Source organism: Rahnella sp. 1L-D-7-B-C2, assembly GCF_057290995.1.
This window is the reverse complement of record NZ_JBXAVQ010000002.1, coordinates 1-115,343: the sequence shown is the minus strand read 5'-3', so window position 1 is coordinate 115,343 and position 115,343 is coordinate 1. Positions and strand designations below refer to the sequence as shown.

Below are 115,343 nucleotides of genomic sequence, written 5' to 3'. Positions count from 1 at the left end.
CTGGCCGTTAGCACTGGCGTTGGGGGCGATCATTGCACCTACGGATCCGGTACTGGCCAGCATGATTGCGGTGAATGACGCGAATGATGACGACGGGTTGCGTGTGGCGTTGTCCAGCGAAGCAGGGATGAACGACGGCTCGGCGCTGCCGATTTTGATGCTGGCGCTGATGTTATTTACCGCGCACGACGGTCTGTCCTCGGCGGCCATTTGGGACTGGGCCTGGCGGGATGTTGTCTGGGCCTTGCTGGGCGGTCTGGCGATCGGCTATGCCATGGGGCGGCTGGTCGGGCTGAGTGCCACGCGTTTTCACAGCCGTCAGCGTTCAGTTGCCCCCAGTGACTTTCTGGCGCTGGCGCTCATCGCGTTGAGTTACGCTGCTGCGCAAAGTCTGGATGCCTCCGGCTTCCTGGCGGCGTTTGCTGCCGGCGTCGGGTTGCGCAGTGCCGAGGTGCGGGTGGTGACACTGAATCCGCCGGACGATCTCACTGAAGGCACCCGACCGCCGCCGGCGGAAGGGATGGTGAATCCGCATACGCGTCATTCGATGTCGGCGGAAAGACCGACCAACTCTATCGGGCTGATGGTCGGGGATGCGCTCTCCTTTGGTGACACCATTGAACGGCTGTTCGCCGCCGGGATTGTGATGGTGCTGGGTATCACACTGGCCGAGCACTGGGAACCGATGGGATTAGTCTTCGCCGCGTTACTGTTTATCGTGATCCGTCCACTCTCTGTGTACATCACCACCTTTGGAATGCGCGTACCACGCGGACGAAGGCTGATGATTGGTTGGTTTGGGATCCGCGGGATCGGCAGCATGAACTACATCGCCTACGCATACACCCACGGATTGCAGGGCGCCGAAGCCGGTTACATGACTAATATTGCGTTTACGGTGATTGTCGCCAGCGTGGTTGTTCACGGGCTGACGGTGTCGCCGGTAATGCACTGGCGGCAGGCGAGGCGTGAGGCTATGCAGGAACAGGATCAGGAAACGTAGAACCCTGGCAGTACCCACAAAAACGGACGCTCAGTGGCGTCCGTTTTTGTTTCTGATGTTTGCGTCAGGCGATCTGTTTTTTGCCGAGGCTCAACATAAAAAGCACCGCCGCCGAGAGCACCACAGAAGGGCCTGCTGGCGTATCGTAAAACGCTGAAAACGTCAGTCCCGCCGTGACGGCCACAACCCCAATAGCCACGGCGACCGACGCCATCTGTTCGGGCGTTTTGGCAAAGCGTCTGGCGGTGGCCGCAGGAATAATCAGCAGGGAGGTGATGATCAGCGCCCCGACAAATTTCATTGCCAGCCCGATGGTCAGCGCCGTGACCATCATCAGAATCACCCGCGAACGTTGCAGATTCACACCGTCAACGTGCGCCAGCTCAGGGCTGATGGTCATGGAGAGCAACGAACGCCATTGCCAGCACAGGACCGCAATCACGACGGCTACGCCAATGCCGATCATCCAGATATCGCTGTAAGTAACCGACAGCAGATCGCCAAACAGATACGCCATCAGGTCAACTCGCACGCCGGACATCAGGCTGACCACAACCAGACCGAGCGAAAGTGCGCTGTGCGCCATAATGCCAAGCAAGGTATCGACTGCCAGATGCGGTTTACGTTCCAGCGCCACCAGTACCACCGCCAGCAGCAGGGTCACGGCGATCACGGTATAAAACGGATTCACATTCAGCAACAGGCCAAATGCCACGCCGAGCAATGATGCATGCGCCAGCGTATCACCGAAGTAGGACATTCTGCGCCAGACCACAAAAGAGCCCAGCGGACCGGCGGCGATCGCCAGCAGAACACCGGCCAGCCAGCCTGGTAATAATAGAGCGATCATGCGTCACGACCTCCGCTGTTGCGCAAAATGACTTTTCCCTTTAAATCGTGACGATGGTTGTGATTGTGGCGGTAAATCGCCAGCTGTTCCGCGCCGCGGTTGCCAAACATAGCGATAAATTCGGGATGGGTGGAGACCACTTCCGGTGAGCCGGAACAGCAGATGTGCTGATTCAGGCACAGCACTTCGTCAGTTTTCGCCATCACCAGATGCAGGTCATGCGACACCATCAGCACGGCGCAACCCAGTTCGCAGCGCAGGCTGTCGATCAGGTTATACAGCGCCAACTGGCCGTTGACATCGACGCCCTGCGTCGGTTCATCAAGTACCAGCAACTGGGGGCTGTTCATTAATGCCCGTGCCAAAAGGACGCGCTGATTTTCACCACCGGACAATTTTTGCATTGGCTGATCCAGCAGATGCGCAGCCTGAACGCGTTTCAGCGCAGGCAAAATGTCAGATTTTTTGACACCGGGTTTCAGGCGCATAAAGCGGCTGACGGTCAGCGGCATGGTGGGATCAAGGTGAATTTTTTGCGGAACGTAGCCGATGCGTAAGCCGGGTTCGCAGGTCATCGTGCCTTCGGTTGGCGCAATCAGGCCAAGCACGACGCGCACTAATGTCGATTTCCCCGCGCCGTTCGGGCCCAGGAGGGTGAGTATTTTACCCGGTTGCAGGGCCAGCGAGATGTTGGACAACACGCGGCGGGAACCGAAAGTTACCGAAATATTTTTAAGCGTCGCTAAAGTGGGCATGTCATTGGGTCTTGCAGAACAAATCGGATGTTATAATATTGCGTTTCGCGAAAAATAACCAGTTTTCCCCCAACATGAAGATGAGTTCACCCCGCATGATACAGAAAAAAAGCGTTAAACGGTTGTTCCTGGCAGCCGGCATCCTGAGTGCCGGTGCGGCTTTCAGCGCGCAGGCCGCTGTGCTGGCGTCTGTCCGTCCACTCGGTTTTATCGCTTCAGCCATCGCGGAAGGTGTGACGCCAACGGAAGTGTTGCTGCCGGATGGCGCTTCGCCACACGATTTTGCGCTGCGTCCTTCTGACATCCAGCGCATGCGCAGTGCGGATCTGGTGGTGTGGGTCGGGCCGGAAATGGAAGCCTTCATGACCAAGTCTGCGGCGCAGCTGCCACCAAATCGTCAGGTGGAAATTGCCACGCTGGCGGCGGTGAAACCGCTGCTGCTGAAAGGCTCTGACGATGACGAGCATGACCACGATCACGGCAAAGGGCATGACGAAGATGAACACAGTCACGGCCAGTACAATATGCATGTCTGGCTGTCGCCGGAGATCGCTCGTGAGACCGCGATTGTGATCCATAACAAACTTCTCGAACTCATGCCGCAGAAAAAGCAACAATTAGATGCAAACTTGTCACGTTTTGAGGAAAGCCTGACAAAAACTGACAAAAATATTGGTAATATGCTGCAGCCTGTGCAGGGTAAGGGATATTTTGTTTTTCACGATGGTTATGCCTACTTTGAAAAACACTTCGGCCTTTCGCCACTTGGTCATTTTACGATCAATCCCGAAATACAGCCCGGCGCGCAGCGTTTACATCTCATTCGAACTCAGTTGGTTGAGCAAAAAGCGACATGCGTTTTTGCTGAGCCACAATTCAGGCCAGCCGTAATCACGGCTGTTGCCCAGGGAACAACAGTGCGTATGGGCACATTGGATCCGCTGGGGAGCGGCATTGCATTGGGCGCGGACAGCTACGTGAACTTCCTGTCACAGCTGACGAACCAATACCTGAGCTGCCTGAAGTAAGCTAAAAGGACAGAATTAAGTGCAGCTGATAGCCCGCTCTATCGCTCTGGCGTATAGCAACCTTCCACGGCCCCACCGCATCATGCTGGGGTCGCTTACCGTCGTCACACTGGCTGTGGCCGTCTGGAAACCGTTAGCCTATCACCCGGACAATGACCTCTCAGATACCCGACCGATTGTAAAAAGTATCGCCCTCGATCACGAACAGTTACGTTCGCTGCTTCCTGAAGCCAGTGAGCCTATCGATCAAACCGCGCCTGCCGACGATGATATCCCTCAAGATGATCTGGACGATAAAATCGTTAACGAAGCCGGTGTGCATGAATACGTGGTCTCCACCGGCGATACTCTCAGCAGCATCCTGAATCAGTACGGCATTGATATGTCCGAAATCGCGGCATTGTCTGACGCCAACCGTGATTTGCGTAACCTGAAAATCGGGCAGCAGATTTCATGGACGCTCAATGATGCGGGTGATTTACAACGTCTGACATGGGAGAAATCCCGTCGCGAAACCTATACCTTTGACCGTACCGGCAACACCTTTAAATCCTCATTGCAGACACTGCAAGGTGAGTGGAAAGATTCGGTGGTGAAGGGCACGCTGAATGGCAGTTTTGTCACCAGCGCCAGAGCGGCCGGGCTGAACAGTGCTGAAGTCAGCGCCGTCATTAAAGCCCTGCAGTGGCAGCTCGATTTCCGTAAATTACAGAAAGGTGATGATTTCGCTGTACTGATGTCTCATGAAGTGCTGGACGGCAAGAATGAGCAAAGCGAGCTGCAGGCGGTGCGTATGCGTACCGGCGGCAAAGATTATTATGCCGTGCGTGCCGAAGACGGTAAGTTTTATGACCGCACCGGCAGCGGGCTGGCGAAAGGCTTCCTGCGTTTCCCTACCGGAAAACAGTACCGTGTCTCCTCTAACTTCAATCCACGTCGTCTGAACCCGGTAACCGGTCGCATCGCGCCGCACCGTGGCGTCGATTTCGCCGTGCCGGTCGGTACGCCAGTGCTGGCGGTCGGTGATGGTGAAGTGGTGATCGCCAAGAATGGCGGAGCAGCGGGTAACTACGTGGCTATCCGTCATGGTCGTCAATACATGACCCGTTACATGCACCTGCGTAAGTTGCTGGTGAAACCGGGACAGAAAGTGAAACGCGGCGATCGCATTGCGCTTTCGGGCAACACCGGACGTTCTACCGGTCCGCATTTGCATTTTGAAATGTGGATCAACCAGCTGGCCGTCAACCCTCTGACCGCCAAATTGCCTCGCACCGAAGGGCTGACCGGTAAAGATCGCAGTACGTATCTGGCCACCGTTCGCCAGGTCGTTCCGCAACTGAAGCTGGACTGATTGTTCAGGAACATACATCCCGGCTAAATGCTGATGTGCAGTGATTTATTGCAAAATAAATCACTGCACTTATCATTAAGCCAGAATTTGTCATAAGAGCCTGAGCATGCAGCCAGAAAAAGAAAAACGGTCGACCGCAGAATTTATTCCGCAATTTCAGAAAGCCTTTTACCATCCGCGTTACTGGGGCGTCTGGCTGGGCGTCGGTGCGATGGCGGGGATGGCTTACGTGCCTGCCAAAGTGCGCGATCCTATTTTAGGCAGTCTTGGCCGTCTGGCCGGGAAATTTGCCAAAGGCGCGCGTCGTCGTGCGCAAATCAATCTGTTGTACTGCCTGCCCGAAACGCCGGAAGCCGAGCGCGAACACATCATTGATGAAATGTTTGCCTGTGCGCCGCAGTCGATGGTGATGATGGCCGAACTGGCGCTGCGTAATCCAAAGAAAATCATGGAACGCGTGCACTGGCACGGAAAAGAAATCATCGATCAGATGCAGGCCGACGGCAAAAATGTGATTTTTCTGGTACCACACGGCTGGGCCGTAGACATCCCGGCGATGCTGATGGCGGCCAGTGGTCAGCCGATGGCGGCGATGTTCCACAATCAGAAGAATCCGCTGACCGATTATTTATGGAATACCGTGCGCCGTCGTTTTGGCGGCCGGATGCATGCGCGCAACGACGGCATCAAGCCTTTCATCAGTTCTGTGCGTCAGGGTTACTGGGGCTACTATCTGCCGGATCAGGATCATGGCGCGGAACACAGCGAGTTTGTGGATTTCTTCGCCACCTACAAAGCTACGCTTCCGGCAGTCGGGCGTCTGATGAAAGTCTGCCGCGCGGCGATCGTGCCGTTGTTCCCTGTGTATAACGGTCATGAGCAGCGCCTTGATATCTTTGTGCGTCCGCCGATGGACGATCTGGCGACAGCCGATGATGTCACCATTGCACGCCGCATGAATGAAGAGGTGGAATTACTGGTCGGGCCAAACCCTGAGCAATACACCTGGATCCTCAAGCTGCTGAAAACCCGTAAGCCGGGTGAGACGGAACCCTACGCGCGCAAAGAGTTGTTCCCGAAGAAATAGTCGCATCGGGATTAAAGAAAAAGGCTGAGTGTAAAAACTCAGCCTTTATGTTTTTAGAAAAGCATTCGGAAAACGCGGTCAGACTTTTTGGGTTCTTTTCATAAACGTCGTAATCATCAGCGTGCCGCTCAGCCCCGAAACTAATCCCGCCAGCATAAAGATGCCGTTACCCCACGTAAAGTACAGCTGCTTCGCCGCTTCGATCCCCACGGCAAACACCACAATGGTGATAAGCCCGAGCGCCGCTGCGACGGTGCCTTTGCCTGTCGGGCTTGAGAACAGCGTCAGGCGGTAAAGTCCGGCGTTCACCAGCCCGGTGCCGAACGCATACAGGCTCAGCCCGCCGATTATCCATTCCCATGCATGAACCATAAACAGCGCCGAACCGGCGGCGATTGCCAGCCCCAACGTAATCGGAGCGATACCCAGCCAGATTGGCGTGCGGATATTCACGTTTCCGCTGAGTTTACTGAGCGCGATATTGCCGATAATCAGCCCGGTAAACACCGGCACTTGTAGCCAGCCATAACGAAGCGGTGACATGCCAGCGTCCTGAATCAACAACACCGGCGACTGCGCTACCCACGCCAGCAGCGGCAGGGTCACAAGCCCGATGGACAGTGAGCCGGTGACTACGCCCTGATTGGTCAGCACTTCGCGGTAATCCGTCGCCAATCTGCGCATCGAAAAGCGGTCATCGCGGCCTGTCGCGGTTTCCGGCATGCTGCGCCACAACCCCCAGAACGCCAGCGCAGAAATCAGTGAGAACAGCGCAAACATCGCTTTCCACGGCGCATAATGGATGAAGGCCGCACCGGCCAGCGGCCCGAGCAGCGGGGCGATCAGCGTGATGTTCGCCATCAGCGCCATCAGTTTGACGCTCAGCGTTTCATTGAACGCTTCCTGAATGGCGGCATACCCGACCGCGCCGATAAAGCACAGGCTCATCCCTTGCAGGAAGCGCATTAAAATGAATTGCTCGATACTGCGGGTGAAGACGGTCAGAAAACAGGTGAGGGTGAAAAAGGCCACGCCGGTAAGCAACACCGGACGTCGCCCGAGTCGGTCAGACAGCGGGCCGAGCAGCCATTGCAGCAGGATGCCGCCGCACAGGTAAGCGGTCAGCGAGGTGGATACCCAGTCGGCGCTGGCGCTGAAATCGCTGATCACCTGCAACATGCCCGGCTGGATCATATCGTGGGCGATGTAGGTGGCGAATTCGAATAATACCAGCGACAGCGGGAACAGCCACTGGCGATAACTTAGCCGCGGGGCCGGTTCAGAAACGGACGACATAACGAGAATTCTCCATCACTCAAAATCAGAAAAGCGCGACCCTTTCAGGCCGCGCTAAAAAAACGCACAGGAGTAAAAATCTGCTTAGTATCGGTTAGCGTAAGCAGCGATCGGGTTCTCCAGCGTCCCGGCGAATTTCAGGTTCTGCGCTGGATCCGACAGGTTGATCATCTGCTGGTTATTTGCCAGTTGCAGACGATTGAGGCAAGAGTGCGTGAACTCCGCGCCGAACATGTCATAGCGCGCAAACTTCTCCGCCAGCTCCGGGTATTGCAACTGGTAGTCGCGCACGACTTCCGCTGCCACGCCCCAGAACTGTCCGGCCGGATAGTCGCCGTGCTCTTCCAGAATACGGGCGATGAAGCGGAATACACCGGCGAAGACATCGGTGAAAATTGACAGGATCATCAGTTCTTCAGGCACATCCACTGCCAGACGTTTGGCTTTTTCCGGCAGATTAGCCTCCGGGTTCATCACCGCAATTTCCTCGGCAATATCCTTCATGAAAGCGTTCACCGGAATATTATTTTCAAAGCGCAGGATCAGGTTTTCGCCGTGCGGCATAAACACCAGATCGTACTGGTAGAAGCAGTGCAGCAGCGGGCTGAGGTAGGCGTGCATGTAACGCTTGAGCCAGTCGCCGGTCGCCAGACCGGAGGATTTGATCATCTCGACAATCAGCGCATCGCCGTGTTTATCGGTATGCAGGAGGGCGGCCATGGTCATCAGACGCTGATTGGGCTGCAACTGCGCTACCGGATTTTCACGCCACAGCGCGGCAAACATTTTCTTATAGGCGCTGTCGCCTTTGATTGCCTCTTCAAAGTAATGGTTGTGATAACCAAGTGACGCGACTTCCTGCAAAATCTTAAATCCGGTGGATTGCAGATAGGAATCGTTTTCCACCAGATCTGCCAGCCATTCGTTGATACCCGGCGTGGTGGCCATGTAATACGGTGACAGCCCGCGCATAAAGCCCATATTCAGAATCGACAGCGCGGTTTTCACGTAACGGTGCGTGGGCTGGCTGGCGTTGAAGAAAGTGCGGATTGACTGCTGCGCCAGATACTGGTCTTCGCCTTCGCCAAGGAAAATCAGGAACTGACGGGCGATGTCCGGAGCAAACACGGTCAGCAATTTATTCTGCCACTGCCATGGATGCACCGGCATGAAGTAATAGTTTTTAGGATCGACGCCGATATCCACCAGTTTCTGCGTGAAGGCACAAATCTGCGCATCACCCAGTTCTTCGGCGATCAGTTTCTCGTATGGCAAACCTTCGGTGGTGGCGAAATGCGCTTTGTCATGATGTACCGCTACCCACACTAATTTCAGCGGATTCGCCGCTTCCGGCGCGTAACGCACGTAATCTCCGGCGTCAAAACCAATGCGACCGTTGTTGGCGATAAAGCTTGGGTGGCCTTCGGTCATGCTGGTTTCCACCGTCTGGAAATCGGCCTCCGTCAGCTGTTTCGCGGTGGTGTGATTGTTCGCCAGCTTATACGCGCTGCTGTAGAGCGTGCTGCTGATTTCTTCCATATAAGTCGGCAGCATGGCCTGTGAAATGCCAATTTGTTCCGCGAATTCAATAATGAATTTCAGCGCATCGAGCGGCTGCCCGGTAAAATTGTCCAGACGCTGAATGCTGTCCAGATCGATCATCCAGTCGTTAAGCGGAAGCTGGCGCGCACGGAAACGGTATTCGACTTCTGATGCCGGAACTGCCAGCTGATAGTCAGTCCAGGTGCCGCTGGACTGTAACGCTTTGGGTTCGAGCAGGCGTTCATGAGTCAGTTCGGACAGGCATTTACGCAGTAACAGGGCGTTGGCTTTCGCCCAGATTTCAGGCTGTAAGTGCTGGCCGGATTGCAATGTTGAGGTCGTCATGGTGGCGTGTTCCTTCTGGCTGGCCTGCAAAAAATCTTCATGCTGGCAGAACGCCAGCCATGCAGTTTTGTGTGTCAGTTGCACCTGTTTCTGATAGCGGAAACCGGCGCGTTTATTGAGTTTGTGGATCTTCTCGTTGCGGACATCCGGTTCGACGACCACACGTTTCACGTCGGGCAGACTGAACAGGTATTCCATCACGGCGGAAAACACTTGCCAGCTGAAACCGGCGACCGGCGGGTTTGCCGGTGCGAGCAGAATGTGCATGCCGATATCGCCCGGCTGCACGTCGTAATGTTCATGCAGCGGATCGTCTTGCACCGGATAGCATTCGATGAGGAAACGCGGCTGACCGTCGATTTCTCCCATCAGCGCCGCCTGCGGTTTACCGGCGGTAAGGTCGCGATAAAACGCATCCACTTCGCCGACGCTGCTGTTCTGCATGCCCCAGAAACTGGCGTAGGGCTGAGTCATCCAGCCGTGCAGCACGGCGGCATCTTTCGCCAGATTGAGCGGGCGCAGCGTCAGTAATCCGGCCTCGCGCGGGCATGAAAAAACGGATAAGGAAGTCATATCAGACATGGGTGATTTCTCCGTTATTGGTCGGCCAGGCTGCGGGCGCAGAACGTCTGAAATGCGATAGATTTCTCCACCGTGTAAACTTCTTTGCCGAGCATTTCGCGGATGATCGAGCTGTTGCGATAGCACGCCATCCCCAGATCCGGCGTGACGAAGCCGTGGGTATGCAGCTCTGCGTTTTGTACGAAGATCTGATTGTGGGCATCAATGCTGTAGTTGCGGTTAACGGCGTAGCGGCCTGCGTCGTCCCATTGGATACGGTTGTAAATCCCTTCGATAAACTGCGGGGGCTGGTAGCTGTAGCCGGTAGCAAGGATCACCGATTCGGTTTTGTGGCGATATTCCTGCTGTTGTTCGTGATGCAACAGGTTCATCTCAAGCTGACCGCTGCGGTTGCGTGTCAGGGCGGTCAGTTCCGAATGGGTATACATATCGACCTTGAGCGGCCCGTCGAGGCGCTTGGTGTACATCAGATCGTAGATATCGTTGATCAGGCTGGCGTTAATACCTTTGTATAAACCTTTCTGCTCGCGGTTCAGCTGGTCGCGCTTGCTCATCGGCAGGTCGTGGAAGTAGTCGATGTATTCCGGTGAGGTCATTTCCAGCGTCAGTTTGCTGTATTCCAGCGGGTAGAAGCGCGGCGCGCGCGTCACCCACGTCAGCTGATAACCGTACTTGTCGATATCAGAAAGCAGGTCGTAGTAAATCTCCGCCGCGCTCTGGCCGCTACCGACCACGGTGATTGATGTGGAATTTTGCATCTGTTCTTTGTTTGGCAGATAAGCCGAGGAGTGATGCACGTTGTTTCCGGCGTCACGCGCGCAGGCGGGCATCCACGGCGAAGGGCCGGTGCCGAGCACCAGACGTTTAGCGCGAAAGATTTGTTTATCGCCGCTTTTGGTCGAACACGCCTGCACCAGATAGCATTCCTGTTCCGCATCCCAGGTCACCAGCTCCACGCGGGTGGAAAATTGCAGACAGGTCAGCTGTTCGCACGCCCACTGGCAGTACTGGTTGAACTCTTTGCGCATCATGAAGAAGTTTTCACGAATGTAGAAAGAGTAGAGTTTGCCTTGCTGCTTGAGGTAATTCAGGAAGCTATAAGGGCTGGTTGGATCGGCCAGCGTCACTAAATCGGCCATGAACGGCGTCTGCAAATGGGCGCTTTCCAGCATCATGCCGGTATGCCAGTCGAAGCCGTCATTCTGATCTAAAAACAGGCCGTTCAGCTCTTTAACCGGCTCGGTCAGACAGGCCAGACCGAGGTTAAACGGGCCGATGCCGATGGCGATAAAATCGTAAGTCTGTTGGGTCGGGTTGATGTTCATGGTGCAACTCCTGTTACCGGTTTTTAGCGGCGCTCAGCGCGGCGGCAGTCAGTTCTTTGCCGTAATGCGTAATGAGACCGAGCACGTCGGCGATGTCTTCCGTGGTGGTCATCGGGTTCAGTAAGGTAAATTTCAGGTACTGGCGCTGATGGACTTTAGTACCGGCAATCACGGCGCTGCCGTCGCGGAAAATCGCTTTGCGGATATCGGCATTGATGGCGTCAATCTGCTCATGGCTCATCGACATGCGCGGCACAAAGCGGAACACCAGCGTGCTCAGTTCAGGCTTATGCAGGACTTCAATGTTCGGGTTGTTTTCCATCATCTGATGGGTTTCGGTGGCGCGTTCCAGCAGTACGTCAAACGACTCACCCAGCGCCTGCTGGCCCATTACGCGCAGCGTCAGCCACATCTTCAGGGCATCAAAACGTTTGGTGGTCTGAATGCTTTTATTGACCAGATTAGGCGTACCTTCGAGCTTGGCACTGAGCGGATTAAGGTATTCCGCGTGATGCGTTACGTGCTCCAGATGGCTGTGGTCGTTAACCAGAAACGCGCTGCAACTCACCGGCTGGAAGAAGGATTTGTGATAATCGACGGTGACAGAATCCGCCAGATGAATGCCTTCGATGCGCTGGCGGTGCTGAGGGGAGACCAGCAAACCACAGCCGTAAGCAGCATCGGCGTGCATCCAGATTTTCTCCTTGCGGCAGATTTCAGCGATCTCATTGAGTGGATCGATACTGCCGAAATCGGTGGTGCCGGCGGTGGCGACAACCGCAATCGGGATCAGGCCTTCTGCGTGGCAAAGGTCGATTTCAGCTTTAAGCGCGCTGATGTCCATGCGAAATGCGCTGTCGCAGGCAACCGGTACCACGGCGTCATAGCCCAGGCCGAGCAGGGCGGCGGATTTCTGAATGCTGAAATGGCTGACCTGTGAACTGAAAATACGCCAGCGATTGGCTTCCGGCGGCAGGCCATGATATTTGATGCTGTGCTGCGGGCGGGTACGTTTGCAGTGGCTGTCGCGTGCCAGCAGCATTGCCATCAGGTTAGACTGGGTGCCACCGCTGGTGAAAATGCCGTCTGATTGCGCGCCAAATCCGATGCGCGCCAGTGTCCAGTCAATCACCTTTTGCTCAATCAGCGTGCCGCCTGCGCTCTGATCCCAGGTATCTACCGAGGAGTTAATCGCGCTGATAAACAGCTCTGCCAGCTGTGAGGGCACCACGGTCGGGCAGTTGAGGTGAGCGAGGTATTTCGGGTGATGGAAATAGACCGCATGCTGAAGATATAAATCATCCAGTTCTTCCAACGCCAGCCGTGTTCCGGCTAAAGGTTTGGTCAAATCTATATGGCGAAATTGCTCGGCTAATTCAGCCGGGGAAACGCCAGAAAAAGGTTTTTCCGTGTGGTTAATGTGAGATTTAATTAACTCAATGCCTTGCTCAATCTGCGCCTGCCATTCCGGCGTGCTGTTTTGATTGAAAATATAACCCTGATTTTTACTTATTTCCTTCGCAGAAGCGGCCGGAATTTGCATCAATTCCCAATTATTTATCTGGCTCATTTTGGCACCTTATTATGTGGCAGTTATTCCGCTGCGGGCGTGGGGCGTCCGCCCGGATTTTCCAGGGATCATGTTTTGGACGTATGCGTTATCGGGCAGGGCTTATGGCCATGCCTGTCAGTTTTTAATTTTTAAAATCTTCATAAACTGGAATTTATAGTGGTTTCTCTTGTGTGATTTCCTTAATGCGGATTTATACAAGGATTTAACGAATGCGAATCATTATAAATGCAAATCATTATCATTCAATGTTGGCATTGAACATTTATCATCTCCACGCGGATTTCATGATTTTATGTGATGCATATCACATAAACAGGCGGGGAAACCTTAAATGATTCATAATCACACCAGAGTAATCTGTATTTTTTATTCATTTTATTGCGTTTAAACATCTCTCTGAGAAGGTAAAAAGTTATATTTAGGCGCAGAAAGGGAAGGGGTATTTTAGGAAATTAAAGTGAGCGGGTAACAAAACGTCAAAAATATGACAGCAGAGTGGCAAAATAATGATCAACATGACGTTGTCTATGACCTTACAAATAACAGGGCGAGAGAATGATTTTCAGTATAAATAAAAAAGCCCACATCGCTGTGGGCTTAAAATAAATATCTTATTACACTTTCATTTATTCAATGCGTACTCTTGTTGAATACGTACTCTTACTCAACGCGTAAGACGCGGCTGGTATTTGTCGTACCGATGGTGCTCATGACATCACCCTGAGTGATAATCACCAGATCGCCGGAAAGCAGATAACCTTTATCACGCAGCAGATTCACCGCGTCCTGCGCTGCCGCCACGCCGTCGTTATGGCTGTCGAAGAACACCGGCGTTACGCCACGGTAAATAGCGGTCAGGTTCAGTGTATGTTCATGACGGGACATGGCGAAGATAGGCAGACCGGAGCTGATGCGGGAAAGCATCAGTGCGGTGCGTCCGGATTCGGTCATGGAAATGATCGCTGTCACGCCTTTCAGGTGGTTGGCCGCATACATGGCGGACATGGCAATGGCTTCTTCGGTGTTATCGAATTCAACGTCCAGACGGTGTTTGGAAACATTGATGCTTGGGATTTTTTCCGCACCCAGACAGACGCGCGCCATCGCGGCAACAGTTTCTGAAGGATACTGGCCAGCGGCGGTTTCGGCAGAGAGCATCACCGCATCCGTGCCGTCGAGCACGGCGTTCGCCACGTCCATAACTTCGGCACGGGTTGGCATCGGGTTGGTTATCATCGATTCCATCATCTGCGTGGCGGTTATCACCGCACGGTTCAGCTGACGGGCACGGCGGATCAGTTTTTTCTGAATACCCACCAGTTCCGGGTCACCGATTTCTACCCCTAAATCTCCGCGGGCGACCATCACAACGTCAGAGGCCAGAATGATGTCATCCATCGCCGCATCGCTGGCCACGGCTTCCGCACGTTCTACTTTCGAGACAATCTGCGCGTTACAGCCTGCCGCACGCGCCAGACGGCGTGCATAGTTAAGATCTTCGCCGGTGCGTGGGAAAGAAACTGCCAGGAAATCTACGTCCATTTTGGCCGCAGTAATAATGTCTGCTTTGTCTTTCTCAGTCAGGGCTTCAGCGGAAAGACCGCCGCCCAGCTTGTTGATGCCTTTGTTGTTGGACAGCGGGCCGCCAACGGTGACTTCTGTGAAAACTTTCATGCCCTGAACTTCAAGCACTTTCAGCTGTACGCGACCATCGTCGAGCAGCAGGATGTCGCCCGGCACAACGTCAGCAGGCAGACCTTTATAGTCGATACCGACTTTCTCTTTGTCGCCTTCGCCTTTGCTCATATTGGCATCGAGCAGGAATTTGTCACCGATATTAAGGAAGACTTTGCCTTCCTTGAAGGTGGATACGCGGATTTTCGGGCCCTGCAAATCGCCAAGAATTGCCACGTGGCGGCCAAGGCGGGCGGCGATTTCACGCACTTTGTTAGCGCGCAAAATGTGGTCTTCAGCGGTACCGTGTGAGAAGTTCATGCGTACGACGTTAGCGCCGGCAGCAATGATCTTTTCAAGGTTATTATCGCGGTCTGTAGCGGGACCGAGTGTGGTAACGATCTTCGTTCTTCTGAGTCTTCTGGACATGCTTACTCCGTTCGTTAACTGGTGCCTTTACTGCAAAAAACAGCGAGTCCACATTGGGTTGAGGTGTAATTGTAATACAAAAGGGTTTCACCTGTGTGACCCGCTGACCTCGTGTCTGACGTTTAACCTGCGCACATTGCGCGAAGATTTCCGGCCAGACTCCCTATTAAATCTGCAACTTGTTAGTGTGAAAATGGCTTATTCAGGCTGCACAAGGACGACTGTCCCTTTATCAAAGCGCGATTCTTTCAACGCTTCTTTGACGCGCTTCAGGTTATCTCTGAATTTTGTGCCCCGGCGCAGCGTAAAACCGGTGGCCAGTACGTCGATGAGCGTGAGCTGGGCGATACGCGAGACCATTGGCATATAAACGTCGGTATCTTCCGGAACATCCAGTAACAGCGCCAGCGTTGCTTCGTGCGCCAGCGGTGTATTAAAAGAGGTGATGGCGATGACTGTGGCGTCGTTTTCACGAGCCAGCTGCGCCAGTTCGACCAGATTCTTGGTGCGCCCGGTGTGTGAAATCAGCACCACGACGTCGCCCTCACTGGAGTTCATGCAGCTCATGCGTTGCATGACGATATCGTCGAAATACACCACCGGAATGTTGAAGCGGAAGAATTTGTTCATGGCATCATGCGCCACTGCGGCGGATGCGCCCAGTCCAAAGAAAGAAATCTTTTTGGCCTGAGTGAGTAAATCAACGGCGCGGTTGATGGCCGCAATATCGAGGGTGTTTTTCACCTGATCGAGGCTGGCCATGGCCGATTCGAAGATTTTACTGGTATAGGCGCTGACACTGTCACCCTCGTCGACGTTACGGTTCACGTAAGGCGTGCCGTTTGCCAGACTTTGTGCCAGATGCAATTTAAAATCTGGAAACCCTTTTGTGTCGAGGCGACGGCAAAAACGGTTTACAGTAGGTTCGCTGACATCGGCCATGCGGGCGAGAGTGGCGATACTGGAGTGGATAGCTATGTTTGGTGATGCCAGGATAACTTCGGCCACTTTTCGTTCTGATTTACTCAGAATGTCGAGATGGGTCTGGATTTTTTCCAACGTATTCATAAGCATGCCACTCATAGGTTTCGACGATTTCTTTGAAAAGAGGAAATCATGTCTGTTTGATGAAAATATACTACGCGCATTATCCCGTTGGCAGCGTCAGTCAGGCGAAATAACGGCTTTTTTTGTCAGAGTTTGACCGAGATCTAACTTTCAGTATGGTAAATTCCGTTCGGTTTTGTCATAAAATTACAGGATGCAGGGGGTTTTGACGGTATCCCAGAGACTTATGATAAAAAGAAGGTTTTCCGAAGAGTTATCACGCACTCAGATCAAGGTTTACGGCTTACAGGCAATCAGAGTACATTGTTGCTGAAATAAAATTACAATATGTACCCGCGATATTCGGCTTGCAGCTTAAGCATTGGCAGCCCGAACTATGAAAGGTATTCCTGCATTAAGGAGAAGAACATGGCGGTAACCCAGACAGCCCAGGCGTGTGACCTGGTTATTTTCGGTGCAAAAGGCGATCTTGCGCGCCGTAAACTGTTGCCTTCCCTGTATCAGTTAGAGAAAGCAGGTCACATTCACCCTGACACCAAAATCATCGGCGTCGGACGTGCGGAATGGGACAAAGCGGCCTATACCGAAGTGGTCAAAGAAGCGCTGACCACCTTCATGAAAGAAAAAATTGATCCGGAACTGTGGGGAAAACTCAGTGCCCGTCTTGATTTCTGTAACCTTGATGTCAACGATCTGAAGCATTTCAAAGTGTTGGGCAAGATGCTCGACCAGAAGAACCGCGCCACCATTAACTACTTTGCGATTGCGCCAAGCCACTTCGGGGCTATCTGCCGGGGTCTGGGTGAAGCAGGGCTGAATAAAGAACCTGCGCGCGTCGTGATGGAAAAACCGCTGGGCCATTCCCTCGAGTCTTCTCAGGTCATCAACGATCAGGTTGCGGAATACTTTGCCGAGTCTCAGGTTTACCGTATCGACCACTATCTGGGTAAAGAAACGGTTCTGAACCTGCTGGCGCTGCGTTTCGCCAACAACCTGTTCGCCAGTAACTGGGACAACCGTACCATCGATCATGTGCAAATCACCGTGGCGGAAGAAGTGGGTATCGAAGGCCGTTGGGGTTACTTCGATGAAGCGGGTCAGATGCGCGATATGATCCAGAACCACTTACTGCAAATCCTGACCATGATTGCCATGTCTCCACCGGCCGATCTGAGCACGGACCGCATCCGTGACGAAAAGGTCAAAGTGTTACGCTCGCTGCGCCGCATCGATCAGTCCAACGTGCGTGAAAATACTGTGCGTGGCCAGTACACTGCCGGTTTTGTGCAGGGCAAAAAAGTCCCCGGCTATCTGGAAGAAGAGGGTGCGAAAAAATCCAGCACCACGGAAACCTTCGTTTCTATCCGTGTGGATATCGACAACTGGCAGTGGGCGGGCGTGCCGTTCTATCTGCGTACCGGTAAACGTCTGCCGAGCAAATGTTCAGAAGTCGTGGTGTATTTCAAAAACCCTGCGCTGAACCTGTTCCGTGATTCTTACCAGCAGTTGCCGCAGAACAAGCTGACCATTCGTCTGCAACCGGATGAAGGTATCGAGATCGAAGTGCTGAACAAAGTACCGGGTCTGGAGCACAAACACCGTCTGCAAACCACTAAGCTGGATTTGAGCTTCACCGAAACTTTCAACGAGCAGCACATCGCCGATGCTTACGAGCGTCTGCTGCTGGAAACCATGCGTGGGATCCAGGCGCTGTTCGTGCGTCGTGACGAAGTAGAAGAAGCCTGGAAGTGGGTCGACTCCATCATGAACGCGTGGGCGGCGGAAAGCGAAGCACCAAAACCTTACCAGTCCGGGACATGGGGTCCGGTGGCGTCTGTGGCGATGATCACCCGCGACGGCCGTTCATGGAACGAGTTCGAGTAACGAGGCTTCATTAGAAAAACGCTGCTTATGCAGCGTTTTTTTATGTCACATCAAGGCTTTTAGCAGTTAGGAATAGTAGTATTGTCCAATCGGGTGTGGTCGGTATCCGGCAAAGTTTCATTTGCAGGACCCTGTGGCAGGGGCGCGCCATCAATCACAACGATGCCTGCGGGCATGAATGGAGAACAAGATGAAAAACTGGAAAACAAGCGCGGAACAAATTCTGACCTCAGGGCCGGTTGTTCCTGTGATTGTGATCAATAAACTGGAACACGCGGTTCCGTTGGCGAAGGCACTGGTTGCCGGCGGCGTGCGTGTACTGGAAGTCACCTTGCGTACTGCGTGTGCGATGGACGCTATCCGTGCCATTGCGAAAGAAGTGCCGGAAGCGATCATTGGCGCGGGTACCGTGCTTAATCCGCAGCAGCTGGCAGAAGTCACCGAAGCCGGTGCGCAGTTCGCCATCAGCCCCGGTCTGACTGACGCGCTGTTGAAAGCGGCTAATGCCGGTTCAATTCCATTGATCCCGGGGATCTGCACCGTGTCTGAACTGATGATGGGTCTGGATGCCGGTCTGCGTGAATTCAAATTCTTCCCGGCGGAAGCCAACGGTGGCGTTAAAGCGTTGCAGGCGATCGCAGGGCCGTTCCCGCAAGTGCGTTTCTGCCCGACAGGCGGGATCACCCCGAAAAACTACCGTGACTATCTGGCACTGAAAAGCGTGCTCTGTATCGGCGGTTCATGGCTGGTGCCTGCGGACGCGCTGGAAAGCGGCGATTACGCACGCATCACTGAGCTGGCCAAAGAAGCCGTATCCGGTGCGGCGAACTGATTTGCTATCGTGAAACAAAAACCTCCCGCGGGAGGTTTTTTTATGTCTGTTGTCAGCCCTTAACGTGCGGCGATGATTTTGATTTCAATCTTATATTTCGGGTTCATCAGATTGGCCTGCACCGTGCAGCGCACCGGCGCATTGCCTGGCGAAACCCACGCGTCCCACGCCTCATTCATCGCCGGAAAATCTTCTTTGTGTACCAGGAACAGCGTGGCATCGAGGATTTTACTTTTGTCTGAACCGGCTTCGGTCAGCACTGCATCGATGATGGCCAGCGTTTCAGCCGTCTGATCTTTCGCGTTCGCGTCCAGATTTTCCGGCACGGCGGTGTAATAAATCGTGTCGTTGTGGATGACCACATCGGACATGCGTGGCTCAGGTCGGATCCGTTCGATAGTCATAAATTGTGTGCTCCTGTTAGTCACTTTTTATTGATGGCCGTAAGGGTATCACAAAGGCTGAATGCGTTGGATTGGCAGATGGCGGTGGTAGTGAAGGCAAGGGATTGGCATAATCACTGCTGATCCGTACAGGTAGAGAGACAGCGTGACAGACGATTTTGCAACAGACGGCGCTTTAGCGCAGAAAATTGAAGGTTTTAAACCCCGTGAACCTCAGCGTCTGATGGCGCAGGCTGTCAGCAAAGCCATCAGCGAAAAGCAGGGGCTGGTGGTGGAAGCCGGTACCGGCACCGGCAAAACCTACGCTTATCTCGCCCCGGCATTGCGCTCGGGCAAAAAAGTCATTATCTCCACTGGCTCTAAAAACTTACAGGATCAGCTCTATTCCCGCGATCTGCCGAAAGTCGCCGCCGCGCTGAAATTCAAAGGGCGTCTGGCGCTGCTTAAAGGGCGCTCAAACTATCTGTGTCTGGAACGTCTCGAACAGCAATCGTTGTCCGGTGGCGATCTTGCCAGTCAGGCGCTGAGCGAACTGGCGCATCTTCGTCACTGGTCGAGCAACACGGAAGAAGGCGATATCAGTACCTGTAACGTGGTGCCGGAAGACAGTTTTGTCTGGCCGCTGGTCACCAGCACGAATGACAATTGCCTCGGCAGCGACTGCCCACTGTACAAAGAGTGCTTCGTGGTTAAAGCCCGTCGTAAGGCGATGGACGCTGACGTCGTGGTGGTCAATCATCACCTGTTTATGGCCGATATGGTGGTCAAGGAGAGCGGCTTCGGTGAACTGATCCCGCAGGCCGACGTGATGATTTTCGATGAAGCCCATCAGATCCCCGATATCGCCAGCCAGTACTTTGGCCAGCAGCTGACCAGCCGCCAGCTGCTGGACATGGCAAAAGATATAAACATCGCTTATCGCACTGAAGTGCGCGATTCCGTGCAGTTGCAGAAAAGTGCCGACCGCCTCAGCCAGAGCACGATGGATTTTCGTCTGGCGCTCGGCGAGCCCGGTTTTCGCGGTAACCTGCGCGACGTGCTCAGCCAGACCGCTATCCAGCGCGCGCTGTTACTGCTCGATGACGCACTGGAGCTTTGCTACGACGTGGTCAAACTGTCGCTCGGCCGTTCAGCTTTGCTGGATGCCGCCTTCGAGCGCGCCACGCTGTACCGTAACCGTCTTAAACGCCTGAAAGACGTCTCCATTCCCGGCTACAGCTACTGGTATGAATGCAACTCGCGTAACTTCGTGCTGGCCCTGACGCCGTTGTCCGTGACTGATAAATTTAGTGACATGATGAAAGAAAAACCGGGCGCATGGATTTTTACCTCAGCGACGCTTTCGGTGAACGATCAGCTGCATCATTTTACCGACCGTCTGGGGCTGGATGACGCCGAAACACTGCTGCTCCCCAGCCCGTTTGATTACGCCACACAGGCGATGCTCTGCGTGCCGCGCTTTCTGCCGGAGACCAACGTTCGCGGTATCTCGAAACAGCTGGCCCGGATGTTGCGCCCGCTGATCGAAGCCAATAAAGGCCGCTGTTTCTTCCTGTGTACGTCGAACCAGATGATGCGTGAGCTGGCAGAAGAGTTCCGCGCGACGCTCACCTTGCCGGTGCTGTTGCAGGGTGAAACCAGTAAAGGCCAGCTCCTGGCGCAATTTGTTGAAGCCGGCAATGCGTTGCTGGTTGCCACCAGCAGCTTCTGGGAAGGTGTCGATGTTCGCGGTGATGCGCTGTCGTGCGTCATCATTGATAAACTGCCGTTCACCTCACCGGACGACCCGCTATTGAAAGCGCGTATTGAAGATTGTCGACTGCGCGGCGGCGATCCGTTCAATGAAGTACAATTACCCGATGCGGTGATCACGCTTAAGCAGGGCGTCGGGCGGTTGATCCGTGATACCGACGATCGCGGCGTGATGGTGATTTGCGATAACCGTCTGGTAATGCGTCCGTATGGCGAAGTTTTCCTCAACAGCCTGCCACCCGCACCGCGCACGCGTGATTTAGCGCAAGCGATCCGCTTTTTACAACACGCTGAAGAGCAGAAATAGCCCGTTGTTTATGCTAGGATCCGCCCCGCAAAAAAGGGTTTAACTCATTCAATCCCCCGCCTGAGGTTTGGCATGTCCACACGAATTTTAGCAATTGATACGGCGACAGAAGCCTGTTCGGTTGCGATTTATAATCAGGGCGAAACGCTCGCTCATTTTGAACTTTGCGCCCGCGAGCATACGCAGCGCATTTTGCCGCTGGTGCAGCAGATCCTCGCCGAAGCCGGGCTGACGCTCAGTCAGCTGGACGCGCTGGCCTTTGGCCGTGGGCCGGGCAGTTTTACCGGCGTGCGTATCGGCATTGGCGTGGCTCAGGGGCTGGCGTTTGGCGCAGAGTTGCCGTTGCTCCCCGTCTCGACCTTACAAACCATGGCGCAGGGCGCGTATCGCCAGACTGGCGCACAACAGGTGCTGGCCGCTATTGATGCCCGTATGGGCGAAGTGTATTGGGGCGAATTTACCCGCGATGCGCTGGGAGTCTGGCATGGCGAAGATACCGAAAAAGTGATCAAGCCGGAACAGCTTCAGGCGCATGCAGCAGAGTTATCGGGGCGTTTTGCCACCGTCGGTACCGGCTGGGAAACCTATCCGCATTTGTTGGGCGAATCTTCTGTTGCAGAATTATTTGATGGCAAAATGTTACTGCCGCAGGCGGAAGACATGCTGCCGCTGGCGCTTCAGCTCTGGGAAAACGGTGTTCGCGTGGATCCGCAAGACGCTGAACCGACCTATCTGCGTAATGAAGTGACGTGGAAAAAGCTGCCAGGCCGGTAATGATGGCAACTTGTCCCTAAAAAAGTGGTCAGAGTTGAGAGTATGCACAGGAGTCATTGCAATGCGTAAGTGGTCCACAGTTCAGCAGTTCTCAGCTACACAAGGTAAAAAACTGGCGTTGAGTGCAGTCGCGCTGAGCGTACTGGTTGTATCAGGTTGTGTCACCGTACCCGATGAAATTCGTGGTACGACGGCCACGCCGCAGATGAATTTACAGGCGGTGCAGGGCGCGCCGAATCTGTACGTCGGGCAGGAGTCACGTTTTGGCGGCAAAGTGGTTTCCATCACCAATTTGCAAAACAAAACCCGTCTCGAAATTGCTACCGTTCCGTTGGATGACGGTGCGCGACCGATTTTAGGCGCAGCATCACGTGGGCGCATTCTGGCCTACATCAACGGGTTTGTGGATCCGGTGGATTACCGCAACCAGCTGGTCACCGTTGTCGGGCCGATTACCGGTGTCGAGAAGGGTAAGATTGGCGAGACGTCGTATGAATTCGTGACGGTCAATGTCAACAGCTATAAACGCTGGCGGATCCAGCAGCAGGTGGTCATGCCGCCGCAACCGATGGGGCCTTGGGGCTGGGGTTACGGAGGCCCCTACGATTCCTGGGGGCGAGGGTTTGGGCCGGGGTTCGGGCCCGGCTGGTATGACATGGGGCCCGCACGGGTGGAGAGCGTCGTCACCGAATAAACCTCCTCACGGAGCGCCACCGCCGCACGTCGGGCAAGCCCCACATGGCGGACAGCCGCCTCATGGAGCGCCACCACCTGCTCGCGGTGCACCACCGGTTGTGCCGCCACCGAAGAAGTAACAGACAGATGAGATCGTTGTTAAGGCGGCTTAATTGCCGCCTTTTTCTTTTTTTGCCACGGATGGCAGGTAAATAGTGACCCGCCTCTCAACCTCGACATTGTTTAAAACGCAACTGGTAAGCTGAGTTAAAATATTGTTAAAGACGTGATAAAACTCGTCGCATATCGAATTGAGACGGTAACAAATTCAGGAGTAATACCTTGGAAAAGGTTTGGCTAAAACGTTATCCGGCAGATGTTCCTGAGAACATCGATCCCGACCGCTACAGCTCGCTGGTCGAAATGTTTGAGAACGCCACATTGCGTTATGCCGACAGCCCGGCATTCATCAACATGGGCGAGGTGATGACTTTTCGGAAACTCGAAGAGCGCAGCCGTGCCTTTGCCGCCTATCTGCAAAACGAACTGGGTTTACAGAAAGGTGACCGCGTAGCTCTGATGATGCCTAACCTGCTGCAATATCCGATTGCGCTGTTTGGTGTTCTGCGCGCCGGCATGGTTGTGGTTAACGTGAATCCGTTGTATACGCCGCGCGAGCTGGAACATCAGCTTAACGACAGCGGTGCAAGCGCCATTGTGATTGTCTCCAACTTTGCCCATACGCTGGAAAAAGTGGCGTACAAAACGCAGATAAAGCATGTGATCCTGACCCGTATGGGCGACCAGCTCTCTGCGGCCAAAGGCACGCTGGTGAATTTTGTCGTCAAATATGTCAAACGGCTGGTGCCGAAATACCATCTGCCTAACGCAATTTCTTTCCGCACCGCCCTGCAGCGTGGACGACGTCTGCAATACATCAAGCCTGATGTGATTAATGACGATCTGGCGTTCCTGCAATACACCGGCGGCACGACCGGCGTGGCGAAAGGCGCGATGCTGACTCACCGTAATATGCAGGCGAATCTGGAGCAGGCGAAAGCTGCCTACGCGCCGCTGCTGCGACCGGGGCATGAACTGGTGGTGACGGCGTTACCGCTGTATCACATTTTCGCGCTGACCGTGAATTGTCTGCTGTTCCTCGAAATGGGGGGACGCAGTTTGCTTATCACCAATCCACGCGATGTGCCGGGGATGGTGAAAGAGCTGGCGAAGTATCCGTTTACTGCCATCAGCGGCGTGAATACCTTATTCAACGCACTGCTTAATAATGAAGATTTCCGCGAACTGGATTTCTCCACTCTGCGTCTCTCGGTCGGTGGTGGAATGTCGGTGCAGAAATCGGTGGCGGATAAATGGGAAAAACTCACCGGCAAACACTTGCTGGAAGGTTACGGTCTGACCGAGTGTTCACCGCTGGTGGCCGGTAACCCTTACGATCTCAAGCATTACAGCGGCAGCATTGGATTACCGGTGCCATCTACGGAAATACGGCTGGTGGACGATAACGGTCAGGATGTCGCCGCGGGCGAGCCGGGCGAGCTGCTGGTACGTGGCCCGCAGGTGATGCTGGGCTACTGGCAACGGCCGTCGGCCACCGATGAGGTGCTAAAAGATGGCTGGTTATCGACGGGCGATATCGTTACAGTGGACGAGCAGGGTTTCATACGGATTGTTGACCGTAAAAAAGACATGATTCTGGTTTCCGGTTTCAACGTCTACCCTAACGAAATTGAAGAGGTGGTTTCACAGCATGACAAGGTTCTTGAGGTCGCTGCTATTGGCGTTCCGAATGACGCGTCGGGTGAAATCGTCAAAATTTGCGTGGTGAAGAAAGACCCGTCACTGACCAGCGAAGAACTCCTGGCACATTGCCGCCGGTTATTAACCGGCTACAAAGTTCCGAAGATAGTCGAGTTCCGCGACGAGTTACCGAAGTCTAACGTCGGTAAAATCCTCCGGCGCGAACTTCGCGATGAGCAGGCAAAACCGAAAGCCGATCCCAAACAGGACGCTGCATAACGGTGAGCGCGCTGTTCAGTCGTGGTCAGACTCCCAACGCCGGCATTGTCCGGAATTGTCACGTTATAACGCAGTTATGATTAAGAGAATTAAGATTTGAATTATCAGTTGATTACTACCAATGATGCACTGGAGCAGGTTTGCCTTCAGGCCAAAGCGCACAGCAAAATTGCGCTGGATACCGAGTTTGTCCGCACTCGCACTTATTACCCGCAGCTGGGCCTGATCCAGTTATTTGACGGCGAAAAACTGACGCTGATTGACCCTTTGCCGATCACCGCCTGGCAACCCTTTATTGATCTGCTGACCAATCCTGATGTGGTGAAATTCCTGCACGCAGGCAGCGAAGATCTGGAAGTTTTTCTCAACGCGTTTGGTGTGATGCCCACGCCGCTGATTGATACGCAGATTCTGGCCGCGTTCAGCGGTCGTCCGCTGTCTTGTGGTTTTGCGCGTCTGGTCGCGGAAACGACCGGCGTGGAACTGGATAAAAGTGAATCGCGTACCGACTGGATTGCCCGTCCTCTGAGTGAAAAGCAGTGCGTGTACGCTGCCGCCGACGTCTGGTATCTGTTGCCGCTCGCCGATCAGCTGATGAAAGAAACCGAAGAAGCAGGGTGGATGGACGCTGCGCTGGATGAGTGTCTGGCTTTGTGCCGCCGCCGCAAAGAAGTGCTGCAACCGGAACTGGCTTATCTCGAAATTCCCAATGCTTTCCAGCTGCGTCCGCGTCAGCTAGGTTGCCTGAAGCTGCTGGCTGCGTGGCGCCTCAATCAGGCGCGTCAGCGTGACCTGGCGGTGAATTTTGTCGTGCGTGAAGAAAACCTCTGGCAGGTTGCACGTTATCAGCCAGGATCGCTTGGCGAGCTCGAATCCCTTGGCCTGAGCGGCCCGGAAATTCGTTATCACGGACGCACGCTGCTGGCGTTGGTAGAAGAATCCAATGCGCTGGATGAGTCTGAACTGCCGGCGCCTATCCTCAATCTGATCGACCAGGCGGGTTATCGCAAAGTATTTAAAGACATTAAAGCGCTGATTCAGACGGTGAGCGAAGAGAGTGGACTAAGCGTCGAACTGCTGGCTTCACGACGCCAGATTAATCAATTGCTCAGTAGCCACTGGAAGTTAAAAAACAAGGAATCTCAGCCAGAATTAATCAGCGGCTGGCGCGGCAAACTGTTAGCGGAAAGGCTGGCAGAAATACTGAAAGATTACTGATTCGACATCCCCAAAGGGATATTAAATTCAGTCAATGAATACTAAGGGCGGAATTATTTCCGCTCTTTTTTTATGGCTGGATTTTATTCCAGCCGTCGTCTTAATAATCTGCAACAACGTGCCGATCGAAAAAAAGGCGAGGCTACACATTAAAGCGAGTAAAGATGAGGCTAAATGGGAGGAGTCTTAATCAGAGTTTTGCGAAAAAAGAAAAAGAGGAATAGATATCAGGGCTGGTTATTTAAACAGTGTGCAGTTATACAGTATAAAATTAAACGAGTTGTTTTTAAGTAGCCCCCCTGAAAAACAGGGGGACACTATTTTGGCAGAAAAACCATCAAAACAGGCAAATCAACTGCTGTCATTTAGGCGTTTCTTCCGATTCCGGCAGGGTGACGTTAAGCTCCAGTACGGAGATATCGTCACCTTTTTGCTCGAACTGAACCTGCAACATTTCAGGGTCAATCTTAATATACTTACAGATCACCGCTAAAATGTCGCGCTTCAGGTCAGGCAAGTAGGAGGGCTCGCTGTCCCCCCGACGTCGCTCTGCTACGATGATCTGTAGCCGTTCCTTGGCTATATTGGCTGTCGGCTTTTTACGGGACAGAAAGAAATCTAACAAGGCCATGGTTTATCCCCCAAAAAGGCGTTTCAGGAAACTCTTCTTCTCTTCCTCAATAAAACGGAACGCACGTTCTTCACCAAGCAAACGGCTGACGGTGTCATCGTACGCTTTACCCGCATCGGATTCCTGATCCAGGATCACCGGCTCGCCCTGGTTGGACGCACGCAGGACTGACTGGTCTTCAGGGATCACGCCCAGCAGTGGAATACGCAGGATTTCCAGCACGTCTTCCATGCTCAGCATATCGCCACGGCTTACGCGGCCCGGGTTATAGCGAGTGAGAAGCAGATGTTCTTTGATAGGCTCTAAGCCTTTTTCCGCACGACGAGATTTTGAAGACAAAATGCCCAAAATGCGGTCGGAGTCACGAACTGAAGAGACTTCCGGGTTAGTGGTGATAATCGCCTCATCGGCAAAATACAGGGCCATCAGCGCGCCGGTTTCGATGCCCGCAGGAGAATCGCACACCACGAAGTCGAACTGCATTTCGTTTAAATCATTAAGAATTTTTTCTACGCCTTCGTGGGTCAGCGCGTCTTTGTCACGCGTTTGCGAAGCCGGCAGAATGAACAGGTTATCGGTGCGCTTATCTTTGATAAGTGCCTGATTCAGCGTGGCGTCACCCTGGATCACGTTAACGAAATCGTAGACCACGCGGCGTTCACAGCCCATGATCAGGTCGAGGTTACGTAAACCAATATCGAAATCGATAACAACAGTTTTCTTGCCTTTTTGAGCTAAACCGGTAGCGATGGCCGCGCTTGAAGTGGTCTTGCCAACGCCCCCTTTACCCGATGTAACAACTATGATGCGTGCCATGAATGGATTCCTTGTCAAAAGGGCTTAGTTTAAAGGTTGTATGGTTAACACGTTATTTATCAGGCTGAGGCGCGCGGCCTGACCGAGATAATCGGCCGGGATTTGGTCACTCAACCAGTATTGCCCTGCGATAGAGACTAACTCTGCGCCGAGGTGTGTGCAAAAAATCTGACAGTTTGCATCACCGGCGGCACCGGCCAGCGCTCTTCCTCGCATCATGCCGTAGATGTGGATGTTGCCATCGGCAATCAGTTCCGCACCTGCGCTGACGCTGCTCGTCACAATGAGGTCGCTGTTACGGGCATAAATTTGTTGTCCGGATCTGACCGGAGTACTGACAATGCGGGTTTTGGCCGGGGCATTGTCGGGCACGACAGGAACAGGCGGCTCGGCGGCGATACGCTGTGCACGGCCTTCACTCAGCAACGGGAGACCGGTGCGGGAAAGTGCGCGTTTTTGCTTTTCGTCTTTGCAACCACTGATGCCAACAACGCGAAAGCCTGCAGAAGCGACAGCCTGTTGAATGTCTTTCCAGTTTGCTTCACCACTCAGTGAGGCAACGTTGATAACAACAGGGGCATTTTTCAAAAAGGCGGGCGCTTGCTCCACTTTTTCCTGTAATGCCTGATAAATAACCTCAGGTTGTGAACTGTGTAAATGAACAACCGATAAGGTAAAACTGCTGCCTTTTAGTTCTATTGGCGATTGTGACATCTATCCTGACTCAGTCTTTGCAACTCTAAATCCCCGGAATACCACTCGGGGGGCGATATTCCGATGTACGTTAAGCATGGTATAGTTACAGTTATATCTAGGCAAGCCACCGTTTCAATTTAATAGAGTTAAAAAAATGTATTGTGTGATCTATCGAAGTACTAAACGTGACCAGACATATCTTTATGTAGAAAAAAAAGACGATTTCTCTCGCGTGCCTGAAGAATTACTCAAAGGTTTTGGCGTGCCACAGTTTTCAATGATGCTAAATCTGGCGACCCGCGAAAAATTAGCTACTGCCGATATTGCCAAAGTACGACAGGCACTCGAAGAACAAGGTTATTATCTGCAAGTGCCACCGCCGGTTGAAAGTTTATTGAACACTCACCTGAGTGACAGCAATAAATAACGCGTTCCTGACATTTGTTACGCCATTTCCCGAACTTTCCGACGTCTTAACTTGCATTCATCGTTGTAGTATCTAAGGTTACAGCGATGAATCATTTTTTGAATGTCAAAAGGAAGAGTTTGATGAAATTGTCGGCACTGGCAGTCTTAACGCCCCTGATTATCCTCAGCGGTTGCGCAGCACAGAAAGCAACCTCCGGGCAACCCGCAACACCGCCAGCCGCTGCTGCCCAGGCACCTGCTACTGCACCCACTGCTGCGCCCGCTAAAACCTCTCTGGCTGAACAGGGTAGGGATCCGGCAGAGTTTCCGGCATACGTAGAACAGCTTAAGGCTCAGGCGCGTGCGCAGGGCATCAGCCAGCAAACCATTGACAGTACCTTCGCTACTATTCATTTCGTCGATCGCGTCATCAGTTCCGACCGCAATCAGCTCGAAAAGAAAATCACCCTTGATGATTACCTGACCCGCGTTCTGCCTGAGTGGAAAATTAAAGCCGGTCAGGAACAGTACCGCAACAATCTGCCTGCGTTGCAACAGGCGAGCGATCGCTATGGTGTGCAGCCGCAGTACATCGTCGCCCTGTGGGGGATGGAAAGCAGCTTCGGTAAAATTCAGGGTAAAGAGGATGTGTTCTCAGCGCTGGCGACGCTGGCCTTCGAAGGCCGCCGCGAAGCTTTCTTCACCAAAGAATTTATGTCCGCGCTTAAAATCGTCGATTCCGGCCATGCCTCCGGCGATATGATGAAAGGCTCGTGGGCGGGTGCGATGGGACAATCGCAGTTCATGCCGAGCTCGTATCTTAACTACGGCGCTGACGGCAACGGCGACGGCAAAATCGATATCTGGAAAAACACTGACGACGTGTTTGCCTCCACGGCAAATTACTTATCTAAAGAAGGCTGGAAGGGCAATCAGGGCTGGGGTCAGGAAGTTAAACTTCCCGCTAACTTTGATGCCGCCCAGGCAGGCCTGAAAAATAACCAGATGCACCCCGCCAGTTACTGGCAGCAACAGGGTGTTACTCAGGCAGATGGCAGCCCGCTGGCCTCGACGGCAACCCGTGCGTGGATCATCACGCCAGATGATGTGCAGGGGCGCGCGTTCCTGGTTTACGACAATTTCCGCACGATCATGCACTGGAATCGTTCAACGTATTTCGCACTGAGCATCGGTATGATGGCTGACGGCATTATGGCCGCGCAGGGACAGGCTCCGGCGCCGACTGGCGAACTTACACCAGCAACACCATCACCATCGCCTGCAACGCCGTCCGCACCGCTGGCACCTGCGCCGCATAATCCGTTCAGCGGCTAACGACTTTTCACTAAGGAGTGACGTTATGTACCAACACCGGGACTGGCAGGGCGCGTTACTGGATTTTCCAGTGAATAAAGTGGTGTGTGTCGGCAATAACTACGCCGATCACATTAAAGAGATGGGCAGCCAGGTATCTGCCGAACCGGTGATATTTATCAAACCGGAAACGGCGCTGTGCGATATCCGCCAGCCTATCGCATTGCCCACGGGTCTCGGCACGGTACATCACGAAGTGGAACTGGCGGTGCTTATCGGCACGCCATTGAAACAGGCGACGGAAGACCGCGTCGCCAATGCCATTGCCGGATACGGTCTGGCGCTGGATTTGACGCTGCGCGATTTGCAGACGCAGTTCAAAGCTGCCGGTCAGCCGTGGGAAAAGGCCAAGGGTTTCGATGGATCCTGTCCTGTCAGCGGTTTTATCCCGGTGAGTGAATTTGGTGATGCGCAGCAGACCGGGCTGTGCTTACTGATCAACGGCGAAACCCGTCAGGAAGGTAATACCCGCGACATGCTGACGCCCATTCTGCCGCTCATTGCTTACATGAGCCGCTTTTTTACACTGCGCGCCGGTGACATCATTCTTACCGGCACACCGCACGGCGTTGGCCCGCTAAAGGCGGGAGATGAAATCTTAGCTACACTTAATGGTAAGCAAGTTACTACGCGAGTGATCTGAGACGCGCCACTGAGTGATTTAAAACAAAGTACCTCTTCGCCGGAGCTGGTTTCCGGCGGCTTTGCTTGCATCTGCCGGCCAAAGCGTCTATATAAGCACCCTCATTTTACTTCTACCGGATGCACACTATGACTGAACCCGCTTTTTGGCAGGAAAAGACGCTGCCTGAAATGACCAACGAAGAATGGGAAGCATTGTGCGACGGTTGCGGACAATGTTGCCTGCACAAACTGATTGATGAAGATACCGAAGAAATCTACTTCACCAACGTTGCCTGCAATCAGCTCAATATCAAATCCTGTCAGTGCCGCAACTACGAGCGCCGTTTTACGCTCGAAGAGGACTGCATCAAACTGACCCGTGAAAATCTGACCACCTTCGACTGGCTGCCGCCGACCTGCGCCTATCGTCTGATTGGTGAAGGCAAACCGCTGTTCCCGTGGCATCCGCTGCTGAACAAAGCCTCGAAATCTGCGATGCATACCGCGCAAATTTCCGTACGTTACATCGCTGTGCGCGAAGATGACGTGGAAGACTGGCAGGATCACATCCTCAACAAGCCGAGCTGGGCGAAGTAATTCCCTCTCAGTCAGTCAAAAAATCCCAAAAAAAATCCGGAACCATAAGTTCCGGATTTTTTGTTTCTAAGAACCGGTCACCCAATCCTCAAAAGGTGTGTTACTTACGGCCGAGCAACAAGCCCAGCACAACACCAATGGCACCTGCGGCAATCAGGCCTGACAGCGGGTTATCTTTCACCTTGTCAGCCACGCCCGAGAGGGCTTCGCTTGCCTGTCCGGAGAGCTTACGTGCTGCGCCTTCAATCTGGTGCTTCGGAGAATCAACGAAGTTACCAAACTGCTTCTGGGCTTCACCGGCGAACTCATTGGCTTTGTTTTCAACTTTATCAGCCAGGCGGTTTGCGTCTTTGTTCAGGTCTTTATCATAATCTTGTGATGACATCGTATTCTCCTTTGTTTGCAGACTTAAAGCGTAGTCGGGAATTTCCGTCATTGCACTTTTCAGACAGCATTACAGGACTTTTCCGAAGGCAGAGCCCAAACGCGTCCGGCATTTGTTATCCCGCTGTTATGATTCTGCTACAGCGTCCGGGCCTTTACCGTTGATTGCGTTCAGGGTATCGGCATTCAACTCCGGGTCAGCCTGATCGATTAAGCGCGTGGTTGAAATAATGGCCTGAAATTGCTCGAATAAAAGTGTCGCATCCGATTTCATGGAATCATCGTCCGAATCGAGCACTGAGTTGATGGCTTTATTGACGCTCTCGATAATTTCCTGCGGACCGCCGTTTTTCCCAACGGTTAAAAACAGTGCACTAAGAAGAAGGGACTGAGCCTCCACCTGCGCGGTGAGTTGCTTGGCGTCTGCTTCCATCCGGGAGATCTTCGCGATCATGCTTAAAATAATGTTTTTCATTTGTGTGGCTCCTACAGATAGAGAAGTATTACCCGCTCGTTAATTCTTCGCCCGGTTCAACGACTGTCTGTGATATTCAGATAATCTGATAGTTAATCAATTGGTTAAATAAAACTTTGAAGAGTCTGCGTGCCAGCCTGCTGAATGTCTTCGCCCGCGACGGCAGATTTCCCCCAGCAGGCTAGCACAGACTAAAACAGAATATCCACGAGATGGATGAGGGCAAGGCCTCACAACGCGCGAAATGTGAGTTTTTCAGCATTTTCTTTGTTATTTTATCGTTATTCGCTAACCTTGCAAAACTGCCTGCGGCAGGCACAAAGATTTATCTTTTTTAACAGTTTCCCGGCTGAATTAAATAAAATTAACGGCTTTTATACCTGTAATAGCGCATTGATACTGAAGAACCTGAAAATGCGATGAAAAGGTATAAGAATTTTATTAAGAAAATTTTCTGATTTTAAGAGTGTAACCATGCTGACCAATCTAAGTAACAATGAAGCAAAAAGGCATGCGGCGATCGATGCTCTTAAAGCAGATGACAGAGGCCGCGATGATACGCTGAGAAAATACACTTTTCTCGCCTGCCGCTTACTCAACGTGCCGATGTGTTTTGTCTCCGTCCTTGATGACGAAAAACAGTTTGTTAAATCCGCCCAAAACGTGCCCTTTACTGAAACCAGCCTCACCGATGCCTTTTGTGCGCATACCGTGCGCAGCGAACAGACCCTAATCTGCAACGATACCTTGCAGGATGATATGTTCAGTCACTACCGGCTGGTGCATGAAGCGCCGTTTATCCGTTTCTACGGAGGTTGCCCGCTCAGAACCCGTGAAGGGGTGATCGTCGGAACGCTGTGCCTTCTGGACAATCAGGCGCGCGAATTCTCTGCGGAAGATATCGAAACGTTCGAGAAAATCGCCGATCTGGTCTCGGTGTTTTTGGAAACGTGGCACGCCGTCGGGTATGTCGATATCGTGACGCTGCTGCCCAACCGTCAGAGACTACTGCGCGATATGTCCTACCTGAACGGTGCTGACAACACGCTGGTGATTATCGACTGCATTGATATCGCTTTTGCCTACGAGGTTGCCCGGTCTCTTGGCATGGGTGCGGTGGAAAGCCTGTTGCAGGATATGGCGCTCAAGCTGAAAGCCAAACTTAATCTGGATGGATTGTTATATGCGGTGGCGGTCGGACGTTTCGCCTTCCTGCTTAAAGACAGCGAGTCCAGGACGCTTGAGGCCATCGCCGACGCGCTTAAAGGCACGCAGGCCAGTCTCAACAGCCAGATCCCCCTTAATCTGGATATTCACATTGGCGATTCCGGAGAGTATTCGCATGAGCTGATCCCTGCTGAAATTCTGCGCCGCGCGGTGAGTGCCTTGCACGAGGCGATCAGCCAGAAAAAACGCTTTATGACGTACGACGCCGAAATCGACAACAAAAAGAGAAATGACTTTCAGCTGCTGTCCGAGTTGCGCAAGGCGCTTCACGAGGGCAACGGCCTGTATCTGGTCTATCAGCCGAAAATCTCCCTGACGACCGGCAGCGTGACCGGTGCAGAGGCGCTGATCCGCTGGAAGCATCCGTTGCTGGGCGAAATCATGCCCGGCCAGTTTATTCCGCTGGTTCAAAAAACCAGCCTGATGAGCGAACTGACCGACTGGGTTATCGACCATGCCATCCGACAGATAAGCCTGTGGTGCGATAAAAACTTTCAGGTTCCGGTCTCGATAAATCTGGCGGCCAGTGATTTTTCCCGTCCCGGTTTTGCCGACGCGCTGGAAGAGAAAATGCTCAGCCATACGCTGTCGCCTTCTTTACTCAGCGTGGAGTGTCTCGAAACCGAGAAAATGCTCGAAAGCCCCGACGCGCTGGAAGGGCTTGAACTGCTCAAGCTGCGCGGATTCCGTATTTCTCTGGATGATTTCGGCTCGGGTTACAGCAACATAAACGTACTGCGTAAAATTCCCATGGATACCATTAAACTCGACCGTTCGATTGTCGGTACGATTTCGACCGATCACGGCAGTCTGGTGATCGTCAGAAACGTCATCCGTTTACTCAAACAGCTGGATTATGAAGTGCTGGCGGAGGGGGTCGAAAACGAAGAAACGGTGGATATTTTGCGCGGCCTGGGATGCGATGAAGTGCAGGGGTATTTCTACTCCCGACCGCTGAACCCGGAACTCTTCGAACTGTGGTGTGAGGAGCGCGCGGCAGTCTAGGCTTGCTACAGGCAAAAAAAATGAGCGGGGATTAAGCCGCTCATTGTGAAATCACCACCGGGGGCTATCAGGCGCCCGGATGATTTTTCCCTTCTTCGATAAAGTCTTCGTCAATTTCATCAATATTATCGCGGTGATCGCGCCCGGAAAGAATATTCCAGCAGGCGATAAACAGCGCCGCAATCAGCGGACCGATGACAAATCCGTTAATGCCGTAGACTTCCATCCCGCCCAGTGTACTGATAAGAATCAGATAATCTGGCATTTTGGTATCTTTTCCGACCAGCAGCGGTCGCAGAATGTTGTCCACCAGGCCGATAATCACCACGAAGAACACCACGATGAAGATGCCTTTCCACAGCATGCCGGAGGCGAAGAAGTAGATCGCCGCCGGTACCCAGATAATGGCTGAACCCACTGCCGGAATGATCGACAGAAACGCCATCAGCGCGCCCCAAAGTAAACTGCCTTCGAGACCGGCGATATAAAACGCAAGACCGCCGAGCGCACCCTGAACGATCGCTACCACCACCGTACCTTTGACCGTCGCACGCGCTACGGCGGCAAACTTCATAAACAGGTGATGCTTCACGTAGCTCGACAGCGGCAGAGCGGCCAGGATCAGGTTCACCAGATACGCGCCGTCTTTGATCAGGAAGAACAAAATGTACAACATGATGACGAAACCGAGAGCAAAACCGAAGGTGCTCTTACCGATGACGAACACGCTGCCCGCCAGATACTGGCTACCCTGAAGTGCCACGTCTGACAGTTTTTTCTGGATTTCAGTGGTGCTGTCCAGATCATGGTCGGAAAGGAAGTGACGCGCCCAGCGAGGAAGATGATGAATCACATCCGCCAGAATCATCGGCAGCTGCGTTTCATTTCCCTGCAACTTGGTGTAGACCGCGTTGAACTCAATCGCCAGCGAGGAAACAATGATCGCCAGAGGTGTGAAGACAATCAGACAGATGATCAGCACCGTCAGCAACGACACCAGGCCGTTACGATCGCCCACATACTGTTTCAGCCGGTTTTTCATTGGATTGAAAATCACGGCCAGAATAATTGCCCACAAAACGGATGAATAGTAAGGCTGTAAAACATCAAAAAAAGCCAATGTTACGATCAGTAAAATCGTAAGAAAAAACCCCTTGGAAAGACCTTTAACTACCATATTAATTCCTTTGAATGTACCTGTTGCTCACGAAGCATAGAGTGCATCTTCGTTTTTGCAAAAATTCCTTCCTGCCTGACCGCATTCTTCCGGTTCACCCCCGGTCATGGACATGAGAAACGCCCGCCAAAATGCTATTCTCCCTGCCAGCACCTTTTCCACTAAGAGAACCTGATGGGCCTGAAAGCATTCGATTCCCTGCAAAAGGGTGACTGGGTAAACCTGTTGATCGCTATTCCCGCCGGGATTGTCGCTGCACTGGTGACGATCGCCTTTCGCGGCGCGATTTCCGGTATTAACGGCCTGATGTTCACCGACGGCAGCGACATCACCAAAGCCTTTAATGAATATCCGAGAGTGGTCTGGCCGCTCATCACCACGGCGGGCGGCATTATTGCCGGTTTCATTTTGCTGTGGGCGCTGCGCCACGAAGATAAGCACGGTAAAATGCCTGATTACCTTGATGTGATCGATCAGCGGCTGCCGGGCATTCCGGTAGTCAGCACAGTGCTGCGCGGTTTGTCGTCGCTCGCCAGCATCGCCAGCGGCGGGTCGATCGGGCGTGAAGGCGCGATGGTGCAGCTCTCGGCGCTGAGCGGAAGCCTGCTCGGGCGCTTTTCGCGTTTTAAGGACGTCCATCAGTCCGATATTATCGCTATGGCCGCGGCGGGTGGTCTGGCGGCGGTCTATCACGCGCCGTTTGCCGGTGCGCTATTTGTGGCGGAAATCGCTTTTGGCGTGACCGCCGTCCAGCGGCTGATCCCGCTGTTTATCTCGGCGTCAGTTGCCGTGCTCACCGTCCGCTCGCTGACGGGTTATGCACCGTTGTACCTCTATTCTTGGGCAATCTTTAGTCCGTCATTTGGCGCGATCATCACCGTACTGATCATCGGCGCAGCGACCGGGATCCTCGGGCCGCTGTTTATCTCCTCGATTGATAAAGTCCGCCAGTGGATGAAACCCATTTCGCATCCGGCTCTGCGGTTAGGATTGGGCGGGCTGGGTGTCGGGCTGGTGGCGATGATTTCGCCTCTGGTGCTGGGCAACGGTTTTGAAGTCATCGATCTCATTTTGAATAACGGCGATTTGCAGACGTCACTGCTGGTCTTGCTGATTTTAAAAATTGTCGCCACGGCGATAACCATCGGCTCGGGCGCAGTTGGCGGGCTGTTTACGCCGTCGCTGCTGATTGGCGCAGCGGGCGGGGCGCTGGTGTGTACCTGCCTGCAATGGCTGGGATTCGATCCCGGACCGGTCGGATTGTACGCAGCCATCGGCATGAGCGCACTGCTGGCGGCGACCAGCCACGCACCGCTGATGTCGATCATGATGGCGTTCGAAATGACGCTCAACAGCTCCCTGTTGTTCCCGCTGATGCTGGCGACCGCGATTTCTTACGTTGTCGCCTCGCGCCTGAAAGAGGGCGGCACTTATCCGGTGCTGACGCGCCATAACGCCCGTTTCCTCGCGAAGAATGAATTCGAATACAGTACCGTCGCTTCGCTGGTGACGCCTTGCTCGAAAATGTACGTCGACGCCTCGCTCTCCGAGGTGGTCAGCGAAGGGCTGAAACAGCGTACGCGCTATGTTTATGTGGTGGACCGGGAAGAACGATTCCTCGGCGTGGTGCCGACCAACGTGCTGGCCAGCGGTATTATTGACGGCAGCCTGAAGTCTGATGACCCGATTGATGCATTTATCGAACAGGAGTTTACCACGCTGTTCCAGCAGGCCAGCTACGAGCAGGCGTGGGCGATGTTCAGCAACTCACCGCTTGAGCGCCTGCCGGTGCTGGAAAATGCACAATCCCGCCGTCTGCTGGGCGTGATCACCAAAGCCGCATTGCTCAATAAAGCCAAAGACTTCCTCTGATCTCCTCATAATCCCAGCCGGTTTCTGTGACGCAGACCGGCTGGCGATTGTAATACCCCTCATTTTCCACTCTGTGCCTCTCTGGCGATAAAAACCCCGGATAACGCAATTTATTCAAACTAAATCAGTACGTTATGTGTATTTTCTTAAATACCTCTTTGGAGGTAACTGCCGTTATGTGAATTTTTATACGACGGCGCTGACTTGATCGCAATCAAAGGGACTCATCACGCGCGTGAATACCCTGAGGCTAACGTGAGCAATGTAATTGAATTCCCCGACATTCACATAACGACAAAGCGCCACAGGCCTTTGCACAGGAGATTCCCGGATGAGCAAGTTTCTTGACCGGTTTCGCTATTTCAAACAGCTAGCTGAACCCTTCGCTGATGGCCACGGCCAGACGCTGAATACCAACCGTGACTGGGAAGACGGCTACCGTAGCCGCTGGCAGCACGATAAAGTGGTCCGTTCCACGCACGGTGTGAACTGCACCGGTTCATGCAGCTGGAAGATTTACGTCAAAAACGGTCTGGTCACCTGGGAAACCCAGCAGACTGACTATCCGCGCACCCGTCCGGATCTGCCAAACCATGAACCACGCGGCTGCCCGCGTGGTGCCAGCTACTCCTGGTATCTCTACAGCGCCAACCGTCTGAAATATCCGCTGATGCGCAAAAAGCTCATCCAGCTGTGGCGCGAAGCCAAACTGACCTACAGCGATCCGGTCGATGCCTGGGGTTCAATCGTCAGTCAGCCAGAAAAAGCCAAAGAATATAAAGCCGCACGCGGACGTGGCGGTTTTGTACGTTCCAGCTGGCAGGAAGTGAACGAGCTTATCGCGGCCTCCAACGTTTATACCGCCAAAACCTTCGGCCCGGATCGCATTATCGGCTTCTCGCCAATACCTGCGATGTCGATGGTGTCTTATGCCTCCGGCGCGCGCTATCTGTCGCTGATCGGTGGCGTGTGTCTGAGCTTCTATGACTGGTATTGCGATCTGCCACCGGCCTCTCCGCAGACCTGGGGCGAGCAGACTGACGTACCTGAATCCGCTGACTGGTACAACTCTTCTTATATTATCGCCTGGGGTTCCAACGTTCCGCAGACCCGTACCCCGGACGCCCACTTCTTCACTGAAGTACGTTACAAAGGCACCAAAACAGTAGCGATCACCCCGGACTATGCAGAAATCGCCAAGATTTGCGATCAGTGGCTGGCACCGAAACAGGGTACTGACAGCGCGCTGGCGCTGGCCATGGGCCATGTGATCCTTAAAAACTTCCATATCGACAATCCAAGCCAGTACTTCACTGACTACGTGCGTCGTTATACCGACATGCCGATGCTGGTCATGCTCGAACCGCGCGAAGATGGCTCCTACGCCGCAGGCCGTATGCTGCGCGCGTCCGATCTGGTGGATAAACTGGGTCAGGAAAATAATCCGCAGTGGAAAACCATCGCCTTTGATGAAAACACCGGTGAACTGGTGTCGCCGTTAGGTTCGATCGGTTACCGCTGGGGCGAGAAAGGTCAGTGGAATCTCGAATCCCGCGAAGGCAAAGAGCACAAAGAGGTCAGCCTGCAGCTGAGCCTGCTGGGTAATCACGATGATGTAGTGAACGTCGGGTATCCATACTTCGGCGGCGCGGTCAGCGAGCATTTTAACAGCGTGGCACTGGAAGAAATTCTGATGCACAAACTGCCGGTGAAACGCCTGCAGCTGGCTGACGGCAGCACCGGTCTGGTGGCGAGCGTTTACGATCTGACGCTGGCGAACTACGGGATTGAACGCGGCCTGAACGATGAAAACTGCGCGCAACGCTTTGACGAAATCAAAGCCTACACGCCAGCCTGGGCTGAGAAAATCACCGGCGTATCGCAGCAAAATATCGAGCGCATTGCTCACGAGTTTGCCGATAACGCCAACAAAACCCACGGTCGTTCGATGATCATCGTGGGTGCCGGGATGAACCACTGGTATCACCTCGACATGAACTACCGTGGCCTGATCAACATGCTGGTGTTCTGCGGCTGCGTCGGTCAGAGCGGCGGCGGCTGGGCTCATTACGTTGGTCAGGAAAAACTGCGTCCGCAAACCGGCTGGCAACCTCTGGCTTTCGGTCTCGACTGGCAGCGTCCGCCGCGTCAGATGAACAGCACCTCGTTCTTCTATAACCATTCCAGTCAGTGGCGTTACGAAACCGTCGCGCCGCAGGAACTGCTGTCGCCGCTGGCGGATAAATCCCAATTCACTGGCAGCATGATCGACTACAACGTCCGCGCCGAGCGCATGGGCTGGTTGCCGTCTGCGCCGCAGCTTAACGTTAACCCGCTACATATCGCAGAGCAGGCGAAAGCCGCCGGGCAGTCTCCGGCTGATTTCACCGTCGCGGCACTCAAAGATGGCAGCGTGCGCTTCGCCGCCGAACAACCGGATAATCCGCAGAACTTCCCGCGCAACCTGTTCGTCTGGCGCTCTAATCTGCTGGGCTCGTCCGGTAAAGGCCACGAATACATGCTCAAGTATCTGCTGGGTACCGAACACGGTATTCAGGGAGAAGATTTGGGCGTGCAGGGCGGCGTGATGCCGGAGGAAGTCGAATGGCAGGCGCAGGGCGGCGAAGGCAAACTGGATCTGGTGGTAACACTTGATTTCCGTATGTCCAGCACCTGTCTCTATTCCGACATCGTTCTGCCGACTGCAACCTGGTACGAAAAAGACGATATGAATACCTCGGATATGCATCCGTTTATTCATCCGCTGTCCGCCGCCGTTGACCCGGCGTGGGATTCCAAAAGCGACTGGGAAATCTACAAGGGTATCGCCAAAGAGTTCTCCCGCGTCTGCGTCGGTCATCTCGGCGTGGAAACTGACCTTGTCACGCTGCCAATCCAGCACGATTCCGCTGCCGAACTGGCGCAACCATTTGGTGTGGAAGACTGGAAAAAAGGCGAGTGTGATCTGATCCCTGGCCGTACCGCACCGCATCTGATGGTTGTCGAACGCGATTATCCGAACACCTACGAGCGCTTCACCTCCGTAGGACCGTTGCTCGAAAAACTGGGTAACGGTGGTAAAGGGATCAACTGGAACACTGACAGCGAAGTCGATCTGCTCAAAAAGCTGAACTACACCAAGCTGGAAGGCGCGGCCATCGGGCGACCTTGTATTGAAACGGCGATTGATGCTGCCGAAGTTATTCTGACGCTGGCACCGGAAACCAACGGTCAGGTCGCTGTTAAAGCCTGGGCAGCGCTGAGCGCTAACACGGGCCGCGACCACACACATCTGGCACTGAATAAAGAAGACGAGAAAATTCGCTTCCGCGATATTCAGGCTCAGCCGCGTAAAATTATCTCCAGCCCGACCTGGTCAGGTCTGGAAGATGAGCATGTTTCCTACAACGCCTGTTACACCAACGTTCATGAGCTAATCCCATGGCGCACACTGTCTGGCCGTCAGCAGCTGTATCAGGACCATGCGTGGATGCGTGCCTTCGGCGAAAGCCTGCTGGTTTACCGTCCGCCAATCGACACCCGAGCCGCGCAGCCACTGCTGAACGCCAAACCAAACGGTAACCCGGAAATGGCGCTGAACTTCCTGACGCCACACCAGAAATGGGGCATTCACTCCACTTACAGCGACAACCTGCTGATGCTGACCTTAGGTCGCGGCGGTCCGATTGTCTGGCTGAGTGAAGACGATGCGACAAAACTGGGCATCGAAGACAATGACTGGATCGAAGCCTTCAACGCCAACGGTTCGCTGAGTGCCCGTGCGGTCGTCAGCCAGCGCGTACCGGCGGGGATGACCATGATGTACCACGCGCAGGAACGCATTGTGAACATTCCGGGTTCTGAAATCACCCAACAGCGCGGCGGTATTCATAACTCCGTGACCCGCGTGTGCCCGAAACCGACCCATATGATCGGCGGCTACGCGCAGCTGTCTTACGGCTTCAACTACTACGGCACCGTCGGCTCAAACCGCGACGAGTTCGTGATTGTGCGCAAAATGAACCGTATCGACTGGTTAGATGATGAAGGCAACGACTTCGTGCAGGCCGCAGTCCTCCCTGACGAAGCACAGGAGAAAGCCAAATGAAAATTCGCTCACAAGTCGGCATGGTGCTGAATCTCGACAAATGCATTGGCTGCCACACCTGTTCTGTGACCTGTAAAAACGTCTGGACCAGCCGCGAAGGGATGGAGTACGCGTGGTTCAACAACGTCGAAACTAAACCGGGTCTGGGTTATCCGCACGACTGGGAAAACCAGGAGAAATGGAAGGGCGGCTGGATCCGTAAAATCAACGGCAAGCTGCAGCCGCGTATGGGTAATAAAGCCAATCTGCTGCACAAAATCTTCGCCAACCCGCATATGCCGGAAATCGATGATTATTATGAGCCGTTTGATTTTGACTATCAGCATCTGCATACCGCCAAAGACGGTAAGCATCAGCCTGTGGCACGTCCGCGCTCGCTGCTGACCGGCAAACGCATGAAGAAAATTGTCGGCGGCCCGAACTGGGAAGACGATCTGGGTACTGAGTTCAGCAAGCGCTCTGCCGATCAGAACTTCGCCAACATGCAAAAAGAGATGTACGGCGAGTTCGAAAACACCTTCATGGCGTATCTGCCGCGTCTGTGTGAACACTGCCTGAATCCGGCATGCGTGGCGACCTGTCCAAGCGGCGCTATCTATAAACGCGGCGAAGACGGCATCGTGCTGATCGATCAGGATAAATGCCGCGGCTGGCGCATGTGCCTGACCGGGTGTCCGTACAAAAAAATCTATTTCAACTGGAAAAGCGGCAAATCAGAAAAATGTATTTTCTGCTATCCGCGCATCGAAGCCGGTCAGCCAACGGTCTGTTCCGAAACCTGTGTCGGCCGTATCCGCTACCTCGGCGTGGTGCTGTATGACGCCGACCGTATCGCTGAAGCCGCTTCTGTCGAAAACGACAAAGATCTGTATGAAAGCCAGATGAGCATCTTCCTCGATCCGAACGATCCGGACGTTATCGCGCAGGCTGAAATTGACGGCATTCCGCTGTCAGTGATGGACGCCGCCCGTCAGTCACCGGTTTATAAAATGGCGATTGAATGGAAACTGGCGCTGCCGCTGCATCCGGAATACCGCACGTTGCCGATGGTCTGGTACGTACCGCCGCTGTCTCCAATTCAGTCCGCGGCCGACGCGGGCGCATTGCCGCACAGCGGCGTGCTGCCGGACGTCGAAAGCCTGCGTATTCCGGTGGAATATCTGGCGAACCTGCTGACCGCAGGCGACACCGCACCGGTGCTGCGCGCGCTGAAACGGATGCTGGCCATGCGTCACTTCAAACGTGCCGAAACGGTCGATGGCGTTGTGGATACCAGCGCGCTGGAGCAGGTCGGATTGTCACAGGCACAGGCGCAGGAAATGTACCGTTATCTGGCGATTGCTAACTACGAAGACCGTTTCGTGGTGCCTTCCAGCCACCGCGAACAGGCTCGCGAAGCCTTCCCGGAAGCCAAAGGCTGTGGTTTCAGCTTCGGCGACGGTTGCCACGGCAGCGACACTAAATTCAACCTGTTTAACAGCAAACGCATTGATGCCATCGACATCGGCGCGAAAACCGAAAGGAAAGGCTAATGAACAGCTTACGACTCATCGGATTACTGCTGGATTACCCGTCTGAAGACCTTTGGGAGCACCAGATCGAGTTGCTCGAAGCGGTAACCCAAGCTTCGGAACTGAACGCCGGACAGCGCCTTGATCTGGCGCTGTACATTACGGCGTTCTGCCAGAAAGATCTGCTGGATGCCCAGTCAGCGTACACCGCGATGTTCGATCGCGGCCGTGCCACCTCGCTGCTGCTGTTTGAACATGTTCACGGCGAATCCCGCGACCGCGGACAGGCGATGGTGGATTTGATGGAACAGTACCGCGAAGCCGGTTTGGAAATCGACAGCCGCGAGCTGCCGGATTACCTGCCGCTTTATCTGGAGTATCTGACCACCCGTGACGAGCAGCAGGCGCGTGAAGGCCTGCGTGATATCGCGCCGATCCTTGCGCTGCTCAGTGCCCGTTTACAGGAGCGCGACAGCCATTACGCCGAATTGTTTGATTTGCTGCTCGCGTTGTCTGGAAGTGACATTGTCACTGAATCAGTGCGTGAAGGCATCAAACAGGAAGCACGCGATGACACGCCCGCCGCGCTGGATGCGGTGTGGGAAGAGGAACAAATCAAGTTCCTCGGCGAACAAAGTTGTGCGAGTGGTGAAGAAGCTGCGCGCCAGAAACACTTCGCCGGTGCGGTTGCGCCACAGTATCTGAACCTTGACGACACACCTGCGGGGGAACCACGCAAATGACTGACTTCCTCAACAACTTTTTCTTCAATATTTATCCGTACCTGTGCGGCACGGTCTTTCTGGTCGGCAGCTGGCTGCGTTATGACTACGGCCAGTACAGCTGGCGCGCCGGTTCCAGCCAGATCCTCGAGAAAAAGATCCTGCGCATCGCTTCACCGCTGTTCCACGTCGGTATACTCGGCATTATTGCCGGTCACGCTTTCGGGATGCTGACCCCGCACTGGATGTACGAATCCTTCCTGCCGGTACCGGTTAAGCAGCAAATGGCGATGTGGGCGGGCGGCGCGTGCGGCGTGATGACGCTGATTGGCGGTGGTTTACTGCTGTGGCGTCGTCTGAGCAACGAACGTGTGCGTTCGACCTCAAGCTTCGGTGACATCATGATTATCGCGCTGCTGGTCATCCAGTGCGCGCTGGGGCTCGGCACCATTCCGTTCTCCGCGCAGCATATGGACGGCAGCGAAATGATGAAACTGGTTGGCTGGGCGCAGTCTGTTGTTACCTTCCACGGCGGTGCAGCCGAACATCTCGATGGCGTGGCGTTTATTTTCCGCGTCCATCTGGTGCTGGGCATGACATTATTCCTGCTGTTCCCGTTCTGCCGCTTAGTGCATATCTGGAGCGCACCGGTAGAATATCTCACCCGCCGCTATCAGCTGGTGCGTAATCGTCGCTGATTGACATCGCGGATTGTGAACTGTCTGTTTTGACATAAAAAAGAAGGGCGCTATGATGCGCCCTTATCTTTATTTTATTGCTCAAGGACGCACTGATGGCCACTCCAAGACAACCAATGACCGTAGCCCGTCGTTTATTACGCAACAGCATGATTTTGCTGGTAATCGGCGTCGTTGCCACACTCCATGGCCTGATCGTCGGCAGCCCTGACACGCCGGCGGGCGAAATGGCACCGCAGCTGTTGCTGGGTATCTGGTTTATATTTATGGGTGCGGTAATGGGGCTGATCAGCTGGCTGGTCATCCGCAACAAAAAGAAGAAAGGCCTGCTCTGAGCCTGAAAACGCACAATGAAAACGCTCTCCGGAGCGTTTTTTTATGCCCGGCGTGCGGGAAACCTGCGTTGAGTCAACATCCGTGGTTCAGTATTCACGCAATTTATCCTCTGTTATAAAGATATCTGCTAATAAAAATCCTATTCCACTTTTGCCAGGAAAATGACATGACCAGAACGGTATACCTCAACGGGGAGTTTGTTGCCGAGCAGGATGCGAAGGTGTCGGTATTTGATCGCGGTTTCTTATTTGCGGATGCGGTGTATGAAGTCAGCGCCGTGCTCAATGGTCGCCTGCTGGATAACGCCGCGCATCTGGCGCGCTTATCACGTTCCTGTCAGGCGCTGAACCTGCGACTGCCTTGCGAGTTGGAAGACATCGAAGCGCTGCAAAACCGACTCATCGCCGAGAACAGCCTTCAGGAAGGCGCGATTTACCTGCAAATCAGCCGGGGCAACAGCGGCGATCGCGATTTTGATTTTCCGGGTGAGAGTGTTAAACCGACATTTCTGATGTTTACACAGGCACGACCGCTGATTGATCACCCGAAATCGAAAACCGGCATCCGCATGGTCTCCGTGGAAGATATCCGCTGGCAGCGTCGCGATATCAAAACCGTCGGCCTGCTGGCGCCTTGTCTGGCCAAAGAGTACGCCCACCGCCACGACGCCGATGACGCCTTGCTGGTCGAAAACGGACTTATCACCGAAGCCAGTTCGAGCAATGCCTGGATTGTTGATGCTGATGGTAGGCTCATCACCCGCCCGCTGAGCACGCATATCCTGCATGGGATCACGCGTCAGGCGCTGCTGGCGCTGGCGAAGCAGCACGACATCCGGCTTGAGGAACGTCCGTTCACGCTGGAGGAAGCGATGAATGCACAGGAAGTGTTTATCAGCTCGGCGACGACGTTTATATGGCCGGTGATTTCCCTGAACGGGAAAGTCATTGGGGGCGGGGTGCCGGGGCCAGTGACGGGAAAATTACGGGAGATCTATGTGGCGGAGGCGAGGCGGGCGACCGCGGGGTAGGTTCAGTTGTAGCTACAACTTCAGGGTCAAGACCTTGGGTTGCCACCCAAACTGGCCTTAAGGGGGGCTTATCTCCGCCCCCTTAAGAATCCCGGGCTCTTTAAAACACGTGCCATGCAGACGGGCTATGTTTCAGAAGCCGTAGCTATTACCGCAAAATCTCGCCGCTGCGCGGTGCCCTCCGGTCGGGTTACAACCCGCGCAAAAGCCGCGCGGTTTTCCACCTCTCCCTCTGGCGCGATTTTTGAACGCGGCCACAGCTTTTTAGGTCACAACTTAACCGGCTCAGAAAAGGAAAAGAAAACCACCAACTGAAAACTTAAAAATGGTGAGATAGCGCCTTCCTCCCTCTTTGGCGGTTTCGGCGCGGTGTGTTAAGTGATCACTGCACATGAGAAACCGAAATATTCTCGATCATTACTCAAGCTACCATGCAGCAGCATCTGCAACGAGAAACCGAAATATTCTCGGTCATTTTTTCAGACCCGAAATTTGCCATTCAAAAACCATTCCTGGTTTAATTTAAATGAGATTATTCCTAGTTAATGTGCTATTAACACTTTGTTTAAGTTCTGTTTTGTCAGGATCCTGGTAGAATTTTATTCTAAAATAATACAAATACCTGACATTAATTGAAACATTCATCCCTCTCGCTGGTTTTTTCGTAATTATTGACCTAATCTTAAAATCTATTTCTAAATCAAAAATTCGAATTCGAGTTGATAAAATATAACGAGGATTTCATCAATGTAAGGAATAAAGAATGGCGTGGAAGAGAAGAGAAAAAGTGGCAATTATGGAGCCTCTTTCGCTGGTCAGTGATGTGATGACCCAGATCTTAAGAGAAGAGGGCGATATAATTATTGAAGGTGCACTTTATAATTTTGTTTCTCTTAAATCTTTGCTCGAATTAAGAAAGCTTGATGTGGTTTTCAGTGAAGTCTATGACGCCAGCACCTCAATAATCGAAGGTCTGGATTTCTTAAGAAAACTTAAAGCGCAATTCCCCGCTATTGATATTATCCTTCACACTGAAATTGAAATTCCAGCCTTGCTCATTCAAAGCAATGCCGATGCTATCTATATGAAACAACTCGATGTTAATGGCTGCCGTGCTTCGGCTGCCCAGATACTGAATGCGGAAAGTATGGTCAGCGTACTCTTTTACGAGGACAGAAAACTCAATTATAATTTTGACATGCTGAGTGACTATGAATGGGAGGTGCTTATTATGTTTAGCCAGCAGATGAGCATTACCAATATTGCGGATAAAATGAAAACTGATTACCGTCGCATTAGCCGGATGAAACATACTATTATGGATAAGCTGAAAATCACTAATAATGTGGCATTCAGTCAGTTGATGGCGCTGGCAGGGTGTAAATTTAGCGAGTATCCGCCAGTCACTTTACAATAATACGGCATCAACACTTTCATTTCAGGTACCCCATGAAGCCCGCAAATCCTTTTGGCCGACCACTGTTTTTCCTGCTGAGCACCTTGCTGCTGACTGCCGTGACGCTGGGCGGCACGCATCTGGTGGTGGCCGCTTATGACCGGGACGATTTGGCATTGTATGCCCGGCACATTATGGCGCGCGGGCTGGAAGTCGCCGATGAATCGCATAATATGGTTAATAATGTCAATGCGATACGTTTCGAATCCTGTAGTGACCGGTTTCTTGATGAGATCCGCTACCTCGCGTTTACCTCAGTGTTTATCTCAGATATCGGCTATACGAAAGACCGTCAGCTAAAATGTACCGCTATGCGCGGACGATTGCCGGAGCCGGTAACCCTGTCAATTCCCGATGCGGTTACCCGTTATGGCCAGCGCATCTGGACGTCGTTTAGCGGCATGGTTGATCCGCGCATTACTGCCGACATGATGGAATCTAAGAACGTCCTGCTGTTTCCTACACCCGCTGCATTTCGCGATATCTATGTACCCTATGACGGGTTTGGCGCAGTGTTGATAAACCACCAGCGCGATCATGTGTTCAGGCTGTTTGGGGAAACCGCGGGTCTGGATAAAGAAGTGAGCGGGTCGGGGCGTTTATCCTGGTGGCATCAGGCCAGTTTCTCTGAATGCAGCAAAAAATATGATATCTGCGTAATGGCCAGAAATACTCAGATTGGACTTTTCTCGCTGTCTGCCACTGCCGTCGTATTTATTACGCTTACCGGGCTACTGGCCGGCGCTATTTTCACCTTTGCCATTCTGCAATATCTTATAAATAACCGTTCCTTACAGAATAAACTTAAAACGGCCATCAGCTGTGATGATATCTATATCAACTATCAGCCATTTGTGGAAATTAAAACGGGTAAGGTAATAGGCTACGAAGCCTTAGCCCGCTGGAAAGATATTAATGGCGATAATATTCCGCCAGACGTGTTCATCAAACTCGCAGAATCTACTAATCAGATCAAAGGATTAACCCGTTCCGTCGTCGCCCGTACGTTGCGGGAAATGTCACCGCTGCTGCGCGAAAATAAATCACTCTTCGTGAGTATTAATATCACCACCGCCGATGTAACGGATTCAGAATTCAAAGTCTTTCTGGAAGAAGAGATCGACAAAGGCGGATTTGATCGCAGGCAGATTGTATTAGAGATAACCGAGCGTTCAACGGCGGATCATCGGCTTCTTAAAGATGCGCTGGTGCGACTCAGAGAGTACGGCTATCGCATCGCGCTGGATGATTTCGGTACCGGGTATTCTAATTTGGATTATCTGAGCAAGCTCTCTTTCGACATTATCAAGATCGACAAAATATTCACCGATGCAATTGGCATCGAGTCGGTCAGTTTCCGCATGCTCAAAATGATACTGGAGATGCTCGCCCAGACTGGTTCAAAGATCATTGTCGAGGGCATAGAAGAACAGCATCAGGCAGATTTCTTACTGGCGCATTACCCGAAGATTATCGCGCAAGGTTGGTTATACGGTAAGCCAGTGGGGATCGAAAAAGTTCTGCCCTGACATGGATAAACGGGGCATATGTGCCCCTGTTCCCCCTTACTCGCCCAGCGCCAGCTGATTTTTCTTCATCCCTTCAATCTTCATCAGCATGTGATACAGCGGCGAGATGCGATGAAAATCTTTGCTTAAAATCCCCACCAGCTCGCCCGAGAACAGCGGATCCATATCCATATGGGCACTGATCAGCGCAAAAGACTTCTTGTTGTACCAGGCCGCCAGCGCCGGATCCTGCTCTTTCACCAGAGGGCGTTTATAGCTGTCACCTTCAATGGTGAAATTCGGTTCGATGCATTTCGCCATCTGCAAAAATTCCTCCGGCTTATGCAGCAGCTGCTGGCGAAACAAATCCATTGTGGTCCTTGATGCGCTGTAATAGCCCAGACCGTAACGCCACCAGTCCTGCCCGAACTCGAAGAAATAGGTCGGCGCATCGGTCCAGTTCTTACGCGAACGCTTGAACGTCAGCCAGAGGTTACAGCGGTAAATCGACTTGTCGTTCGAAAAGCGCGTATCCCGGTGCATTCTGGATATCGTCTTACCAATCGCCGGGCGCACTTCAAACAGGTCATCAATCACCACCATATCCTGACTCAGGTCTTCCACCAGCTTGCGCATCGGCTCCAGCAGATGCTGCTGATAGATATCGCGGTGCTCTTCAAACCACTCTTTGTCGTTGTTCTGCCGCAGCTCCTGCAAAAAGGTCAGTCCAGCCTGCGTAAAACCTGTAAATGCTCCCATGATGTTCCCTTTTATCTGTCACAAAGCCAATGAGCTGTGTATTTAAACAGTATCGCTGAAGGCGGAAAGGAGATCAAAGGGGGATTCAGCTTTTAGGGCTGAAAAATAAAGGTATGCAAAAACGGTAGATTACGAAGAAAGCAGATTATTGCTCTATATCAATATTTACAGAATCATGACGCTAATATCAGCCTGGAAACGTTTTATCGTTTAACTATTAAAATGCTTTGAATAAATAATCCGCAGAATGTTTATTAGCTAACCGGTTATAGATATAAATGTCAGAGTTTATCTTTGCATGTTTAATTAATCTGAGAATATTCCTAGTTAAGAAAGTGTAAGTTTGAAATATGTTTTCAGGATGTTAATGAGAATTGCAGATTATTTCACTGTGATAAAAGCGGTTTTACATCAATTCTTTTATGAAATAGATGGGTGGCACATATTTTTTAGAATTAAAAACTGACTTATGTGTTTTGAGTGGATTTGTTTGCTGAATCTTGTCGTGACTTTATGATTATCACCTCTGGCAAGCAGTTCAAAGTGGGTTGCGTCAGAAGGAAATTAATCTAATGGAGAAACAACGCATGAATAAGAAAATTTTGGTGGCTTGTGGTTTGCTGGTAGCGGGATATTCAATGACGGCTTCTGCTGTATCTGATAACACCATTTCATTTCAGGGTGAAGTGACTGATGAAACGTGTTCTTTGACCGTCAACGGTAATGAAACTGCGCCAATTATTCTATTACCCACTGTATCTACCTCTGATTTAGCTGCTTCAGGTGATGTTATTGGTGCGACGACATTTGAAATGGGTGTGACGGGTTGTACTGGCACCAGTGGGTCAGATGCTACTGAAACAACCATCAAAACCGTATTTGCCGGAAATTTAGTTGATACCACCAATGGTACTTTGGGAAATACAGGTACTGCTAAGAATGTAACGGTCCAGATTGTCGATACTGAAGGTGAAGACATCGATCTGAATACAACATATACCTCTGATGGCGACCTTTCATTGCAAGCCGGAGAAACCGACGCTACAGCAACGTACACCGCTCGGTACTATGCCACTGGCGCTGCTACAGCCGGTACGGTTGCGGCTTCTATGCAGTACGCAATTTCTTACCAGTAATTGTAAATAAACAGTGAGATGGCAGGTTTCTGCCATCTTATTTTTATCGGGGGCAGGTTGTCACTGGTATCTAACAAATTTATAAGTTTACTATTTAAATGTTTAATAATTATTCTTTAATTACCAAAATATCGGGTATGTTTATTTTGTTGATGTCATGCTTGTTTCCCGTAATGGCATTTTCAAGTGTTACAATGATTGGCAACAGAATCATTTATCCCTCCGACAGCGCTTCAGTAGACGTTGAATTCCGTAATAAGGATATAATCCCTTATGCGGTACAGACATGGCTGGATGATGGTGATGACGAATCAACGCCTGCGACGGGTAAAGCCCCGTTCATTGTTTCTCCTGCGCTGTTTCGTATTTCGGGTAACGGTGGCCAGGTGCTTCGTATTGCATTCAATGGAGCACGTAATTTACCCCAGGATCGGGAATCTATTTTTTACTTTAATTTCCTGCAAATACCGCCAATAAATGCGGGTGATGAAAGTGCTCAGAAAAAAAATAAAATGCTGATCATGCTAAAGAATCGCGTAAAAGTTTTTTACAGACCCTCGTCGATTTCTTTAGACAGTAAACTTTTATTTGAAAAAATTAACGTGACATCATCAAAGGGGAGTAATGGCACATCTATTAATATAGAAAATAACTCCCCATTTTATGCATCACTGATTGATGTACAAGTAAAACAAGGTGGACAGCTCTTTAAGCAGAAAGCAGATATGATTGCACCGTTTTCAAAAGGGAGCATCGTATTCAAAAAAATCCAGGATCTGAAAAGTACGACAGTTATTGTTGATTATCTCAATGATCAGGGCGCAAGGATGAGCCACGAGTATGAAATCAATCACTAATAAAACAAAACTGACACCTTCGCTTTTAGCCGTCTGTATTATGGCCAGTTGTAGTCAGTCTGCTATTGCCGAAGATTTCTATTTCGATCCTACTTTGTTGCAAGGATCTGGCGTATCGGTGAATCTGGAAAAACTTAACGAAAAGGTTGTTAGCGCGGAGGTAGGAACTTATCGCGTAGATCTCTATGTAAATAATAAATTGATTAAAGAAAATACAGAGATCACGTTTAGCCGTAAATCTGAGGGCGATAATGACACTGTTCAGCCTTGCTTAAATGCTGAAGATATAAAATTGATTCAGCTGAAACCAGATACGGTCAGCCTGATTCCAGTCGGTGATAAATGTGTCTGGTTTTCCGATCTGTCAAAAGCGTCATCATGGGAACTTGAACAGTCAACGCAAAAACTGAAACTGCTGATCCCGCAAAGTCTGCTCTATCGTCAGCCACGCGGTTATATTCCGGTATCTCAGTGGGACAGCGGCGGTCTGGGTTTATTTGTTAAGCACAACACCAACTATTATGAGACCAGTAACACCGGTGGATATAAAACGAAGAACTTGTGGAGCGGGCTAAACAGCGGCACCAATATAGGTCTTTGGCAATTAAGAAATCAGTCAAATCTGCGCTATACCGATAACAACGGGCGGATCAGTCATAAATGGACCAGCGTGCGTACCAATGCCCAGCGACCGTTACCCTTTATTAATTCATTGGTGACTATCGGTGATAGTTATACCAACAGCAGCCTGTTTGGCAGCCTGTCTTTCAATGGGGTAAAACTTGCCAGCGATACCCGAATGATGCCCCAGGGCAAACGCGGTTATGCGCCTGAAGTGCGTGGCGTTGCCAGTACCACCGCCCGCGTGGTGGTCAGCCAGCTCGGTAAGACTATTTATGAAACCGTGGTTTCGCCCGGTCCCTTTGTTATTGATGATTTATCTAATACAAAAGGTCAGGGTGATCTTCTGGTTACGGTCATTGAAGCTAACGGACAAAAGTCATCCTTTACCGTTCCCTATTCAGCTGTACCTGATTCGATTCGTCCGGGATCATGGAACTATGAACTGGCGCTGGGCAAGGTGCGCAAATATTACAACGTTGACAACGAGTTCGTTGAAGGTGTGCTGCAACGCGGGATCAGCAACCGCTTTACAGGTAACGCCGGTGTGCGCCTGGCAAAAGATTACGAAGCCTATTTGCTCGGTGGTGTCATGGCCACGCAATTTGGTGCTATCGGGCTTAACACGACCTATTCACATGCCGTGGCTGAAAATAATAAAACCCAGTCAGGGTGGCGCGCCGAGGCCAGTTATAGCAAAACTTTTACAACAGGAACGAACCTGACGCTGGCTGCATACCGTTATTCTACGAAGGGTTTCCGCGATCTGCAGGATGTGCTGGGCGTAAGACGTGCAGCAGAAAATACGACAACTTACTATTCGGATACGTTAAGTCAAAAGAATCAGTTCAACGCCACTATTGCGCAAAGTTTTGATACTTATGGCTCATTGTCACTTAATGCCAGTACTTCTGATTATTACAGCAATAATTCCCGTATTACCCAATTGCAGTTGGGGTATAGCAACACCTATAAAAAAATTAGCTATAACATTAACGTAGGCAGACAACGGACCAGCTACAGTACCCGCAGCAATTATTACAGCGACGCTGATTACAGCGATAATCGTCAGAAATATACCGAGAATACTGTATCAATTGGTTTCTCAATGCCACTGGACTGGAAAGACTCACGATCAAATGTTTCGTTCAATCTTGCGAAAAACAAAACATCAGAATCAGCAACGACCAGTCTCTCAGGTACCGTGGGGGAGAGGAGTAATTTATCGTATTCCTTATACAGCGGCGTAGAGAACTATCAAAGCAGCGGTAATCAAATGACATGGGGCGGCTCTTTGCAACAGAACACCTCCAAAGGTGCATTCCGCGGTTCTTATTCGCAAGGCACAGGTTATAAACAATTTGGTATGGGAACATCAGGCACCTTACTTATTCATCCGGGCGGCGTGACCTATGGGCCATACGTCAGCGATACCTTTGCACTCGTAAAAGCCAAAGGTGCCAAAGGGGCAGAGATTAAGAACGGGCAGGGTGCGAAAATAGACAGTTTTGGCTACGCCATTATGCCGTCTTTATCGCCTTATCGTTATAACACCGTGAGTTTAGATCCAAAGGGATTAAACTCAAAAGTGGATATTCAAGGCGGCAGTCAGCAGGTGGTGCCTTATTCCGGTGCTATCGTTCAGGTCAATTTTGAAACAATATCAGGCCAGCAGGTATTGATAAACACTACACTCAGCGATAAACAAATGATCCCGATGGGCGCAGATGTGACCGATAAAGACGGCAAGAGTTTAGGTATGGTCGGGCAGGCCGGGCAGATATATGCACGAATTAATGATCGTTCCGGTGTGTTATTTGTTTCATGGGGTAAGGAAAAGTCAGAGCAGTGCCGGATTAATTATCAGTTATCTGCCACTGCGGATAATGAATTTGTTCAAATGACGTTGCCTTGTCAAATTTAAAAGTTGAATCATAAATAATGCTTAAATTGAAACATATTATCACTTGTCTGGTGCTGGCGTTGCCCATTACATCTCATGCAACTTGCACTAGAGTTACAAGTACATCATCTTTATCTAGTGAGATTATTGCTGCAGGATATACTGCCACCTCCTGGAGAGGTGCATCGCATTCGTATGGTGGAAACATTGGTTTACCATCCTTGATTTCATTAAGTAGTAGTGATAGCTTCATGCCAGCCGGTACCTTGTTAGCCAGTTCACTAGCTACTTTTCTAACTTCTTCATCTGCAACAGCCTATACTGCAAATCAGATATTATTTCGTTGCGCTCTAGCAGATGCGGGATCAATTTCAGAAATGTATGCGACTCAATCTTATTATGCTTATTCTGGGAAAAACGAAACGAGCGATATAGAGAGTGCATATCATACACGTTTTAATGGAGTGGCTATTAGGTTAACTAATATAAAAACTGGATTGTATTATGAGGATGTATGGCAATCTAGGCTGCTAACAACTGATGATTGGGTAGAAGATGATACTTATATTTATATACCTGCGAGTGCATTTTCGGATACTTATGTTGAAATATTCAAGACTAACTCGACAGTATACACCGGCGGATATTCCACATCATATTATAAATACTCTGATAATAAGGCCGCTGGATTTGTAGCGTTTCGTGGTCCAGGTTTAAATACGGCTTCTTTAACCGATGGTGCAACGGAAAGTTCGCAAATCTATGGATGGTATGCAAACTGGCCAGGCCAGTTTGCTCTGTATCAGGATGTAACTTTTGTAAGGGGATCAATGTGTGTTGTCAAAGATTACCCATCCGTTGTTCTATTACCCACAATAAGTACTTCATCACTCAACAATGGTGAAACGAGCCAAAGTACTTTTGACATAAGTCTGAGTTGTGAAGATTCGGCAGTATCCAGCGTAAGTCAATCAACAAGTTCATCAGCAAATGTCGCTATGGGTTTCTTAGTTAATCAGTCAACCGCGAGGACAGCCGCGACAACACTGGGTCTAACCTCAACCAGTGGTTTAACGCATTTACTGGACACCAATTACGGCAGCTCCGGTGTTGCGTCCGGCGTAGGGATTCGTATTTATGACGAAAGTGGTAACGCATTAAATCTGCTATCTAGTAAGACGACTGCCACCGGGAATGCAGGCGGCTGGTACGCCTATAAAGATCTGACCACTAGCCAAGATGATTCAACGGACGGTGTTACAACCTACACCGGAAATTTCACGGCCTCTCTGGAGGCCATCAGTGGCGAAACAGTTACAGCGGGAGCGGTTAATGCACAGTTACAAGTGGTGGTCAGTTTTCAATAAAGTCGCCGCTGCGGCGGGGATTATGCTCTGTTGCACGGCGTTTCACGCCAGCGCGGTGGTTAATGCGGAAAAGACCCGCGTAGTGTTCAGCTCAGGCAGCATCGCGGAATCACTGTCATTAGTGAATTCAGAGAAAGAACCGGTCGTGGTACAGGTCTGGACGGATAACGGTGACCCGACGGTGAATCCGGATAAGGTCCACACGCCGATTGTGATCAACCCGCCGGTGTTCAAAATGAAACCGGCGGAGATCCGCAACATTCGCCTGTTATTGGTTTCTGCCGGAAGCCTGCCGCAGGATCGCGAAAGCGTATTTTGGCTGAATATCTACCAAATTCCTCCAAATACCGAAACGCGGAATAAAGGCGAGAAAAAGGTCGTGCTGCCGTTAAAAATCCGCATGAAAGTGTTTGTCAGGCCGGAAAAAATCGGCGAACTCAAGGAAAGTGATGCGCAGAAATTACAGTTCAGCATCAGGAAGGAGGCAACCGGCAATAAGCTGTTGATCCAAAATCCGACGCCGTGGCATATGACGATTTCATCGTTGAAGTCAGGGGCGACGGAGTTAGCGGGTGTCATGGTGGAACCGCTTTCCAGTTTGCGGCTGGATATCCCTGCGGATAAAAACCTGTCAGGAATGATGGATTATGAGGTGATTAATGATAACGGCACACGCTGGCAGAATAGCCAGCAGATAAATTAAATATCATTTCAACTTTCACTCTCAATAATAAAAATGACCACACCTGTGAGATAAAATGATTAACCGGCCGGTTGCGCCGGTCATCTCTTATGGCTAGTTTTGATGGCACGGGCAATAGAATAATTCCCGCCACCGGAATGGGTCACAGGAGAGGCATTTTGAAATCACTGTTTAAGCTTAACCTCACGATATTTATCGTCGTGGTGATAATAAGCGGATGTTCAACGCATAAATATGATCAGACGCTCGATAATCAAATCACAGCCTTTCAGATAAAAGCCGATCAACAGTTTGTGACATGGTATGCGAAGGCTATGGCGGAAGACGTCAAAACTGTCTCGCCGGTCGCAGCCTGCAACGCTGCGCCTGCGATGGCGGGGCAGTCGCTTTCGCTCATTTCCCCACCTTCAGTAACCGACAGTCAGTTTTTTAATTCGGCAGAAACGGATTTATCGCTGATTGAATCCCGCACCAAATTGCTTAATAACAATCCGGCGATAGACCAGCAAATGTTTGGCCTGAGAAATATCTTCTATCAGATTAAATACAAACGTCAGCATTGCTCCGGGCAGGACTCCCCGGCGTATATCAGTATTCAGCGAAAACAAGTCTCGGTGATTTTACAGGCAATGCTGACTTATCAGCTGGTATTAAAAAATGGCTCAGGCACTTCGAAAAACTAATCAGGGGTAAATGTGATGAGTGATATTTTTGATTTACGAGACAGCGCCATTAATGCGGCGAAAAACGCTCTGGGCGCGAACTGGAATACGGTTGCCAACGGCGCAGTGCCGCAGATAGAAGCGCTGCTGCAACTGACGTGGGAGATAGAAAAGGGCAAAGGTAGTTTTCGTAGCGGAGAATATGAATCTCTGCTGGCGTCGCAAAAATCCACCTTCGTGGCGGTACTGACCACCTATGAGGCGATAACCGAAGAAATTGCATGGCAGGCACTGAATGCGGCGCTTGGTGTCATTTTAAGCGGAGTCCGCAAGCTTCTTTGAATGATGCATAGGAAACGGTATCCGGCGGGCAGGTCTAAAATTATCTTTATCGATAACCATTTTCATTTAGACTGACGGACTTGCCCGCCTCCGGGCTGTTTCTATGAGGATGCCTGATGCTCCGCCGTTTCTTCTCTTATTACGCTCCCTATAAAAAATTGTTCTTCCTCGATTTTGGCTGCGCCATTCTGGCCGGTTTACTGGAACTGGGCTTCCCGATGGCGATCAAAACCTTCATCGATAAGCTGCTTCCCGCCCATGACTGGGTGCTGATCATCGGTGCGACCGTCGGATTGCTGCTGATTTATGTCATCAATACCTTACTGATGGCGATTGTGAACTACTGGGGGCACGCACTGGGCGTCGGGATTGAAACCGATATGCGGCGTCAGGCGTTCACTCATTTACAGAAACTGTCTTTCCGCTATTACGACAACACTAAAACCGGTCACATCATTACTCACGTCACTAAAGATCTGGAGGAGGTGGGGGAGATTGCACACCACGGCCCGGAAGATGTGTTTATTGCGGTGATGACGTTTATTGGTGCCTTTATCCTGATGGCCACCGTCCATGTGCAGCTGGCGCTGATGACCATCATTATTGTTCCGGCGATGACCTGGATGGTCAGCCGCTATGGTGCACAGATGACCGACACCTGGCGCCGCCTGTTCGGAATGGTCGGTAATTTCAACGCACGTATAGAAGAAAGCATCGGCGGTATTCGCGTGGTCAAAGCGTTTGCCAACGAGGAACATGAGCAAAAACTGTTTGCATCTGATAACGACAACTACCGCGTCACCAAGCTGAAGGCCTATAAAATCATGACCGCCAGCCTGACGCTGAGTTATCTCAGTACCCGGCTGGTGCAGATTATCGTGATGATCGCCGGGACCTGGTATGTGATAAATGACCAGCTGACCTACGGCGGATTTGTCGGATTCCTGCTGCTGGTGGAAGTGTTCTTCCGCCCGGTGGCAAAAATTAGCTCGGTGCTGGAAAGTTATCCGAAAGGGATTGCCGGTTTTAAACGCTTTACACAACTGATCGACACCGCACCGGATATCGTGGATCGTCCGGGCGCGCAGGTCGTCAGCCATCTGCAGGGCGACATTCACTATGACAACGTGGTGTTTGGCTACACGCCTGCCGGCAAAATCCTCAACGGGATCACGCTTTCTATTAATGCGGGTGAAACGCTGGCGTTTGTCGGGCCGTCCGGCGCGGGTAAAACCACGTTGTGCTCGCTGCTGCCGCGCTTCTACGAGATCGACAGCGGCAGTATCACCATCGACGGTATTGATATCCGCGATATGACGCAAACCTCGCTGCGCCATAACATCGGGATTGTGCAGCAGGACGTGTTCCTGTTTGGTGGCACCATTCGTGAAAACATTGCTTATGGCAAGCTGGGAGCCAGCGAAGCGGAAATCCGCCTCGCCGCCAGCCGCGCCCGATTAGATGATGTGATCGACGGTTTACCGCTGGGGATGGACACGGTGATTGGCGAGCGGGGCGTGAAACTCTCCGGTGGTCAGAAACAACGGCTGTCGATCGCACGAATCTTTCTGAAGAACCCGCCGATCCTGATCCTCGATGAAGCGACGTCTGCGCTCGATACCGCCACAGAGCAGGCCATCCAGCAATCGCTGGCGGAGCTCTCAGAAGGGCGAACCACGCTGGTGATTGCCCACCGTCTGGCAACGATCCAGAACGCTGACCGCATTGTTGTGGTCGATAAGGAAGGAATTGTCGAGCAGGGTACGCATGAAACCTTGCTCTCCCTTCAGGGCCGATACGCAGAGCTTCACGCCGCGCAGTTCCGTTAAATCCGTGATCCCTCCCCTGCAAAGGGGAGGGGTGGGTATCAATAGCCACTCAGAAGGTCAAAAAGTTCTTAAAATCTCTCAGTCGCCCTTAAAAGATTATCTCTCTTTTAATCCTTCGTATTTAATCAAAGCCCGTATCGAATAAAAAACATTCGAAGCGGGCAATTGAAATTATGATTCTTCGTTCAATTTAATCACCTGCGTAATTATATTTTCTTTTAATCTGTCTTTATTTTAATCAGCAGCATTATTAAAAATCCTAAACGCAATGAAATTGCGTAGTACAAAAATCTTATGGCTGCTTTTTCTATTTATTAGATAAGGAAGTTCACAGGAAAATAATTACCCTGCTATGCACTATTAAAAGGCAATAGGGGGTATTTTTCAGATAATTCCTTAACGATTGTTAACGGAAATAATCCCTGGAGAATGGTGATCTGGCTTGCAACTACTTTACAAATCGCAATGCAATTTGCACCAATATAATGCATTGCATCATATTGGTGCAAAACGTTATGCGGAAACCGCATATAATCAGTGGGTTAGCGGCTTATGGTAGAAATATTATGTTACATATCTTTACGTAAAAAAGACTCAGAACGCCGAACTTTTCCATTTTAACTTTTTGTGCGCAGTGTTAAGGTTCAAGTCGTTTTACAGACAGACGCATTTAAAAACATGTACAAATACTCATAGTCCTATATTCCCGTCATATAAAAGAAAGCGGACATGAGAAATCCTTTATAAAAAAATCAAGGAAATTTAAATAATGATGAAGCGCAGTGTGCTGGCCTTAGCGGTCTCTTTAATTGCAGTGGGTTCTACCGCGAATGCAGCCGAGATTTATAATAAAGACGGTAATAAACTGGACCTCTACGGTCGCGTTACTGCTAAGCATTATTTCTCCGATGACACCGGTTCTGACGGCGATATGACCTATGCACGTCTGGGCTTCAAAGGCGAAACTCAAATTAACGACACACTGACCGGTTATGGCCAGTGGGAATATAACATTCAGGCTAACCACGCTGAATCTCAGGGCGACCTGGGCAATAAAACCCGTCTGGGCTTTGCGGGTCTGAAAGTGAAAGATTTCGGTTCTATCGATTACGGCCGCAACTACGGTGTTGTCTATGACGCACTGGGCTTCACCGATATGCTGCCTGAGTTTGGTGGTGATACCGCTAACTCCGATAACTTCATGGTAGGTCGTTCTAACGGTCTGGCCACTTACCGTAACCAGGACTTCTTCGGTCTGGTCACTGGTCTGAACCTTGCCTTGCAGTATCAGGGTAAAAACGAAAACGACGGTCGCGCTTCCAACAAAGCGAACGGCGACGGTTACGGCGCATCCATCGATTATGAAGATATCGCAGGTTCCGGCATCGGCGCGGTTATCGCAGGCTCTTCTTCTGACCGTACTAACGCACAAGCCAACTCCGCTATTGGCGGCGGCGATAAAGCGTCAGCATGGGCAACCGCTCTGAAATATGATGCAAACCAGATCTATCTCTCTGCAATGTATAACGAAACCCGCAACCTGGCGTCAATCCCGGGCGGCTTCGCTAACAAAACTCAGGGTTATGAATTAGTTGCACAGTACCAGTTCGAAAATGGTCTGCGTCCGTCAATCGGTTACGTGCAGTCCAAAGCGAAAGACGTTGAAAACGGCGTGGGCGATGCTGACCTGGTTAAATACTTCGAAATCGGTGCGACTTACTACTTCAACAAAAACATGTACACCTATGTTGACTACATGATCAACCAGATCGACGACAACAACAAACTGGGCGTGAGCTCTGACGACGTTGTTGCTGTAGCGCTGACTTACCGCTTCTAAGTTAGTGTACGAAATTATTACCCCATTCTGTGTCTGAAAAAGGTAATCGCAAAGGCAGAGTTCATTGGCTCTGCCTTTTTTTATGCCTGCTGTTGCGCTGCTCGTCTGATTTACCCTGCCACATTGTCTCTTCAAATAACCACAATAAATTCAATGCGCTAAACCTATAGCTTCAGGTTATACCCCCTCGTTAAACAAGTATTCGTCAGCCGGAACTTCGCATGGAATAGTCTGCGTACGCATTACAACAACGCATTCTAAAAAACCTTTACGGAGAAACTGACATGCAGCAAATACCGATGCCGTACCTGTTATTCCTGGGCGATGTGATGGATCCGCTCGCAGCCAAAACGGCGCGTGGTATTCACGTCTGGCGTCCTGAATCTTGTGTCGGACAGATTCGTCTGGCGACGGATTCCGTTTCGCTCGGTTTACCGGATCTTGATATCGCCACCGCCAAAACGCAGGGCGCGAAAACTATGGTGCTGGGCACCGCAAACTCCGGCGGCAAACTGCCGAAGCACTGGATCGATTCCATCAAAACCGCCATTCGCGCCGGACTGAACGTCGCCAACGGGTTGCATCAGGGGCTCAATGATATCCCTGAGCTGGTCGAACTGGCCGCAGAACACAACGTTCAGTTGTTCGATGTGCGTCATATGCGCCCGGAGCTGGACACCGGTACCGGTATTAAGCGCAGCGGCAAACGTATTCTGACCGTCGGCACCGACTGCTCGGTCGGCAAAATGTATACCTCGCTGGCGCTGGAAGCGGCGATGAGGGATCTGGATCTCAAGGCTGATTTTCGCGCTACCGGCCAGACCGGCGTACTGGTTGCCGGTGCGGGTATCGCGATTGATGCGGTGATTGCCGACTTTATCTCCGGCGCGGTGGAGCTGCTCGCGCCCGCCAATGACGACGATCACTGGGACATCATTGAAGGACAGGGCTCGCTTTACCATCCGTCTTTCGCCGGTGTCAGCATGGGGCTGATCCACGGTGCACAGGCGCATTTACTGGTGATGTGTCATGAGCTTGGCCGCCCGCATATGCGCCATCTCCCGCATCAGTTTATGCCGACGCTGCGCCAGTGCCTCGATACCAACCTGGCCGCGGCCAGCCTGACCAGCCCTGACGTTAAAATCGCCGGTTTCTCCCTTAATACCTCCGGCGTGAGTGAAGAAGAAGCCAAAGCGGCGCTGGCTCAAATTAGCGAAGAGTTTGGCGTGCCTGCCACCGATCCGGTGCGTTTTGGCATTAAAAACATTGCGCAATGGATCAAGGACAACGGCTGATGATGCACATGAGTTTCGGCGCCGTCGAATTGCCGCTGGCGAAGCCTTTTGTAATTTCACGCGGAACGCGCACTGCCGTAACGGTGGTGCGGGTGACCCTGACCGACGGCGAGTTTACGGCGACCGGCGAATGTACGCCCACCGCGCATTATCAGGAATCGCCGGAAAGTGTGTGCGAACAGCTCGAACTGATCCGCCCGCAGGTGGAAGCCGGTCTGAACCGCGACGCGCTGCAACAGGCCTTGCCGATAGGTTCTGCGCGCAATGCCCTCGATTGTGCAATGTGGCATCTCGATGCGGCAAAACAGGGCAAGACGGTGTGGCAACTGCTTGATATGGCAGCGCCGGTGTCCGTCATTACCGCAGAAACGCTCAGTCTTGATTCGCTGGAAAACATGGCGAAGGCAGCTGAAGTGGCGGTAGCGGGCGGGGCAAAACTGCTGAAAATCAAACTTAACCGTGAGCAGATTATTGAGAAAGTGGCGGCTATCCGCGCAGCCGCGCCGGGCGCAACGCTGGTGGTCGATGCCAACGAATCCTGGCTGGGTTTGGATCTCGAAAGCCTGTTCCACGCGCTGCACGAATTCAACGTGGCGATGATCGAACAACCGCTTCCCGCCGGCAATGACCAGGATCTGGTGCGTTGTTTGCATCCTGTTCCTGTCTGCGCCGACGAAAGCTGTCATGAACGCGCCGATATCGCCGGGCTGACTGACCGCTACGAGATGATCAACATCAAGCTCGACAAGTGCGGCGGGCTGACCGAAGCGCTGGCAATGACCGCCGAGGCGAGACGGCTCGGTCTGCGGATTATGGTCGGCTGCATGCTCGGTTCGTCGATTGCGATGGAAGCGGCATTGCCGGTGGCGGTGCAGGCGGAACGTGTCGACCTCGATGGCCCAATCTGGCTGGCGCAGGACGCTGAACCCGCGTTGCGCTATGAGCACGGCGAAGTCTGGCTGTAATTGCCCAAATCACACATTACTGACCTCAATAAAGGAGACGCTTTTTGATGAATGAGCCCGTAACCATCTTACAGATTAACGATTTATCGGTGACGTTCTCCGGGCGGCAGGGCAAAACTCAGGCGCTGAAAGGCGTTTCCTTCTCTATTAATAAAGGTGAAGTGGTGGCGGTGGTTGGTGAAAGCGGCTCCGGCAAGTCCGTCACTTCACTGAGCGTGATGGGATTACTGCCCGATTCCGCGCACATTGATGCGGGCAGCATTGATTTCTTCGGGCGCAACGGCACGCGGCATACGCTGAATTCACTGTCGGCAGAGGCGCGTCGTAAGCTGCGCGGCCAGGAAATGTCGATGATTTTTCAGGAGCCGATGACCTCGCTTAACCCGGTGCTGCGCGTCGGTGACCAGCTCACCGAAGGGCTGCTCGATCACGGCATGGCGACCAAAGCTAACGCGTTGATCAAAGCCCGAGAACTGCTGACACAGGTTCGCATCCCGGACGTTGAACGAATTCTTAAATGTTATCCGCATGAACTTTCTGGCGGGATGCGTCAGCGCGTGATGATAGCGCAGGCGCTGGCCTGCGACCCGGCGCTGTTAATCGCCGACGAGCCGACCACGGCGCTGGACGTCACGGTGCAGGCGCGCATTCTGCAAATCCTGCGCGATCTGCAAAAAGGCACCGACATGTCAGTGTTGTTTATCACGCACGACATGGGCGTGGTGGCGGAAATCGCCGATCGCGTGGTGGTGATGTATCAGGGCAAGGTGGTCGAACAGGGCAGCGTGACCGATATTTTTGCCAACGCGCAGCATCCTTATACCCGCGCATTGCTTGCTGCCGTGCCGAAACTGGGCGATATGCAGGGGCTGAAGTGGCCGCGCCGTTTCCCGCTGCTGAGCACTCAGGCCGGTGCCGCCATGAGCCCAAAAAATGGCGCACAAAAGCAATCGGTTGCAGGTGATGAGGCTCACATTTTGTTGCCTGATGACGATCAAAAGACCGCGAATTACGATGCACCTCCGCTGCTCGACGTACACGGGTTGCGGGTCTGTTATCCAATCCGCTCCGGCGTGCTTTCCCGTATCACCAAAGAAGTTCATGCCGTTGAGCAGATCGATTTTTCCATCTGGCCGGGGGAAACGCTGGCGCTGGTCGGCGAGAGCGGCTGTGGCAAATCCACCACTGGCCGGGCGATTTTGCGGCTGGTCGGCAGCGAATCCGAAAGCATTCACCTTAAAGGCAAAGAGATTACGCTGATGCGCGACACGCCGTTTCAGGCCGTGCGTCGTCAGATCCAGATGGTGTTTCAGGATCCGTATGCGTCGCTGAATCCGCGACTGACCGTCGGTTTTTCCATTGCCGAACCGTTATTACTTCACGGCCTGAAAAAGTCGCTGGCCGACGCCACGCCGACCGTTAACCAGCTGCTGAAAAGTGTCGGATTGGATCCGTCCTTCGCCCGCCGTTACCCCCACGAATTTTCCGGCGGTCAGCGTCAGCGCATCGCGATTGCGCGTGCGATGGCATTACAGCCGCAAGTCATTATCGCCGACGAAGCAGTCTCCGCGCTGGATGTATCAGTTCAGGCGCAGGTGGTGAATCTGATGATGGATTTACAGCGGGATACCGGCGTCGCGTGGCTGTTTATCTCGCACGACATGGCGGTGGTGGAACGTATAGCCAACCGCGTGGCGGTGATGTACAGCGGACAGATCGTGGAAATTGGCCCACGAGATTCGGTGTTCAGCAATCCGCAGCACCCTTATACCCGACGGCTGCTCAGCTCCGTGCCGGTCGCGGATCCTGCACGGCGTGCGTTACGCAATTTTGACGAGGCGGAAGTGAAATCGCCGGTGCATCCGGCCGGCGTTCAGATAGAAAAAATTAAATACAGTCAGGTCGCTCCGCACCACTGGGTGTCTGTCTAAGTTATTCATCACTATGTTAATTATTTGAATACACAGGGGAATACTATGCACTCGACGTTTCTACGTAAAAGCCTTATCGCGGCCGGTCTGGCGCTCTGTTTCGCCGCTTCAGCACAGGCCAAAGACCTGCGGATTTCCATGTATGCCGACGTGACCGGTTTCGACCCGCACGACACCACGGATACACTGAGCTATTCCATTCAGAGCGGCATCTTTGAACGCTTATTCCAGTTCGACAGCAAAATGGCTGTGATACCGGTGCTGGCCACCGATTACTCCAGCAACGCCGATGCGACTGAATTCACCCTCAATCTGCGCCACGACGTGACGTTCCAGGACGGCACGCCGTTCAACGCCGAGGCAGTAAAAATCAACCTCGATCGTCTTGCCAATCCGGCCAATAAACTCAAGCGTAATTCGCTGTTTAGCATGATCAAATCCGTGGACGTGCTGACGCCGTATCAGGTCAAAATCACCCTGAACAAACCGTTCGGCGCGATGATCAACACGCTGGCACACCCTTCAGCGGTCATGCACAGCCCGGCCTCGTTAAAACAGTACCCGAACGAGCAGGATCTGAGCGTGCATCCGGTCGGTACCGGTCCGTTCAAATTTGTCGAATGGCAGCAGGGCAAAGACGTCAAGCTGGTGAAGTTCGACAACTACTGGCAGAAAGGCTGGCCGAAAGTCGATTCCGTGACGCTGTACCCGACGCCGGAAGACTCCACGCAGGTGGCGAAACTGAAATCCGGCGGCGTGGAAGCGGTCTATCCGCTGCCGTCTGACCTGGTAGATACCGTGAAAAGCGATCCGAAGCTGGATATTTCGCAAAATCCGGGCATCTATTTGTACTACATCGCGTTTAACACCCAGAAAAAAGAGTTTTCAGACGTGCGCGTCCGACAGGCGATCAACTACGCCGTGGATCGCAATCTGTGGCTGAAAGTCGGTTTCGCCGGGATGGGTTCACCTTCAACGTCGCCGCTGCCGAAAAACGTTCAGTTCTATCAGAAGCAATCCACGCCGGATTACAGCTACAACATCGCCAAAGCTAAAGAGCTGATGAAAGAAGCCGGATACGAGAAGGGCTTCGACGTGGAAATGTGGAGCTCGAACAAAACCGATCGCATCCGCAGCGCGCAGTTCCTCAAACAGCAGCTGTCGCTTATCGGCGTGCGCGTCAAACTGGTGCCGATGGATTCCGGTACGCTCAACCAGCGTCTGTGGAGCACGCCGAAACCGGCTGATGCCAAAGTCGAAATGTACTATGGCGCATGGTCGGCCTCTACCGGTGACGCCGACTGGGCGCTGCGTCCGCTGTTTGCCACTGAATCCTGGATCCCGTCTGCCTACAACGTCTCTTACTACAGCAACAAACAGGTCGATGCGGCCATTACCGCCGGGCTGCAAACGGCCGATATCGAAAAACGTAAAGCCGCTTATGCCGATGCGCAGAAACTGCTGTGGGCCGATGCCCCGGTTGCCTTCCTCGGCGTGCCGGACAATCTTGTCGGCAAAAGTAAGGATCTGACCGGCGTCTACATGCTGGCGGACGGTTCGCTTGTCTTCAATCAGGCACAGTTTAAGTGATTTTTTTGCTCCTCCCACTGCGAAGGGGGAGGTTGGGAGAGGGTTTAGCAGAAAACTTCAGATTCAGAGTTGCCATTAATACCCCACCCCAACACTCCCCTTCGCAGAGGAGGGAGTTAACTGAATTCAGGGAAACCAGGGAAACACATCTATGCTGACCTATTTTATTCGCCGGATACTGGAGATGATCCCGGTTTTACTGGTGGTCTCCTTGCTGGTCTTTGGTTTTATTAAGCTGCTGCCGGGTGACCCTGCGCGTATTTACGCCGGACAGGATGCGCCGATTGAGGCGGTTGAGTCCGCGCGGGAACTGCTTGGCCTCAACGATCCGCTGCCTGCGCAGTACTGGCACTGGCTTAATGGCATGGTGCATGGCGATCTGGGGACGACCTATCGCACGCGTCAGCCGGTATCAGGTGTGATCGAAAGCGGATTTATGCCGACGCTTTTGTTAGCGCTGGCGGGTTTCGCATGGTCGGTGGTGCTGGGGCTGGTGATTGGTGTCGTGTCGGCGCTCAAACGCGGAAAATGGCAGGACTGGACGCTGATGAGCATGGCGGTCGGCGGAATTTCCATGCCGCCGTTCTGGCTCGGACTGCTGCTGATTCAGTTTGTCGCGATGCCGTTCGGGTTGTTTGCGGTCAGTGGATTTAATCAGCCCACCGACATCATTTTGCCGGCGATCACCCTCGGTTCCTCGGTAGCGGCCGTCATGGCGCGCTTTACCCGCTCGGCATTTCTCGACGTCGCGCAGGAAGACTATGTGCGCACCGCCAGAGCCAAAGGATTACGCGCCCGGCTGGTGACCTGGAAACACATCATGCGCAACGCACTGATCCCCATCATCACCATGCTGGGCCTGCAGTTTGGTTTCCTCCTCGGCGGGTCGATTATTGTCGAAAGCGTGTTCAGCTGGCCGGGACTGGGCTGGTTGCTGATCGAGTCGATCAAGACGCAGGATCAGCCGGTAATTCAGGCGCTGGTGATGCTGTTCGTGTTCGAATTTATTCTGATTAATCTGCTGGTTGATATGCTGTACGCCGTTGTCAATCCTGCTATCCGCCTGCGCTAGGAGCTGCACATGACCGATCCCGTCTCTCCGCTGGGAGAAACCCAACCGGCTGCGGTTGCCGCGCACAACGACGATATTCGTTCGCCGTGGTATGACTTTTTCCACACGTTTTTACGCCATCCGATGGCGCTGGTTTCCGGCGGATTTATTTTGCTGCTGGTTCTGGTGGCGGTGTTCGCACCCTGGCTGGCACCCTATGACCCGATGACGCCTGACTGGATGGCGCTCGGCGTCGGTCCGACGGCAGAACACTGGTTTGGCACCGATGATTTAGGCCGTGACGTGCTCAGCCGCATTATCTTTGGCGCCAGGATTTCTCTGTATGTCGGCATTTTTTCTGTGACGCTCGGTATGATTGCCGGTGTGCTGCTCGGCCTGCTGGCGGGCTATTACGGCAAATGGCTGGATATGCTGATCATGCGCGGCTCCGACGTGCTGTTCGCATTTCCCGGCATGTTGCTGGCGATTGCGGTGGTGGCGATCCTCGGCCCTGGCCTGAACAACGTGATTATTGCCGTCGCCGTGTTCAGCGTGCCGGTCTTCGCCCGCATCGTGCGCGCCGCGACGCTTTCCATTAAACAAAGTGCCTATGTGGAAGCAGTGCGCTGCGTCGGTGCGCCGGACCGCGTAGTGATTTTGCGCCACATCCTGCCGGGCACGTTGTCGAACGTGATTGTCTATTTCACCATGCGCATCGGCACCAGTATTCTGACCGCCGCCAGCCTGAGCTTTATCGGCCTCGGCCCGGAACCGGACGTCCCGGAGTGGGGCAATATTCTGGCGATGAGCCGTAATATGATGATGGCGGGCAAATGGAACGTCAGCGTTTTTCCGGGGCTGGCGATATTTCTCACGGTTTTGGCATTTAATTTACTTGGCGACGCGCTGCGCGACACGTTGGATCCTAAACTGAAGAAATAGCCTGATGACTAACCCGCTGAAATGGAAGAGAGATGCATCCGCAATACCCAGAACCCGATGAATTCACGCAGCAGGCACTGGCCGCGCTGCTGCAACGCTGGCGCTCGACGCGTCAGATCTTTCGCCCACGCTTTCCGTGCGGGGCGACTAACTCGATAACGGACGTCGCCGGTGTCACCGTCGGCCACAGCACGCTGGCGGCGGGGGACGTACAGACTGGCGTTACGGCAATCGTGCCGCCCGGCGACAATCTCTATCAGCAGCCTTTACCGTGCGGCGTGGCAGTGCTTAACGGCTTTGCCAAACCAATGGGGCTGATTCAGGTGATGGAGCTGGGGCAGCTGCAAACGCCGGTTCTGCTCAGTAATACCTTTGCTACCGGCGCGTTGTTTAATGCCATGATAAAACGCAGTTGCCATCAGTTTCCGCAGATTGGCCGCCCAGATGCGACTATCAACCCGGTGATCCTCGAATGTAACGACTTCTGGCTCAACGATATTCAGGCCATGGCGGTGAGCGAAGATGATGCGCTCACCGCACTCGACGGCGCGACAAATACCTTCGCCCGTGGCAGCGTGGGAGCAGGGCGCGGCATGAGCAGCTTCGGCCTGAAAGGCGGCATCGGCACAGCGTCGCGCTGGTGCGAAGAGCTCAATGCCACGCTTGGCGTACTGGTACTGGCCAACTTCGGTACACTCTCTGAACTGACGCTCGACGGCGTGCGTGCCGGTGATGCTATCGCCGATGTCTTGTCAAAGATCGCGCCAGTGATTTCGCTGCAAACCGCGCCGTCGATTGATGCCGGTTCAGTCATCATCATTATGGCCTGCGATCGTCATCTCAACAGTCGCCAGCTCGGCCGCATCGCCAAACGCGCCGGTGCCGGGCTCGGGCGTCTGGGCAGCTACTGGGGGCATGGTTCAGGTGATATCGCGCTGGCATTTTCCACGCAGCGTGACGGTGTCACGCTCACCGATGATAAGCTCGAGCCTTTACTGGCGCTGGCCGCCGACGCCACCGAGCATGCAGTTATTGACGCCATGCTCAGCGCCGAAACCGTCTGCGGCTTCGACGGACATTTTCGGCTGGGGCTGAGTAAAGTCCTCGACAGCCTGGCCAATTTAAAAGGGAACCTATCATGAAAATTTTTATCTCTGCTGACATCGAAGGTATTGCGGGCGTGATGCGCCCTGAACAATGCAGCCCCGGCAATGCCGATTACGACGCAGCGCGGGCGCTGATGGAACAGGAAGTGAACGCGGCGATTGACGGCGCGTTTGCCGGTGGCGCGACGGAAGTCACGGTAGCCGACAGCCATGCGATGATGCAAAACCTGCGCGCTGACAAAATCGACCCGCGCGCCCGTCTGGTGCAGGGCAAACCGCGCGGTCTCTCGATGGTGGAAGGGTTGCAGCAACAGCAGTACGACGGCCTGATGTTCGTCGGTTTTCATACTGCCGCGGGTGAAAATGGCGTGCTGGCGCATACCATTAATGGCCGCGCTTTTTACCGCGTCAAACTCAACGGTAACGTGGTCGGCGAAAGCGATTTGTACGCTGCCGCAGGTGCTGAACTGAACGTCCCGCTGTGGCTGGTGACCGGCGATGATCATCTCGAAACCTGGATCCGTCGCCATTATCCTGAATCGCAATATGTCTGCGTTAAACGCGCGATTTCCGCCAACGCTGCCGAATCCGACAGCCCGGCAATCGCACGTGCGAAAATCCGCAAACACGCCACGCTGGCGGTCAGTAAGCCCGCGCCGCTCACCGCCGGAAGATTCAGCCCGCCGTATCATCTCGAACTGATGACCGCCCGACCGGTGCTGGCCGATTTGTTCTGCCTGATCCCCGGGGTTGAGCGTCTGGATGCGGTCACCGTCGGCTATCACAGCCCGAACGTGGCGAACATCATCAGCTTGCTGAGTGCGTTTTCGTATCTGGCGACGACTCAGAAATAAGGCAACACATGCGCTTACGTCACATTGAAGTGTTTCAGGCGGTTTTGCAGGCGGGCAGCGTCAGCGGCGCGGCGCGCTTGCTGAATGTGTCGCAACCGAACGTCAGCCGTGTTCTCAATCACGCCGAGCAGCAGCTGGGTTTCACGCTGTTTGACCGCACGCCGCAGGGGTTAATCGTGACGCCGGAAGGGCGCAGGCTGATGCCGGAAGTCGAGGCGTTGTTCAGCCATATTCAGGCGATCGGTGCGCTTGCGGAGCAGCTGCGGCAGGGCGAAGGCCAGCATGTGCGCATCGGTTCCGCTCACGCGCTGGGTCACAGCGTGATGGCGCCGGTACTGGTCGATTTCCGCCGTCAGACCCCCGGCGGCAGCGTGGAACTGGTGACCGGACACTTCAACACGCTGAGTCAGGATTTACTGCAATACAAAATGGATTTCGCACTGGCCTTCGGTGAGCCCGCCACGCAGGAGCTGGTTTCGGAGTCCATCTATCAGGGCAATATGGTCGCACTGTTACCGAAGGATTGCCCGGTCGAAGGCCCGGTGTCGCTGGCGTGGCTCTGTGAAAACGACCTGATGATGCTACAGCAGCAGGATCCGCTCGGACTGGTGCTCAACCGCGTCCTGCGGGAAAACGGCCTGACCCCGCAGTCTTCGTTGCATATCAAAACCTATTCTGTCATCGCCGATATGGTGCTGGCCGGAGGTGGCGTTGGCGTAGTCGACACGTTTACTGCCCAGCGGTATGTCGGTCAGCTTAAAATTTGTGAGGTGACAGAGCCGTTACCCTTTGAGGTGATTTTGCTGAACAGGCGTGACCAGCCGGTATCCCAGGCGGCGCTCAAGCTTAAGCAACTGATAAGGCGGAAATTATGGGCGCTGGGGGAGGGGCAAAAGAGGGGCGTTTAATAACCACTGCAACGTCAAGGTCAAGGTCGTGGGTTGCCACCCACGCAAAAACGCGCGGTTTTCCACCTCTCCCTACGGCGTGATTTTTGAACGCGGCCAGAGCTATTAGGTCACAACTTCACCGGCTCAGGATGAGAAAAGAAAAGGGACAACTAAAAAATTAAAGACGACTCGTTTCTGTTTTTAAAAATGGTGAAATGGCGCGATTAAAAAATCCTGCCGAACGGAGCGGCCTGAAGACCTAAGGCTTCAGGACCGAGAGAGGGCACCGCGAAGCGGCAGGGTTTTGCGCCACACGCTGGAGTACCAGAACACGTCCATCGTTCCAGCGAAAGCGCATGTTTTAAAAAGCGGGGAGGAATCCAAAGGAGGGAAAGCACTTCCCTCCTTTGGGCGGTTTCGGCACAGTGAGTTAAGAGATCGCTGCAATTGAGAAACCGAAACTTACTCGATCCGTCTTAAACCCAACCTAATGCAATTGAGAAACCGAAACTTACTCGATCCGTCTTAAACCCAACCTAATGCAATTGAGAAACCGAAACTTTCACGGTCCGATATAAACGCCGCCATTGCAATGGGTCCTCCCTGCATTAAAAACTATTCGATCCCCATTGCCCCTTTCATCGTAAAGAAGAGATCAGTCTGATCTGTCAGACCCACCACATTCCCCGCGTGTGGCCCAAATGCCGCAATGCGCAGCTGGGTTCCGGTGTGCCCCTGTGAATCGTCCTCGGAGTTACCATAGCTGATGGTCATTGGCGCGCCGTCTTTGGTGGTCAGCGTCTGCGTCAGGCCGGGAGCTTTGGCGTCGGCTTCGATGATTTGGCTGGAATGTGCGTGGTCGGCGGTCACGATCACCAGCGTGTTGCCGTCCTTGCGGGCGAACTCCAGCGCTTTCTGCACAGCTTCATCCAGGTCGACCGTTTCACCGAACTGTCCGCATGGATTGGCGGCATGATCCTGCTTATCAATTGACGCACCTTCTACCTGCAGGAAGAAGCCTTTTTCATTGGTTTTCAGCAGGTCGATGGCTTTTTCAGTCATAGCGGCAAGGGTCGGAATGTCCGCCGTGCGCTGTGGATTGGCTTCGCAGGTAACAGCGGGTTTGTCAATGTTGCCGTGATAAGAGGCTTTCGGCCCCTGCCAGCGCACCGGCATATTGCCTTCTGAGAACAGGCCCAAAACGGGTTTTTGCTGACCGGCCTGGGTAATGGCAGCGAGCTGGTCGGCGTTTTCAATCCACTGATAGCCCTGTGCCAGCGCCTGATCTTTCAGAGATTTGCCTGAGAACTCGCCGCTTTTCGCCAGCTGGCTGAACGATTTTCTGCCGCCGCCGAGCGTGACATCGGCGCGGGCGTGCAGCAACTGTTCGGTGATCGAGCCGCGTCCGCCATTTTCCAGCGCATTGGTGGCGCATTTTTCAGAGGTTTCTTCCGGGCCGTAGCATTTACGGGACGTAACGTGCGCGATTTGTGCCGCGGGCGTTGCATCCTGTAATTCAGCCGTCGAGACGTTGCCGGTGGCTTTGCCCGCGGCTTTGGCGATTTCGAGGATCGTCTGATGGTCTTTCCCGTTCACATCCACGCCGATTGCGCCGTTATAGCTTTTCACACCGGTGCTCCAGGCGGTGGCAGAGGCGGCAGAATCGGTGACGTAGTTAGGTTTTTGCGTTTTCTTATCGAGAGAATAGTGTGTGTACTGGCCGGTCAGCGGCAGGGCATCGATGCCTTTGAAATAGCCGCCCGCGCCTTCGGCATAATTTCGCGCGGAGGTGATTTCGGAATCACCCATACCGTCGCCGATAAGCAGGATCACGTTCTTCACCGTTTTGTCAGAGAGCGATGCCTTAAGCGCGGCTGTCTGGTCACCGCTCAGACGGCGAGCGCCACCTTGTTCGGTCAGGACACCTTTTGCTGCGCGGTCAGACAACGCATTTTCTTCAGCGGCGTAGGAACCGGCAGAGGCGGAAAGCAGCAAAGCGGCAGCGATGGCGCGAGCGAGCAGAGATACAGGTTGTTGCATTGTCAAAACTCCTTTTTATAAAGCGTCAGAAATAAAAACACACAGTTTGAGTTATTTTGTTACTGGGAGGGTAAATCAGGAGGATGACGGATTTATGACAAAGGGATTTGGGGACGGAGTACAAATGGGGGCTTTAAAAATCAACATCAACATCAACATCAACATCAACTTCAAGGTCGTGGGTTGCCACCCACACTGGCCTTAAGGGCGGCTTATCGCCGCCGCCCTTAAGAATCCCTGGCTCTTTAAAACACGTGCCGTGCAGACGGGCTATGTTTCAGCAACTACCGCTATTGCCGCAAAATCCCTCCGCTGCGCGGTGCCCTCCGGTCGGGTTACAACCCGCGCAAAAAGCCGCGCGGTTTTCCACCTCTCCCTACGGCGTGATTTTTGAACGCGGCCAGAGCTATTAGGTCACAACTTCACCGGCTCAGGATGAGAAAAGAAAAGGGACAACTAAAAAATTAAAGACGACTCGTTTCTGTTTTTAAAAATGGTGAAATGGCGCGATTAAAAAATCCTGCCGAACGGAGCGGCCTGAAGACCTAAGGCTTCAGGACCGAGAGAGGGCACCGCGAAGCGCATGTTTTAAAAAGCGGGGAGGAATCCAAAGGAGGGAAAGTACTTCCCTCCTTTGGGCGGCTTCGGCACAGTGAGTTAAGAGATCGCTGCAATTGAGAAACCGAAACTTACTCAATCCGTCTTAAACCCAACCTAATGCAATCGAGAAACCGAAACTTCCAAGATCAGATACAAAAGCCGCCATTGCGACAGCCTCCGCCCTTAAGAAACTTACCCGATGGTCATCAAACTCGCATTTCCTCCCGCCGCCGCGGTATTCACGCTCAAAGAGCGCTCGTGAAGCAGGCGTTCGAGCAAGATATTGTCTTCGCCGCGGGCGAACCCTTGTACGGAGACAATCGGGCCTGGACGGTTGGCGATCAGCTGGCAGAGTTCACGTACCTGATCGGCATCACCGTGATAAATCACCGCATCGAAGACCGGCGCATCGTTCTGCCAGTCTTTGGCGAAGTCCACGCGAGCCTGTACAGCTTTCGGCAACTGATTGAACAACTCGCGCTGCAACGGTGCTTCCGGCCACAGAATGCGGCAACCGGTCGCCGTGACGGCGGCGAGCTGAGTCAGCGCATCGTCCTGATTGTCGGCTAATGCCAGTACGCGTTCGCGCGGCAGGAGCGCGTAGGTGTTTCGCTCGCCGGTTGGCCCCGGCAGGGTGCGCAGGGTGCCACCCTGGCTGCTTTCTGCGAAACGTTCGCAGACCCCAATCAAGGCCGCACTTTGCTTCTGTCCGGTGGCCCATTGTTGCAGGGCGCGGTGCGGTGCGAGCAGTGCTTCACGCACGGAGGCATCGAGCGGAAGTTCGCGATCCTGACGCAGCAGCGTCTGCTGTACGGCAAATTGCGGACGGCTGCTCAGCAGACGATATAAGTACAGCGGACCACCGGCTTTCGGGCCCGTGCCGGACAGACCTTCGCCGCCGAACGGCTGAACGCCGACCACCGCGCCGACCATGTTGCGGTTCACGTACATGTTGCCAACGTGCGCCTGCTGCGTGACGCGGTGAATCGTTTCGTCGATACGGGTGTGAATCCCCAGCGTCAGACCGTAGCCTGCGGCATTAATCTGACCGATCAGCTTATCCAGATCCTGACGGGCATAACGCACCACGTGCAGCACCGGGCCAAAAATCTCTTTCTTCATTTCGTCGAAGCTGTCGAGTTCAATCAGCGTCGGTTTAACGAACGTCCCGCGTACACATTCGCTCTGGTCAGCTGCGAAAGTTTGTGCTGCCTGATATACCGTGCGGCCCTTGGCGCGCATGGCGTCGATGTGTTTCTCGATGCCTTCTTTGGCTTCGCTGTCAATGACCGGCCCGATGTCCGTAGACAGACGTTCCGGGTTGCCCATCCGGCATTCGGCCATGGCGCCGCGCAGCATCTGCAAGGTATGGTCGGCGACGTCATCCTGAATGCACAGCACGCGCAGGGCGGAACAACGCTGACCGGCGCTGTCGAACGCCGAAGCTACCACGTCCATCACTACCTGTTCGGTCAGGGCGGAAGAATCGACGATCATCGCGTTCAGACCGCCGGTTTCAGCGATAAGCGGCGTCGGACGCCCCTGCGGATCGAGTCTGCCTGCGATGTTACGTTGCAAAATACCCGCCACGTCGGTGGAACCGGTGAACAGCACGCCGCGAACGCGTTCGTCATTCACCAGCTGCGAGCCGACGGTTTCGCCTTTGCCCGGCAGAAGTTGCAGAACCCCCGCCGGAACACCGGCTTCATGCAAAATACCGACGGCCAGCGCGGCGATAAGCGGCGTCTGTTCGGCAGGTTTCGCCAGCACGCTGTTACCCGCCGCCAGTGCAGCAGCAATCTGACCGGTGAAGATTGCCAGCGGGAAGTTCCACGGGCTGATGCACACCACCGGTCCGAGCGGACGATGCGTGTCGTTGGTGAAATCTTCGCGGATCTGCCCGGCGTAGTAGTGCAGGAAATCGACCGCTTCGCGCACTTCGGCGATGGCGTTATTAAAGGTTTTTCCGGCTTCGCGCACCAGCACGCCAAGCAGACTTTGCAACTGCGCTTCCATCAATTCTGCTGCGCGTTGCAAGATTGCTGCGCGCTCTTCGGGAGGCGTCGCAAACCAGATGGCGCCGGCAGCGGCGGAGGCGTCCAGCGCGCGGCTGATTTCCGCTTCTGTCGCTTCGCGCACGTGGCCGACGATATCGGAATTTTCAGACGGGTTGATGACCGGCAGGAATTCGCCGTCATCCGTCGGCGCATCAATCATCGGTTGCGCGGTGATCGGATGGCTGGCGCTTTGCAACAGAGCGCTGGACAGGGAGGCCAGACGATGCTCGCTGGACATATCCAGACCGGCGGAGTTCACGCGTTTGCTGCCGTACAGATTGCGTGGCAGGGCGATGCGCGGATGTGGCAAGCCGACCTGTCCTTCGCTGGCGGCCAGCGCTTCAACCGCCAGTACCGGATCGGCGACCAGCTCTGCAATTGGCAGTGTGGCGTCGGCGATGCGGTTGACGAAAGAGGTGTTCGCGCCATTTTCCAGCAGACGTCGCACCAGATACGCCAGCAGGGTTTCGTGCGTCCCCACCGGGGCGTAAATGCGGCAAGGGCGGTTCAGTTTGCCTTCGGCAATTTTTCCGACTACCTGCTCGTACAGCGGTTCACCCATGCCATGCAGGCACTGGAACTCATACTGTCCCGGATAATAGTTGTTGCCCGCCAGCTGATAAATCGCCGCCACGGTATGGGCATTGTGGGTGGCGAACTGCGGATAAATCAGGTTCGGCACCGCCAGCAGTTTGCGGGCGCAGGCCAGATAGGAAACGTCGGTGTAAACCTTGCGGGTGTAGACCGGATAATCTTCCAGACCTTCGACCTGCGCGCGTTTGATTTCGCTGTCCCAGTACGCGCCTTTCACCAGACGGATCATCAAACGACGACGGCTGCGCTGCGCCAGATTGGTCAGGTAATCGATCACCATCGGGCAGCGTTTCTGATACGCCTGAATGACAAAACCGATGCCGTTCCAGCCCGCCAGTTCTGGCTCAAAGCAGAGTTTTTCCAGCAAATCGAGGGAGATTTCCAGACGATCGGCTTCTTCGGCATCAATATTAATGCCGATGTCATAGCTGCGTGCCAGCAAGGTCAGCGACAGCAGGCGCGGATAAAGTTCTTCCATCACACGCTCGTACTGCGCACGACTGTAACGCGGGTGCAGGGCGGAAAGCTTGATGGAAATCCCCGGCCCTTCATAGATGCCGCGACCGTTCGAGGCTTTACCGATGGCGTTGATCGCTTGCTGATACGACTGCAAATAGGCCTGCGCATCTTTCTCGGTCAGTGCCGCTTCACCCAGCATGTCGTAGGAATAGCGGAACCCTTTCTCTTCGTGCTTGCGGGCATTAGCCAGCGCTTCGGCAATGGTTTCGCCGGTGACAAACTGCTCGCCCATCAGGCGCATCGCCATGTCCACGCCTTTGCGGATCAGCGGTTCACCGCCTTTGCCGATAATGCGGCTCAGCGATTTCGACAGGCTGGCTTCGTTGTGCGTTGCCACCAGTTTGCCGGTGAACAACAAACCCCAGGTCGCGGCGTTGACGAACAGCGACGGGCTGCGGCCAAGATGCGAATGCCAGTTACCGTTGCTGATTTTGTCGCGGATCAACGCATCGCGCGTTGGCTTGTCGGGAATACGCAGCAGTGCTTCGGCCAGACACATCAGCGCCACGCCTTCCTGCGAGGAAAGGGAGAACTCTTGCAACAGGCTTTGCACCATTCCGGCGCGGCCATTTGCACTCTTCTGGTTACGCAGTTTGGTGGCGATGTCGGCGGCGAGTTTCTGCGCAGCGTCATTTAACGGCGCGGGTAAACGTGCCTGTTCAAGCAGCATCGAAACCGCCTCCGGCTCCGGGCGGCGATAGGCGGCGGTGATGGCGGAACGGCTGACGGACTGCGGCTGAATTTGCTCGGCGAAATCCAGGAATGGCTGATGTGATTCCTGCAACAGCGGCGCAGCGGCCTCTTCAGCGCTTTCAGTCACAGCGCCGTTCAGCGCCGGAATTTCCGGCAGGGCGTCGCCATTTTCCAGACGTTCCAGATAGGAAAATATCGCCTGCTTAATCAGCCAGTGCGGGGTGCGGTCAATCTGTTGTGCCGCCACTTTCAGCCGGTCGCGTGTGCCTTCGTCCAGTTTCACGCCCATCGTCGTCATACCCATGCGCAAACACTCCATATAAAAAAAGTTCAGGTGATTTCATTATGTTTGTGGCAAGCAATATCTTCTATGTTGCAACCTTGTGCAACCCTGTTAATGCAGGAAGTGTGCCTGATGTGATTTGGCTGGCATTTTTAACATATGAATAACCGTTTTTTCACTGTGGTAACGGATGTTGCGCCGGATTCGCTGAAGGGTATCGGGTACAACCTTTGGGTTTGCAACGTGCAACCCTTCGACAAGATAAGTGTGATGCGGCGTGAATTTTGTGTATCTGGATTGTTAAATCTCTTGAAATCGACCTTTCGCTAAACCAGTATCCGCCCGACAAGAAATTTGAATAAAAGCCGTATTAACTGCCTGTATAAAGAAAAAATATGGAGAGTCATGCTGCATCCTTCGCGGGTTTCAGCCATCATCTCGCCCCGGCATGATTTTGAACGCCTCTTACCAGAGGGACGTCAGGACAGACAGGTGCCGGCCTGCATAAACATGCATCGCTAATAAGTACGACAAATAACAAGAAGTGGAGACGGACATGACAATGAACACACCGATGCTGGTGACGTTTTGTGTTTATATTTTCGGGATGATTTTGATCGGCCTCATCGCGTATTTACGGACCAAAAACTTTGATGATTACATTCTGGGCGGCCGCAGTTTAGGCAGCCTAGTGACCGCACTTTCCGCCGGAGCCTCAGACATGAGTGGCTGGCTGCTGATGGGGTTACCGGGGGCGATTTTTATTTCCGGTATTTCAGAAAGCTGGATCGCCATCGGCCTGACCATAGGCGCTTATCTGAACTGGAAGCTGGTGGCGGGGCGCCTGCGCGTTCACACCGAAGCCAACAACAATGCGCTGACCCTGCCGGATTACTTCACCCATCGTTTTGAAGATTCCAGCAAACTGCTGCGGATTATCTCGGCGCTGGTGATTCTGGTGTTCTTCACCATCTATTGTGCTTCCGGCATCGTGGCCGGTGCGCGACTGTTTGAAAGCACCTTCGGCATGACTTACCAGACTGCCCTGTGGGCGGGTGCGGCGGCAACCATCGTTTATACCTTTATCGGCGGTTTTCTGGCGGTAAGCTGGACCGATACCGTGCAGGCCAGCCTGATGATTTTCGCGCTGATCCTCACCCCGGTGATCGTCATCCTCGCGGTCGGCGGTATTGATACTTCGATGATGGTGATCAACGCCAAAAACCCGGAATACACCGACATGTTCAAGAACATGAATCTGGTGGCGATCTTGTCATTGCTGGGCTGGGGGCTGGGCTATTTCGGCCAGCCGCACATTCTGGCGCGCTTTATGGCGGCGGATTCCCATCGCACCATTCGCAGCGCACGCCGCATCAGTATGACGTGGATGATTCTGTGTCTGGCGGGCACCATCGCGGTGGGCTTCTTTGGTATTGCCTACTTCAGCAATAATCCGGGCGAAGCGGGTAACGTGACCCAGAACGGCGAGCGCGTGTTTATCGAGCTGGCGAAAATCCTCTTTAACCCGTGGATCGCCGGTATCCTGCTGTCGGCTATTCTGGCGGCGGTGATGAGTACCCTGAGTTGCCAGCTGCTGGTGTGTTCCAGTGCGATCACCGAAGACCTGTACAAAGCGTTTCTGCGTAAAGGTGCGAGTCAGCGCGAGCTGGTGTGGATCGGTCGCCTGATGGTACTGGTTGTGGCGCTGGTGGCGATTGCGCTGGCTGCGAACCCTGAAAACCGCGTGCTAGGCTTAGTGAGCTATGCGTGGGCAGGCTTTGGTGCGGCGTTTGGTCCGGTTATCCTGATCTCGGTGATGTGGAAACGCATGACCCGCAACGGCGCGTTGGCCGGGATGATCGTTGGTGCGGCGACGGTGATTTTGTGGAAACAGTACGGCTGGGCCGAACTGTATGAAATTATCCCTGGCTTTATCTTCGCCTGCGCAGCTATCTGGATTGTCAGCCTGATGGGCAGCAAACCGTCGAAAGCTGTAGAAGAACGCTTCAATACGGCTGAAGCCGAGTACAACACTGTCTGATCTCATTGTGACTCATTGAAATTAAGCTAGTTTTAACGGAGCCTCAGGGCTCCGTTTGCAATTCCTTTCCTGCGTATTTTTTCCTCTGAAACAACCGGCAATATTTTTTCGTGCTCATTTCCCCTTTAGCGCTCAAAAAACAGCGTGCCGCCTCTTGTAATTCTTTGGCCAAGAATGATAATCACTATCGTTTCGATTTTACTTTTCTTTACAGAGTGTTTGCACAATCTGTAGGCTCATTGCTTTACGGGAGTTCCGCTATGTTCGTTCCGTTTCTTATCATGTTCCGCGAAGGGCTGGAAGCCGCGCTGATCGTCAGCCTGATCGCCAGTTATCTGAAACGTACGCAGCGCGGGCAGTGGCTTGGCGTGGTCTGGATTGGCGTTATCGTCGCGGCAGCCTTGTGCCTGGCGCTGGGTATTTTTATCAATGAAACCACCGGCGAATTTCCGCAGAAGCAGCAGGAGCTGTTCGAGGGTATCGTGGCCGTGATTGCGGTCTGTATTCTGACTTACATGGTGTTCTGGATGCGCAAAGTGTCGCGTTCGATCAAAGTACATCTGGAAGGTGCGATTGATAACGCGCTGAATTCAAGCCGCGGGCAGGGCTGGGCGCTGGTCGCGATGGTGTTCTTTGCCGTGGCGCGCGAAGGGCTGGAATCGGTATTCTTTCTGCTGGCTGCGTTCCAGCAGGATGTGGGGATCGCAGCACCGATCGGTGCGTTGCTGGGCTTAGGCGCGGCAATCGTGCTCGGTTTCCTCATCTATTACGGTGGCGTGAAGCTGCATCTGGCGAAGTTCTTCAAGTGGACCAGTCTGTTTATTCTGTTCGTCGCCGCCGGTCTGGCAGCGGGGGCTATCCGCGCCTTCCACGAAGCGGGTCTGTGGAACCGTATGCAGGATATCGCTTTTGATCTGAGCGGCACGCTCTCCACGCACTCATTATTCGGAACTCTGCTCGAAGGCATGTTCGGTTATCAGGAAGCCCCGACCGTCAGCGAAGTCTCGGTCTATTTCCTGTATCTGATCCCAGCGCTGTTCCTGTTCTTTATGCCACAGGGCAAATCGCCCGTGGCCGCGCCGGCTTCGGCCGGGCAAAAACCACAACGCTGATTTTACGTTAATTTTCTCTTCACACAGTTTGTCATGGAGTTGTACATGTCATATTCATCCCCGCTGTTTCGCCGTAAAGCTTTACAGATTGCACTGTTGTCCCTGCCAGCGTTTGCGCTGAGCGCCAACGTGCTGGCTGCTGATGTTCGTCAGGTTAAAATTACCGTCAACGATAAACAATGTGACCCGATGGCGCTGACCGTGCCGGCCGGTAAAACGCAGTTTGTGGTGCACAACGCCAGCCAGAAAGGGCTGGAGTGGGAAATTCTGAAAGGCGTGATGGTGGTTGAAGAGCGCGAAAACATCGCACCGGGCTTTACCCAGAAAATGACCGCCAATCTGGAACCGGGCGAATACGACATGACTTGCGGCTTGCTGAGCAATCCAAAAGGGAAACTGACCGTGACCGCAGAAGGCGCAGTGACGGCAACCAAGCCTGATGCAATGGCGCTGGTCGGCCCGATTGCCGAATACAAAGTGTATGTGACGCAACAGGTTGGCGAACTGGTTTCCCATACCAAAGCCTTTACTGATGCGATCAAAAAGGGCGACCTGAAAAAAGCGCAATCCCTGTACGCATCAACCCGCGTTTACTACGAGCGCATTGAGCCGATCGCTGAACTGTTCTCCGATCTGGACGGCAGCATCGACGCCCGTGAAGACGATTTTGAGAAGAAAGCCGAAGACCCGAACTTCACCGGTTTCCATCGTCTGGAGAAAATCCTCTTCGCCGACAAAACCACTAAAGGCACCGAGCAGTTTGCTGACAAACTGTATGCCGACACCGTGGATCTGCAAAAACGCATCACCGATCTGACCTTCCCGCCAAGCAAAGTGGTCGGCGGTGCTGCCGGGCTTATCGAGGAAGTGGCCTCAAGCAAAATCAGCGGTGAAGAAGACCGTTACAGCCGCACTGATCTGTGGGATTTCCGTGCCAATCTCGACGGCGCACAGAAAATCGTTAACCTTTTGCGTCCGCTGTTGGAAAAAGCTGACAAGCCACTGCTGGATAAAATTGACGCGAACTTCAAAACCGTCGATACGTTGCTCGACAAATACAAAACCAAAGACGGTTATGAGAACTATGAAAAACTGTCCGATGCTGACCGCAATGCAATGAAAGGGCCGATCACGACACTGGCAGAAGATTTAGCCAAACTGCGTGGCGTATTAGGTCTGGATTAATCTCCTCCCCCTGCGAAGGGGGAGGCCGGGAGGGGGTTTTAAAGGCTAACCGTTTGTCAAAGCACGCTTTAACTTTTTGTTTTGACCTTAATACCCCACCCCAACCCTCCCCTTCGCAGGGGAGGGTGCGTTTAAATTCCTGAGGCATAGCAATGAGTTACAAAAATAATAATCAAGATAACGTTTCTTCTTCCCGCCGCCGTTTGTTAAAAGGCGTGGGATTGTTAGGCGGGGCATTTGCCCTGGGCGGCGCAGACGGTGCGCAGGCCGAGAAAACACCTGGTGCAAAAAAAGAATACACCCCCGGAACCGTTTCCCCCGATGAGCGCTGGGGCAAACAGCCTTATTACGGCGAACATCAGGCTGGTATTCTGACGCCGCAACAGGCCGCGATGATGCTGGTGGCTTTTGACGTGCTGGCCACAACCAAAGCCGATCTGGAACGTCTGTTCCGTCTGCTTGATACCCGTTTCGCCTTCCTGACCACCGGTGGCACAGCGCCTTCTGTGGATCCGAAATTCCCGCCGATGGATTCCGGCGTCATGGGCGCAGAGATTTATCCTGACAACCTGACTATGACGCTCTCCGCCGGTTATTCCCTGTTTGATGAACGTTTCGGTCTCGCGCCGCACAAACCGCTGAAGTTGCAGCGTATGGCACGTTTCCCCAACGATTCCCTTGATGCCAAGCTTTGCCACGGCGATCTGCTGTTGCAGATTTGTGCCAATAACAGCGATACCGTGGTTCACGCACTGCGCGACATTATCAAGTACACCCCGGATTTGCTCAGCGTGCGCTGGCGTCGCGACGGCTTCATTTCATCTCACGCTGCGCGCAGTCAGGGCAAAGAAACGCCGATCAACCTGCTGGGCTTCAAAGACGGTACGGCGAACCCTGACAGCAAAGACAAACAGCTGATGGATAAAGCCATATGGGTGACCGCCGATCAGGGCGAACCCGCGTGGACGGTCGGCGGCAGCTATCAGGCCACGCGCATTATTCCGTTCCACGTCGAATTTTGGGACCGCACGCCGTTGCAGGAGCAGCAGACGATCTTTGGCCGTCACAAAGCCACCGGCGCGCCGCTCGGTATGGAAAAAGAGCACGACGTGCCGGATTACACCAAAGACCCGGAAGGCAAGGTGATCCCGCTGGATGCGCATATCCGCTTAGCGAATCCGCGCACCAAAGAAACCGACGACAACCTGATGCTGCGTCGCGGCTACAGCTATTCGCTGGGCGTCACCAATTCCGGTCAGCTGGAAATGGGGCTGCTGTTTGTCTGCTTCCAGCATGATCTCGAAAAGGGTTTTCTGACCGTGCAAAAACGCCTGAACGGCGAGCCGCTGGAAGAGTACATCCGCCCGGTCGGTGGGGGTTTCTTCTTCACGCTGCCGGGGGTGAAAGATCAAAGTCATTATCTGGGGCAAGCGTTGATTGAGGCGTAATAAGTCATCCTCCTTCTTACCTGAAGGAGGATCTTCAAAAGATCCGGTTGACTGCGACTACAAATTTTTTTACATTTTGGTAACGCAATTATTTCAGCTGTCATTATACTGAAATCATAGACAGGTAGTTTTTCAAGGTGAACGGCAAGTGCCGTTATTAATAGAAGAACTCATACTGCGGGGAGTGCGAATGGTAAAGTCCTTGTTTGGGCTGGTGAACGAAAATAACAAGCTTCACACATTTACTCGTTGTTGTTGCATAAATGCCAACGAGGGCAAAGCTCCCGACACTTTATTATTTACCACCTCATTTTCAGTTTATTCTTATCTTTTTTTAAAGATGTCCCCATCCACACAACAACCCTGTTCTTTAACTGACTCTTCTTCTCCTAAATCCGGGAGGCTCTTAAACACTTCGGCGAAATGCACTGGTTTCAATTCTGGTAATTTTATTGTGCGGGTCAGCGGTTTGTCATTTTCGACGTTAATATCGGAAAGAGTGACAATGCCTCCACGTGAAAAGAAAACATCCGGCCGATTATTGAATAATCCTCCGGGGCGATTTTCCTCTTCACGTTATTCATTGGCTTCAATTGGTCTAAAAGGAGACCAAAACCTCATTTGTGCGTGAAACATAACCGTGCGGGCAACCGCCTTAGCGTTAAGTGAATCAAACTGTAAGGTGCCACTATGGGAAGACAGAAAGCAGTGATCAAAGCTCGCCGTGAAGCAAAACGAGTCATTCGTAGCGACTCACGCAGTCACCGCCAGCGCGAGGAAGAATCTGTGACTTCATTAGTACAGATGGGCGGTTTAGAATCGATTGGAATGGCACGGGATACCCGCGACCACTCTGTTATCGAAGCACGTACCGAAGCTCAAGGTCATTACTTATCAGCCATAGAGAATAAGCAGTTAATTTTTGCCACCGGTGAAGCGGGCTGTGGTAAAACATTTATCAGCGCTGCGAAAGCGGCAGAGGCATTAATTCACAAAGAAATCGACAGGATTATTGTGACACGTCCGGTATTGCAGGCCGATGAAGATCTCGGTTTCCTGCCAGGCGATATTTCTGAGAAGTTTGCGCCTTATTTCCGCCCGGTCTACGACATTCTATTACGTCGCCTGGGTTCTTCATTCCTGCAATATTGTTTACGGCCGGAAATTGGGAAAGTTGAAATTGCGCCATTCGCCTACATGCGTGGACGTACTTTCGAAAATGCCGTGGTTATTCTGGATGAAGCCCAGAATGTCACCGCCAGTCAGATGAAAATGTTCCTGACCCGTCTCGGTGAAAATGTGACGGTCATTGTTAACGGTGATATTACCCAGTGCGATTTACCACGTGGGGTAGTATCGGGTCTCAGCGATGCATTATCCCGCTTCGAAGAAGACGAGATGGTCGGCATCATTAAGTTTGATAAACAGGACTGCGTGCGCTCTGAGCTGTGTCAGAAAACGCTGAATGCTTACTCGTAATTAACTCAAACTGATTGCAATAAAAAGGCCGCTCGTGATGAGCGGCCTTTCTTGTTATGGCTTTTATAAATGTGATGCGCTGTATTTAAAGCATAATAATCATCATATACGCACAGAATAAGGCCAGATGGGCAGTACCGTTCAGGACATTGGTACGGCCTGTCGAGAACGAAATCTGGCACAGGATCAGCACGGACAGCATCACCACAATGTTAGCCGGATCAAGACCGAATATCAGGTTCTGCCCGGTCAGGGTTGCAATCACGGTCACGGCCGGAACGGTCAGTGAAATCGTCGCCAGCACCGAACCGAAGAATAAATTCATGGCGCGCTGTACCTGATTCTTCAGTACGGCTTTCAGCGCACCCAAACCTTCAGGAGACAAAATCAGCAGTGCCACCAGGAAACCGGTGAACTGTGCGGGCGCATTCAGCTCGGTCAGCAGGCTTTCCAGTGGGTTGGCGTTGAACTTGGTGACCGCAATAACCAGCACCAGATGCACGATAAGCCACAGGGTATGCGTCAGATTACTTTTCGAAGAGGGCTTTCCGTGGCCGCTTTCTTCGTCTTCGTCTTCATGCTCGTAGATGAACAGGCTCTGGTGCGTCTTGGTCTGGATCAGCAGGAAGACGCCGTACATTGCAGCTGAAATCACGGCCACAAACAGCGCCTGCGTAGTGGTAAAGTTACCGCCGGGCAGCGCCGCCGGCAGGACCAGGACGATGACCGCCAGCGGAAAAATCGCCATCAGGTACTGTTTGATACCACCAAGATTTACATACTGTGTCGCAAATTTACGACCACCGAGCAGCAGGGCAACGCCTACCAGACCGGCGGTGACGATCATAATGATCGAGAATAGGGTGTCACGCATCAGCGCGGGTGCGGCATCGCCCGTCGCCATCAGGGCCGAAATCAGACTGACTTCGAGAATGACCACTGAAAGGCTGAGGATAAGCGACCCGTAAGGTTCGCCTAAACGGTGTGCCAGCACGTCCGCATGTCGGACGACGCTAAAGGCACTGGCGAGAATACCGACCAGTGCGATTAAATTGATGCCGACGACGGAAGCGAAATTACTGCTGTTACCCCACATGACGAGGACTATCAGTGCGGCAATGGGAAAAATCAGGGAATACTCCTGATGGCGAGTTTTGATTTTTGGATGTTCCTGAGACGACACCATGATGATTTTTCTCCTTATAAGCATGCACGAACCCGCATAGCAGATCCGCGAAAAACAATAACCGCCTGTCCGTCGGTTATCAGTAAAAACGCACAGGTGCGTAATGGTGTAACCTGTTAAGTATAGTAGATAAATTAATCTATTAACAGAATTTAATCATGCTTAAGGATTAAAACATGCTGTGCTGACCATTTATCAGTAATCAATGTAATTAATTACGGTATTAAATCGAAGTTAACTTTGATTGTTAAAAATAAAAGTCATTATATTTCAATTAATTATTAGTCACTATTTTTCTTATGGAGCTTGTGCGTCAATTTATGTAAATCAACCTCATACCCACGTAACTATCAGGGCGAAATGCGTTGTATTGTTTCGATTGAGCGTGAGAGCGGGGCGATTCTGACCTGATCCTTTGAGGGTAGCAGCCAGACTTACTGTTCACCCGTAACATCATGTAAAGGAGTCAGGGGTATCTTACGAAAATTGATCTGTCGTTAACCCGAATGACACACCGTTTTTCCCCATTTTTCTCAATCACCTTCCTAAAAACTCAACATTCATGCAATGTTCATAAAATAATCACTTTATTTTCGTTTTGTGATCGCTCTCAACCTTGATTGCAACGAGAGAAACGAATAAGGTTTCTAAGTGCAGGGGTATACGAAATTTCCTAGACCATCCCCAACGCTTTGCACCGCACGCCTAATCACTCATCGCGATAACGGAGAACACAGCGTCAACAGCATGGCATGTTCAAAAGTACGTCGTATTAAAGGAGGGAATGAATGTTAACTCGAGATTTTCTGCGAAACGCAGATTGTAAAACAGCATTCGGCAGCATCGACGAATCGATGTTATTAACCTCCGAACAACGCGCCGCCTCACTCGATTGCACGCTGGCGCGACGCCCTGACAACAGTCCCGTGTGGATTTTTGGTTACGGTTCGCTGATGTGGAACCCGGTCTTTGACTCAGAAGAGGCACGGCCTGCGACTCTGCGTGGTTACCATCGTGCTTTCTGTTTACGTCTGACCTCAGGACGCGGCACGCATGCACAGCCAGGTCGAATGCTGGCGCTGCGCGACGGCGGGCAAACTACCGGTCTGGCTTTCCGTCTGCCGGAAGATAAGTTGCACGAAGAGCTGGAACTGCTGTGGAAGCGCGAAATGCTGACCGGCTGCTATCGCCCGACGTGGTGCGAGCTGGATCTCGACGACGGGCGTAAGGTCACCGCGCTGGTGTTCATTATGGATCCTTCGCATCCACAATACGAAGCCGACACCGATTACCAGATTATCGCGCCGTTGATCGCACAGGCCAGCGGGCCCCTCGGCACCAACGCGCAGTATCTGTTTGCCCTCGAAAAAGAGCTGGAAAGTTACGGGATGCGCGATGACTGCATGAGCGAACTGGTCAAGCAGGTGCGGATGCTGCTTTCTGTTTCTCCTGGTTTCGATGTTCCCGGTCTGAGCTAAAAAACTGACCCGATTCTTTTAGGCTGTGAGGGTCTTCCGCGCAGCCATTTACCCTGGCTGCGTTATTTAACCCCCTAAATTCAGCCAATTAGCTTCTATCCCCAGACGAAAAATCCGAAGCTACTTTCAAATACCCTTATTAACATCCTGTTTACCTTGCATTTAATCCTGAAAGGCCGGTTGCAATTGCGCGTGCGATCAGCATAATTCAAATCGTTTTGATAATTATTACTATTACCATTTGAACTTTTTCAGGGAACTAAAAATGCACACTGAAAGTGAAATTTTTCACTCTTCTGTTTCACCACGCACGCCTGTTTTCAAACGCAAATTGCTGCCGGCAGTGATTTCTGCGGCATTGGGGATGCTGGCCTTGCCTGCGCTCTGTGCGACTACGGCTGCGCCAACCAATGCAAAAGACGGCGATACTATTACCGTCAGCGCAGCCCCGCAAACTTTCACCTCCGGTGGCAATGACACCGTACCCGCCTATCTCGACGGACAAATCGCTAACGGCGGACGTTTAGGGATCCTGGGCGAGCAGGACGCGATGAATGTTCCGTTCAACGTGGTCAGCTTCACCGATAAATTGATGCAGGATCAGCAAACCCGCACGCTGGGCGATGTGCTGAACAACGATGCCGCCGTGCAAACCGGTTACGGCTACGGCAACTATTCAGAAACATTTGTCATTCGTGGCTTCGAGCTGTCTGGCGATGACATCTCTTACGGCGGATTATACGGCGTGCTGCCGCGTCAGCTGTTACCAACGGAATTTGCCGATCGCGTGGAGCTGCTTAAAGGTTCCAGCGCTTTCCTCAATGGCGTACCGCCGGGCGGAACCGGCGTTGGCGGTAACGTAAATATCGAACCGAAACGCGCAACTGATACGGCGATTAACCGCGTGTCGGTGGATTACACGTCGGCTTCACAGGTCGGGGGTGCCGTGGACGTTGGCCGTCGCTTTGGCGATAACAATCAGTGGGGCGTGCGCGTCAATGCCGTTCATCGCGAAGGGGAAAGTGCGATTGATGATGAAAAACGTCGCCTGACGCTCGGCTCTGTCGGGCTGGATTATCGCGGCGATCGCTTTCGTTCATCCCTGGATTTTGGCATGAGCAAAACCAGCGTGCACGGTGGCCGCCCGGTGGTGTATCTGGGTAAAGCCACCCAAATCCCTGATGCGCCGTCGGCGACTGGCAACTACGGTCAGCAGTACGCCTCGACCGATATGGAAAACGAATTCGGCATGCTGAAGGGCGAGTATGACGTGGCCGATAACTGGACCGTTTACGCCGCCGCCGGTGCTAACCACACGCATGAATTCGGCAAATACAGTTCGCCGACGTTACAGGATAACGACGGCAATGCCACGATGAGCCGCATGACAGTGCCATATTTTGCCGACAGCTTCTCCTCGCAGGCTGGCGTTCGCGGCAAATTCGACACCGGTGTTGTCAGCCACAACGTGAACCTCGGCATGTCCTCGCTGTATCGTAAATACAAAACCGCGTACACCATGACCGCGGCGTCGATCAAAACCAATATTTACAATCCGGTGGATTACAGCGAGCCGCTGACCAATCTCTACAGCGGCGGCGACATGAGCGATCCGCTGGTGCGCAACCGCACCCGTTCTTATGGGGTATCGCTGTCTGACACCCTGTCCGTGCTCGACGACCGTCTGCAATTTATCGCCGGTCTGCGCCGTCAGAATGTCGAAGTGAAAAACTATAACTATGACGGTTCAGAAAATACCTCGTTCGACGAAATGAAAGTTACCCCGGCGTTCGGTCTGGTGGTGAAGCCGTGGGAACATTATTCCTTCTACGCCAATCACATCGAAGCGTTGCAGGCCGGTGAAACCTCCGGGACGACCTACAACGGCGCCATTGTGTCAAATGGCGGGCAGGTCTCCGGCATCGAAACCTCGAAGCAAAACGAAGTGGGCGTGAAAGCCGATTTTGGCCGCGTGGCCGGATCGCTGGCGTTGTACGAAATCAAAAAACCGATTGGCATGTACCGCGCTACCGGCGACGGTTACACCTATGGCAACTACGGCGAAGTGCGTAACCGCGGCGTTGAGCTGAATGTGTTCGGTGAGCCGGTGCTGGGCGTTCGTGTCAACAGCAGCGTGACGTGGATGGATCCTGAGATGACGAAAACCCAGAGCGGCACCTACGACGGCAACGACGCCGTAGGCGTTCCGCGTTATCAGTGGGTAGTCGGCGGCGAATGGGATATTCCTGGCGGCAGCGGTGTCACGGCAACGGGTAAAGTTATCCGTTCCGGTTCGCAGTACGCAGACGAGGCCAATAAGATGAAAGTCGATGGCTGGACGCGTCTGGATCTCGGTATGCGCTACGCGATGCCAGTCGGCCAGAGCACGCTGACCTGGCGCGCCAATCTGGAAAACGTCACCAACGAGAAATATTGGGCATCAGCAACCGGCGGTTATCTGACGCAGGGCGACCCGCGTGAGTTCAAGCTTTCCGCGACCTACGACTTTTGATTTAACACCCTCCCCTGCAAAAGGGGAGGGTGGGTATGGGGTATAAATGGCAACTCAGAAGTCGTCTGTCATACCCTCCCGATCTCCCCCGGCGAAAGGGGGTATTTCTTGCAATTTGTACAGTAACAATACCCCGCCAGCCCGCATTCCGCCGCTTTAATAACCAATCAGATAACGTTATGCAAAATTCGCATAACGATAGTATTTATCAGACTTTCTGGTAGGTTGAAGAAACTTTACACTCAATAAAATTTTAGCAATTTCGCTACTTTGGAGAGTCTGTTTTGATGAAAGCTTTATTACCGTCCGTCCTGTTTACGGCTATTGCGGCTACTTTCTCTGTTCAGGCTGCCACACCGCCGGATACGCTGGTCATCGCACAGTCTATTGATGATACCTCCAGCTTCGACCCGGCGCAGGGTTTTGAGCTGACGACGGTTCAGGCTTTCAATAATCTTTATCAGCGTCTGGTGCAGTCTGACGCCAATAATCCGATCGACCTGAAACCCACGCTGGCGACCTCATGGGAAGCGGCGAAAGACAACCGTAGCCTGACGTTCACGCTGTCACCCAAAGCGACCTTTGCCAGCGGCAATCCGCTGACTGCCGATGACGTGATCTTCTCGCTGTCGCGCGTGGTGAAGCTGAATCTCGAACCCTCATTTATCCTGACGCAGCTGGGCTGGAACGACAAAAACGTCGATACATTCCTGACCAAAATCGATGACCAGCACGTTAAAATCAGCTGGACCGCAGATGTCAGCCCGTCCTTCGTGCTGAGCCTGCTGTCTGCACCGGTCTCTTCTATCGTCGACAGCAAACTGGTGAAAGCCAATGCCGCCGGTGATGACCTCGGTCACCAGTGGCTGAGCAACCATTCAGCCGGTTCCGGCCCCTACCAGATCCGCAACTACATTCCGCATGAAGTGGTGATTCTGGCTGCTAACCCGACGTCGCCGGAAGGCGCGCCGAAGCTGAAAACGATTCTGATTAAAAACGTGCCGGATCCGGCTGCCCGCCGTCTGCTGATCGAGCAAGGTGATGCCGATATGGCGCGTAACCTCGGTTCTGACCAGATGGCCGCGCTCGAGGGCAAGAAAGGTGTGAAACCGCTGGCTATCCCTTATGCGTCACTGTATTTCATGCAGTTCAACGCCAAAGCTTCTCCTGCGCTGGGCAATCCGGCCTTTTGGGAAGCCGCGCGCTACCTGTTCGATTACAACCACATTGCGCACGATCTGATGAAAAATCAGTTCCAGGTGCATCAGTCATTCCTGCCTGAAGGTTACCTCGGCGCGCTCAATGACACGCCTTACACCTATGACCCGGCCAAAGCCAAAGCGATTCTGGCGAAGGCCGGTCTGACTAACGTCAGCTTCACGCTTTCAACCTCTAATCAGCCGCCGTATCTGGACATTGCCCAGGCCTTGCAGGCCAGCTTCGCGCAGGGCGGCGTGACCGTGAAATTGGATCCGGGCCTCAGCCAGCAAATCTCTACCAAAATCAAATCACACGACTACGATGCGTATATGTCCTCATGGGGACCGGATTACTTTGATCCGAACACTAACGCCTCTGCGTTTGCGTTCAACCCGGAAGACGGCAGTAAAACGCTGGCGTGGCGTGCCAACTGGTCGATTCCTGCTCTGAACAAACTGACGCTGGCGGCGATTGCTGAACCGGACCAGGCCAAACGCGTGGCGGATTACCGTCAGTTGCAGCTGGAAGTGCAGAAGAATTCACCGTTCGTCATCGGTCTGCAGGCCAAGAGCCTGATCGCCGTGCGTGACAACGTCAAAGGGTACGTGCAGGGCATCAACCCTGACATGGTCTTCTACAGCAAGGTCACCAAGTAATGACAGACAGTTCAACACCCGCCGGATTCGTCCGGCAGGGTTGGCGCTGGTCAGGCCGTCTGCTGACCGGCGTGATTTCGCTGGCGCTGACGTTGCTCGGCCTGCTGGCGTTTACCTTTACGCTTTCTCATCTGGCACCGATCGATCCGACGTTGCAGGTTGCGGGCGATCACGCCAGCGAAGCCACGTACGCGCAGGTGCGCCGCGATTTAGGTCTCGACAAGTCAGTGCCGGTGCAGTTCGCCCGTTATCTGGGTCACCTTGCGCACGGCGATATGGGGATTTCCCGTATCACCGCGCAACCGGTGGCCAGCGATTTAATGCGTACTTTCCCGGCAACGGTGGAACTGGCGACCTGTGCGATTTTGCTCGGCGGCAGCATGGGCATCCTGCTGGCGTTGCTGGCAGTGTGGAAGCCGGGCAGCTGGCTGGATAACATCGCGCGGCTGGTTTCCCTGCTTGGTTATTCTGTGCCGATCTTCTGGCTGAGCCTGCTCGGCCTGTTGCTGTTTTACGCCGTGCTGCACTGGGCGGGCGGGCCAGGACGTCTTGACGATTTGTACATGTACACCATGACGCCGCGCACCGGTTTTGTGCTGATCGATACCTGGCTGTCGGGCGATCGCGAGATGTTCTACAACGCCATCAGCCACCTGTGGCTGCCGGTCACGGTGCTGGCGATGCTGTCGATGGCGGGGATTACGCGCCTGCTGCGCGCCTCAATGCTCGGCGAAATGAATAAAGAGTACGTGATTCTGGCCCGCTCAAAAGGCGCGGGCAGGGTGCGCGTGTTGCTGTGCCACGTCTTCCCGAACGTGCTTGGCACACTGATCACCGTGCTGACGCTTTCCTACGCCAGCCTGCTTGAAGGCGCCGTACTCACCGAAACGGTCTTTGCCTGGCCAGGCGTCGGACGCTATCTGACCACCGCTCTGTTCGCCGCGGATACCCCGGCAATTCTTGGCGCTACGCTGCTGATCGGCACCTGTTTTGTGCTGCTGAACGCGCTGGCTGACGCCCTTACTTATTTGCTCGATCCGCGAACCCGCTAGTGGCCTGACTATGACCCAAATGATCCCTGAACAAACCACGCAGGTTGAGGCCGAAACTGAGACCCGCGTCTGGAAGCCTGCGCGACGTATTACCGCACTGACCATCGGCACGGTGCTGGTGGCGATTTTGGTACTGACCGCGCTGCTGGCACCCTGGCTGGCGCCGTTTGACCCAAACATTCAGCACATCGAAATGCGCCTGCTGCCGCCTTCACAGGCGCACTGGCTGGGGACTGACGGCTTTGGCCGCGATCTGTTTTCCCGTGTGGTCTATGGTGCGCGCCCGACGCTGCTGCTGGTGTCGCTGATTCTGATCCTGACCATTCCGGTCGGTATGCTGATCGGCATCAGCGCGGGATATATTGGCGGCTGGTATGAACGTATTGTGATGCGTCTGACGGATATCGTGATGTCATTGCCGAGTCTGGTGATGGCGCTGGCGTTAGTTGCCATCCTCGGTCCCGGCCTGATGAACGGCGCACTGGCGCTGGCTTTCACCAGCTGGCCGCCGTTTGCGCGTCAGGCACGGGCGGAAACACTGGCGCTGCGTCGCAGTGACTATCTGGCGGCGGCGCGGATGCAGGGCATCGGCGGTTTTCGCCTGATGTTCGGCCACATTCTGCCGCTGTGTCTGCCAAGCGCTGTAGTCCGTGCGGCGCTCAGCCTCGGTGGCATCATTCTGGCGTCTGCCGGTCTGGGCTTCCTCGGCATGGGCATTCAGCCACCGACCGCCGAATGGGGCTCGATGGTTGCCGAGGGCAGTAAAGTGATTTTCGATCAGTGGTGGGTCGCCGCCGCACCAGGCGGAGCGATTCTGTTCGCCAGCCTGGCTTTCAACCTGCTGGGCGATGGCCTGCGTGACAAAATGGATCCACGACATGGCAACTGATGCGCAATCTCTCCATCAACAGCAGAACCATCAAAAAACGCTGCAAACTGACCGGCTGATTGCCAAAGACCTGACCATCTATCTGCCGGGCGACCGCCCGCTGGAGCTGGTGAAGTCGCTGTCACTCAATGTGGGACAAGAACGCGTGGCACTGGTGGGGGAATCTGGTTCAGGTAAATCGCTGACCGCCCGCGCCCTGATGGGACTTCTGCCACACCCTTGCCAGATGCGCGCGACGCAACTGACGCTAGGCGATAATGATCTGACGACCCTGAAAGAGCGCGAGTGGAGCCGTCTGCGCGGTAACCGTGTCTCCATGGTGATGCAGGATCCGAAACACGCGCTGAATCCAACGCAGAAAATCGGCAAGCAGGTGGAAGAACCACTGCGCCTGCACACGCGCCTCGGGCGCAAAGAGCGTCAGGAAAAAGTGACAGACATGCTTAACGCCGTCGGTCTGCCAAATCCGGCGTTTTTGCAACAGCAATATCCGCATCAGTTGTCCGGTGGGATGGGGCAGCGCGTGATGCTGGCGATTGCATTGATCAACGATCCGCAATGGCTGATTGCCGATGAACCCACGTCGGCGCTGGATTTCGACATGCGCGAACAGGTGCTGGGTTTAATCGAACGTCTGGTAGAACAGCGCAATATGGGGCTGATTCTGATCAGCCACGATTTGCAGCAGGTGGCACATTACTGCGAGCGCGTGCTGGTGATGTATAAAGGCGAACTGCTCGATGAACTTCCGGCAGATCAACTGGCGCACGCCACACATCCGTATACGCATACCCTGTGGTCTTGCCGCCCGAGTAAATTCACCCATGGCGAACGCCTGCCGGTGCTGGATCGTGAGCTTCTGGCTTCACTGAAAAAGGAGCCTCGCCATGAGTGAAGCTATCGCGCAACTGCATCAGCTCAGTGTGTCGCACCGCATGGGGCATGAAGTCCGCACCGTGGTACATAACGTCAATCTGACCATTAACAAGGGCGAATGCTTCGGGTTGGTCGGGCCGTCGGGCTGCGGGAAATCATCGCTTCTATGGGTGCTGGCCGGTCTTAACGGGCAGTGGGAAGGCGGCCTGAAGTTGCTCGGTCATGATGTTAACCCCGGCAAACCGTTCACCGGTAGCCTGCGCCGTGACGTGCAGATGGTGTTTCAGGATCCGTATGCGTCACTGCACCCGAAACACAAGCTGCTGCGCACCCTGGCGGAGCCGCTGAAAATCATCAAAGAGCAGGATATTGAACAGAAAATTGCCGAAGGTTTCCGGCAGGTCGGGCTTGATCCGGCGCTGATGAACCGTTATCCGCACCAGCTTTCCGGCGGGCAGCGTCAGCGCGTGGCGATCGTCCGCGCGCTGCTGCTCAAGCCAAAGCTGTTGTTGCTCGATGAGCCGACTTCTGCGCTGGATATGTCAGTGCAGGCAGAAATCCTCAATCTGCTCAACGACCTGAAAGCGGGTGGTGACCTGACTATGCTGCTGGTGAGCCATGACGCGGATGTGATTGATCACATGTGCGACAGGGCAGTGCATATGGCGAAGGGGTATGTGTTGAGCTAAACGCTGGTGGGGTTTGCCTTTAGCTCCTCCCCTGCGAAGGGGGAGGTTGGATCGGGGTATTGCTGACGACTCCGCAGATAAAACCAACACCCCATCCCGGCCTTCCACTCGCAAGAGGGCAAGGAGCGATCGCGGCAACTCACCCTTTATTCCTTAATCTATTTTATTAAAATACAAAGCTTTATTTCATTGTTCTGGCCTTGGCGCTGCACCTCTACACTTGGAAAAACTGGCTTTTCACCTGTGGAGATCGACCTCAATGAAAGTACGTGTTCCTTCCCTGTTATTTCTGCTCATGATGGCGGTAACCCGCGTGGATGCGGCGACGCCGGCGGATACGCTGGTGGTGGCCGGTTCGCTTGAAGGGATTATCAGCCTGGATCCGGCGGAAAGTTTTGAAACCGTCAGTTCCGGAAATCTGGTGAACCTCTATCAGCAACTGGTGCAATCGAATCGTCAACACCCTGATCAGCTCGATCCAGATGCCGCCGCCAGCTGGCAGCCGGGGCCGGACGGGCATAGCCTGATCTTCACGTTAAAAAGCGGACAGAAATTTGCCAGCGGCAATCCTCTCAGCGCCGACGATGTGATTTATTCGTTTACCCGCGTGGTGAAACTCAATAAAAGCCCGTCGTTTATTCTGGGTGAACTGGGCTGGACGCCGGAAAATGTCGACGGCAATCTGAAAAAACTGAGCGACGATAAAGTTCAGCTTAGCTGGCCAGCTGACATCGGCAGCGGTCTGGTGCTGAGCATTCTGTCTGCACCGGTGGCGGGAATTGTTGACAGCAAATTACTGAAAGAAAACGTCAATCAGGATGATTTCGGCAACAGCTGGCTGCGTTCACGTTCGGCGGGCAGCGGCGCGTTTGAAGTGCGTAACTATGTGCCGCATGAAGCACTGATTTTCAAACGTAACCCGAATGCTAAACCGCTGGCGAAGCTGGAAAACGTGCTGTTTAAAAACGTCGGCGACCCGTCCACCGGTCGTCTGCTGGTGCTTAATGGCGATGCAGACGTGGCCTACGATTTAGGTGCCGATCAGTTCAGCTCGCTGCAAAAAGAGAAGGGCGTACACGTTGCCCAGTTCCCGGCGGCCAAGGTGTTCTATCTGGCATTTAATGTCGGCGACACAACGCAACCCGCGCTGGCGAATCCTGCACTGTGGGAAGCGGCGCGCTGGCTGGTGGATTATCAGGGGATTTCGACCGAACTGCTGAAAGGGCAGTACGGCATTCATCAGACGTTCCTGCCGGACGGTCTGGCTGGGGCGATTGACGATCAGCCATTCAAATATGACGTGAAGAAAGCGAAGGAAATTCTCAGTAAAGGCGGTATCGCGCCGGGTACGAAGATTGATTTGATTGTTATTAATCAGCCACCGTATTCCGATATTGCACAGGCGCTACAGGCCAGCTTTGCGAAAGCGGATATTAATTTAGTGGTGCATCCGCTGGTGGAAAGCGACGTACTGACCCGTATGCGCGCACATAAATTCCAGTCGATCTTCACCTACTGGGGCGCGGATTATCTTGATCCCAATACCAACGCCAGCACCTTTGCGTATAACGTGCCCGACGGACCGAAAACTCTGGCGCAGCGCATCCAGTGGGTGATCCCGGAGATCAGCAAACAGACGCGTGCGGCAGCGGCTGAGTCCGATCCGACAAAACGTAAAGCACTCTATGCAGACTTACAGCGCGAGTTGCAACGCAGTTCACCGTTTGTGGTGGCGCTTCAGAGTAAATTGCTGGTGGCGATTCGGGATAACGTGAAGGGCGCAAGCCAGAACGTGGCGGGTAGCCAGCTGTATCTCGATTCGATTACCAAAGAGTAATTTTGACAGTAATGCACGCATCACCCATGTGGCACTCTTTATCAGCGCTGAATTTTTCCCCGCTGCACTCTGGCAGGGATATTGTTGAGAAAATGTCGATAAAGAGTGCAACAAGCAAAACTGTGATATTGCAGCTTGTAGCCAAAGCACTGAGAAATAACGGGTTTAAGGAATCGCAGTGAGTTGGCATATAAGCTGCATTATTTATTCCACAGGGTTTCACCCCACGGAAGGCTGATCAAAGTTATCAAAAAGGCGTCCGTTAGCGTTCAGGAAAACTGAGCGCTAACTGGACGCTTTTTTTTGTGCCTGCGGGCGGGCCAGAGAACTTCTGCTAAAATCACAGCATATCTATGAAAGGAATATTTCGAATGCGGACACTCTCGGGTTGGCAAAAAGGGGGCGCGCTGTGTTTCACACTGGGCGGATTACAGTATTTGCTGGCGGAGAAAATCAGCGCACTGGCGTGGCATGAGCCTGATTATTCTTATCGTCAGAACTACATCAGCGATTTAGGGATTGCATCCTGCGGACCAACTGCGGATGGCCGCGCTATCTGTTCGCCGCTGCATATGCTGATGAACAGCGGTTTCGCGATTGAAGGACTTTTGTTCTTTATCGCCTGCGTGTTATTACGCCGGGTTTTTAATGAACAGGGGCAATCGCTGTTTCTGCTGTTTGGCCTGCTGCACGGGATTGGCGGCGTGATGATTGCGTTGTTCCACAGCGGTGGGGGGTCTGGTGGGGTAACGTTGCATCAGACCGGTGCGGTGATGGCGATAGGCGGCGGGAACCTGTGCCTGCTGTCGGTTGCCTGGATGAAGCGTAACAGCGCCGGATGGCGTGGATTTTCGTGGCTTAGCCTGATGCTGGGCGTCGTCGGGCTGGTCAGCATGTTCACGATATCGCTGGACGTTTTGCCGGTAGGCATGATTGAAAGGATGTCGGTGTACACCATTACAGGCTGGCAGGTTGTGACGGGTTTCTGGCTGTTTATGAAAATTCAGAAATAAAAAAGCGCCCGCAGGCGCTTAGTCATAAAAATTGCTGAATCAGCGGCCGAACAGATCGCGGCGTTTTGGTTTCACGAACTGAGCCAGCAGAACCAGCACACCGATCACCATGAAGACGCTGAACACCACGACCAGCCACTGCGGCATGCCGAGGGACAGGAATTCCCACTGCTTCTCTGCGCAATCACCGGTAGCCACAAACATCCCCGGGAACCATTTATCCAGCGGCAGCCAGGTCGGGAAACGTGCGGCGAAATCGCAGGTCGCAAACGGAGAGGGATGAAGCTGGATCATGGTATGTTCCCATGACAGGCGGATCCCTTCGTAAGCGCTGTATAGCCAGATCAAAATACCGGCGTAACGCAACCAGGTCGATGGCGCGATCGCCCCCACCAGCCCTGCACCCAAAATACCCAGCAAGGCACAACGCTCATAAATGCACATTACGCACGGCTTAAGTAACATCACGTGTTGAAAATACAACGCAACCAGCTCAAGGATTAACGCAGTCAGTGCCATCAGAAGCCAGGCACCGCGTCCCTGTGAGCAGCGGTTAAGATATTGCAACATAGAAATTTTTTCCCTGCAGTTAGCTACTGAGACGCAGTGTAAACCAATTGGACTGTGCTGCCAGCCTGTACAAATGAAATTTAAGTAAATATTTTCTTCAAATCGGATAATTCGACTTTAAATTAGGAAATTTTCTAAAAGGCATCTCCAGCAGAAAATTTCCTCGGGTGTTAATCCTGCTATTCAGGGAAGGGCGATCCATCCCATATCCATATACCACTGTGTCATATCCGGCAGCAGGAACTGTACGCACAGCAGGCCGACCAGCGTCATCACCACGGTGTACGGCAGCGCCATCCACACCATCCGTCCATAGGAAAGACGGATCAGCGGCGCAAGCGCGGAGGTCAACAGGAACAGGAAGGCGGCCTGACCATTAGGGGTCGCGACCGAGGGCAAATTGGTACCGGTGTTGATCGCTACCGCCAGCAATTCAAACTGTTTGAGATCGATAGCGCCACTTTGCAGTGCTGCCTTAGCTTCGTTGATGTACACCGTCCCGACGAAAACGTTATCAGAAACCGCAGACAGCAATCCGTTGAATAAATAGAACAGCGACAGCTGATGCGAAGGCGCTGACTGAAGCACAAAGTGAATAATCGGGCTGAACAGGTGCTGTTCGATAATCACCGCCACGACGGCAAAGAACACGGTCAGCAAGGCAGTAAACGGCAGAGATTCCTGGAAAGCTTTACCAATAGCGTGTTCATCAGTTACACCGCAGAACGCTGTCGCAAAGATGATCACCGAAAGGCCAATCAGACCCACTTCAGCCAGATGTAACGCCAGCGCGACAATCAGCCACACGCCGATAACGGCCTGCACCGCCAGTTTAATGCGCTCCTGCCTAGTGCTGTTTTGACTGTTTTTCTGATCGAACTTTTTCAGTACTTCAAACACCGGCTGCGGCAGCTGTGCACCGTAGCCAAACCAGCGAAAACGCTCAACCAGCACACATAACAGAAAACCACATATAAAGACCGGCACGGTGACTGGCGACATACGGATGAAGAAGTCTGCGAACTGCCATCCGGCGCTTTTAGCGATGATAAGATTCTGCGGTTCTCCCACCATGGTCATCACGCCGCCCAGCGCCGTGCCGACGCCGGAGTGCATCATCAGGCTGCGCAGGAAGGCGCGGAACTGCTCGAGGATCGCCTGATGCTGCTGATTGCCGGTAAATGAGCTGTCATCGTTGATGTCAGTGTCATCGTCACGGTTCGATGCCACGTTGTGGTAAATCGAATAGAAACCCACGGAGACGCTGATCACGACGGCAATGACCGTCAGTGCATCGAGGAAAGCCGAGAGAAATGCTGCGGCGAAGCAAAAAGCCAGTGAGAGAGCGATCTTATTACGCAGATTTAACAGAAGCTTGGTGAAAACGTACAGCAGCAACTGCTTCATGAAGTAGATACCGGCCACCATGAAAATCAGCAGCAGGATCACTTCCAGATTGGCGGAAATCTCCTCGCGGATACGCTCCGCGCTGGTCATGCCCATCATCACGGCTTCAATGGCCAGCAAACCGCCCGGCTGTAGCGGGTAGCATTTCAGCGCCATGCCCAGCGTGAAAATGAACTCCACCACCAGCATCCAGCCTGCCAGAAAAGGGCTGACCAGAAAGAATACCAGCGGATTTATGACCAGAAACGCCAGAATGGTGATTTTGTACCAGTTGGGCGATTGCCCCAGAAAGTTTTTTACAAATGCGCGCGTGAACGTAGTTTCCATATTTCCCAAAGACTCCTGTTATTATCTTTTATATTTCAATTTGTTAAACGTATGAAGTTAATCTCATTATTGCCGTTACCAAATTATTGACCGCATTAAGTTGTTCATAAATTTGAAATTATGCCAACCCCGGCACAGTTTCAACATTCGCCTGCCTGCGTGCCCTGTAACACGGGATTTTCATCTGGTATGATGAGCGTAACTTTATCCCCAATAAATGCCCCAAACGGAACGACAAACACATGGTTATTAAGGCACAAAGTCCTGCCGGTTTTGCCGAAGAGTATATCATCGAAAGCATCTGGAACAGTCGGTTCCCGCCCGGTTCAATTCTACCGGCTGAAAGAGAACTTTCAGAACTCATTGGGGTAACCCGTACTACCTTACGTGAAGTATTACAGCGCCTTTCCCGCGACGGCTGGTTGACCATTCAGCACGGTAAACCAACGAAAGTGAACAACTTTTGGGAAACCTCCGGTTTAAATATTTTGGAAACGCTGGCTCGCCTTGATCACGACAGCGTACCGCAGCTGATCGACAATCTGCTTTCCGTACGTACTAATATCGCGACGATTTTCATCCGCAAAGCGATGCGTACCAATCCGGATGAAACGCAGAAAGTGCTCGCGACGGCCACTGAGGTGGAAGATAATGCTGAAGCCTTTATGCTGCTCGATTACGATATTTTCCGTGGTCTGGCCTTTGCTTCCGGCAACCCAATTTATGGGCTGATCATCAATGGCCTGCGCGGGTTGTATCAGCGCGTCGGGCGTTATTACTTCTCTAATCCGGAAGCCCGCAAACTGGCGATCGCGTTCTACAAAAAATTGTCAGATATCTGCCACGAAAAAAGTTATGAGCAGATTGTCGATTGTGTCCGCAATTATGGCCGTCAGAGCGGTGAGATTTGGCACAGCATGCAGGGCACCATGCCCGGTGATCTGACCGATCAGAAGAAATAAATCAGAGTGTGGAAATAAGGAAAGGGCGCTGAGCGCCCTTTTTTAATTATTATAATCCAGGGAATTACAAAGGTGCAGGGCGCGGCGGGCAACGTTCCAGCAGTTCGACACTGCCGTCTTCGTTGAGTTGCTCGATAAATACATCGAAGCCCCACAGACGGTGAACGTGCTTCATCACTTCCCGGCGGCTTTTATCCAGTGGCGCGCGATCCTGCGGAATGTAGCGCAGCGTCAGTGAACGGTCACCGCGTAAATCAACGTTCCACACCTGAATGTTTGGTTCGTGATTGCTCAGATTGTACTGCGCCGACAGTTCCTGACGGATTGCCCGATAGCCTTCTTCATTGTGGATCGCGGCAATTTCCAGATAGTTATTGTGGTCGTCATCGAGCACGGTAAACAGGCGGAAATCGCGCATCACTTTCGGCGACAGGAACTGGCTGATGAAACTCTCATCTTTGAAATCACGCATCGCAAAATGCAGCGTGGTCAGCCAGTCCGAACCGGCGATGTCCGGGAACCAATAGTGATCTTCCTCGGTAGGTTCCTGACAGATACGCTTGATGTCCTGGAACATCGCAAAGCCCAGCGCATAGGGGTTGATTCCGCTGTAATACGGGCTGTTGTATGGCGGCTGGAACACCACGTTGGTGTGGCTGTGCAGGAATTCCAGAATAAAGCGGTCGGACACTTTCCCTTCGTCATACAGATGATTGAGGATGGTGTAGTGCCAGAACGTGGCCCAGCCTTCATTCATCACCTGGGTCTGTTTTTGCGGATAGAAATACTGGCTGATCTTACGTACGATGCGCAAAATCTCGCGCTGCCAGGGTTCCAACAGCGGCGCATTTTTTTCCATGAAGTACAGCAGGTTTTCCTGCGGCTCGGAAGGGAAGCGGCGTGCCTGTTCCGGCGCATCGATGGCGTCTTTACGCGGCAAGGTTTTCCACAGCGTGTTGACCTGACTTTGCAGATATTCTTCACGGCTTTTCTGCCGCGCCAGCTCTTCCTGTAAAGAGATTTTCTGCGGACGTTTATAGCGATCGACGCCGTAATTCATCAGCGCATGGCAGGAATCGAGCAGCCGTTCCACTTCGTCAGTGCCGTAACGCTCCTCGCACTCGCTGATATAGCGTTTGGCGAACAACAGGTAATCGACAATCGAACTGGCGTCGGTCCAGCTTTTAAACAGGTAGTTATTTTTAAAGAAAGAGTTATGCCCGTAGCAGGCATGGGCCATCACCAGCGCCTGCATCGTGATGGTATTTTCTTCCATCAGATAGGCGATACACGGATTGGAGTTGATGACGATTTCATACGCCAGGCCTTGCTGGCCGTGTTTGTAGAGTTGTTCGGTTTCGATGAATTTCTTGCCGAACGACCAGTGCGTGTAGTTGATGGGCATACCGATACTGGAGTAGGCATCCATCATCTGTTCGGAGGTGATGATTTCGATTTGATGAGGATAAGTGTCCAGCCGGTAAGACTTCGCCACCCGGTCGATCTCTGTGAGATAGGTTTGCAACAAGTCAAACGTCCAGTCCGGTCCATCGCTAAGACGTTTGTCCTCAGTATTTTTCTTTTGGGTCACTGTCGTCATAAGCCGCACCCTCATTCAGTTATGGACGCTACAGAGTGTTTGATTCACAACCTTTTCTTAAGATTTCGCACGTCCAGTAGTAATCGTAGCTCAATCTGATTTTGCTGCCTGATAAAGACCAGAAATCCGTTCCTGTCTCAATCTATATCCTCACGCCTGCGTGCTGTCAATTGCGCAGAGGCCGTCATAAAAAAGCCCTGCAACGCAGGGCCGGAGGCTTTCTGAAAAGAGCAGGGGATTTAGCTACGGATAAAGGCCAGCAGGTCCTGGTTAATTTCATCTTTATGCGTACTGCACAAGCCATGCGATGCGCCCGGATAAACTTTTTCCAAGCCCTGCGGCAACAGTTTTAACGCCGCTTTACTGGAAGATACCGGCGGTACAATCTGATCGTCATCTCCATAAATCACCAGCGTCGGGATGGTCATTTTCTTCAGGTCTTCACGCATCTTTAAGCTTCAGAAAGTTTGAATTATTCACACATCGTCCTCTTATGGCGGGATGGAAAGTGGTTAAACGGTAACCGGTAAAAGTGTAGGTGAATTTTTGAGTCATTGAGTGAAGTGTGATGCAGGTGGCATTTTTAAGGGGTTTATAAACGCCCGCAGACAGGATCTGCACAGTTTCTTCGAATGATGAGGGAATGTTACTGCGGCTTACGTTTGTAGTGATATGTTCCGCAAAATCGTTTGTATACAAGAATAAATGCCCGTTATGAAACGCAACCTGGCGACCATAAAGCCTGATGATGGCAATGCTGTCATTGCTATCAAAAAACCATAAATTTCTCTGTGCGTAGGGATAATGTTGCGCGATATCGTTATTTATTTGTCCCTATTGAAAAAAAACCGGCAATGAACGATAAATAATTGTGAAATAACTCACGGTTATGAACGCCTGTGTTGGCGATTTTTGGCAGTCAGGTTAATTTCCTGTCATCAGAATATTATGCTTTGTTTGGGCGTGGAGTGGAGTCGATATGCGCGTAGTGATTTTAGGCAGTGGTGTGGTCGGTGTCGCCAGTGCATGGTATCTGGCCAAAGCGGGTCATCAGGTGACGGTTATCGATCGTCAGTCGGGCCCGGCTGAAGAAACCAGCGCGGGCAATGCGGGTCAGATCTCACCGGGCTACGCAGCACCCTGGGCGGCTCCCGGCGTTCCGGTCAAAGCGATTAAATGGATGTTTCAGAAACACGCACCGCTGGCCATCCGCCTCGACGGCACGCAGTTCCAGCTCAAATGGATGTGGCAGATGCTACGCAACTGCGACATGAACCATTATCAGACAAATAAAGGCCGCATGGTGCGTCTGGCGGAATACAGCCGTGATTGTATGAAAGCCTTGCGTGAAGATACCGGCATTCAGTACGAAGGGCGTCAGGGCGGCACGTTGCAGCTGTTCCGTACCGCGCAGCAGTTTGAGAGCGCCGCGAAGGATATCGCCGTGCTGGAAGACGCCGGTGTGCCGTATCAGCTGCTGGAGTCCAGCCAGCTGGCGACCGCCGAACCGGCGCTGGCGCAGGTCGCGCACAAACTGACCGGCGGCCTGCGTTTGCCGAATGATGAAACCGGCGACTGTCAGATGTTTACCCGCAAGCTGGCCGAAATGGCCCGGCAGGCGGGCGTGGTGTTCGAATTCAACCGCACGGTAGACAAGCTGCTGGTGGAAAACGGTGAGATCACAGGCGTCCGGTGTGGGGATGAAGTGAAGAAAGCGGATGCCTACGTGGTGGCGTTCGGTTCTTATTCCACCGCACTGCTGGCCGATCTGGTATCGATTCCGGTGTATCCGCTGAAAGGTTACTCGCTGACTATTCCGATTACCGATCCGGCTTCTGCGCCGGTATCTACCGTACTCGATGAAACTTATAAAATAGCCATTACCCGCTTTGACGATCGCATTCGCGTGGGCGGCATGGCGGAAATCGTCGGCTTTAATCTTAAGCTGGCGCAGGCGCGTCGTGAAACGCTGGAGATGGTGGTGAGAGATCTTTACCCGAACGGCGGTAACGTGGAGCAGGCAACTTTCTGGACCGGCTTGCGCCCGATGACGCCGGACGGCACGCCGATCGTTGGCCGTACCCGTATCAAAAATCTGTTCCTCAATACCGGCCACGGCACGCTGGGCTGGACGATGGCCTGCGGTTCCGGGCAACTGCTGGCCGACATTATGTCCGGCGTGACTCCGGCGATCCCGTCCGACGATCTGTCGGTAGAGCGCTACAGCCCCGGTTTTATCGCTCATCCGTCAGGCCCGCATAAAATGCATCCGGTGGGCTGAAGTCACGGTTAATTCCCGCCTGTGCTGCACGGTGCAGGCGCCACTTTATATACTGCCGGAGCTGGTATGCCTCGCCCGATTTCTGCCACGTTATCTCTCTCTGCGTTATCGCATAATCTGGACGTTATCCGCCGTTTTGCACCGAACAGCAAGGTCTGGGCGGTGGTGAAAGCCAATGGCTACGGCCACGGTATTTCGCGTATCTGGCAAAGTTTGTCCGGGGCGGACGGTTTTGCCCTGCTTGATTTTAAAGAAGCAATATTGCTACGTGACGCTGGCTGGCAGGGTCCTGTCCTGCTGCTGGAAGGTTTTTTCAGCGCCGAAGACTTAACGGCGGTTGATCGCTATCGGCTGACCACATCCGTACACAGTGACTGGCAAGTTGACGCGCTGGCTGAAGCTCAGCTCAGCCAGCCGGTGAATATCTATCTGAAAGTGAACAGCGGGATGAACCGTCTGGGTTTTGCCCCTGATCGCATCAAAGAAGTCTGGCAACAGCTGCGTGCGTTACAACTGGTGGGTGAAATCACCCTGATGAGCCACTTTGCCACCGCCGACAGCGCGGAAGGCGTGGATGCCCAGATGGCGGTGATTATGCGTGCGGGAGAGGGTATCAGCGGCCCGCGCTCTCTGGCGAACTCGGCCGCGACTTTGTGGCATCCACATACGCACCACGACTGGGTGAGGCCGGGCATTATTCTTTATGGCGCGTCGCCGAGCGGGCAGTGGCAGGACATTGCCAGTACCGGCCTGCAACCGGTGATGACGCTCAGCAGTGAGCTTATCGGCATTCAGCACCTTAACCCGGGCGACTGCGTGGGCTATGGCGCGCGCTATACGGCATTGCAGCCTCAGCGCATCGGCGTGGTGGCGTGCGGTTATGCGGACGGGTATCCGCGCCATGCACCGTCCGGTACGCCGGTGTGGGTGGATGGCGTACGGACGGTGACGGTCGGGACGGTATCAATGGACATGCTGGCGGTAGACTTAACGCCGTGCCCGCAGGCGCAGATTGGAACGCCGGTTGAACTGTGGGGAAAAAATTTGCCGGTGGATGATGTGGCGGCGGCGTGCGGTACGCTGGGGTATGAGCTGCTGACTGCGCTCGCGCCCCGCGTACCGGTAACTACGGTGTAGAAATCTTACTTCTCAAGACGGGTCAGACGGCCCGTTGATTTTTTACTGGCGCGACGCGCCAGCATCGCCAGACATCCCCCCGCCAGCATCACCAGTGCCACGCTCAGCTTCGGCTGTAACGGCAGCGCCATCGCGATAAATCCGAGTAAAGCACCCCCTGCCATTTGCACCGAACCAACCAGCGCAGAGGCGACGCCTGCTTCACTGGAGAACGGCTCAAGCGCATAGCTGGTCGCGGGACCCATCAGAAACGCCAGGCCGGCACAGGCACTGGCGACAGGCAGCATGTACAACCAGGTTGCGGTTTGATCCGCCGGGGGGACCAGCGTGATCCCCGCAATTAATCCGGCACAGCCGATGAACATCAAAATGCCGCCCGTTTTTAAACACACCGGACGTCCGACCTTACGGATAATGCGGTTGGCAACAAAACTCACCGTCATGATCCAGAAGCCATTTGCGCCGAAGACGATGGAAAACTCCAGCGGAGTGAGTCCTGCGACATTCATCAGCACCGTCGGTGCCAGAGAGACATAGGTCAGCGCCATACCCATCGCACCGGCATTCACCAGCGCAAAAGTGATGAAGCGCGAGTCCGACAAAATACGGGCGTACTGACGAAACGGCAGACCGGTATTGGTTTGGGTATCCGCCGGGCGGGTTTCAGGCAGTTTGAATATGACTAGCAACAGAATCGCCACGGTATAACCGCTGAGTGCCCAGAACGGCGCACGCCAGCCGTAGTATTGGGCGATAAGGCCGCCGATCAGCGGCGCAAGTGCCGGAATGATATTGAGCGTGCCGTTAAGAAAACCGTAGGCGCGGGCGGCATCATTACCGCTCATGCGGTCGCGCACGCCGCTGAAAATCACTACCGACGTACAGCACACCGCCAGCCCCTGAACCACACGCGAGAGCAGGAACATCCAGGGCGCAACGGACGTGGCGGCAATGATTGCACCCGCCAGGTACACCACCACGCCGATAATGGCGATCGGGCGTCGACCGAATTTATCCACCAGGGGGCCGGCCACCAGCTGTCCCAGCCCCATCACCAGAATGAATAAGGAAATCGAAGACTGGATCACCGCCTCTGAGCTGTTAAGGCCGAGGGCGATCGCCGGGATGGCGGGCAGGTATAAATCAATACCCAGCGGGCCAAGCAATACCATGCTCAGCAACAGAAAAAGGAATTTTTGCATTGAAAACATCACTGTCAGTCATCCGAAAGGACGCTAAGGGTAATGATTTAGTTAATGAATGGGAAGGTACTTGTGATAATCAGGCGAGCAAAGAATGTGAACCAGAGTGGACAAGAACACGGACACTCAGTGAGTGTCCGTAAAGTCATTGTTCCGGAAGCGTTATTTTTTCTTCCAGAAATCGTCAAACACCGTGACCGGCGGCTGGCGTTTATGCTCCGTGCGCAGATACCAACCTTCGATAATTTTCGCGGACGCCTCGTCGATAGTCTTGCCTTCGAGATAATCATCGATCAGTTCGTAGGTCACGCCCAGCGCCACTTCATCTGGCAAGGCAGGGCGGTTTTCTTCTAAATCCGCCGTCGGCGCTTTGGTATATAAATGCTCCGGGCAACCGAGCTCTTTCAGCAAGGCTTTTCCCTGACGTTTGTTCAGACGGAAAATCGGGTTGATGTCCGTGCCGCCGTCGCCGTACTTGGTGAAGAACCCGGTGACCGCTTCCGCTGCATGATCGGTTCCGACCACCACACCTTTTTTCATGCCGGCGATGCTGTACTGCGCTTTCATGCGCTCGCGGGCTTTCTCGTTACCCTTGATGAAATCGCTCAGTTCGATACCAATTTCACGCAGTGTCGCTTCACTCGCCAGCACGGCATTTTTGATATTAACGGTCAGAACCTGATCCGGTTGGATAAAGGTAATCGCGTCCTGGCAATCGGATTCATCGGCCTGCACGCCATAGGGCAGGCGCACCGCGATGAACTGATAGCTGTCGTCAGCAGTTTGCGCACGTAATTCACTAATTGCCGTTTGGCAAAGTTTGCCGGTAAGAGTAGAATCCTGCCCGCCGCTGATGCCGAGTACCAGAGATTTAATAAAGGGATGGGCCAGCAGATAACTTTTGAGAAAATCGACGCTGACACGCACTTCCTGCGCGGCATCGATTTGCGGTTTAACGTGCAGAGCCTGAATAATCTCTTGTTGTAAAGCCATTGACCACTCCTCCTGAAGGCTGCCTTCGAGGAACCCGAGGCAAAAATAAGATGTTATCAGAACAAAACTACCCCGCATCGCTCAAAAGGACAAGATTGCGCAGCGCGTTCGGCGGAAATCTGTTCGCTGCCGGACCGTGGTTTCTCTGGCGAAGCCTGTCGGGGAACGGGGCATCAGGCCAGATGACGTCTCACCACGACGCTTTCATTACGATCCCGCGTTGAAATTAAAAATCAACGTCATAAACCGTAATGATTGCGTTTTTTTATTGCAGGAAGTTTTGCAAAAAATATCAGTGGTTAGGAACTGTCTAAAAAGGTCGCTTTATTAAGATCTCGTGGCCTGAGTGCGTTATATTTGTTGCGGTAAAAATTTGTATGTATGTGCCATCGAAACGGAGTTGCCAGGCTTGATTAACGGATCCTAATTAATGGCATTAATCGTGTAGTTCAATATCGTTATTTGCCTTAAGTCTTATTGGGGAAGCAAAATGTTTTTTCGGGTTGTACGTCATTTACCAGTGTGTGCCGTAGTCTGCGGTGCCTCGCTGTTCAGTATCTCAAGCCTTGCAGACACCACCATTTTCACCGCGTTGGATGACCCTGCTCAGGCCAAAAAGCCTTTCGTGGGCAATGTTCAGGCGGGTTACAGTGCACAAACCGGTAATACCAGCAACTCCACGCTGAATGCCGATACCACGATGACCTGGTTTGATACCAACACGGCTTATAGCCTGTGGGGTTCTGCGCGTAACACGTCCTCTTCCGGTGTACGTTCATCCGAGAAGTATCAGGCCGGTGCCCGTACCCGCTACAACATGGATAATGCAAACTATCTGTTTGGTCAGGCTAGCTGGCTGAGTGACCGTTACAACGGTTACCGCGCGCGCGATGTGGCCACTGTTGGTTACGGTCGTCAGATCTGGAGCGGTCCGGTTCATACACTGAATCTGGAAGCTGGTCCGGGTGTTCGTCACGATGAATTCCAGGCAGGCGGTAACACCACGCGTGCGCTGGCTTATGGCTCAGGTACTTACGGTTATCAGATAAGCGATACCGCGAAATTCACTCAGGGCGTTTCCGTGTTAGCGAATGATGAAACCACGCTGAACTCAGAAACCGCGCTGACCGTTGCGATCAACAGCCACTTCTCTTTGAAAGTCGCTTACGACGTTACGTACAACACCAAACCACCCGCCAGTGCACCGGATAAAACCGATACCGTCACTTCTGTGAACCTGGTTTACGGCATGTAATTTCTCGTTAAGAGAATGGCAACACGCTGTAAAAAATAAAAAAGCCGGCAGATGAATTTGCCGGCTTTTTATTTATTTCAATCTCACCCATTTTCAGTTTGCTTGTGAAAAAGCTCCCTGAACACCGGATAAATATCTTCCTGTTCACGAATGTGTTGCATAGCAAAATTACCGAACTTCTGCTGTAACACTTCGTATTCACGCCAGAGCGTCTGGTGAGCGCGGCGGGTGATTTCGATATAGCTGTAATAACGTACCATCGGCAAGATCTTCTGCGCCAACAGCTGGTGGCAGAGAGGGGAGTCGTCAGCCCAGTTGTCGCCATCGGAGGCCTGCGCAGCGTAAATATTCCACTGCGCCGGGTCGTAACGTTCCTGAATGACTTCATCCATCAACTTCAGTGCGCTTGAGACGATGGTGCCGCCGGTTTCCTGCGAGTAGAAGAACTCCTGTTCGTCCACTTCTTTGGCTTGTGTATGGTGACGGATGTAGACCACATCAACATTTTTGTACGTCCGGCTCAGGAATAAATAGAGCAGAATATAAAAACGTTTGGCCATGTCCTTGGTTGCCTGATCCATCGAACCTGACACATCCATCAGACAGAACATTACCGCCTGGCTTGAAGGCTCGGCGCGACGTTCGTAGTTGCGATAACGTAAATCAAAGGTATCGATGAACGGCGTTTTGGCGATTTTCGCCCGCAGCTCGGCGATCTCTTTGCGCAGCCGTTCTTCTTCCAGTAATTGCGCCGGTTCGCTGATTTCAACTTCAGAAAGCGTTGATTCCAGCTCTCGCAGCTCTCGTTTTTTACCCGCGGTCATCGCCGTCCGGCGTGCCAGCGAATTTTGCAAAGAGCGCACCACACTGATATTGGCCGGTACACCGTTGGAAGTGTAGCCGGAGCGGTGAGTTTTGAATTCGGTCAGCTGTTTATGCTGATTTTTTTTCAGGTTAGGCAGCGCCAGATCTTCAAACAGCAGATCGAGATATTCGTCCTTGGAGATCTGGAAGGAGAACTCATCCTCGCCTTCACCATCCTGACTGGCATCGCCCTGACCACTGCCGCCGCCACCGCCCCCTTGCGGTCGTTCGATGCGGTCATTCTGCACAAAGTGGTCATTGCCGGGGTGAACACGGTGGCGTAAGCCACCGCGACCCTGATGGAACATGGGTTCATTGATATCCGAATTGGGGATCGAGACGGACTCCCCGCTATCGACGTCGGTAACCGAACGCTTGTTGATGGCCTCGGCAATCGACTGTTTGATTTGCGACTTATAGCGGCGCAAAAAGCGCTGGCGGTTCACCGCGCTTTTATTTTTGCCATTAAGCCGACGGTCAATAAAATACGTCATATTTCCCCCAAACGGCGTTGCCAACGATCCCCTGTTACGAGGATTTTCTCACGCGCAGATACCATTCACACAGCAGGCGAACCTGTTTGCGTGTATATCCTTTCTCCATCATTCTGTCGACAAAATCATCATGTTTCTTCTGTTCATCGGTCGACGTCTTGGCGTTAAACGAAATAACCGGCAGTAATTCTTCGGTATTGGAGAACATTTTTTTCTCAATAACCGTGCGCAGTTTTTCGTAACTGGTCCAGTTGGGGTTACGTCCGCTGTTGTTGGCGCGGGCACGCAGCACGAAGTTGACGATTTCGTTTCGGAAATCTTTTGGATTGCTGATCCCGGCAGGTTTTTCGATTTTTTCCAGCTCGGCATTCAGCGATTCTCGGTCGAACAGCTGGCCGGTGTCCGGATCACGATATTCCTGATCCTGGATCCAAAAATCAGCGTACGTGACATAACGGTCGAAAATGTTTTGTCCGTATTCTGAATAAGATTCCAGATAAGCGGTCTGGATCTCTTTGCCGATAAATTCAGCGTATTTCGGGATCAGATAGCCTTTCAGGTGTTCGAGATATTTTTCAGCGATGTCCTGTGGGAACTGCTCGCGCTCGATCTGCTGTTCCAGCACATAGAACAGATGAACCGGGTTGGCGGCGACTTCCACATGGTCGAAGTTGAACACGCGGGACAAAATCTTGAATGCAAAACGCGTCGAGAGCCCGTTCATGCCTTCATCCACGCCCGCATAATCGCGGTATTCCTGATAGGACTTAGCTTTAGGGTCGGTATCTTTCAGGCTTTCACCGTCGTATACCCGCATTTTGGAATAGCTGCTGGAGTTCTCAGGCGTTTTCAGACGCGAGAGAATCGAGAAGCGGGCCAGTGTTTCCAGCGTTCCCGGTGCGCAAGGGGCGTGGGAAAGCTCACTGTTGCTGAGCAGTTTGTCGTAGATTTTCATCTCTTCCGACACGCGCAGGCAGTAAGGCACTTTCACGATGTACACGCGGTCGAGGAAGGCTTCATTGTTTTTGTTGTTACGGAACGTCACCCACTCAGATTCGTTGGAGTGAGCCAGAATAATGCCATTGAACGGCAGGGCGGAGATCCCTTCAGTACCGTTATAGTTACCTTCCTGAGTGGCGGTCAGTAACGGGTGCAGCACTTTGATAGGCGCTTTGAACATCTCAACGAATTCCATCACACCCTGGTTTGCGCGGCAGAGTGCGCCGGAATAACCGTAGGCATCAGGATCGTTTTGCGCGTGGTTTTCCAGTTTACGGATATCCACTTTGCCGACCAGCGCGGAAATATCCTGATTGTTCTCATCACCCGGCTCGGTTTTAGCGATAGCGATTTGTTCGAGAATCGACGGCCAGACTTTCACGACTTTGAATTTGGTGATGTCGCCGCCAAACTCATGCAAGCGTTTCGCGGCCCACGGCGACATGATGGTGCCGAGGTAACGCGGAGGAATGTTGTATTCTTTTTCAAGAATGTGCGCATCTTCCTGCGGATTAAACAGGCAGAGCGGATGGTCGTTTACCGGGCTGCGGTCGCCGTTGGCGCTCAGCACATAAATCGGTACACGTTGCATCAGGGATTTGAGCCGTTCGGCCAGTGACGATTTACCGCCACCCACCGGGCCGAGTAAATAAAGGATTTGTTTCTTTTCTTCCAGGCCCTGCGCGGCATGTTTCAGGTAGGAAACAATCTGCTCGATGGCCTCTTCCATACCGTAAAATTCTTCAAATGCAGGGTAGCGTGCAACAACACGGTTCGAGAATAAACGCGACAGGCGTGGTTCAAGCGCGGTATCTACCATCACTGGTTCACCGATTGCCATCAACAGACGTTCCGCCGCATTGACATATGCACTGCGATCTTGCCGAGCAATGGTAAGAAATTCCTGCAGTGTGAACTCTTCGTCCTTGGCAGCCTCATAGCGCTGGCGATAGTGATCAAATATGTTCATACGATGCCCGTCCTTCGTTATTTTACCCTTTGTTCAGAGCGTCAGTGACGACGTCAAAACGTGGATAAAGCACAGGTAATTGAGAGCGTAAATCTACTTTTACACAATCGCTCCCGGAAGAAAGATCCCACCTGAATACAGCAACCCTTATGCCAACTTGCAGACCCCCTTTGATACCGACAGTTGCGACTGACTGAAAACTGTCTTAAATCGGTGGAGCGGGCAACCGGTTCAGGCTAAGTCTTTCATCTATTTATAAGCGTAGTTTGGCATTACAAAAATTTCCTCTCTGCTTCTGGCGTTTTTTAAGTCATATCAATGACTCACTTCTCACAAACGGTTGGAAAAGCCTTACAGGACGTGCCCTCCGGCCAGAAAGTGTTTTCTTTAGTCATTTTTATTTCATATTTTGCAGATAAATTATGCGATCGCACCGGTTTTAACGACGATGCCTGTGTAAAGGAATCCTAAAAACTGTAAATGCTAAGCGCAACGTTTACTCTTCATTTACACTGACCAAGATTTTTTACTTAATGGAATTAAGACAATGAAAACTCCAGGCCTTAAAACACTGTCCATCGTTGGCGCAGCAGTACTTTTCAGTCAGGCAGCTGTAGCGGGTACTTGGTCCCTCGGGGCTTCTGCATTAGGCGACGTCAACCCGTACCGTGGTTATGACAATAAAGTTTATCCGGTGCCGGTTGTCTCTTACGAGAGCGATGATTTCTACTTCAAATCGCTGACTGCGGGTTACTACCTGTGGAAAGACGACAAAAATAAGTTCAGTTTGACTGCAACCTACATTCCATTCGGTTTCGATCCCGATGATTCTGATGACCATCAGATGAAACACCTGAACAAACGTCGCGGCACCCTGATGGGCGGTCTGGCGTACTCACACAACGAAGACTGGGGTACGTTGCGAGCGACCTTCAACGGCGACGTGCTCAATAACAGTAATGGTCTGGTGGCAGATGCCGCTTATCTGTATCCAATCCATCAGGATAATTGGTTACTGGTTCCGGGCTTCGGTGTGATGTGGAGCAGCAGCAACCAAAACGATTATTACTACGGCGTCAGCAAAGGCGAATCTCGCCGCAGCGGCCTGAGTAGCTATACCGCGGATGACAGCTTCAGCCCTTATGCGGAACTTTCTGCGCGTTATAACTTTACGAAGGAATGGCAGGCATTCTTCACTGGCCGTTACATTCGTTTAGCGGATGAAGTAAAAGACAGCCCGATGGTGGATAAATCTTATTCCGCCGTGGTTTGGACCGGTGTGACTTACACGTTCTAAAAAGCAGGCACAGAGTGGGTGCATAAAATGCACAATAATGGGGCATTTCGCCCCATTTGCACATCTGCAGGGCAGTGAGAAATATGCGGGAAGGGGGAAAGCCGTTTGACGCACCCCGATGGGTCGATCCGATTACATTTACCGCCGCAAAGATAATTAAAGGGGCCAAAAGGCCTAATGCCGGTCACTTAAGGTGACCGGCATTGTTTTTTAAGGGATATTTCGACCTTTTTTCTCTCACTTCCCTTGTATATTCCCGCTCACGCCTCGAGGGCAGTTTTAGCATCGCTGCGTTGCTGTAAAAATGCTTCAGATGACCAGGGATCGCTCCCGCTGATGCCCACGGCAGCCCGATCAACAACCGTAATATCTCTGACACTGCACCGCTAAAACTCAGCTGATAAGGCAGATAATCTCCCTTCAGGCTGAACGCCATCTTGATCATCTGGTA

General features: G+C 52.9%; 88 protein-coding genes and 2 pseudogenes (1 of these 90 running past the window's edge). 62 read left to right on the top strand and 28 right to left on the bottom strand.

The annotated features are described in order from the left end of the window. Positions 1–1,003, top strand: the 3' portion of a protein-coding gene (locus tag AC0Z7K_RS04050; protein WP_112168056.1) for a cation:proton antiporter. 353 nt of this gene lie to the left of the window's left edge; the window shows 1,003 of its 1,356 coding nt (coding positions 354–1,356); its start codon lies off the left edge, out of view; the stop codon is at positions 1,001–1,003. A 64-nt stretch (positions 1,004–1,067) separates the two neighbouring features. Here AC0Z7K_RS04050 and znuB read toward each other — a convergent pair whose 3' ends face one another. Further along, complete coding sequence (znuB, locus tag AC0Z7K_RS04045) at positions 1,068–1,853, bottom strand: zinc ABC transporter permease subunit ZnuB (RefSeq protein ID WP_485612986.1); 786 nt, start codon at positions 1,851–1,853, stop codon at positions 1,068–1,070. Beyond that, positions 1,850–2,608, bottom strand: a complete 759-nt coding sequence (znuC, locus tag AC0Z7K_RS04040; RefSeq protein ID WP_413529580.1) for a zinc ABC transporter ATP-binding protein ZnuC — start codon at positions 2,606–2,608, stop codon at positions 1,850–1,852. The genes znuB and znuC overlap by 4 nt, the downstream gene beginning before the upstream one ends. 95 nt (positions 2,609–2,703) lie before the next feature. Between znuC and znuA the strand changes: the two genes are divergently transcribed. The 3 genes from znuA to lpxM all read left to right on the top strand — a co-directional run bounded on the left by znuA (position 2,704) and on the right by lpxM (position 6,077). Beyond that, positions 2,704–3,636: a zinc ABC transporter substrate-binding protein ZnuA gene (gene znuA, locus AC0Z7K_RS04035; RefSeq protein ID WP_413529579.1), complete on the top strand. Its 933-nt coding sequence runs from the start codon at positions 2,704–2,706 to the stop codon at positions 3,634–3,636. 19 nt (positions 3,637–3,655) lie between these two features. Beyond that, entirely contained in the window at positions 3,656–4,990 is a 1,335-nt protein-coding gene (gene mepM / locus AC0Z7K_RS04030) for a murein DD-endopeptidase MepM (protein ID WP_413529578.1), read from the top strand. Between the two features lie 106 nt (positions 4,991–5,096). Beyond that, positions 5,097–6,077 carry a lauroyl-Kdo(2)-lipid IV(A) myristoyltransferase gene (gene lpxM / locus AC0Z7K_RS04025; protein WP_485612984.1) on the top strand — a complete coding sequence of 327 codons (981 nt, stop codon included), beginning with the start codon at positions 5,097–5,099 and terminating at the stop codon, positions 6,075–6,077. 78 nt (positions 6,078–6,155) lie between these two features. Here lpxM and AC0Z7K_RS04020 read toward each other — a convergent pair whose 3' ends face one another. The 6 genes from AC0Z7K_RS04020 to AC0Z7K_RS03995 all read right to left on the bottom strand — a co-directional run bounded on the left by AC0Z7K_RS04020 (position 6,156) and on the right by AC0Z7K_RS03995 (position 15,911). Next, positions 6,156–7,373, bottom strand: a complete 1,218-nt coding sequence (locus AC0Z7K_RS04020; RefSeq protein ID WP_485612982.1) for an MdfA family multidrug efflux MFS transporter — start codon at positions 7,371–7,373, stop codon at positions 6,156–6,158. A gap of 84 nt (positions 7,374–7,457) precedes the next feature. After that, positions 7,458–9,833: a GNAT family N-acetyltransferase gene (locus AC0Z7K_RS04015; RefSeq protein WP_485613381.1), complete on the bottom strand. Its 2,376-nt coding sequence runs from the start codon at positions 9,831–9,833 to the stop codon at positions 7,458–7,460. Positions 9,834–9,856: 23 nt separating this feature from the next. Next, on the bottom strand, positions 9,857–11,167 hold the full coding sequence (locus AC0Z7K_RS04010) for a lysine N(6)-hydroxylase/L-ornithine N(5)-oxygenase family protein (RefSeq protein ID WP_413529575.1): 1,311 nt from the start codon (positions 11,165–11,167) through the stop codon (positions 9,857–9,859). Positions 11,168–11,180: 13 nt separating this feature from the next. Further along, the gene (locus AC0Z7K_RS04005) at positions 11,181–12,737 is read right to left on the bottom strand and encodes a pyridoxal phosphate-dependent decarboxylase family protein (RefSeq protein WP_485612980.1); all 1,557 of its coding nucleotides are present in this window, start codon (positions 12,735–12,737) and stop codon (positions 11,181–11,183) included. A 663-nt stretch (positions 12,738–13,400) separates the two neighbouring features. Beyond that, entirely contained in the window at positions 13,401–14,843 is a 1,443-nt protein-coding gene (pyk, locus tag AC0Z7K_RS04000) for a pyruvate kinase (RefSeq protein WP_112168047.1), read from the bottom strand. A gap of 198 nt (positions 14,844–15,041) precedes the next feature. Continuing rightward, positions 15,042–15,911, bottom strand: coding sequence for a MurR/RpiR family transcriptional regulator (locus AC0Z7K_RS03995; RefSeq protein WP_485612978.1), 870 nt, complete (start codon positions 15,909–15,911; stop codon positions 15,042–15,044). 408 nt (positions 15,912–16,319) lie between these two features. Here AC0Z7K_RS03995 and zwf point away from each other — a divergent pair, with 408 nt between their 5' ends. Both zwf and AC0Z7K_RS03985 read left to right on the top strand, forming a co-directional pair. Beyond that, positions 16,320–17,795: a glucose-6-phosphate dehydrogenase gene (gene zwf, locus AC0Z7K_RS03990; RefSeq protein WP_485612977.1), complete on the top strand. Its 1,476-nt coding sequence runs from the start codon at positions 16,320–16,322 to the stop codon at positions 17,793–17,795. Positions 17,796–17,985: 190 nt separating this feature from the next. Next, positions 17,986–18,627 (top strand): bifunctional 4-hydroxy-2-oxoglutarate aldolase/2-dehydro-3-deoxy-phosphogluconate aldolase, encoded by a 642-nt coding sequence (locus AC0Z7K_RS03985; protein ID WP_413529572.1) that lies wholly within the window; start codon positions 17,986–17,988, stop codon positions 18,625–18,627. A gap of 59 nt (positions 18,628–18,686) precedes the next feature. Here AC0Z7K_RS03985 and AC0Z7K_RS03980 read toward each other — a convergent pair whose 3' ends face one another. After that, the gene (locus AC0Z7K_RS03980; RefSeq protein WP_101080008.1) at positions 18,687–19,031 is read right to left on the bottom strand and encodes a RidA family protein; all 345 of its coding nucleotides are present in this window, start codon (positions 19,029–19,031) and stop codon (positions 18,687–18,689) included. 145 nt (positions 19,032–19,176) lie between these two features. Between AC0Z7K_RS03980 and yoaA the strand changes: the two genes are divergently transcribed. From yoaA to rnd, 5 genes are all read left to right on the top strand, one after another. Then, positions 19,177–21,090, top strand: a complete 1,914-nt coding sequence (gene yoaA, locus AC0Z7K_RS03975) for a DNA repair helicase YoaA (protein ID WP_413529571.1) — start codon at positions 19,177–19,179, stop codon at positions 21,088–21,090. A gap of 72 nt (positions 21,091–21,162) precedes the next feature. Then, positions 21,163–21,864, top strand: coding sequence for a tRNA (adenosine(37)-N6)-threonylcarbamoyltransferase complex dimerization subunit type 1 TsaB (tsaB, locus tag AC0Z7K_RS03970; protein ID WP_485612976.1), 702 nt, complete (start codon positions 21,163–21,165; stop codon positions 21,862–21,864). A 61-nt stretch (positions 21,865–21,925) separates the two neighbouring features. Beyond that, the gene (locus AC0Z7K_RS03965; protein WP_485612975.1) at positions 21,926–22,558 is read left to right on the top strand and encodes a Slp family lipoprotein; all 633 of its coding nucleotides are present in this window, start codon (positions 21,926–21,928) and stop codon (positions 22,556–22,558) included. A 323-nt stretch (positions 22,559–22,881) separates the two neighbouring features. Continuing rightward, complete coding sequence (gene fadD, locus AC0Z7K_RS03960; RefSeq protein ID WP_485612974.1) at positions 22,882–24,579, top strand: long-chain-fatty-acid--CoA ligase FadD; 1,698 nt, start codon at positions 22,882–22,884, stop codon at positions 24,577–24,579. 96 nt (positions 24,580–24,675) lie between these two features. Beyond that, positions 24,676–25,797 carry a ribonuclease D gene (gene rnd / locus AC0Z7K_RS03955; protein WP_413529567.1) on the top strand — a complete coding sequence of 374 codons (1,122 nt, stop codon included), beginning with the start codon at positions 24,676–24,678 and terminating at the stop codon, positions 25,795–25,797. 361 nt (positions 25,798–26,158) lie between these two features. On the opposite strand, the gene minE is transcribed toward rnd, so the two are convergent. The 3 genes from minE to minC are packed head-to-tail and all read right to left on the bottom strand — an operon-like array spanning position 26,159 to position 27,958. Beyond that, entirely contained in the window at positions 26,159–26,428 is a 270-nt protein-coding gene (gene minE, locus AC0Z7K_RS03950) for a cell division topological specificity factor MinE (protein WP_056770062.1), read from the bottom strand. Positions 26,429–26,431: 3 nt separating this feature from the next. Further along, positions 26,432–27,244: a septum site-determining protein MinD gene (gene minD, locus AC0Z7K_RS03945; protein ID WP_056770068.1), complete on the bottom strand. Its 813-nt coding sequence runs from the start codon at positions 27,242–27,244 to the stop codon at positions 26,432–26,434. Positions 27,245–27,268: 24 nt separating this feature from the next. Next, on the bottom strand, positions 27,269–27,958 hold the full coding sequence (minC, locus tag AC0Z7K_RS03940; protein WP_112168961.1) for a septum site-determining protein MinC: 690 nt from the start codon (positions 27,956–27,958) through the stop codon (positions 27,269–27,271). Positions 27,959–28,094: 136 nt separating this feature from the next. Here minC and AC0Z7K_RS03935 point away from each other — a divergent pair, with 136 nt between their 5' ends. The 4 genes from AC0Z7K_RS03935 to AC0Z7K_RS03920 all read left to right on the top strand — a co-directional run bounded on the left by AC0Z7K_RS03935 (position 28,095) and on the right by AC0Z7K_RS03920 (position 30,943). Then, a complete protein-coding gene (locus tag AC0Z7K_RS03935) occupies positions 28,095–28,367 on the top strand; it encodes a YcgL domain-containing protein (protein ID WP_413529566.1) in 273 nt (90 codons plus the stop codon). 122 nt (positions 28,368–28,489) lie between these two features. Further along, positions 28,490–29,683 (top strand): lytic murein transglycosylase, encoded by a 1,194-nt coding sequence (locus AC0Z7K_RS03930; protein WP_485612972.1) that lies wholly within the window; start codon positions 28,490–28,492, stop codon positions 29,681–29,683. A gap of 25 nt (positions 29,684–29,708) precedes the next feature. After that, positions 29,709–30,365, top strand: a complete 657-nt coding sequence (locus AC0Z7K_RS03925) for a fumarylacetoacetate hydrolase family protein (protein ID WP_485612970.1) — start codon at positions 29,709–29,711, stop codon at positions 30,363–30,365. Between the two features lie 128 nt (positions 30,366–30,493). Continuing rightward, positions 30,494–30,943: a YcgN family cysteine cluster protein gene (locus tag AC0Z7K_RS03920; protein ID WP_112168957.1), complete on the top strand. Its 450-nt coding sequence runs from the start codon at positions 30,494–30,496 to the stop codon at positions 30,941–30,943. A gap of 100 nt (positions 30,944–31,043) precedes the next feature. Here the strand turns inward: AC0Z7K_RS03920 and AC0Z7K_RS03915 are convergent, their stop codons facing one another. Beyond that, positions 31,044–31,328, bottom strand: a complete 285-nt coding sequence (locus tag AC0Z7K_RS03915; protein WP_056770122.1) for an ElaB/YgaM/YqjD family protein — start codon at positions 31,326–31,328, stop codon at positions 31,044–31,046. 126 nt (positions 31,329–31,454) lie between these two features. Further along, positions 31,455–31,802 carry an anti-adapter protein IraP gene (gene iraP, locus AC0Z7K_RS03910; RefSeq protein WP_413529563.1) on the bottom strand — a complete coding sequence of 116 codons (348 nt, stop codon included), beginning with the start codon at positions 31,800–31,802 and terminating at the stop codon, positions 31,455–31,457. A 474-nt stretch (positions 31,803–32,276) separates the two neighbouring features. On the opposite strand from iraP, the gene AC0Z7K_RS03905 reads away from it, so the two are divergent. Next, positions 32,277–34,034 carry a sensor domain-containing diguanylate cyclase gene (locus AC0Z7K_RS03905; RefSeq protein WP_485612966.1) on the top strand — a complete coding sequence of 586 codons (1,758 nt, stop codon included), beginning with the start codon at positions 32,277–32,279 and terminating at the stop codon, positions 34,032–34,034. A 67-nt stretch (positions 34,035–34,101) separates the two neighbouring features. Here the strand turns inward: AC0Z7K_RS03905 and AC0Z7K_RS03900 are convergent, their stop codons facing one another. Beyond that, positions 34,102–35,211, bottom strand: a complete 1,110-nt coding sequence (locus tag AC0Z7K_RS03900) for an AI-2E family transporter (RefSeq protein WP_413529561.1) — start codon at positions 35,209–35,211, stop codon at positions 34,102–34,104. Between the two features lie 174 nt (positions 35,212–35,385). Here AC0Z7K_RS03900 and AC0Z7K_RS03895 point away from each other — a divergent pair, with 174 nt between their 5' ends. The 9 genes from AC0Z7K_RS03895 (at position 35,386) to AC0Z7K_RS03855 (ending at position 48,473) form a co-directional block, all read left to right on the top strand. Continuing rightward, positions 35,386–37,083, top strand: coding sequence for a chloride channel protein (locus tag AC0Z7K_RS03895; RefSeq protein ID WP_485612964.1), 1,698 nt, complete (start codon positions 35,386–35,388; stop codon positions 37,081–37,083). A 331-nt stretch (positions 37,084–37,414) separates the two neighbouring features. Further along, positions 37,415–41,191: a nitrate reductase subunit alpha gene (locus AC0Z7K_RS03890; protein WP_485612962.1), complete on the top strand. Its 3,777-nt coding sequence runs from the start codon at positions 37,415–37,417 to the stop codon at positions 41,189–41,191. Continuing rightward, positions 41,188–42,723, top strand: coding sequence for a nitrate reductase subunit beta (gene narH / locus AC0Z7K_RS03885; RefSeq protein WP_485612960.1), 1,536 nt, complete (start codon positions 41,188–41,190; stop codon positions 42,721–42,723). Before AC0Z7K_RS03890 ends, narH begins: the two co-directional genes overlap by 4 nt. Further along, on the top strand, positions 42,723–43,445 hold the full coding sequence (gene narJ / locus AC0Z7K_RS03880; RefSeq protein WP_485612958.1) for a nitrate reductase molybdenum cofactor assembly chaperone: 723 nt from the start codon (positions 42,723–42,725) through the stop codon (positions 43,443–43,445). Before narH ends, narJ begins: the two co-directional genes overlap by 1 nt. Next, positions 43,442–44,122, top strand: a complete 681-nt coding sequence (gene narI, locus AC0Z7K_RS03875) for a respiratory nitrate reductase subunit gamma (protein WP_413529556.1) — start codon at positions 43,442–43,444, stop codon at positions 44,120–44,122. The genes narJ and narI overlap by 4 nt, the downstream gene beginning before the upstream one ends. Positions 44,123–44,217: 95 nt before the next feature. Continuing rightward, positions 44,218–44,457, top strand: coding sequence for a hypothetical protein (locus tag AC0Z7K_RS03870; protein WP_112168948.1), 240 nt, complete (start codon positions 44,218–44,220; stop codon positions 44,455–44,457). 167 nt (positions 44,458–44,624) lie between these two features. Continuing rightward, complete coding sequence (locus tag AC0Z7K_RS03865) at positions 44,625–45,488, top strand: D-amino-acid transaminase (protein WP_485612955.1); 864 nt, start codon at positions 44,625–44,627, stop codon at positions 45,486–45,488. A 763-nt stretch (positions 45,489–46,251) separates the two neighbouring features. Then, a complete protein-coding gene (locus AC0Z7K_RS03860; RefSeq protein WP_485612953.1) occupies positions 46,252–46,905 on the top strand; it encodes a response regulator transcription factor in 654 nt (217 codons plus the stop codon). Between the two features lie 32 nt (positions 46,906–46,937). Beyond that, positions 46,938–48,473 (top strand): EAL domain-containing protein, encoded by a 1,536-nt coding sequence (locus AC0Z7K_RS03855; protein ID WP_485612952.1) that lies wholly within the window; start codon positions 46,938–46,940, stop codon positions 48,471–48,473. 36 nt (positions 48,474–48,509) lie between these two features. On the opposite strand, the gene AC0Z7K_RS03850 is transcribed toward AC0Z7K_RS03855, so the two are convergent. Continuing rightward, positions 48,510–49,214, bottom strand: a complete 705-nt coding sequence (locus AC0Z7K_RS03850; RefSeq protein WP_485613380.1) for a DUF2461 domain-containing protein — start codon at positions 49,212–49,214, stop codon at positions 48,510–48,512. Between the two features lie 584 nt (positions 49,215–49,798). Between AC0Z7K_RS03850 and AC0Z7K_RS03845 the strand changes: the two genes are divergently transcribed. From AC0Z7K_RS03845 to AC0Z7K_RS03760, 18 genes are all read left to right on the top strand, one after another. Beyond that, complete coding sequence (locus AC0Z7K_RS03845) at positions 49,799–50,347, top strand: fimbrial protein (protein ID WP_485613378.1); 549 nt, start codon at positions 49,799–49,801, stop codon at positions 50,345–50,347. A 194-nt stretch (positions 50,348–50,541) separates the two neighbouring features. Next, on the top strand, positions 50,542–51,204 hold the full coding sequence (locus tag AC0Z7K_RS03840; RefSeq protein WP_485612950.1) for a fimbria/pilus periplasmic chaperone: 663 nt from the start codon (positions 50,542–50,544) through the stop codon (positions 51,202–51,204). Next, positions 51,188–53,749: a fimbrial outer membrane usher protein gene (locus AC0Z7K_RS03835; protein WP_485612948.1), complete on the top strand. Its 2,562-nt coding sequence runs from the start codon at positions 51,188–51,190 to the stop codon at positions 53,747–53,749. Before AC0Z7K_RS03840 ends, AC0Z7K_RS03835 begins: the two co-directional genes overlap by 17 nt. Before the next feature lie 17 nt (positions 53,750–53,766). Continuing rightward, complete coding sequence (gene stbD / locus AC0Z7K_RS03830) at positions 53,767–55,095, top strand: fimbrial usher protein StbD (protein ID WP_485612946.1); 1,329 nt, start codon at positions 53,767–53,769, stop codon at positions 55,093–55,095. Further along, positions 55,061–55,798: a fimbria/pilus periplasmic chaperone gene (locus AC0Z7K_RS03825; protein ID WP_485612945.1), complete on the top strand. Its 738-nt coding sequence runs from the start codon at positions 55,061–55,063 to the stop codon at positions 55,796–55,798. Before stbD ends, AC0Z7K_RS03825 begins: the two co-directional genes overlap by 35 nt. Positions 55,799–55,956: 158 nt before the next feature. Further along, positions 55,957–56,481: a hypothetical protein gene (locus tag AC0Z7K_RS03820; RefSeq protein WP_485612944.1), complete on the top strand. Its 525-nt coding sequence runs from the start codon at positions 55,957–55,959 to the stop codon at positions 56,479–56,481. Between the two features lie 15 nt (positions 56,482–56,496). Continuing rightward, positions 56,497–56,802, top strand: a complete 306-nt coding sequence (locus AC0Z7K_RS03815; RefSeq protein ID WP_485612942.1) for a hypothetical protein — start codon at positions 56,497–56,499, stop codon at positions 56,800–56,802. Between the two features lie 116 nt (positions 56,803–56,918). Continuing rightward, positions 56,919–58,631 carry an ABC transporter ATP-binding protein gene (locus AC0Z7K_RS03810; protein WP_485612940.1) on the top strand — a complete coding sequence of 571 codons (1,713 nt, stop codon included), beginning with the start codon at positions 56,919–56,921 and terminating at the stop codon, positions 58,629–58,631. Positions 58,632–59,400: 769 nt separating this feature from the next. After that, a complete protein-coding gene (locus AC0Z7K_RS03805; protein WP_413529006.1) occupies positions 59,401–60,471 on the top strand; it encodes a porin in 1,071 nt (356 codons plus the stop codon). 284 nt (positions 60,472–60,755) lie between these two features. Next, positions 60,756–61,766: an N-acetyltransferase DgcN gene (gene dgcN, locus AC0Z7K_RS03800; protein ID WP_485612938.1), complete on the top strand. Its 1,011-nt coding sequence runs from the start codon at positions 60,756–60,758 to the stop codon at positions 61,764–61,766. Further along, the gene (gene dgcA / locus AC0Z7K_RS03795) at positions 61,766–62,731 is read left to right on the top strand and encodes an N-acetyl-D-Glu racemase DgcA (protein WP_485612936.1); all 966 of its coding nucleotides are present in this window, start codon (positions 61,766–61,768) and stop codon (positions 62,729–62,731) included. The genes dgcN and dgcA overlap by 1 nt, the downstream gene beginning before the upstream one ends. Positions 62,732–62,778: 47 nt before the next feature. Beyond that, entirely contained in the window at positions 62,779–64,662 is a 1,884-nt protein-coding gene (locus AC0Z7K_RS03790) for an ABC transporter ATP-binding protein (RefSeq protein WP_485612934.1), read from the top strand. Positions 64,663–64,707: 45 nt separating this feature from the next. Further along, positions 64,708–66,252: a glutathione ABC transporter substrate-binding protein gene (locus AC0Z7K_RS03785; RefSeq protein ID WP_413529002.1), complete on the top strand. Its 1,545-nt coding sequence runs from the start codon at positions 64,708–64,710 to the stop codon at positions 66,250–66,252. A 151-nt stretch (positions 66,253–66,403) separates the two neighbouring features. Beyond that, complete coding sequence (locus AC0Z7K_RS03780; RefSeq protein WP_485612933.1) at positions 66,404–67,324, top strand: ABC transporter permease subunit; 921 nt, start codon at positions 66,404–66,406, stop codon at positions 67,322–67,324. A 9-nt stretch (positions 67,325–67,333) separates the two neighbouring features. Next, entirely contained in the window at positions 67,334–68,245 is a 912-nt protein-coding gene (locus tag AC0Z7K_RS03775; protein WP_213050493.1) for an ABC transporter permease subunit, read from the top strand. Positions 68,246–68,277: 32 nt separating this feature from the next. After that, on the top strand, positions 68,278–69,387 hold the full coding sequence (locus AC0Z7K_RS03770) for a P1 family peptidase (protein WP_485612931.1): 1,110 nt from the start codon (positions 68,278–68,280) through the stop codon (positions 69,385–69,387). Then, positions 69,384–70,205: a M55 family metallopeptidase gene (locus tag AC0Z7K_RS03765; protein WP_112168928.1), complete on the top strand. Its 822-nt coding sequence runs from the start codon at positions 69,384–69,386 to the stop codon at positions 70,203–70,205. Before AC0Z7K_RS03770 ends, AC0Z7K_RS03765 begins: the two co-directional genes overlap by 4 nt. An 8-nt stretch (positions 70,206–70,213) precedes the next feature. Further along, positions 70,214–71,113, top strand: a complete 900-nt coding sequence (locus tag AC0Z7K_RS03760; RefSeq protein ID WP_485612929.1) for a LysR family transcriptional regulator — start codon at positions 70,214–70,216, stop codon at positions 71,111–71,113. A gap of 597 nt (positions 71,114–71,710) precedes the next feature. Here AC0Z7K_RS03760 and phoA read toward each other — a convergent pair. Together phoA and putA are read right to left on the bottom strand one after the other, a co-directional pair. Next, the gene (gene phoA / locus AC0Z7K_RS03755) at positions 71,711–73,135 is read right to left on the bottom strand and encodes an alkaline phosphatase (RefSeq protein ID WP_485612927.1); all 1,425 of its coding nucleotides are present in this window, start codon (positions 73,133–73,135) and stop codon (positions 71,711–71,713) included. Positions 73,136–73,927: 792 nt separating this feature from the next. Further along, positions 73,928–77,902, bottom strand: a complete 3,975-nt coding sequence (putA, locus tag AC0Z7K_RS03750) for a trifunctional transcriptional regulator/proline dehydrogenase/L-glutamate gamma-semialdehyde dehydrogenase (protein WP_485612925.1) — start codon at positions 77,900–77,902, stop codon at positions 73,928–73,930. A gap of 535 nt (positions 77,903–78,437) precedes the next feature. On the opposite strand from putA, the gene putP reads away from it, so the two are divergent. From putP to phoH, 5 genes are all read left to right on the top strand, one after another. Further along, a complete protein-coding gene (gene putP, locus AC0Z7K_RS03745) occupies positions 78,438–79,922 on the top strand; it encodes a sodium/proline symporter PutP (RefSeq protein WP_485612923.1) in 1,485 nt (494 codons plus the stop codon). A 260-nt stretch (positions 79,923–80,182) separates the two neighbouring features. After that, positions 80,183–81,034, top strand: a complete 852-nt coding sequence (efeU, locus tag AC0Z7K_RS03740; RefSeq protein WP_413528994.1) for an iron uptake transporter permease EfeU — start codon at positions 80,183–80,185, stop codon at positions 81,032–81,034. A gap of 45 nt (positions 81,035–81,079) precedes the next feature. Further along, positions 81,080–82,219, top strand: coding sequence for an iron uptake system protein EfeO (efeO, locus tag AC0Z7K_RS03735; protein WP_485612920.1), 1,140 nt, complete (start codon positions 81,080–81,082; stop codon positions 82,217–82,219). 152 nt (positions 82,220–82,371) lie between these two features. Continuing rightward, positions 82,372–83,667, top strand: coding sequence for an iron uptake transporter deferrochelatase/peroxidase subunit (efeB, locus tag AC0Z7K_RS03730; RefSeq protein ID WP_485612918.1), 1,296 nt, complete (start codon positions 82,372–82,374; stop codon positions 83,665–83,667). 690 nt (positions 83,668–84,357) lie between these two features. Next, complete coding sequence (gene phoH / locus AC0Z7K_RS03725) at positions 84,358–85,146, top strand: phosphate starvation-inducible protein PhoH (protein ID WP_112168917.1); 789 nt, start codon at positions 84,358–84,360, stop codon at positions 85,144–85,146. A gap of 85 nt (positions 85,147–85,231) precedes the next feature. Here phoH and chaA read toward each other — a convergent pair whose 3' ends face one another. Further along, positions 85,232–86,332: a sodium-potassium/proton antiporter ChaA gene (gene chaA, locus AC0Z7K_RS03720; RefSeq protein WP_413528989.1), complete on the bottom strand. Its 1,101-nt coding sequence runs from the start codon at positions 86,330–86,332 to the stop codon at positions 85,232–85,234. Positions 86,333–87,120: 788 nt separating this feature from the next. Between chaA and AC0Z7K_RS03715 the strand changes: the two genes are divergently transcribed. The 9 genes from AC0Z7K_RS03715 (at position 87,121) to AC0Z7K_RS03675 (ending at position 98,534) form a co-directional block, all read left to right on the top strand. Further along, positions 87,121–87,810, top strand: coding sequence for a gamma-glutamylcyclotransferase (locus AC0Z7K_RS03715; RefSeq protein WP_413528988.1), 690 nt, complete (start codon positions 87,121–87,123; stop codon positions 87,808–87,810). A gap of 265 nt (positions 87,811–88,075) precedes the next feature. Then, the gene (locus AC0Z7K_RS03710; RefSeq protein WP_485612915.1) at positions 88,076–90,322 is read left to right on the top strand and encodes a TonB-dependent receptor; all 2,247 of its coding nucleotides are present in this window, start codon (positions 88,076–88,078) and stop codon (positions 90,320–90,322) included. Positions 90,323–90,609: 287 nt separating this feature from the next. Beyond that, positions 90,610–92,178, top strand: a complete 1,569-nt coding sequence (locus tag AC0Z7K_RS03705) for an ABC transporter substrate-binding protein (RefSeq protein WP_413528986.1) — start codon at positions 90,610–90,612, stop codon at positions 92,176–92,178. Continuing rightward, on the top strand, positions 92,178–93,230 hold the full coding sequence (locus AC0Z7K_RS03700; protein WP_485612913.1) for an ABC transporter permease: 1,053 nt from the start codon (positions 92,178–92,180) through the stop codon (positions 93,228–93,230). Before AC0Z7K_RS03705 ends, AC0Z7K_RS03700 begins: the two co-directional genes overlap by 1 nt. A 10-nt stretch (positions 93,231–93,240) precedes the next feature. Next, the gene (locus AC0Z7K_RS03695; RefSeq protein WP_413528985.1) at positions 93,241–94,119 is read left to right on the top strand and encodes an ABC transporter permease; all 879 of its coding nucleotides are present in this window, start codon (positions 93,241–93,243) and stop codon (positions 94,117–94,119) included. After that, positions 94,109–95,014, top strand: coding sequence for an ABC transporter ATP-binding protein (locus AC0Z7K_RS03690; RefSeq protein ID WP_485612911.1), 906 nt, complete (start codon positions 94,109–94,111; stop codon positions 95,012–95,014). Before AC0Z7K_RS03695 ends, AC0Z7K_RS03690 begins: the two co-directional genes overlap by 11 nt. Further along, a complete protein-coding gene (locus tag AC0Z7K_RS03685) occupies positions 95,007–95,684 on the top strand; it encodes an ABC transporter ATP-binding protein (protein WP_413528983.1) in 678 nt (225 codons plus the stop codon). Before AC0Z7K_RS03690 ends, AC0Z7K_RS03685 begins: the two co-directional genes overlap by 8 nt. Positions 95,685–95,943: 259 nt before the next feature. Further along, positions 95,944–97,521: an ABC transporter substrate-binding protein gene (locus tag AC0Z7K_RS03680; protein ID WP_485612910.1), complete on the top strand. Its 1,578-nt coding sequence runs from the start codon at positions 95,944–95,946 to the stop codon at positions 97,519–97,521. A gap of 371 nt (positions 97,522–97,892) precedes the next feature. Beyond that, positions 97,893–98,534: a DUF998 domain-containing protein gene (locus AC0Z7K_RS03675; protein ID WP_485612908.1), complete on the top strand. Its 642-nt coding sequence runs from the start codon at positions 97,893–97,895 to the stop codon at positions 98,532–98,534. Between the two features lie 39 nt (positions 98,535–98,573). On the opposite strand, the gene dsbB is transcribed toward AC0Z7K_RS03675, so the two are convergent. Next, a complete protein-coding gene (gene dsbB / locus AC0Z7K_RS03670; protein WP_413528980.1) occupies positions 98,574–99,104 on the bottom strand; it encodes a disulfide bond formation protein DsbB in 531 nt (176 codons plus the stop codon). Positions 99,105–99,287: 183 nt separating this feature from the next. Beyond that, positions 99,288–100,838, bottom strand: coding sequence for a sodium/proton antiporter NhaB (gene nhaB / locus AC0Z7K_RS03665; protein ID WP_485612907.1), 1,551 nt, complete (start codon positions 100,836–100,838; stop codon positions 99,288–99,290). Between the two features lie 242 nt (positions 100,839–101,080). Between nhaB and fadR the strand changes: the two genes are divergently transcribed. Further along, on the top strand, positions 101,081–101,800 hold the full coding sequence (gene fadR, locus AC0Z7K_RS03660) for a fatty acid metabolism transcriptional regulator FadR (protein WP_413528978.1): 720 nt from the start codon (positions 101,081–101,083) through the stop codon (positions 101,798–101,800). A 64-nt stretch (positions 101,801–101,864) separates the two neighbouring features. Here the strand turns inward: fadR and AC0Z7K_RS03655 are convergent, their stop codons facing one another. Together AC0Z7K_RS03655 and AC0Z7K_RS03650 are read right to left on the bottom strand one after the other, a co-directional pair. Continuing rightward, positions 101,865–103,400, bottom strand: a complete 1,536-nt coding sequence (locus tag AC0Z7K_RS03655) for a SpoVR family protein (RefSeq protein WP_413528977.1) — start codon at positions 103,398–103,400, stop codon at positions 101,865–101,867. 239 nt (positions 103,401–103,639) lie between these two features. After that, a pseudogene (locus AC0Z7K_RS03650) lies at positions 103,640–103,846 on the bottom strand (alpha/beta fold hydrolase); the annotation flags it as partial. Positions 103,847–104,379: 533 nt separating this feature from the next. Here AC0Z7K_RS03650 and AC0Z7K_RS03645 point away from each other — a divergent pair. Together AC0Z7K_RS03645 and dadX are read left to right on the top strand one after the other, a co-directional pair. Further along, positions 104,380–105,681: a D-amino acid dehydrogenase gene (locus tag AC0Z7K_RS03645; RefSeq protein WP_485612905.1), complete on the top strand. Its 1,302-nt coding sequence runs from the start codon at positions 104,380–104,382 to the stop codon at positions 105,679–105,681. Positions 105,682–105,747: 66 nt separating this feature from the next. Further along, on the top strand, positions 105,748–106,818 hold the full coding sequence (gene dadX, locus AC0Z7K_RS03640) for a catabolic alanine racemase DadX (RefSeq protein WP_485612903.1): 1,071 nt from the start codon (positions 105,748–105,750) through the stop codon (positions 106,816–106,818). Between the two features lie 5 nt (positions 106,819–106,823). Here dadX and AC0Z7K_RS03635 read toward each other — a convergent pair whose 3' ends face one another. Next, positions 106,824–108,020, bottom strand: a complete 1,197-nt coding sequence (locus AC0Z7K_RS03635; RefSeq protein ID WP_485612901.1) for a multidrug effflux MFS transporter — start codon at positions 108,018–108,020, stop codon at positions 106,824–106,826. Between the two features lie 162 nt (positions 108,021–108,182). After that, on the bottom strand, positions 108,183–109,013 hold the full coding sequence (gene nadE, locus AC0Z7K_RS03630) for an ammonia-dependent NAD(+) synthetase (protein WP_112168027.1): 831 nt from the start codon (positions 109,011–109,013) through the stop codon (positions 108,183–108,185). Between the two features lie 490 nt (positions 109,014–109,503). Between nadE and AC0Z7K_RS03625 the strand changes: the two genes are divergently transcribed. Continuing rightward, a complete protein-coding gene (locus AC0Z7K_RS03625) occupies positions 109,504–110,268 on the top strand; it encodes a DUF481 domain-containing protein (RefSeq protein WP_413528971.1) in 765 nt (254 codons plus the stop codon). Positions 110,269–110,351: 83 nt separating this feature from the next. Here AC0Z7K_RS03625 and AC0Z7K_RS03620 read toward each other — a convergent pair whose 3' ends face one another. Next, positions 110,352–111,626, bottom strand: coding sequence for a YeaH/YhbH family protein (locus AC0Z7K_RS03620; RefSeq protein WP_413528970.1), 1,275 nt, complete (start codon positions 111,624–111,626; stop codon positions 110,352–110,354). A gap of 34 nt (positions 111,627–111,660) precedes the next feature. Then, positions 111,661–113,595, bottom strand: coding sequence for a protein kinase YeaG (gene yeaG / locus AC0Z7K_RS03615; protein ID WP_112168024.1), 1,935 nt, complete (start codon positions 113,593–113,595; stop codon positions 111,661–111,663). A 547-nt stretch (positions 113,596–114,142) separates the two neighbouring features. Here yeaG and AC0Z7K_RS03610 point away from each other — a divergent pair. Further along, a complete protein-coding gene (locus AC0Z7K_RS03610; RefSeq protein ID WP_485612898.1) occupies positions 114,143–114,892 on the top strand; it encodes a MipA/OmpV family protein in 750 nt (249 codons plus the stop codon). A gap of 184 nt (positions 114,893–115,076) precedes the next feature. Here AC0Z7K_RS03610 and AC0Z7K_RS03605 read toward each other — a convergent pair. After that, a pseudogene (locus AC0Z7K_RS03605) lies at positions 115,077–115,343 on the bottom strand (IS4 family transposase); the annotation flags it as partial.

Bases quoted from the DNA above. Each gene is read 5' to 3' on its own strand.
- znuB (WP_485612986.1), bottom strand. From the start codon at position 1,853: ATGATCGCTCTATTATTACCAGGCTGGCTGGCCGGTGTTCTGCTGGCG.
- znuC (WP_413529580.1), bottom strand. From the start codon at position 2,608: ATGCCCACTTTAGCGACGCTTAAAAATATTTCGGTAACTTTCGGTTCC.
- znuA (WP_413529579.1), top strand. From the start codon at position 2,704: ATGATACAGAAAAAAAGCGTTAAACGGTTGTTCCTGGCAGCCGGCATC.
- lpxM (WP_485612984.1), top strand. From the start codon at position 5,097: ATGCAGCCAGAAAAAGAAAAACGGTCGACCGCAGAATTTATTCCGCAA.
- AC0Z7K_RS04020 (WP_485612982.1), bottom strand. From the start codon at position 7,373: ATGTCGTCCGTTTCTGAACCGGCCCCGCGGCTAAGTTATCGCCAGTGG.
- AC0Z7K_RS04015 (WP_485613381.1), bottom strand. From the start codon at position 9,833: ATGACTTCCTTATCCGTTTTTTCATGCCCGCGCGAGGCCGGATTACTG.
- AC0Z7K_RS04010 (WP_413529575.1), bottom strand. From the start codon at position 11,167: ATGAACATCAACCCGACCCAACAGACTTACGATTTTATCGCCATCGGC.
- AC0Z7K_RS04005 (WP_485612980.1), bottom strand. From the start codon at position 12,737: ATGAGCCAGATAAATAATTGGGAATTGATGCAAATTCCGGCCGCTTCT.
- pyk (WP_112168047.1), bottom strand. From the start codon at position 14,843: ATGTCCAGAAGACTCAGAAGAACGAAGATCGTTACCACACTCGGTCCC.
- AC0Z7K_RS03995 (WP_485612978.1), bottom strand. From the start codon at position 15,911: ATGAATACGTTGGAAAAAATCCAGACCCATCTCGACATTCTGAGTAAA.
- zwf (WP_485612977.1), top strand. From the start codon at position 16,320: ATGGCGGTAACCCAGACAGCCCAGGCGTGTGACCTGGTTATTTTCGGT.
- AC0Z7K_RS03985 (WP_413529572.1), top strand. From the start codon at position 17,986: ATGAAAAACTGGAAAACAAGCGCGGAACAAATTCTGACCTCAGGGCCG.
- AC0Z7K_RS03980 (WP_101080008.1), bottom strand. From the start codon at position 19,031: ATGACTATCGAACGGATCCGACCTGAGCCACGCATGTCCGATGTGGTC.
- tsaB (WP_485612976.1), top strand. From the start codon at position 21,163: ATGTCCACACGAATTTTAGCAATTGATACGGCGACAGAAGCCTGTTCG.
- AC0Z7K_RS03965 (WP_485612975.1), top strand. From the start codon at position 21,926: ATGCGTAAGTGGTCCACAGTTCAGCAGTTCTCAGCTACACAAGGTAAA.
- minE (WP_056770062.1), bottom strand. From the start codon at position 26,428: ATGGCCTTGTTAGATTTCTTTCTGTCCCGTAAAAAGCCGACAGCCAAT.
- minD (WP_056770068.1), bottom strand. From the start codon at position 27,244: ATGGCACGCATCATAGTTGTTACATCGGGTAAAGGGGGCGTTGGCAAG.
- minC (WP_112168961.1), bottom strand. From the start codon at position 27,958: ATGTCACAATCGCCAATAGAACTAAAAGGCAGCAGTTTTACCTTATCG.
- AC0Z7K_RS03935 (WP_413529566.1), top strand. From the start codon at position 28,095: ATGTATTGTGTGATCTATCGAAGTACTAAACGTGACCAGACATATCTT.
- AC0Z7K_RS03930 (WP_485612972.1), top strand. From the start codon at position 28,490: ATGAAATTGTCGGCACTGGCAGTCTTAACGCCCCTGATTATCCTCAGC.
- AC0Z7K_RS03925 (WP_485612970.1), top strand. From the start codon at position 29,709: ATGTACCAACACCGGGACTGGCAGGGCGCGTTACTGGATTTTCCAGTG.
- AC0Z7K_RS03920 (WP_112168957.1), top strand. From the start codon at position 30,494: ATGACTGAACCCGCTTTTTGGCAGGAAAAGACGCTGCCTGAAATGACC.
- AC0Z7K_RS03915 (WP_056770122.1), bottom strand. From the start codon at position 31,328: ATGTCATCACAAGATTATGATAAAGACCTGAACAAAGACGCAAACCGC.
- iraP (WP_413529563.1), bottom strand. From the start codon at position 31,802: ATGAAAAACATTATTTTAAGCATGATCGCGAAGATCTCCCGGATGGAA.
- AC0Z7K_RS03905 (WP_485612966.1), top strand. From the start codon at position 32,277: ATGCTGACCAATCTAAGTAACAATGAAGCAAAAAGGCATGCGGCGATC.
- AC0Z7K_RS03900 (WP_413529561.1), bottom strand. From the start codon at position 35,211: ATGGTAGTTAAAGGTCTTTCCAAGGGGTTTTTTCTTACGATTTTACTG.
- AC0Z7K_RS03895 (WP_485612964.1), top strand. From the start codon at position 35,386: ATGGGCCTGAAAGCATTCGATTCCCTGCAAAAGGGTGACTGGGTAAAC.
- AC0Z7K_RS03890 (WP_485612962.1), top strand. From the start codon at position 37,415: ATGAGCAAGTTTCTTGACCGGTTTCGCTATTTCAAACAGCTAGCTGAA.
- narH (WP_485612960.1), top strand. From the start codon at position 41,188: ATGAAAATTCGCTCACAAGTCGGCATGGTGCTGAATCTCGACAAATGC.
- narJ (WP_485612958.1), top strand. From the start codon at position 42,723: ATGAACAGCTTACGACTCATCGGATTACTGCTGGATTACCCGTCTGAA.
- narI (WP_413529556.1), top strand. From the start codon at position 43,442: ATGACTGACTTCCTCAACAACTTTTTCTTCAATATTTATCCGTACCTG.
- AC0Z7K_RS03870 (WP_112168948.1), top strand. From the start codon at position 44,218: ATGGCCACTCCAAGACAACCAATGACCGTAGCCCGTCGTTTATTACGC.
- AC0Z7K_RS03865 (WP_485612955.1), top strand. From the start codon at position 44,625: ATGACCAGAACGGTATACCTCAACGGGGAGTTTGTTGCCGAGCAGGAT.
- AC0Z7K_RS03860 (WP_485612953.1), top strand. From the start codon at position 46,252: ATGGCGTGGAAGAGAAGAGAAAAAGTGGCAATTATGGAGCCTCTTTCG.
- AC0Z7K_RS03855 (WP_485612952.1), top strand. From the start codon at position 46,938: ATGAAGCCCGCAAATCCTTTTGGCCGACCACTGTTTTTCCTGCTGAGC.
- AC0Z7K_RS03845 (WP_485613378.1), top strand. From the start codon at position 49,799: ATGAATAAGAAAATTTTGGTGGCTTGTGGTTTGCTGGTAGCGGGATAT.
- AC0Z7K_RS03840 (WP_485612950.1), top strand. From the start codon at position 50,542: ATGATTGGCAACAGAATCATTTATCCCTCCGACAGCGCTTCAGTAGAC.
- AC0Z7K_RS03835 (WP_485612948.1), top strand. From the start codon at position 51,188: ATGAAATCAATCACTAATAAAACAAAACTGACACCTTCGCTTTTAGCC.
- stbD (WP_485612946.1), top strand. From the start codon at position 53,767: ATGCTTAAATTGAAACATATTATCACTTGTCTGGTGCTGGCGTTGCCC.
- AC0Z7K_RS03825 (WP_485612945.1), top strand. From the start codon at position 55,061: ATGCACAGTTACAAGTGGTGGTCAGTTTTCAATAAAGTCGCCGCTGCG.
- AC0Z7K_RS03815 (WP_485612942.1), top strand. From the start codon at position 56,497: ATGAGTGATATTTTTGATTTACGAGACAGCGCCATTAATGCGGCGAAA.
- AC0Z7K_RS03810 (WP_485612940.1), top strand. From the start codon at position 56,919: ATGCTCCGCCGTTTCTTCTCTTATTACGCTCCCTATAAAAAATTGTTC.
- AC0Z7K_RS03805 (WP_413529006.1), top strand. From the start codon at position 59,401: ATGATGAAGCGCAGTGTGCTGGCCTTAGCGGTCTCTTTAATTGCAGTG.
- dgcN (WP_485612938.1), top strand. From the start codon at position 60,756: ATGCAGCAAATACCGATGCCGTACCTGTTATTCCTGGGCGATGTGATG.
- dgcA (WP_485612936.1), top strand. From the start codon at position 61,766: ATGATGCACATGAGTTTCGGCGCCGTCGAATTGCCGCTGGCGAAGCCT.
- AC0Z7K_RS03790 (WP_485612934.1), top strand. From the start codon at position 62,779: ATGAATGAGCCCGTAACCATCTTACAGATTAACGATTTATCGGTGACG.
- AC0Z7K_RS03785 (WP_413529002.1), top strand. From the start codon at position 64,708: ATGCACTCGACGTTTCTACGTAAAAGCCTTATCGCGGCCGGTCTGGCG.
- AC0Z7K_RS03780 (WP_485612933.1), top strand. From the start codon at position 66,404: ATGCTGACCTATTTTATTCGCCGGATACTGGAGATGATCCCGGTTTTA.
- AC0Z7K_RS03775 (WP_213050493.1), top strand. From the start codon at position 67,334: ATGACCGATCCCGTCTCTCCGCTGGGAGAAACCCAACCGGCTGCGGTT.
- AC0Z7K_RS03770 (WP_485612931.1), top strand. From the start codon at position 68,278: ATGCATCCGCAATACCCAGAACCCGATGAATTCACGCAGCAGGCACTG.
- AC0Z7K_RS03765 (WP_112168928.1), top strand. From the start codon at position 69,384: ATGAAAATTTTTATCTCTGCTGACATCGAAGGTATTGCGGGCGTGATG.
- AC0Z7K_RS03760 (WP_485612929.1), top strand. From the start codon at position 70,214: ATGCGCTTACGTCACATTGAAGTGTTTCAGGCGGTTTTGCAGGCGGGC.
- phoA (WP_485612927.1), bottom strand. From the start codon at position 73,135: ATGCAACAACCTGTATCTCTGCTCGCTCGCGCCATCGCTGCCGCTTTG.
- putA (WP_485612925.1), bottom strand. From the start codon at position 77,902: ATGGGTATGACGACGATGGGCGTGAAACTGGACGAAGGCACACGCGAC.
- putP (WP_485612923.1), top strand. From the start codon at position 78,438: ATGACAATGAACACACCGATGCTGGTGACGTTTTGTGTTTATATTTTC.
- efeU (WP_413528994.1), top strand. From the start codon at position 80,183: ATGTTCGTTCCGTTTCTTATCATGTTCCGCGAAGGGCTGGAAGCCGCG.
- efeO (WP_485612920.1), top strand. From the start codon at position 81,080: ATGTCATATTCATCCCCGCTGTTTCGCCGTAAAGCTTTACAGATTGCA.
- efeB (WP_485612918.1), top strand. From the start codon at position 82,372: ATGAGTTACAAAAATAATAATCAAGATAACGTTTCTTCTTCCCGCCGC.
- phoH (WP_112168917.1), top strand. From the start codon at position 84,358: ATGGGAAGACAGAAAGCAGTGATCAAAGCTCGCCGTGAAGCAAAACGA.
- chaA (WP_413528989.1), bottom strand. From the start codon at position 86,332: ATGGTGTCGTCTCAGGAACATCCAAAAATCAAAACTCGCCATCAGGAG.
- AC0Z7K_RS03715 (WP_413528988.1), top strand. From the start codon at position 87,121: ATGTTAACTCGAGATTTTCTGCGAAACGCAGATTGTAAAACAGCATTC.
- AC0Z7K_RS03710 (WP_485612915.1), top strand. From the start codon at position 88,076: ATGCACACTGAAAGTGAAATTTTTCACTCTTCTGTTTCACCACGCACG.
- AC0Z7K_RS03705 (WP_413528986.1), top strand. From the start codon at position 90,610: ATGAAAGCTTTATTACCGTCCGTCCTGTTTACGGCTATTGCGGCTACT.
- AC0Z7K_RS03700 (WP_485612913.1), top strand. From the start codon at position 92,178: ATGACAGACAGTTCAACACCCGCCGGATTCGTCCGGCAGGGTTGGCGC.
- AC0Z7K_RS03695 (WP_413528985.1), top strand. From the start codon at position 93,241: ATGACCCAAATGATCCCTGAACAAACCACGCAGGTTGAGGCCGAAACT.
- AC0Z7K_RS03690 (WP_485612911.1), top strand. From the start codon at position 94,109: ATGGCAACTGATGCGCAATCTCTCCATCAACAGCAGAACCATCAAAAA.
- AC0Z7K_RS03685 (WP_413528983.1), top strand. From the start codon at position 95,007: ATGAGTGAAGCTATCGCGCAACTGCATCAGCTCAGTGTGTCGCACCGC.
- AC0Z7K_RS03680 (WP_485612910.1), top strand. From the start codon at position 95,944: ATGAAAGTACGTGTTCCTTCCCTGTTATTTCTGCTCATGATGGCGGTA.
- AC0Z7K_RS03675 (WP_485612908.1), top strand. From the start codon at position 97,893: ATGCGGACACTCTCGGGTTGGCAAAAAGGGGGCGCGCTGTGTTTCACA.
- dsbB (WP_413528980.1), bottom strand. From the start codon at position 99,104: ATGTTGCAATATCTTAACCGCTGCTCACAGGGACGCGGTGCCTGGCTT.
- nhaB (WP_485612907.1), bottom strand. From the start codon at position 100,838: ATGGAAACTACGTTCACGCGCGCATTTGTAAAAAACTTTCTGGGGCAA.
- fadR (WP_413528978.1), top strand. From the start codon at position 101,081: ATGGTTATTAAGGCACAAAGTCCTGCCGGTTTTGCCGAAGAGTATATC.
- AC0Z7K_RS03655 (WP_413528977.1), bottom strand. From the start codon at position 103,400: ATGACGACAGTGACCCAAAAGAAAAATACTGAGGACAAACGTCTTAGC.
- AC0Z7K_RS03645 (WP_485612905.1), top strand. From the start codon at position 104,380: ATGCGCGTAGTGATTTTAGGCAGTGGTGTGGTCGGTGTCGCCAGTGCA.
- dadX (WP_485612903.1), top strand. From the start codon at position 105,748: ATGCCTCGCCCGATTTCTGCCACGTTATCTCTCTCTGCGTTATCGCAT.
- AC0Z7K_RS03635 (WP_485612901.1), bottom strand. From the start codon at position 108,020: ATGCAAAAATTCCTTTTTCTGTTGCTGAGCATGGTATTGCTTGGCCCG.
- nadE (WP_112168027.1), bottom strand. From the start codon at position 109,013: ATGGCTTTACAACAAGAGATTATTCAGGCTCTGCACGTTAAACCGCAA.
- AC0Z7K_RS03625 (WP_413528971.1), top strand. From the start codon at position 109,504: ATGTTTTTTCGGGTTGTACGTCATTTACCAGTGTGTGCCGTAGTCTGC.
- AC0Z7K_RS03620 (WP_413528970.1), bottom strand. From the start codon at position 111,626: ATGACGTATTTTATTGACCGTCGGCTTAATGGCAAAAATAAAAGCGCG.
- yeaG (WP_112168024.1), bottom strand. From the start codon at position 113,595: ATGAACATATTTGATCACTATCGCCAGCGCTATGAGGCTGCCAAGGAC.
- AC0Z7K_RS03610 (WP_485612898.1), top strand. From the start codon at position 114,143: ATGAAAACTCCAGGCCTTAAAACACTGTCCATCGTTGGCGCAGCAGTA.